103 protein-coding genes are annotated in these 112656 nt (G+C 70.4%); 72 read left to right on the plus strand and 31 right to left on the minus strand.

Annotated elements, in window-relative coordinates; translation table 11 throughout:
- Positions 1-530 precede the first annotated feature (530 nt).
- Positions 531-1412, minus strand: a complete 882-nt coding sequence (locus ABZX85_RS32500; RefSeq protein WP_355876521.1) for a class I SAM-dependent methyltransferase — start codon at positions 1410-1412, stop codon at positions 531-533.
- 145 nt (positions 1413-1557) lie between these two features.
- Between ABZX85_RS32500 and cobT the strand changes: the two genes are divergently transcribed.
- The 3 genes from cobT to ABZX85_RS32515 all read left to right on the plus strand — a co-directional run bounded on the left by cobT (position 1558) and on the right by ABZX85_RS32515 (position 5351).
- Positions 1558-2673, plus strand: coding sequence for a nicotinate-nucleotide--dimethylbenzimidazole phosphoribosyltransferase (gene cobT, locus ABZX85_RS32505; protein WP_355876524.1), 1116 nt, complete (start codon positions 1558-1560; stop codon positions 2671-2673).
- Between the two features lie 102 nt (positions 2674-2775).
- Positions 2776-4551, plus strand: coding sequence for a phosphatidylglycerol lysyltransferase domain-containing protein (locus ABZX85_RS32510; protein WP_355876527.1), 1776 nt, complete (start codon positions 2776-2778; stop codon positions 4549-4551).
- Complete coding sequence (locus ABZX85_RS32515) at positions 4548-5351, plus strand: hypothetical protein (protein WP_355876530.1); 804 nt, start codon at positions 4548-4550, stop codon at positions 5349-5351. Before ABZX85_RS32510 ends, ABZX85_RS32515 begins: the two co-directional genes overlap by 4 nt.
- A gap of 36 nt (positions 5352-5387) precedes the next feature.
- On the opposite strand, the gene ABZX85_RS32520 is transcribed toward ABZX85_RS32515, so the two are convergent.
- Positions 5388-6134, minus strand: coding sequence for a hypothetical protein (locus ABZX85_RS32520; RefSeq protein WP_355876533.1), 747 nt, complete (start codon positions 6132-6134; stop codon positions 5388-5390).
- Between the two features lie 69 nt (positions 6135-6203).
- Here ABZX85_RS32520 and cobS point away from each other — a divergent pair, with 69 nt between their 5' ends.
- Positions 6204-6977: an adenosylcobinamide-GDP ribazoletransferase gene (gene cobS, locus ABZX85_RS32525; RefSeq protein WP_355877036.1), complete on the plus strand. Its 774-nt coding sequence runs from the start codon at positions 6204-6206 to the stop codon at positions 6975-6977.
- A gap of 571 nt (positions 6978-7548) precedes the next feature.
- Here the strand turns inward: cobS and ABZX85_RS32530 are convergent.
- Positions 7549-8373 carry an endo alpha-1,4 polygalactosaminidase gene (locus tag ABZX85_RS32530; RefSeq protein ID WP_355876535.1) on the minus strand — a complete coding sequence of 275 codons (825 nt, stop codon included), beginning with the start codon at positions 8371-8373 and terminating at the stop codon, positions 7549-7551.
- Between the two features lie 255 nt (positions 8374-8628).
- On the opposite strand from ABZX85_RS32530, the gene ABZX85_RS32535 reads away from it, so the two are divergent.
- The 5 genes from ABZX85_RS32535 to aceE all read left to right on the plus strand — a co-directional run bounded on the left by ABZX85_RS32535 (position 8629) and on the right by aceE (position 18009).
- Positions 8629-10146, plus strand: coding sequence for a leucyl aminopeptidase (locus tag ABZX85_RS32535; protein WP_355876537.1), 1518 nt, complete (start codon positions 8629-8631; stop codon positions 10144-10146).
- A gap of 390 nt (positions 10147-10536) precedes the next feature.
- Positions 10537-11925, plus strand: a complete 1389-nt coding sequence (gene lpdA, locus ABZX85_RS32540; protein WP_355876539.1) for a dihydrolipoyl dehydrogenase — start codon at positions 10537-10539, stop codon at positions 11923-11925.
- 61 nt (positions 11926-11986) lie between these two features.
- Positions 11987-13792 carry a 2-oxoglutarate dehydrogenase, E2 component, dihydrolipoamide succinyltransferase gene (gene sucB / locus ABZX85_RS32545; protein ID WP_355876541.1) on the plus strand — a complete coding sequence of 602 codons (1806 nt, stop codon included), beginning with the start codon at positions 11987-11989 and terminating at the stop codon, positions 13790-13792.
- Positions 13793-13968: 176 nt separating this feature from the next.
- Positions 13969-14592, plus strand: a complete 624-nt coding sequence (locus ABZX85_RS32550) for a GntR family transcriptional regulator (RefSeq protein ID WP_355876544.1) — start codon at positions 13969-13971, stop codon at positions 14590-14592.
- 714 nt (positions 14593-15306) lie between these two features.
- On the plus strand, positions 15307-18009 hold the full coding sequence (gene aceE / locus ABZX85_RS32555; RefSeq protein WP_355876547.1) for a pyruvate dehydrogenase (acetyl-transferring), homodimeric type: 2703 nt from the start codon (positions 15307-15309) through the stop codon (positions 18007-18009).
- A 51-nt stretch (positions 18010-18060) separates the two neighbouring features.
- On the opposite strand, the gene ABZX85_RS32560 is transcribed toward aceE, so the two are convergent.
- Complete coding sequence (locus ABZX85_RS32560; protein ID WP_355876549.1) at positions 18061-19269, minus strand: serine hydrolase domain-containing protein; 1209 nt, start codon at positions 19267-19269, stop codon at positions 18061-18063.
- A gap of 115 nt (positions 19270-19384) precedes the next feature.
- On the opposite strand from ABZX85_RS32560, the gene ABZX85_RS32565 reads away from it, so the two are divergent.
- Positions 19385-19771 (plus strand): hypothetical protein, encoded by a 387-nt coding sequence (locus ABZX85_RS32565; RefSeq protein ID WP_355876552.1) that lies wholly within the window; start codon positions 19385-19387, stop codon positions 19769-19771.
- A gap of 23 nt (positions 19772-19794) precedes the next feature.
- Here ABZX85_RS32565 and ABZX85_RS32570 read toward each other — a convergent pair whose 3' ends face one another.
- A complete protein-coding gene (locus ABZX85_RS32570) occupies positions 19795-20979 on the minus strand; it encodes a MarP family serine protease (protein ID WP_355876555.1) in 1185 nt (394 codons plus the stop codon).
- Positions 20980-21167: 188 nt separating this feature from the next.
- Here ABZX85_RS32570 and ABZX85_RS32575 point away from each other — a divergent pair, with 188 nt between their 5' ends.
- The gene (locus tag ABZX85_RS32575; protein WP_355876558.1) at positions 21168-22076 is read left to right on the plus strand and encodes a peptidoglycan recognition protein; all 909 of its coding nucleotides are present in this window, start codon (positions 21168-21170) and stop codon (positions 22074-22076) included.
- A complete protein-coding gene (locus ABZX85_RS32580) occupies positions 22039-22251 on the plus strand; it encodes a hypothetical protein (RefSeq protein ID WP_355876560.1) in 213 nt (70 codons plus the stop codon). The genes ABZX85_RS32575 and ABZX85_RS32580 overlap by 38 nt, the downstream gene beginning before the upstream one ends.
- Before the next feature lie 49 nt (positions 22252-22300).
- On the opposite strand, the gene ABZX85_RS32585 is transcribed toward ABZX85_RS32580, so the two are convergent.
- Positions 22301-22819 carry a DUF4240 domain-containing protein gene (locus ABZX85_RS32585; RefSeq protein WP_355876563.1) on the minus strand — a complete coding sequence of 173 codons (519 nt, stop codon included), beginning with the start codon at positions 22817-22819 and terminating at the stop codon, positions 22301-22303.
- 213 nt (positions 22820-23032) lie between these two features.
- Entirely contained in the window at positions 23033-24001 is a 969-nt protein-coding gene (locus ABZX85_RS32590) for a WYL domain-containing protein (RefSeq protein ID WP_355876565.1), read from the minus strand.
- A 43-nt stretch (positions 24002-24044) separates the two neighbouring features.
- Here ABZX85_RS32590 and ABZX85_RS32595 point away from each other — a divergent pair, with 43 nt between their 5' ends.
- Positions 24045-24629 carry a hypothetical protein gene (locus tag ABZX85_RS32595; RefSeq protein WP_355876568.1) on the plus strand — a complete coding sequence of 195 codons (585 nt, stop codon included), beginning with the start codon at positions 24045-24047 and terminating at the stop codon, positions 24627-24629.
- On the opposite strand, the gene ABZX85_RS32600 is transcribed toward ABZX85_RS32595, so the two are convergent.
- Genes ABZX85_RS32600 through ABZX85_RS32610 form a run of 3 tightly spaced genes read right to left on the minus strand, consistent with a single transcriptional unit; the run spans position 24626 to position 25892 of the window.
- Positions 24626-24823, minus strand: a complete 198-nt coding sequence (locus ABZX85_RS32600) for a DUF397 domain-containing protein (RefSeq protein WP_355876571.1) — start codon at positions 24821-24823, stop codon at positions 24626-24628. The two genes, ABZX85_RS32595 and ABZX85_RS32600, sit on opposite strands and share 4 nt — an antisense overlap.
- Before the next feature lie 8 nt (positions 24824-24831).
- On the minus strand, positions 24832-25041 hold the full coding sequence (locus ABZX85_RS32605) for a DUF397 domain-containing protein (RefSeq protein ID WP_355876574.1): 210 nt from the start codon (positions 25039-25041) through the stop codon (positions 24832-24834).
- Between the two features lie 8 nt (positions 25042-25049).
- Complete coding sequence (locus tag ABZX85_RS32610) at positions 25050-25892, minus strand: helix-turn-helix transcriptional regulator (RefSeq protein WP_355876577.1); 843 nt, start codon at positions 25890-25892, stop codon at positions 25050-25052.
- Positions 25893-26086: 194 nt separating this feature from the next.
- On the opposite strand from ABZX85_RS32610, the gene ABZX85_RS32615 reads away from it, so the two are divergent.
- Entirely contained in the window at positions 26087-26509 is a 423-nt protein-coding gene (locus ABZX85_RS32615) for an ATP-binding protein (protein WP_355876580.1), read from the plus strand.
- 12 nt (positions 26510-26521) lie between these two features.
- On the opposite strand, the gene ABZX85_RS32620 is transcribed toward ABZX85_RS32615, so the two are convergent.
- Positions 26522-27004: a GNAT family N-acetyltransferase gene (locus ABZX85_RS32620; protein WP_355876583.1), complete on the minus strand. Its 483-nt coding sequence runs from the start codon at positions 27002-27004 to the stop codon at positions 26522-26524.
- An 84-nt stretch (positions 27005-27088) separates the two neighbouring features.
- Here ABZX85_RS32620 and ABZX85_RS32625 point away from each other — a divergent pair, with 84 nt between their 5' ends.
- The 3 genes from ABZX85_RS32625 to ABZX85_RS32635 all read left to right on the plus strand — a co-directional run bounded on the left by ABZX85_RS32625 (position 27089) and on the right by ABZX85_RS32635 (position 31250).
- On the plus strand, positions 27089-27982 hold the full coding sequence (locus ABZX85_RS32625; protein ID WP_355876586.1) for a TIGR01777 family oxidoreductase: 894 nt from the start codon (positions 27089-27091) through the stop codon (positions 27980-27982).
- A gap of 159 nt (positions 27983-28141) precedes the next feature.
- A complete protein-coding gene (locus ABZX85_RS32630; RefSeq protein ID WP_355876589.1) occupies positions 28142-29701 on the plus strand; it encodes an NAD(P)/FAD-dependent oxidoreductase in 1560 nt (519 codons plus the stop codon).
- A 355-nt stretch (positions 29702-30056) separates the two neighbouring features.
- Entirely contained in the window at positions 30057-31250 is a 1194-nt protein-coding gene (locus ABZX85_RS32635) for a hypothetical protein (RefSeq protein WP_355876591.1), read from the plus strand.
- 46 nt (positions 31251-31296) lie between these two features.
- Here ABZX85_RS32635 and ABZX85_RS32640 read toward each other — a convergent pair whose 3' ends face one another.
- On the minus strand, positions 31297-32733 hold the full coding sequence (locus tag ABZX85_RS32640) for a regulator (protein ID WP_355876594.1): 1437 nt from the start codon (positions 32731-32733) through the stop codon (positions 31297-31299).
- Positions 32734-32978: 245 nt separating this feature from the next.
- On the opposite strand from ABZX85_RS32640, the gene lipB reads away from it, so the two are divergent.
- The 4 genes from lipB (at position 32979) to ABZX85_RS32660 (ending at position 36264) form a co-directional block, all read left to right on the plus strand.
- Positions 32979-33776 (plus strand): lipoyl(octanoyl) transferase LipB, encoded by a 798-nt coding sequence (gene lipB, locus ABZX85_RS32645; RefSeq protein ID WP_355876597.1) that lies wholly within the window; start codon positions 32979-32981, stop codon positions 33774-33776.
- Between the two features lie 333 nt (positions 33777-34109).
- On the plus strand, positions 34110-35075 hold the full coding sequence (lipA, locus tag ABZX85_RS32650; protein ID WP_355876600.1) for a lipoyl synthase: 966 nt from the start codon (positions 34110-34112) through the stop codon (positions 35073-35075).
- A gap of 224 nt (positions 35076-35299) precedes the next feature.
- Positions 35300-35509, plus strand: a complete 210-nt coding sequence (locus tag ABZX85_RS32655) for a hypothetical protein (protein ID WP_355876603.1) — start codon at positions 35300-35302, stop codon at positions 35507-35509.
- Positions 35510-35565: 56 nt separating this feature from the next.
- Positions 35566-36264 (plus strand): DUF4191 domain-containing protein, encoded by a 699-nt coding sequence (locus ABZX85_RS32660; RefSeq protein WP_355876605.1) that lies wholly within the window; start codon positions 35566-35568, stop codon positions 36262-36264.
- 74 nt (positions 36265-36338) lie between these two features.
- Here ABZX85_RS32660 and ABZX85_RS32665 read toward each other — a convergent pair whose 3' ends face one another.
- On the minus strand, positions 36339-36806 hold the full coding sequence (locus ABZX85_RS32665) for an RDD family protein (protein ID WP_355876607.1): 468 nt from the start codon (positions 36804-36806) through the stop codon (positions 36339-36341).
- A 201-nt stretch (positions 36807-37007) separates the two neighbouring features.
- Between ABZX85_RS32665 and glnA (ABZX85_RS32670) the strand changes: the two genes are divergently transcribed.
- Entirely contained in the window at positions 37008-38417 is a 1410-nt protein-coding gene (gene glnA / locus ABZX85_RS32670; RefSeq protein ID WP_355876610.1) for a type I glutamate--ammonia ligase, read from the plus strand.
- A gap of 64 nt (positions 38418-38481) precedes the next feature.
- Here the strand turns inward: glnA (ABZX85_RS32670) and ABZX85_RS32675 are convergent, their stop codons facing one another.
- Positions 38482-39342, minus strand: a complete 861-nt coding sequence (locus tag ABZX85_RS32675; protein ID WP_355876612.1) for a hypothetical protein — start codon at positions 39340-39342, stop codon at positions 38482-38484.
- Positions 39343-39623: 281 nt separating this feature from the next.
- Between ABZX85_RS32675 and ABZX85_RS32680 the strand changes: the two genes are divergently transcribed.
- The 5 genes from ABZX85_RS32680 (at position 39624) to ABZX85_RS32700 (ending at position 43229) form a co-directional block, all read left to right on the plus strand.
- The gene (locus ABZX85_RS32680; RefSeq protein ID WP_355876615.1) at positions 39624-41015 is read left to right on the plus strand and encodes a hypothetical protein; all 1392 of its coding nucleotides are present in this window, start codon (positions 39624-39626) and stop codon (positions 41013-41015) included.
- 31 nt (positions 41016-41046) lie between these two features.
- On the plus strand, positions 41047-41247 hold the full coding sequence (locus ABZX85_RS32685) for a hypothetical protein (protein ID WP_355876618.1): 201 nt from the start codon (positions 41047-41049) through the stop codon (positions 41245-41247).
- A 64-nt stretch (positions 41248-41311) separates the two neighbouring features.
- Complete coding sequence (locus ABZX85_RS32690; RefSeq protein WP_355876621.1) at positions 41312-41608, plus strand: hypothetical protein; 297 nt, start codon at positions 41312-41314, stop codon at positions 41606-41608.
- 122 nt (positions 41609-41730) lie between these two features.
- Entirely contained in the window at positions 41731-42648 is a 918-nt protein-coding gene (gene htpX, locus ABZX85_RS32695) for a zinc metalloprotease HtpX (protein WP_355876624.1), read from the plus strand.
- Positions 42648-43229, plus strand: coding sequence for a hypothetical protein (locus tag ABZX85_RS32700; protein WP_355876626.1), 582 nt, complete (start codon positions 42648-42650; stop codon positions 43227-43229). The genes htpX and ABZX85_RS32700 overlap by 1 nt, the downstream gene beginning before the upstream one ends.
- Before the next feature lie 100 nt (positions 43230-43329).
- Here ABZX85_RS32700 and ABZX85_RS32705 read toward each other — a convergent pair whose 3' ends face one another.
- Entirely contained in the window at positions 43330-43689 is a 360-nt protein-coding gene (locus tag ABZX85_RS32705) for an arsenate reductase family protein (protein ID WP_355876629.1), read from the minus strand.
- A gap of 153 nt (positions 43690-43842) precedes the next feature.
- Between ABZX85_RS32705 and ABZX85_RS32710 the strand changes: the two genes are divergently transcribed.
- Positions 43843-44106 carry a hypothetical protein gene (locus ABZX85_RS32710; protein ID WP_355876632.1) on the plus strand — a complete coding sequence of 88 codons (264 nt, stop codon included), beginning with the start codon at positions 43843-43845 and terminating at the stop codon, positions 44104-44106.
- Positions 44107-44143: 37 nt separating this feature from the next.
- On the opposite strand, the gene ABZX85_RS32715 is transcribed toward ABZX85_RS32710, so the two are convergent.
- A complete protein-coding gene (locus ABZX85_RS32715; protein WP_355876634.1) occupies positions 44144-45754 on the minus strand; it encodes an alpha/beta fold hydrolase in 1611 nt (536 codons plus the stop codon).
- Positions 45755-46517: 763 nt separating this feature from the next.
- On the opposite strand from ABZX85_RS32715, the gene glnII reads away from it, so the two are divergent.
- The 7 genes from glnII to ABZX85_RS32750 all read left to right on the plus strand — a co-directional run bounded on the left by glnII (position 46518) and on the right by ABZX85_RS32750 (position 55054).
- Positions 46518-47549, plus strand: a complete 1032-nt coding sequence (glnII, locus tag ABZX85_RS32720) for a glutamine synthetase (protein ID WP_355876637.1) — start codon at positions 46518-46520, stop codon at positions 47547-47549.
- A gap of 86 nt (positions 47550-47635) precedes the next feature.
- Positions 47636-48577, plus strand: a complete 942-nt coding sequence (locus ABZX85_RS32725) for a hypothetical protein (RefSeq protein ID WP_355876640.1) — start codon at positions 47636-47638, stop codon at positions 48575-48577.
- A 329-nt stretch (positions 48578-48906) separates the two neighbouring features.
- Positions 48907-49524 (plus strand): winged helix-turn-helix domain-containing protein, encoded by a 618-nt coding sequence (locus ABZX85_RS32730; RefSeq protein ID WP_355876643.1) that lies wholly within the window; start codon positions 48907-48909, stop codon positions 49522-49524.
- Between the two features lie 545 nt (positions 49525-50069).
- Positions 50070-51119, plus strand: a complete 1050-nt coding sequence (locus tag ABZX85_RS32735; protein ID WP_355876646.1) for an NAD-dependent epimerase/dehydratase family protein — start codon at positions 50070-50072, stop codon at positions 51117-51119.
- Between the two features lie 219 nt (positions 51120-51338).
- The gene (locus tag ABZX85_RS32740) at positions 51339-52595 is read left to right on the plus strand and encodes a sensor domain-containing protein (protein ID WP_355876649.1); all 1257 of its coding nucleotides are present in this window, start codon (positions 51339-51341) and stop codon (positions 52593-52595) included.
- Positions 52580-53230 (plus strand): response regulator transcription factor, encoded by a 651-nt coding sequence (locus ABZX85_RS32745; RefSeq protein WP_355876651.1) that lies wholly within the window; start codon positions 52580-52582, stop codon positions 53228-53230. Before ABZX85_RS32740 ends, ABZX85_RS32745 begins: the two co-directional genes overlap by 16 nt.
- A 180-nt stretch (positions 53231-53410) precedes the next feature.
- Positions 53411-55054, plus strand: a complete 1644-nt coding sequence (locus ABZX85_RS32750) for a DUF1996 domain-containing protein (RefSeq protein ID WP_355876654.1) — start codon at positions 53411-53413, stop codon at positions 55052-55054.
- A 72-nt stretch (positions 55055-55126) separates the two neighbouring features.
- Here the strand turns inward: ABZX85_RS32750 and ABZX85_RS32755 are convergent, their stop codons facing one another.
- On the minus strand, positions 55127-55579 hold the full coding sequence (locus tag ABZX85_RS32755) for a hypothetical protein (RefSeq protein ID WP_355876657.1): 453 nt from the start codon (positions 55577-55579) through the stop codon (positions 55127-55129).
- 117 nt (positions 55580-55696) lie between these two features.
- Here ABZX85_RS32755 and ABZX85_RS32760 point away from each other — a divergent pair, with 117 nt between their 5' ends.
- The 5 genes from ABZX85_RS32760 to ABZX85_RS32780 all read left to right on the plus strand — a co-directional run bounded on the left by ABZX85_RS32760 (position 55697) and on the right by ABZX85_RS32780 (position 61134).
- Positions 55697-56197 carry a tetratricopeptide repeat protein gene (locus ABZX85_RS32760; protein WP_355876660.1) on the plus strand — a complete coding sequence of 167 codons (501 nt, stop codon included), beginning with the start codon at positions 55697-55699 and terminating at the stop codon, positions 56195-56197.
- 207 nt (positions 56198-56404) lie between these two features.
- Positions 56405-58339 carry a hypothetical protein gene (locus ABZX85_RS32765; protein ID WP_355876662.1) on the plus strand — a complete coding sequence of 645 codons (1935 nt, stop codon included), beginning with the start codon at positions 56405-56407 and terminating at the stop codon, positions 58337-58339.
- A 79-nt stretch (positions 58340-58418) separates the two neighbouring features.
- Positions 58419-59318 carry a metal-dependent hydrolase gene (locus ABZX85_RS32770; protein WP_355876665.1) on the plus strand — a complete coding sequence of 300 codons (900 nt, stop codon included), beginning with the start codon at positions 58419-58421 and terminating at the stop codon, positions 59316-59318.
- Positions 59318-60388: a PDR/VanB family oxidoreductase gene (locus ABZX85_RS32775; protein ID WP_355876668.1), complete on the plus strand. Its 1071-nt coding sequence runs from the start codon at positions 59318-59320 to the stop codon at positions 60386-60388. Before ABZX85_RS32770 ends, ABZX85_RS32775 begins: the two co-directional genes overlap by 1 nt.
- 56 nt (positions 60389-60444) lie before the next feature.
- Entirely contained in the window at positions 60445-61134 is a 690-nt protein-coding gene (locus tag ABZX85_RS32780) for a TetR/AcrR family transcriptional regulator (protein ID WP_355876671.1), read from the plus strand.
- Positions 61135-61164: 30 nt separating this feature from the next.
- Here the strand turns inward: ABZX85_RS32780 and ABZX85_RS32785 are convergent, their stop codons facing one another.
- The gene (locus ABZX85_RS32785; RefSeq protein ID WP_355876674.1) at positions 61165-61521 is read right to left on the minus strand and encodes an isomerase; all 357 of its coding nucleotides are present in this window, start codon (positions 61519-61521) and stop codon (positions 61165-61167) included.
- 113 nt (positions 61522-61634) lie between these two features.
- Positions 61635-67001, minus strand: coding sequence for a pullulanase-type alpha-1,6-glucosidase (pulA, locus tag ABZX85_RS32790; RefSeq protein WP_355876677.1), 5367 nt, complete (start codon positions 66999-67001; stop codon positions 61635-61637).
- A 207-nt stretch (positions 67002-67208) separates the two neighbouring features.
- Between pulA and ABZX85_RS32795 the strand changes: the two genes are divergently transcribed.
- Positions 67209-69287 (plus strand): carbohydrate-binding module family 20 domain-containing protein, encoded by a 2079-nt coding sequence (locus tag ABZX85_RS32795; protein WP_355876680.1) that lies wholly within the window; start codon positions 67209-67211, stop codon positions 69285-69287.
- A gap of 72 nt (positions 69288-69359) precedes the next feature.
- Here ABZX85_RS32795 and ABZX85_RS32800 read toward each other — a convergent pair whose 3' ends face one another.
- From ABZX85_RS32800 to ABZX85_RS32815, 4 genes are all read right to left on the minus strand, one after another.
- A complete protein-coding gene (locus ABZX85_RS32800) occupies positions 69360-71015 on the minus strand; it encodes an alpha-amylase family glycosyl hydrolase (RefSeq protein WP_355876683.1) in 1656 nt (551 codons plus the stop codon).
- Between the two features lie 172 nt (positions 71016-71187).
- Entirely contained in the window at positions 71188-72051 is an 864-nt protein-coding gene (locus ABZX85_RS32805; protein WP_355876686.1) for an ABC transporter permease subunit, read from the minus strand.
- Positions 72052-72067: 16 nt separating this feature from the next.
- Positions 72068-73075, minus strand: a complete 1008-nt coding sequence (locus tag ABZX85_RS32810; RefSeq protein ID WP_355876689.1) for a sugar ABC transporter permease — start codon at positions 73073-73075, stop codon at positions 72068-72070.
- A gap of 137 nt (positions 73076-73212) precedes the next feature.
- On the minus strand, positions 73213-74481 hold the full coding sequence (locus ABZX85_RS32815; protein ID WP_355876692.1) for an extracellular solute-binding protein: 1269 nt from the start codon (positions 74479-74481) through the stop codon (positions 73213-73215).
- Between the two features lie 322 nt (positions 74482-74803).
- Between ABZX85_RS32815 and ABZX85_RS32820 the strand changes: the two genes are divergently transcribed.
- Positions 74804-75841 carry a LacI family DNA-binding transcriptional regulator gene (locus ABZX85_RS32820; RefSeq protein ID WP_355876695.1) on the plus strand — a complete coding sequence of 346 codons (1038 nt, stop codon included), beginning with the start codon at positions 74804-74806 and terminating at the stop codon, positions 75839-75841.
- A gap of 98 nt (positions 75842-75939) precedes the next feature.
- Positions 75940-77013: a phosphatase PAP2 family protein gene (locus ABZX85_RS32825; protein ID WP_355876698.1), complete on the plus strand. Its 1074-nt coding sequence runs from the start codon at positions 75940-75942 to the stop codon at positions 77011-77013.
- Positions 77014-77489: 476 nt separating this feature from the next.
- Here ABZX85_RS32825 and ABZX85_RS32830 read toward each other — a convergent pair whose 3' ends face one another.
- Positions 77490-78386: a LysR family transcriptional regulator gene (locus tag ABZX85_RS32830; RefSeq protein WP_355876700.1), complete on the minus strand. Its 897-nt coding sequence runs from the start codon at positions 78384-78386 to the stop codon at positions 77490-77492.
- Between the two features lie 71 nt (positions 78387-78457).
- Here ABZX85_RS32830 and ABZX85_RS32835 point away from each other — a divergent pair, with 71 nt between their 5' ends.
- Entirely contained in the window at positions 78458-79351 is an 894-nt protein-coding gene (locus ABZX85_RS32835) for a DMT family transporter (protein WP_355876703.1), read from the plus strand.
- Here the strand turns inward: ABZX85_RS32835 and ABZX85_RS32840 are convergent.
- A complete protein-coding gene (locus ABZX85_RS32840; RefSeq protein WP_355876706.1) occupies positions 79302-82292 on the minus strand; it encodes a bifunctional [glutamine synthetase] adenylyltransferase/[glutamine synthetase]-adenylyl-L-tyrosine phosphorylase in 2991 nt (996 codons plus the stop codon). The genes ABZX85_RS32835 and ABZX85_RS32840 overlap by 50 nt on opposite strands.
- Positions 82293-82612: 320 nt before the next feature.
- On the opposite strand from ABZX85_RS32840, the gene ABZX85_RS32845 reads away from it, so the two are divergent.
- The 3 genes from ABZX85_RS32845 to ABZX85_RS32855 are packed head-to-tail and all read left to right on the plus strand — an operon-like array spanning position 82613 to position 85789.
- On the plus strand, positions 82613-83503 hold the full coding sequence (locus ABZX85_RS32845) for an alkaline phosphatase family protein (protein ID WP_355876709.1): 891 nt from the start codon (positions 82613-82615) through the stop codon (positions 83501-83503).
- Position 83504: 1 nt separating this feature from the next.
- Entirely contained in the window at positions 83505-84773 is a 1269-nt protein-coding gene (locus ABZX85_RS32850; RefSeq protein ID WP_355876712.1) for an MFS transporter, read from the plus strand.
- A complete protein-coding gene (locus ABZX85_RS32855) occupies positions 84770-85789 on the plus strand; it encodes a TolB-like translocation protein (protein WP_355876715.1) in 1020 nt (339 codons plus the stop codon). The genes ABZX85_RS32850 and ABZX85_RS32855 overlap by 4 nt, the downstream gene beginning before the upstream one ends.
- Here the strand turns inward: ABZX85_RS32855 and ABZX85_RS32860 are convergent.
- A complete protein-coding gene (locus ABZX85_RS32860; RefSeq protein WP_355876718.1) occupies positions 85782-86222 on the minus strand; it encodes a PIN domain-containing protein in 441 nt (146 codons plus the stop codon). The genes ABZX85_RS32855 and ABZX85_RS32860 overlap by 8 nt on opposite strands.
- Entirely contained in the window at positions 86219-86488 is a 270-nt protein-coding gene (locus ABZX85_RS32865; protein WP_355876721.1) for a hypothetical protein, read from the minus strand. Before ABZX85_RS32865 ends, ABZX85_RS32860 begins: the two co-directional genes overlap by 4 nt.
- A 713-nt stretch (positions 86489-87201) precedes the next feature.
- On the opposite strand from ABZX85_RS32865, the gene ABZX85_RS32870 reads away from it, so the two are divergent.
- The 4 genes from ABZX85_RS32870 (at position 87202) to ABZX85_RS32885 (ending at position 90255) form a co-directional block, all read left to right on the plus strand.
- Positions 87202-87795 carry a DUF4433 domain-containing protein gene (locus tag ABZX85_RS32870; protein ID WP_355876724.1) on the plus strand — a complete coding sequence of 198 codons (594 nt, stop codon included), beginning with the start codon at positions 87202-87204 and terminating at the stop codon, positions 87793-87795.
- On the plus strand, positions 87779-88900 hold the full coding sequence (locus ABZX85_RS32875; protein WP_355876727.1) for a macro domain-containing protein: 1122 nt from the start codon (positions 87779-87781) through the stop codon (positions 88898-88900). Before ABZX85_RS32870 ends, ABZX85_RS32875 begins: the two co-directional genes overlap by 17 nt.
- 336 nt (positions 88901-89236) lie before the next feature.
- A complete protein-coding gene (locus ABZX85_RS32880; protein WP_355876730.1) occupies positions 89237-89683 on the plus strand; it encodes a winged helix-turn-helix domain-containing protein in 447 nt (148 codons plus the stop codon).
- Positions 89684-89694: 11 nt separating this feature from the next.
- A complete protein-coding gene (locus tag ABZX85_RS32885) occupies positions 89695-90255 on the plus strand; it encodes an HD domain-containing protein (RefSeq protein WP_355876733.1) in 561 nt (186 codons plus the stop codon).
- Here ABZX85_RS32885 and ABZX85_RS32890 read toward each other — a convergent pair.
- Both ABZX85_RS32890 and ABZX85_RS32895 read right to left on the minus strand, forming a co-directional pair.
- The gene (locus ABZX85_RS32890) at positions 90252-90725 is read right to left on the minus strand and encodes an NUDIX domain-containing protein (RefSeq protein WP_355876736.1); all 474 of its coding nucleotides are present in this window, start codon (positions 90723-90725) and stop codon (positions 90252-90254) included. The two genes, ABZX85_RS32885 and ABZX85_RS32890, sit on opposite strands and share 4 nt — an antisense overlap.
- A complete protein-coding gene (locus ABZX85_RS32895; RefSeq protein ID WP_355876739.1) occupies positions 90722-91492 on the minus strand; it encodes a helix-turn-helix transcriptional regulator in 771 nt (256 codons plus the stop codon). Before ABZX85_RS32895 ends, ABZX85_RS32890 begins: the two co-directional genes overlap by 4 nt.
- Before the next feature lie 676 nt (positions 91493-92168).
- On the opposite strand from ABZX85_RS32895, the gene ABZX85_RS32900 reads away from it, so the two are divergent.
- The 17 genes from ABZX85_RS32900 to ABZX85_RS32980 all read left to right on the plus strand — a co-directional run bounded on the left by ABZX85_RS32900 (position 92169) and on the right by ABZX85_RS32980 (position 103901).
- Entirely contained in the window at positions 92169-92336 is a 168-nt protein-coding gene (locus ABZX85_RS32900) for a hypothetical protein (RefSeq protein ID WP_355876742.1), read from the plus strand.
- A 109-nt stretch (positions 92337-92445) separates the two neighbouring features.
- Positions 92446-92715 carry a DUF6284 family protein gene (locus ABZX85_RS32905; protein WP_355876745.1) on the plus strand — a complete coding sequence of 90 codons (270 nt, stop codon included), beginning with the start codon at positions 92446-92448 and terminating at the stop codon, positions 92713-92715.
- Complete coding sequence (locus ABZX85_RS32910) at positions 92712-93164, plus strand: Pycsar system effector family protein (RefSeq protein WP_355876748.1); 453 nt, start codon at positions 92712-92714, stop codon at positions 93162-93164. The genes ABZX85_RS32905 and ABZX85_RS32910 overlap by 4 nt, the downstream gene beginning before the upstream one ends.
- Positions 93161-93466 (plus strand): hypothetical protein, encoded by a 306-nt coding sequence (locus tag ABZX85_RS32915; protein ID WP_355876751.1) that lies wholly within the window; start codon positions 93161-93163, stop codon positions 93464-93466. The genes ABZX85_RS32910 and ABZX85_RS32915 overlap by 4 nt, the downstream gene beginning before the upstream one ends.
- The gene (locus ABZX85_RS32920) at positions 93463-94110 is read left to right on the plus strand and encodes a GGDEF domain-containing protein (protein ID WP_355876754.1); all 648 of its coding nucleotides are present in this window, start codon (positions 93463-93465) and stop codon (positions 94108-94110) included. Before ABZX85_RS32915 ends, ABZX85_RS32920 begins: the two co-directional genes overlap by 4 nt.
- Positions 94107-94961: a protein spdB gene (locus ABZX85_RS32925; protein WP_355876757.1), complete on the plus strand. Its 855-nt coding sequence runs from the start codon at positions 94107-94109 to the stop codon at positions 94959-94961. The genes ABZX85_RS32920 and ABZX85_RS32925 overlap by 4 nt, the downstream gene beginning before the upstream one ends.
- 46 nt (positions 94962-95007) lie before the next feature.
- Positions 95008-95325 (plus strand): hypothetical protein, encoded by a 318-nt coding sequence (locus ABZX85_RS32930; protein ID WP_355876760.1) that lies wholly within the window; start codon positions 95008-95010, stop codon positions 95323-95325.
- A 2-nt stretch (positions 95326-95327) separates the two neighbouring features.
- Positions 95328-95642: a hypothetical protein gene (locus tag ABZX85_RS32935; RefSeq protein WP_355876763.1), complete on the plus strand. Its 315-nt coding sequence runs from the start codon at positions 95328-95330 to the stop codon at positions 95640-95642.
- 127 nt (positions 95643-95769) lie between these two features.
- Positions 95770-97941 carry an FtsK/SpoIIIE domain-containing protein gene (locus tag ABZX85_RS32940; RefSeq protein ID WP_355876766.1) on the plus strand — a complete coding sequence of 724 codons (2172 nt, stop codon included), beginning with the start codon at positions 95770-95772 and terminating at the stop codon, positions 97939-97941.
- A 238-nt stretch (positions 97942-98179) separates the two neighbouring features.
- Positions 98180-98686 carry a hypothetical protein gene (locus ABZX85_RS32945; RefSeq protein WP_355876769.1) on the plus strand — a complete coding sequence of 169 codons (507 nt, stop codon included), beginning with the start codon at positions 98180-98182 and terminating at the stop codon, positions 98684-98686.
- Between the two features lie 16 nt (positions 98687-98702).
- Positions 98703-99182 carry a hypothetical protein gene (locus ABZX85_RS32950; RefSeq protein ID WP_355876770.1) on the plus strand — a complete coding sequence of 160 codons (480 nt, stop codon included), beginning with the start codon at positions 98703-98705 and terminating at the stop codon, positions 99180-99182.
- On the plus strand, positions 99179-99469 hold the full coding sequence (locus ABZX85_RS32955) for a hypothetical protein (RefSeq protein WP_355876773.1): 291 nt from the start codon (positions 99179-99181) through the stop codon (positions 99467-99469). Before ABZX85_RS32950 ends, ABZX85_RS32955 begins: the two co-directional genes overlap by 4 nt.
- An 88-nt stretch (positions 99470-99557) precedes the next feature.
- Positions 99558-100469: a bifunctional DNA primase/polymerase gene (locus ABZX85_RS32960; RefSeq protein ID WP_355876774.1), complete on the plus strand. Its 912-nt coding sequence runs from the start codon at positions 99558-99560 to the stop codon at positions 100467-100469.
- Entirely contained in the window at positions 100466-100801 is a 336-nt protein-coding gene (locus tag ABZX85_RS32965) for a hypothetical protein (protein ID WP_355876777.1), read from the plus strand. Before ABZX85_RS32960 ends, ABZX85_RS32965 begins: the two co-directional genes overlap by 4 nt.
- Complete coding sequence (locus ABZX85_RS32970; protein WP_355877038.1) at positions 100801-102255, plus strand: phage/plasmid primase, P4 family; 1455 nt, start codon at positions 100801-100803, stop codon at positions 102253-102255. Before ABZX85_RS32965 ends, ABZX85_RS32970 begins: the two co-directional genes overlap by 1 nt.
- A gap of 26 nt (positions 102256-102281) precedes the next feature.
- On the plus strand, positions 102282-102554 hold the full coding sequence (locus ABZX85_RS32975) for a helix-turn-helix domain-containing protein (RefSeq protein WP_355876780.1): 273 nt from the start codon (positions 102282-102284) through the stop codon (positions 102552-102554).
- A 78-nt stretch (positions 102555-102632) separates the two neighbouring features.
- Positions 102633-103901 (plus strand): site-specific integrase, encoded by a 1269-nt coding sequence (locus ABZX85_RS32980; RefSeq protein ID WP_355876783.1) that lies wholly within the window; start codon positions 102633-102635, stop codon positions 103899-103901.
- A gap of 75 nt (positions 103902-103976) precedes the next feature.
- On the opposite strand, the gene glnA (ABZX85_RS32985) is transcribed toward ABZX85_RS32980, so the two are convergent.
- On the minus strand, positions 103977-105338 hold the full coding sequence (glnA, locus tag ABZX85_RS32985) for a type I glutamate--ammonia ligase (RefSeq protein ID WP_355876786.1): 1362 nt from the start codon (positions 105336-105338) through the stop codon (positions 103977-103979).
- 420 nt (positions 105339-105758) lie between these two features.
- On the opposite strand from glnA (ABZX85_RS32985), the gene ABZX85_RS32990 reads away from it, so the two are divergent.
- The 3 genes from ABZX85_RS32990 (at position 105759) to ABZX85_RS33000 (ending at position 109166) form a co-directional block, all read left to right on the plus strand.
- Complete coding sequence (locus tag ABZX85_RS32990; protein WP_355876789.1) at positions 105759-106427, plus strand: DUF3105 domain-containing protein; 669 nt, start codon at positions 105759-105761, stop codon at positions 106425-106427.
- Positions 106424-107053, plus strand: a complete 630-nt coding sequence (locus ABZX85_RS32995) for a DUF305 domain-containing protein (RefSeq protein ID WP_355876792.1) — start codon at positions 106424-106426, stop codon at positions 107051-107053. Before ABZX85_RS32990 ends, ABZX85_RS32995 begins: the two co-directional genes overlap by 4 nt.
- Positions 107054-107222: 169 nt before the next feature.
- The gene (locus tag ABZX85_RS33000; protein WP_355876795.1) at positions 107223-109166 is read left to right on the plus strand and encodes a S53 family peptidase; all 1944 of its coding nucleotides are present in this window, start codon (positions 107223-107225) and stop codon (positions 109164-109166) included.
- Between the two features lie 86 nt (positions 109167-109252).
- Here the strand turns inward: ABZX85_RS33000 and ABZX85_RS33005 are convergent, their stop codons facing one another.
- Complete coding sequence (locus ABZX85_RS33005) at positions 109253-109645, minus strand: hypothetical protein (RefSeq protein ID WP_355876798.1); 393 nt, start codon at positions 109643-109645, stop codon at positions 109253-109255.
- A 175-nt stretch (positions 109646-109820) separates the two neighbouring features.
- On the opposite strand from ABZX85_RS33005, the gene ABZX85_RS33010 reads away from it, so the two are divergent.
- Complete coding sequence (locus ABZX85_RS33010; RefSeq protein ID WP_355876800.1) at positions 109821-111575, plus strand: NAD+ synthase; 1755 nt, start codon at positions 109821-109823, stop codon at positions 111573-111575.
- Positions 111576-112656: the final 1081 nt, after the last annotated feature.

Below are 112656 nucleotides of genomic sequence, written 5' to 3' on the forward strand. Positions count from 1 at the left end.
GTGGGGGGGTGTGGGGGGTGTGGGGGGTGTGGGGGGTGTGGGGGGCGTGGGGGGGCGTGGGGGGGCGTGGGGGGGGGCGTGGGGGGGGCGTGGGGGGGCCGTGGTGGGGCTGCGGGGCAAGGAGCGTACGGGCTGCGGGACGCGGGACGCGGGACGCGAGGGGGCTACGGGGTGCCGTGGCGGACACTCACCTACCAGGCTCCCGCCCACCTCCCGCCCGGCCCCCTCCCCTCGGCTCCGCCTCCGCCTCCGCCTCCGCCTCCGCCAGGCTTCCGCCCGTCTCCCGCTGGCCCCGTCCGGCTTCCCACCTGGCCCACTCCCTTCCCGCCCGCCTCCCGCCTGGCCGTATCTGCCTCACGCCTGACCCCGCCCGTCTCCCGCCTGGCCCCGCCCGACTCCCGCATGGCCCGCTCCCTTCCCGCCCGCCTCCCGCCTGGCCGCGTCTGCCTCACGCCTGACCCCACCCGGCCCCCGCCTGACTACCGGCCATCTCGCGCCTGGCCCACGCCCGCCCCCGGCACCCCCGCTCCCTAGCCCCCCATGCGTTTTCTCGCCACGATCCGGTACGTGTTCGAGAAGCGGGTGCGGCGTAGGAGGGGGGCGAGGGTGTGGTCCAGGGCTGTGGCCAGCGCTGTGAGGGGTGGGGTGAGGGGGTGGAGGCGTGGGGGGAGGGAGCGGGTCAGGAGGAGGGTGGTGGCTGCTGCGAGGTCGTAGGGGATGTGGGCCGTGCGGCGGTCGGTCGTGATGATGTCGCAGCCCTGCGTCTCCAGTTCGGCGCGGAGGTTGTCGAGGGGGATGAGGTGGTGGGGCCGGGCCAGGGGGAACCAGTACTTGCCGAGGAGGGGGGCGAACGCGCAGGCGGGGTCGGGGAGTTCGAGGAGGAGGTGGCCGCCGGGGCGCAACGCCCGCAGCGCGGCGGCGAGTTCGGCGCGGGGGTCGGCGGCGCGCTCCAGGTGGTGCAGGACGCTGACGACGTCGTAGCGGGCGTCCAGGGCAGGCGTGAGGGCGCGGTGGGCCTCCTCGACGCGGCCGGCCAGCCGGGCCCGGTCGACGCGGGAGGTGGGGTCGACGCCGTCGAAGGACGTGTACGTGAACAGGTCCTTGGCCGCCTCGGGGAAACGCGCGTGCCCCGTACCGACGTCGAGCCAGCTCTCCGGTTCGGGGATGGACGTCATCGCGCGGGCGGTGGCGCGCAGCCGGCGCCGGGTGGTGCGGGTCGCGAGGACACGGTCGAGCAGCTCCTCCCCCGCGTCGCTCCGGCGGCGGACCGGCGTCTCGGTGCCGGGGTTCCCGAAGGCGTGGGCGCAGTCCTGGCACTCGTCGACGGCGACCGGGCCGACGGCACGGGTGCGCAGGTGTCCGGAGCCGCACCAGGGACAGTCGTCGCGGCGGAGTTCCTGGAGGTCGGACATGCAAGCTCCCCGGTGGGCGTACGGGTACGACAATCTTCGCGAAACGGAACGTATGGGATCGCGATCTTGCGTGCAACGACGCCGCACCAGCGGGGTGGTGATGTGGGGCGGAAAGTGTTCGACCGGGGCCGGTACTGTTCGGCGAATGAGCTCCCTTAATCTCGACGACTTCACCGATCTGATCGAGCGCCCCGACGGCGGGGTGCGGCGCGACGCGGAGGCGCGTCGGGAGCGTCAGATCGTGCCGCCCGGCGCGCTGGGCCGCCTCGACGACCTGGGCGAATGGCTGGCGGCGGCACAGGGCTCGGTCCCGGTACGGCCCGTCGACAAGCCCCGCGTCGTGCTGTTCGCCGGGGATCACGGGGTCGCGGAACTCGGTGTCTCCGCCCGCCCCGCCGGCAGCGCCGCCGAGCTGGTCCGGGCGGTGCTGGAGGGCGGCCGGCCCGTTTCCGTCCTCGCCCGCCGCGCCGGGGTCCCCGTACGCGTCGTGGACATGTCCCTGGACTGCGAGCCGGACGCCTTCCCCGCCGACGTCGTACGCCACCGGGTGCGGCGCGGCAGCGGGCGGATCGACGTCGAGGACGCGCTGACCCTCGAAGAGGCGGAGGCGGCGTTCCGCGCGGGGGTCGCCGTGGCCGACGAGGAGGCGGACTCCGGGACCGACCTCGTGGTGCTGGGCGACGTGAGCGTGGGCGGCACGACGGCGGCGGGCGTCCTGATCGCGGCGCTGTGCGGTACGGACGCGTCGGTGGTGACCGGGCGCGGCGGGGTCGCGATCGACGACCTGGCCTGGATGCGCAAGTGCGCGGCGATCCGGGACGCGCTGCGGCGGGCCCGGCCGGTGCTGGGCGACCAGTTGCAGCTGCTGGCGACCGTCGGCGGCGCCGATCTCGCCGCGATGACGGGCTTCCTGCTCCAGGCCGCCGTCCGCAAGCTGCCCGTCGTCCTCGACGGCGTCGTCGCGGCGGCCTGCGCGCTCGTCGGGCAGCGGGTCGCGTTCCGGGCGCCGGACTGGTGGCTGGCCGCGCACAAGACGGGCGAGCCGGGCCAGGCGAAGGCGCTGGACCGGATGGCGCTGGAGCCGCTCCTCGAACAGAACGTGCAGGTCGGCGAGGGTGCGGGCGGGGTGCTGGCGCTGCCGCTGGTGCAGGCCGCCGCCGCGCTGGCGGCGGAGCTGCCGGAGCGGGAGGCGGAGAAGCCGGCGGAGGACGCCGGGGAGGACGCCGAGGCCGACGCCTCCGCCTACGACGACCTGCCGTAGCGGGCCACCTGCCATAGCGGGCCCGGCTCGCCGCCGGGTCGCGCGGTCGTAGATCGTTGCGGTCAGCAATATGCCGGAAAACGAGACATACCATCCCGAACCATGGGAAGCGTTCGGGCTGGTGTCGTCGTCTGGTATCTGCGGGGTGTCGCGTTCGTCAACTTCCTCAGCGGGGTGTGGGTTTCCCTGGGGCAGGACGTCCGGCAGCACAATCAGGCGGATCTGTTCACGCCCTATCTGCTGACCGCCGGATTCTCCTCCGGGGTTTTCACGGCCTTTCTCGCCGTGATGATGCGCCGCCGGAAAAGGGCCGCCTGGATTCTCAATCTCGGACTCAGCGGGGTTTTCCTCCTGCTGTTCGCGGTGGCCATGCTCCTCCCGGAGATCCGGCGCGCCCCGCAGAACTGGGTCTCCTTCGGGGTCACCGCCGCGTTCTTCGGGGCGCTGCTCGCCGGGCGGCGCGAGTTCTACGCCAAGGGCGACCGGGCCAACCCGAGGCTCGCGGCCGTCGTCGCCGGGGCGGGCCTGCTGGGGGCGTCCTTGCTGGCCGGGGCGCTGGTGAGCCTCACCGACCGGTCCCCGGCGCCCGGGGGCTTCGCCCGCCAGTGGTGGTACGGCGCCCTGCGGCTCGTGTCCGTCTCCGCCGAGGAGGCGGGCGTACCCGGGGTCTCCCCGCCGACCTGGGTCGACGTGACCGTCAACGGAATGAGCACCCTTCTCGTCCTCGCCGTGCTGTATGCCGCGTTCCGTTCTGGAAAAGCCGTCGAACCGCTGGGCCACGAGGACGAGGAACGGCTGCGGGAACTGCTCGAAAAGCACGGCGAGCGGGATTCCCTCGGGTATTTCTCGCTGCGCCGGGAGAAGAGCGTGGTGTGGTCGCCGACGTACAAGGCGGCCGTCGCCTATCGGGTCGTCGGCGGGGTCTCGCTGGCCTCGGGAGATCCGCTGGGAGATCCCGAGGCGTGGCCCGGCGCGATCGAGCCGTGGCTCGGCGAGGCGCGGGCGCACGGGTGGATTCCGGCGGTGATGGGGGCCGGCGAGGAGGCCGGGAACGTGTACCGGCGGCACGGCCTCGACGCGCTGGAACTCGGGGACGAGGCGATCGTGGAGGTGGCGGGGTTCACGCTGGAGGGCAGGGCCATGCGGACCGTGCGGCAGGCGTACAACCGGGTGCTCAGGGCGGGGTACTCCGTACGGATCAGGCGGCACGAGGAGGTGCCGGCGGCGGAGATGGCGGAGCTGGTCCGGCGGGCGGAGGAGTGGCGGGGCGGGGCCGGTGAGCGGGGGTTCAGCATGGCGCTCGGGCGGCTGGGGGACCCGGGGGACGGGCGGTGCGTGGTGGTGGAGTGCTTCGACGCCGGGGGTGTGCCGAGGGCGGTGCTGTCGTTCGTGCCGTGGGGGCCGCGGGGGCTGTCGCTGGACCTGATGCGCAGGGACCGGGACGGCGACAACGGGCTGATGGAGTTCATGGTGATCGAACTGCTGCGGGGCGGGCGGGAGATCGGGATCACCCAGGTTTCACTCAACTTCGCGATGTTCCGTTCCGTCTTCGAACGTGGGGCGCGGCTCGGTGCCGGGCCCGTGCTGCGGCTGTGGCGGTCGCTGCTCGGCTTCTTCTCCCGGTGGTGGCAGATCGAGTCGCTGTACCGGGCGAACGCGAAGTACCGGCCGGTCTGGGAGCCGAGGTTCCTGCTCTTCGAGAAGAGCGCGGACCTTCCCCGGATCGGGCTGGCGTCGGCGCGGGCGGAGGGGTTCCTGGAAGCGCCGGGGTGGCTCTCGGGGGAACGCCGGGGAGTGTCGGGGGAACGCCGGGGGCTGCCGGAAGGCCGTCGTCGGCCGTCGGAAGAGCGTCGGTGGGTGTGGGGAGACCGTCGATGAACGTCGTCGCCCGTTGGGCCCGCGCCGAGTGGGGGCCGTTGTGGCTCGCCGTGCGGCGCGGGTGGGCCGTGCCCGTGATGACCGTCTCGGCGGTCTGTACGACGTCGGTCCTCCAGGCCGTCCAGAACCTCGACTGGGGTTATCAGGCCGTCCAGGACCTCGGCGCCGTCCGCGCGCAGGACCCCCTCCCCCTCGCCCTCCTGCGCACCCCGCTCTCCCTCTTCGTCCCCGCCCTCGACCTGCCCGTCTGGGGTGCCCTCGCGCAGATCCTCCTCGTCTTCGGGCTCGCGGAGATCTGTCTCGGCTGGTGGCGGACGCTCACGATCGCCTACCTCGCGACCCTCGCCGGCACGCTGTACGCCCGTACCGGTATCGCCCTCGGCCCCGACGTCCCCGTCCTCGGCCTGCCCGCCTCCGACGCGAAGATCGTCGACACCGGGCCGTCCGCCGCCGTCGTAGGGCTCGCCGTGTTCCTCGCCTGGCGGTACCGGGCGTACGTCACCGGGGGTGTCGTGGTGCTGGCGATGCTCGTCGAGGTGGCGGTCAAGCCGAACCTGGCGGGCAAGGAACACGTCGCCGCGATCCTCGCCGTGGCGGGGGTGGTGGGGGTCCTGGAGTGGTGGGGGCGCAGATCGGGGGGCCGGGCGCGGGGGCACGGGCGGGCGGAGTGGGACGAGGCGGGGGTGCGGTCCGGGCATCCGTACGAGGGGGGCGGGGGCGGCGGTCCGACGTCGCCCGGGGAGTTCGACGACCGGTTCCGGCCGGTGCCGAGCAGGGGGGAGGAGGGGCGGGAGGGGTGACGGCGGGTGCGGTCGGTCTTCCTGCCGGCCTTCCGGTCAGCGGGACGACGGGTCCGGTTTTCCGCCGAGGAGTTCTTCCAGTCCCCTGCGCAGGCGCGACCAGCGGCGGTCGTGGCGTTCGGCGCGGCGTTCGGCGCGGGCGAGGGCGCGGGGGCGGCGGGTGTAGAAGCGGCGGGCCCAGGGGGAGGCGGGGCGGGCGAGGCGGATCGCGCCGATGAGGGCGACCGTGGGGACGACGGCGCCGAAGATGGCGGTGCGGGCCTTGCCCTTGGAGAGGGCCACCAGGGAGAGCAGGAAGTTGACGGCGACGGTGGAGAGAGCGACGCCCCTGCCCGTCACCTCGTCGTCCGAGAGGTCGTTCACGCCGAGCGGGGAGTAGCCGAGGAGGACGAGGCCGACGAGGGCGGCTGTCAGGACCACCACCTCGACGCTCTTGCGGCCCTCCTCGCTCCAGTACACGTCGTCCAGGTGGAGGATCAGGGCGAACTCGTCCAGGACGAGGCCCGTGCCGATGCCGAAGCAGATCGCCGAGGCGCAGGCGCCGGCGCCGTGCGAGCCGGACGCGACCGCGCCGAAGCCGCCGATGACCGTGAGGACGATGCCGGGTACGACGTGGTGGATGTGCAGTCCGCCCGCCTTGACGTTGCCGAACGGGCCCTTGCCGGCGCGGATGAGGCGGGTGACTAGGCGGGTCAGGAGGAAGGTGAGGACGAAGGCGGTGAGGGCGAGGAGGAGGGGGAGTTTGCCCGGTTCTACGATGTTTCGTTGGAGCCAATGTCCCATGTGCGCACTTTATCCCTGTTGGCGGTGGGGGTCGGTGTGGCCGTCGGATAATCTGCCCCGATGCCCTCGATGTCCGCCAGTCTGCCGCTGCACGGCCTCCGGTTCGCCTTCGGCACGCTGACGGTGCTGCCGGTCCGGGTCCACCGCTGGGACCGGGAGGCGGCGCGGGGCGGCATGCTGAGCGCTCCGCTGGTGGGGGTGGTGGTCGGGGGGTGCGCCGCCGCCGCGGGCCTGCTCCTTCTCGCGCTCGGTACGGGGCCGATGCTGGCCGCCGTCGCCTCGGTGGCCGTCCCCGCGGTCCTCACGCGCGGGCTTCATCTCGACGGGCTCGCCGACACCGCGGACGGGCTCGGCAGCGGCAAGCCCGCGGAGGACGCCCTGCGCGTCATGAAGCAGTCCGACATCGGGCCGTTCGGTGTCCTGACGCTCGTCCTGGTCCTGCTGGCCCAGGTAGCCGCCCTGTCCGAGCTCTACGGCCACTCCTGGACCCGGGGCGCCTTCGCCCTCCTCCTCTCCTCCGTGACCGCCCGACTCGCCCTCACCCTCACCGCCCGAACCGGGGTCCCGGCCGCCCGCCCGGAGGGGCTGGGAGCGGCCGTCGCGGAAGTCGTACCCACCCGCTGGGCCTGGGGAGTCGCCGCCACGGTCGCCGCCTGCGCGGGCGCCGCCGGCTGGTACACCGGCTCCGTCCTCGCCGTACCGGCCCTGGTGTTGGGGGTAGGCGCGGCGGAGTTGCTGCTGCGACGGTGCCGGGCGAGGTTCGGCGGGGTGACGGGGGACGTGTTCGGAGGGGTTGCGGAAGTGGCGGGCCTGGTGAGTCTGGTGGCGCTGACGGTGGGTTGAACGCCCAAGCAAGGGGCTGACACGGCCGGTTGGCGAGTGCGGGCTTCGTCGTGGCCGTTCGCGCAGTTCCCCGCGCCCCTAAAAGACTGGCGGTGCGGGTCCGCTGTCGTCGTTCGCGCCCACGCGGCAGCAGCCGCACATCGACACAGCCCCGCACCCCCAAAAAGACTGGCAGTGCGGGTCCGCTGCGGCCGACCGCGACCACGCGGCAGCAGCCGCACATCGACACAGCCCCGCACCCCCAAAAAGACTGGCAGTGCGGGTCCGCTGTGGCCGATCGCGACCACGCGGCGACAGCCGCACATCGACTCGGCCCCGCGCCCCTAAGAAACCGGCGGGTGCGAGTCCGTCGTGGCTGGTCACGCCCACGCAGCGACAGCCGCACATCGGGCCTGTTCCGCCGTCCAAAAGGCCGACAGGCACAGGCCCGCCGCAGCCGATCGCGCCCACGCGGCGACAGCCGTGCATCCGGGCGGTCTCGCCTCCTGTAGACGAGAGGCTCGCCGCAACCCGAGTCTTTTAGGGGCGCGGGGAACTGCGCGATTGGCCACCGAGCAGCCGCAGTTGGTACTCAACAGGTCTTTCGCCAGGCTCCGAGTTCGTATTTTTTCTCCAGGGAGCTCAGGTTCAGCTTTTTTGACTCGGGGCAGAATTTTTTGGTCGGGAGTTCGTATTCGACGTGGAAGACGGCTTTGTCGGCGTTGATGAAGGGGGTTAGGGTGTCGCATTCGTTGTATTGGGCGCATTGTTCGTTTACGGCGAAGTCGAAGTCGTTGATGAGCTGGGGGATTTGGGCCATGTCGTTCTTGAGGCCGACGGACATGCCTCGGGTGTGGGCGAGTTGGGCTATGAGGCGGTTGTAGGCGAGTTGGTCGGAGGGTTTGAGGGGGAAGCCGGTTTTGTTGAGGTAGCCGTCCATGTTGTCGGGCTCGACCGCGTCGAAGCCTTTCTCCTTGCACATGTCGAGGCGCGCGGCCATGAGGGGTTCGAGGATGTCGAGTCGGCGGATGTCCAGCCAGCTCTCGCCGTCCCAGCCGTTGCTCAGACCGATGACGGACTTGGGGAACTTGCCGGCGTCGGGACGCCAGTCCTCGTACGCGCCGGTGGAGATGTAGCAGATGACCTTGCGATTCTTCGCGTGCAGCGCGGAGACGACAGCCTTGGACTGGTCGAAGCCGTCGATGTCGTAGACGGGGACGTCGATCGATGTGTCCAGTCTGCCGCTGAGCTGCCACTGCCAGTCGATCCCGGGCTTCGGTCGCCACCAACCGCCCGACGACGGGGAAGGTGTGGGCTCCTCCTCGTCCGCCCCGGAGGGCCCCGCCCCGGAAGGCCCCGTACTCGTACAGCCCACGAGCAGCAGAAGCGGCAGGATGGCCAAGGTGACGCGTCTCAACGGACCAGCTCCAGAGTGTGCGATGGCGTACCCCAGGGATGATCTCCCAAAGAGGTGACCGCTCGCGGGCGTGAGCGAACGTACACACCCGCGTAGGCTCATGGCGGGATCTGTCACACCGGTTCGCCGCGCCGATGCGACCGACCCCGGGTACGACCGCGCGCCCTCGTCCGACCTAGGGTCGGCCACCGGGCCCGGCCGACCCACCCGTTCGGCCACTGCACTCCCCTATTCGGAAGCGGAGAAATCACCACCGTGACTGCTCTCACTCTCAGCACCGCCGCGGCGCCCGGCCTCCGGGCCGACGCGATCGTGATCGGTGTCGCCAAGGGCGCGAAGGGCCCGGTCGTCGCACCGGGCTCGGAAGCCGTGGACCAGTCCTACGACGGCAGGCTCGCCGCCGTCCTGGAGACCCTCGGCGCGTCCGGCGCCGAGGGCGAGATCACGAAGCTGCCGGCGCCGGCCGGCTTCAAGGCCCCGCTCGTCCTCGCGGTGGGCCTCGGCGCCGAGCCCGCGAAGGACGCCGGGTACGACGCGGAGGCGCTGCGCCGGGCCGCCGGCGCGGCGGCGCGCGCGCTGGCCGGGACCAAGAAGGCGGCGTTCGCGCTGCCGCTCGGGGACGCCGGGGACGTCGGCGCGGTCGCGGAGGGCGTGCTGCTCGGGGCGTACTCCTTCGACACGTACAAGGAGTCCCCCAAGGGGAAGAACGGGAAGGCGCCGCTCGGTGAGGGCGCGCTGCTCGGGGGCAAGCCGCGGGACGCGGCGCAGAAGGCGGCGCTCGCGCGTGCCGTCGCCGTGTCCGAGGAGCTGAACCGGGCGCGGGACCTCGTGAACATGCCGCCGAACGACCTGGACCCGGCCGCGTTCGCCGCGCTCGTGGTGGCGGCGGGCAAGGAGCACGGGCTCACGGTCGAGGTGCTCGACGAGAAGGCGCTCACCGCCGGTGGGTACGGGGGCATCCTCGGGGTCGGCGGGGGGTCCGCGGCGGCGCCCCGGCTGGTGAAGCTGTCGTACAGCCACCCGAAGGCGGGCAAGAACCTCGCGTTCGTCGGCAAGGGGATCACGTACGACTCCGGTGGTATCTCGCTGAAGCCCGCGGGGCACAACGAGACGATGAAGTGCGACATGAGCGGGGCGGCGGCCGTGTTCGCGGCGGTCGTGTCCGCCGCGCGGCTGGAGCTGGAGGTGAACGTCACCGGGTGGCTGGCGCTCGCCGAGAACATGCCGTCGGGGACGGCCGTGCGCCCCGGTGACGTGCTGCGGATGTTCAGCGGGAAGACCGTCGAGGTGCTGAACACGGACGCGGAGGGGCGGCTCGTCCTCGCGGACGCGCTGTGGGCGGCGTCGGCGGAGAAGCCGGACGCGATCGTCGACGTGGCGACGCTGACGGGGGCGATGATGCTGGCGCTGGGGAACCGGACGTTCGGGGTCATGGCCAACGACGACGCGTTCCGCTCCGCGATCTACGAGGCGGCGGAGGAGGTCGGGGAGCCGGCGTGGCCGATGCCGCTGCCGTCCCACCTGCGCAAGGGGATGGACTCCCCCACCGCCGATATCGCGAACATGGGTGAGCGGATGGGGGGTGGGCTCGTCGCCGGGCTCTTCCTCCAGGAGTTCGTCGGGGAGGGCATCACCTGGGCGCACCTCGACATCGCCGGTCCCGCGTTCAACGAGGGCGGGCCGTTCGGGTACACGCCCAAGGGGGGGACGGGGTCGGCCGTGCGTACGTTGGTGAGGCTGGCCGAGCTGACCGCTTCCGGCGACCTGGGCTGAGGGTTCGCCCACCGGGCGGGGTGGTTCCGTCGTAGGGCGGCTTCAGGGGCGTGGGGGTTGTTCGCGCAGTTCCCCGCGCCCCTGAATGTGGCTGGGGTACGTCGTCGTCGCTCCGCCACGTCCGGGCTCGCACATCGACACAGCCCCGCGCCGCTGAGGGACGTATCCTCCCCTCCCTTGGAAAGTCCCCCTCCCCACCTCCCCTGATCCCCGCTCCCGTGTGGTGTCTCACACCCCAGCCCCGTGTCTCGTCCACGTCCTACAAGTGCGAGGATGGGGTCCGGCAGGACAGGGCCCCCACCGAAGGGCCGAAGCAATGAGCGGCCGGACACCAGCCGCCTGCCGGTCAGTGACGACCGGCGTACGGCGCACATGCATGGAGGACGTGACGTGGCGAACGACGCCAGCACCGTTTTCGACCTAGTGATCCTCGGCGGTGGTAGCGGTGGTTACGCCGCGGCCCTGCGCGGGGCGCAGCTGGGTCTGGACGTCGCCCTGATCGAGAAGGACAAGGTCGGCGGTACCTGCCTGCACCGGGGTTGCATCCCCACCAAGGCCCTGCTCCACGCGGGCGAAGTCGCGGACCAGGCTCGGGAGAGCGAGCAGTTCGGTGTCAAGGCCACTTTCGAGGGCATCGACATCGCGGGCGTCCACAAGTACAAGGACGACGTGATCTCGGGCCTGTACAAGGGCCTCCAGGGTCTCGTCGCCTCCCGCAAGGTGACGTACATCGAGGGTGAGGGGCGCCTGTCGTCGCCGACCTCCGTCGATGTCAACGGTCAGCGCGTCCAGGGCCGTCACGTCCTCCTCGCGACCGGCTCCGTGCCGAAGTCGCTGCCGGGCCTGGAGATCGACGGCAACCGGATCATCTCCTCGGACCACGCCCTCGTCCTGGACCGCGTCCCGCAGTCCGCGATCATCCTGGGCGGCGGCGTCATCGGCGTCGAGTTCGCCTCCGCGTGGAAGTCGTTCGGCGCGGACGTCACGATCATCGAGGGTCTGAAGCACCTCGCTCCCCTTGAGGACGAGAACTCCTCCAAGCTTCTTGAGCGCGCGTTCCGCAAGCGCGGCATCAAGTTCAACCTGGGCACCTTCTTCTCGAAGGCCGAGTACACCGCCGACGGCGTCAAGGTCACTCTGGCCGACGGCAAGGAGTTCGAGGCCGAGGTCCTGCTCGTCGCGGTCGGCCGCGGCCCCGTCTCCGCCGGTCTCGGCTACGAGGAGCAGGGCGTCGCGATGGACCGCGGCTACGTCCTGGTCGACGAGTACATGCGGACGAACGTGCCGACCATCTCCGCCGTCGGCGACCTGGTGCCCACGCTCCAGCTCGCGCACGTCGGCTTCGCCGAGGGCATCCTGGTGGCGGAGCGGCTGGCCGGCCTCAAGGCCGTCCCGATCGACTACGACGGTGTCCCCCGGGTGACCTACTGCCACCCCGAGGTCGCCTCCGTGGGCATCACCGAGGCCAAGGCCAAGGAGATCTACGGCGCGGACAAGGTCGTCGCCCTGAAGTACAGCCTCGCGGGCAACGGAAAGAGCAAGATCCTGAAGACCGCGGGCGAGATCAAGCTCGTCCAGGTCAAGGACGGTGCCGTGGTCGGCGTCCACATGGTCGGCGACCGCATGGGCGAGCAGGTCGGCGAAGCCCAGCTGATCTACAACTGGGAGGCGCTGCCGGCCGAGGTCGCCCAGCTCATCCACGCCCACCCGACCCAGAACGAGGCGCTCGGCGAGGCCCACCTGGCGCTGGCCGGCAAGCCGCTTCACGCGCACGACTGACCCCTCGGTCACCGAAGCGACGACACAGACTTTCCGCAACTCGTAAGGAGCAACCGAAACCATGGCGGTTTCCGTAACCCTTCCGGCGCTCGGCGAGAGCGTCACCGAGGGCACCGTCACCCGCTGGCTGAAGGCCGAGGGTGAGCGCGTCGAGGCCGACGAGCCCTTGCTCGAAGTCTCGACCGACAAGGTCGACACCGAGATCCCCGCACCCGCGTCCGGCATCCTCGCGTCCATCAAGGTCGCCGAGGACGAGACGGTCGAGGTCGGCGCCGAGCTGGCCATCATCGACGACGGCACCGGCGCGCCCGCAGCGGCGCCGGCGCCGGTCGCCGAGGCCGCCCCCGCCGCCGCCCCGGCCCCGGCGCCCGTGGCTGAGGCGCCCGCCGCTCCGGCCCCCGTGGCCGAGGCGCCCGCCGCCCCTGCCGCCCCCGCCGGTGGCGCGTCCGGTACGGACGTCGTCCTGCCCGCGCTCGGCGAGTCCGTCACCGAGGGCACCGTCACCCGCTGGCTGAAGGCCGTGGGCGACGAGGTCGCCGAGGACGAGCCGCTGCTCGAGGTCTCCACCGACAAGGTCGACACCGAGATCCCGGCGCCCGTCGCCGGTGTCCTGCTGGAGATCGTCGTCGGCGAGGACGAGACCGCCGAGGTCGGCGCCAAGCTCGCCGTCATCGGCGCGCCCGGTGCCGCTCCGGCCGCCGCGCCCGCCGCGCCCGCCGCTGCCGCCCCGGCTCCGGTGGCCGCCCCGGCGCCCGTCGCCCCGCCGGCCCCCGTCGCCGCCCCGGCGCCCACCCCGGCTCCGGCCCCGGTCGCCGCTCCGGCCCCCGCGCCGGTCGCCGCCGCGCCGGCTCCCGTGGCCGCTCCGACTCCGGTCGCCGCCGCTCAGGTCACCCCGGCTCCGGCGCCCGCCGCCACCGCCGGTGACGACGGCGCGTACGTCACCCCGCTGGTCCGCAAGCTCGCCGCCGAGAACGGTGTCGACCTCGCGGCCGTCAAGGGCACGGGTGTCGGCGGTCGTATCCGCAAGCAAGACGTCGTGGCCGCCGCCGAGGCCGCCAAGGCCGCCGCGGTCGCCGTCCCGGCCGCCGCTGCCCAGGCCCCCGCCGCCGTCGCGAAGAAGACGACCCCCGTCCTGGAGGCGTCCCCCCTGCGTGGCCAGACCGTCAAGATGCCGCGCATCCGCAAGGTCATCGGCGACAACATGGTCAAGGCGCTGCACGAGCAGGCGCAGCTGTCCTCGGTCGTCGAGGTCGACATCACGAAGCTGATGAAGCTCCGCGGGCAGGCCAAGGACTCCTTCGCCGCGCGCGAGGGCGTCAAGCTCTCCCCGATGCCGTTCTTCGTGAAGGCCGCGGCCCAGGCGCTCAAGGCCCACCCGGTCATCAACGCGAAGATCAACGAGGCCGAGGGGACCATCACCTACTTCGACTCCGAGAACATCGGGATCGCGGTGGACTCCGAGAAGGGCCTGATGACCCCGGTCATCAAGGGCGCCGGCGGGCTCAACATCGCCGGTATCGCCAAGGCCACCGCCGACCTCGCGGGCAAGGTCCGCGCCAGCAAGATCACGCCGGACGAGCTGTCCGGGGCGACCTTCACGATCTCCAACACCGGCTCGCGTGGCGCGCTCTTCGACACGATCATCGTGCCGCCGGGTCAGGTCGCGATCCTCGGCATCGGTGCCACGGTCAAGCGGCCGGCCGTCCTGGAGACGGAGGAGGGTACGGTCATCGCCGTTCGCGACATGACGTACCTGACGCTCTCCTACGACCACCGTCTGGTCGACGGCGCGGACGCGGCGCGCTACCTGACCGCCGTGAAGGCGATCCTGGAGGCGGGCGAGTTCGAGGTCGAGCTCGGTCTGTAGTCGTTATTGCGGTACGTCGCCGCCCTCGCCGGAAATTCTCCGGCGGGGGCTTCGTCGTGTCTGCGCGTAGGCGTCATGTAAGTCTCGTCTCACCTGCGTAAAAGGCCCGCCACGTGCCCTGCCTCCGACAGCTCCCGGCCTTATTGTCTAAACGTCAAACGCCGTAAGGAGCACACATGACCGCGCCCGTCGTCCACTCGCTGCGCGAACAGATCCGCGAGCACATCGTGGAGGGGATCGTGAGTGGGCGCTGGAAGCCGGGCGAGCGGATCGTGGAGCGGCGGATCGCGACGGAGCTGGAGGTGTCGCAGACGCCGGTGCGGGAGGCGTTGCGTGAGCTGGAGTCTCTTCGGCTGATCGAGTCCGCGCCGAACAAGGGGGTGCGGGTGCGGAACCTGACCGCGGCCGACCTTGAGGAGAGCTACCCGGTCCGTGCGGGCCTTGAGGCGATCGCCGCGGAGTTGGCGGCGGAGGCGTTGGCCGCGGACTGCTCCGCCCTCGAACCCCACGTCACCGCCCTGTACGAGGCGGACCGCCTCTCCGACGGCACGGGTCAGGTACGGCACACCGTCGCCTTCCACCGCGAGCTGGTGCGGGCGGCGGGCAACTCGGTTCTGCTCCACACGTGGGAGGGCCTCGGCATCGAGGTCTTCACCGCCCTGTCGATCCGCTGGCTGGGGACGGTCCAGCAGTCGTACGCGGAGGAACACGAGGAACTGGTCGCAGCCTTCAAGCGGCGCGATCCGAGGATCGCGGACCTGGTGAAGGCACACGTGTTGGGGTGTGCGCCGAGCGCGTGAGGGGTGGGGTGGCGAGGGTGAGCAGGGCGAGTGCGGGCGCATCGTGGCCGTTCGCGCAGTTCCCCGCGCCCCTGAAGAGACGGTGGTGACCGCCCGGCTGCCGGGTGCAGGTCCCCAGAGCCGATCGCGCCCACGCGGCGACAGCCGCACATCAGACACAGCCCCACGCCCCTACAAACGACGTGGTGACCGCCCGGCCGCCAAGCCCGGGCCCCCACAGCCCCGCACCTCTGAAAAGGCGCTGGTGACCGCCCGGCTGCCAGGTGCAGGTCCCTACAGCCCACGCACCCACGCGGCGGCAGGCGCACATCAGACCACAGCCCCGCGCCCCTAAAAACGACGTGGTGACCGCCCGGCTGCCAAGTACAGGTTCCTACAGCCGATCGCGCCGTGTGGACGCGGCACCTGACGGCGCACAGCCGGCGCGGTCTTTTCAGGGGCGCGGGGAACTGCGCGACCAGCCCCCCACTACCCGCAGTCGTCGAACTACAGAACGCACCCCCACCTGCGCAAACCCCCATTTCGAGCGGCACCCGGTGTCCTACTTCAAGGCACCCCGTGCCGACTTTCTCGTGTTCGAGAAGTTTTGCCCTTCAACCCTTTGATCGATCATCGATCAGGGAGTTAGAGTCCTCGCTGGACCTCCACCGAGGTCCGACGCCCTGTCCTGCCAAAGACCAAGGGCACCCCCCTTCGACTGAGGAAGGCGGCGACATGACCGACCCCAACGCCATCCAGCCGAGCGCACTCGACCAGCTCCCCGACCGTGACCCGGAGGAGACTGCCGAGTGGCAGGCGTCTTTGGACGCCGTCGCGAAGGCCGCCGGCCCCCACCGGGCCGCCTACTTGATGCGGCGCACGCTGGAGAGGGCCGAAGGCACCGGCATCGCGCTGCCCAAGCTGCTCGAAACCGACTACGTCAACACCATCCCGACGTCCGGCGAACCCGGCATCCCCGGTGACGAGGCCCTGGAGGGCCGCATCACCGCGTGGAACCGGTGGAACGCCGCCGCGATGGTGACCCGCGGCTCCAAGCACGGCGTCGGCGGCCACATCGCGACGTTCGCGTCGGCCGCCTGGCTGTACGAGACCGGCTTCAACCACTTCTTCAAGGGCAAGGAAGCCGACGGTTCCGGCGACCAGCTCTACATCCAGGGCCACGCCTCCCCCGGCATCTACGCCCGCGCCTTCCTCGACGGCCGCCTCACCGAGGCGCACCTCGACAACTTCCGCCAGGAGGCGGGCGGCAACGGCCTCCCTTCCTACCCGCACCCCCGCCGCCTCCCCTGGCTGTGGGAGTTCCCGACGGTGAGCATGGGCCTCGGCCCCCTCTCCGCGATCTACCAGGCCCGCTTCAACCGCTACCTCACCGCGCGCGGCATCAAGGACGTCTCCCAGTCGCACGTCTGGGCGTTCCTCGGCGACGGCGAGATGGACGAGCCGGAGTCGACGGCGGCACTCGCACTGGCCAGCCGCGAGGGGCTCGACAACCTCACGTTCGTCATCAACTGCAACCTCCAGCGCCTCGACGGCCCGGTCCGCGCGAACTTCAAGATCGTGCAGGAGCTGGAGGCCCAGTTCCGGGGCGCCGGCTGGAACGTCGTGAAGTCCCTGTGGGGCAACGCGTGGGACGAGCTGTTCGCCCTGGACACGACCGGCGCGCTCGTACGGCGGCTGCGTGAGGTCCCGGACGCGCAGGTGCAGACGTACCAGACGCGTGACGCGGCCTACATCCGCGCCGACTTCTTCGGCAAGGACCCGGCGCTCGTCGAGCTGGCGAAGCTGCTGAGCGACGACAAGATCCTGGAGTGCTTCCACCTCTCGCGCGGTGGCCACGAGGCGCGCAAGGTGTTCGCGGCGTACAAGGCGGCGCTGTCGTTCAAGGGCGCGCCGACGGTCATCCTGGCGCAGACGGTCAAGGGGCACACCCTCGGCACGGGCTTCGCGTCGAAGAACGCCAACCACCAGATGAAGAAACTCTCGGTGGACGAGTTCAAGACGATGCGGGACCTCCTCGAACTCCCCATCCCGGACAGCGCGTTCGTCGACGGCAAGGTGCCCTACGGCCACCCCGGCGCCGACTCCCCCGAGGTCCGCTACCTCCAGGAGCGCCGCGCGGCCCTCGGCGGTCCGGCCCCGGCCCGCCGCACGCACGCGCTCGCGCCGCTGCCGTCCGCGTCGGAGAAGGCGTTCGCGTCCTTCGACAAGGGGTCCGGCACGCAGAACGTGGCGACGACCATGGCGTTCGTCCGGCTCGTCAAGGACCTGGTCCGGGACAAGGAGACGGGCAAGCGCTGGGTGCCGATCGTGCCCGACGAGGCGCGGACGTTCGGTATGGAGTCGCTGTTCCCGTCCCTCGGGATCTACTCGCCCAAGGGGCAGACGTACGAGCCGGTCGACCGTGACCAGCTGATGTACTACAAGGAGGCGAAGAACGGGCAGATCCTCAACGAGGGGATCACCGAGGCCGGTTCGATGGCCGACTTCATCGCCGCCTCGACGTCGTACTCGACGCACGGCGAGGCGATGATCCCGTTCTACATCTTCTACTCGATGTTCGGCTGGCAGCGCACGGCCGACCAGATGTGGCAGCTCGGCGACCAGCTCGGCCGCGGCTTCCTCGTCGGCGCGACGGCCGGCCGGACGACCCTGACGGGTGAGGGCCTCCAGCACGCGGACGGCCACTCGCCGGTGATCGCCGCGACGAACCCGGCGGCCCTGTCGTACGACCCCGCGTTCGCGTACGAGATCGCGGTGCTCGTCAAGGACGGTCTGCGCCGGATGTACGGCGAGGCGGCGCCGGGTGAGGACCCGAACGTCTTCTACTACCTCACCGTCTACAACGAGCCGGTCCCGCAGCCCGCGAAACCGGCCGGGCTCGGTATCGACGAGGCGATCGTCAAGGGGCTGTACCGTTTCAACACGGCGGAGTCGGCGGGGCTTTCCCCGGCCGCGAACGCCGCGCGTATCCAGCTCCTGGGTTCCGGTACGGCGATCCACTGGGCGCTGGAGGCGCAGAAGCTGCTCGCCGAGGAGTGGGGTGTCGCGGCCGACGTCTGGTCCGCGACGTCCTGGACGGAGCTGCGGCGCGACGCGCTGGAGGCGGACGCGGCGCTGCTGCGCGGTGAGGAGCGGGTGCCGTACGTCCGTCAGGCGCTCCAGGGTGCCGAGGGGCCGGTGCTGGCCGTCTCCGACTACATGCGGCAGGTTCCCGACCAGATCGCCCAGTGGGTCGAGCAGGACTACTCGTCGCTCGGCGCGGACGGCTTCGGTCTCTCCGACACGCGTGAGGCCGCCCGGCGCCACTTCGGTGTCGACGCGCAGTCGATCGTCGTCGCGGCGCTCGCCCAGCTGGCCCGGCGGGGCGAGATCAAGGCGACGGCCGTGAAGGAGGCGCGGGAGCGCTACGGTCTGTAGGACCTGAACTGGACGGGCCCCGGCGGGAGTTGCCGCCGGGGCCCGGTCTGTCTACTTGATGCCCTCGCACAGTGCGGCGTCCGTCAGCTTCTGGAGTGCGGCCTCGGCGCGCAGGAGCGGGCCCTCTTCGGGGTTCGACCCCGAGGCGGTGATGACGACGCTCCTGCGCCCGTCCTCCGTGAACCCGTCCCGCACGAAGTCGCCCTCCGCGCTGCCGCCGTGCCCCCACCGGTGTCCCCCGCACGCCAACGGCTGCCGCATCAGCCCGAGTCCGTAGCGCAGCCCCGGGAACGGGATCTGGAAGTCGGCACTCACCGGTACGGTCTTCCGCATCTCGGCGAGTTGTGCGGGCGGGAGCAGGCGGCCCGTGAGGAGGGCCGTGAAGAAGCGGTCCAAGTCCCGCTTGCTGGTGACCAGTTCGCCCGCCGCGTCGGCCCAGGACATGTTCCGTACGGTGGTGTCGGTCCAGTCTGTCGAGCCGGGGAACCGGTGGTAGGTGTGGGCGTGCGGTTCGGGGAGCGTGGGGTCGTCGCCGGGGGCGTACGTACGGCTGAGCCCGAGCGGCCTGACGATCCTGTCCCGCACCTCCTCCCGCCAACTCCGGCCGGTGACACGCTCGATGACCATGCCGGCGAGTATGTAGTTGGGGTTGGAGTAGTTCCACTCCGGCGCGGGATCGCCGGGCGCGGCCGGGGGAAAATCAGGTGCACTCCGCATAGCTCCGGCGACGAGCTGTTCCGGCGCGAGTCGGTCGTACCGATGCTCCTCGAACGCCTCCGCGCCGTATCCGACGTCGTCGGTGTAGTCGTAGTTGTGAATTCCGCTGGTGTGCTGAAGCAGATTCCGCAGACTGACCTTGCCGCCATCATTCCCGTTCCCCCGCACGACCCCCGGCAGCCACTTCTCCACCGTGTCGTCCAACTCCAGCCGCCCCTCGGCAACGAGTTGCAGCACGACCGTCGCGACGAACGCCTTCGTCACACTGTCCGCCCGAAAACTCGCCCCGTACGGTACGGGCTTGTCCGTACCGAGTTCCGCCGTCCCGGCCCTGGCGCGAATCCTCCTGCTCCCGTCCCGCACCTCGACAGAGACCCCCACGAACCCGGCCTCCACCAGCGTCCGCTCGACCTCCACCGCCAATCGCCGCTGACTCGACTCGCCACCACGCTGGGCCGCTTCAGCCGGACCGCCCACGGCAACAGTCCCACAGAGCGCTGCCGCGAGCAGCAGAGCGGCGGCCTTCCCTGATCGCTTCTCCATACCAACCAGCTTTGCCGCCGGTCCGGTTGGGGACCATCACGCCAACACCCGTACGGGGGTGGGGAGAACCCCCGTGAAGGATGCGCCCTGTGTGCGGGGCGGGGACGATGGCCCCATGCATTACTTCAACAGCACTGGCTGGATAGCACGGTTCACCGGCACGGACACGACAATGGCTCGGGCGGTGGACGTGGATGCCTGGGACGAGGCGACGGGTGTCGCGCTGGTGGTCGATCCCCAACTCGGCAGGCGCCGCCCGGTGACCGACTATCCGGACTTCTCCCATCTCGGACTGGCCGACCGAGTGGTAGCGGCGGTCCCGGGCGGCGGATGGCGTGCGTACTGGAAGGATGAGGGGCCTGACGGAGGGCCGCTGGCCGAGCAGGTACTCGTATGGCTGATCACAGCGAGGGGCGGGGCCACGCCCGTCACCGTCGATGTCCATGGGCACGTGAACGACGCCGAGAGCGCCGATCGCCTCATCTCGCCCGGCGAGGAGTGAAGCGGTCGGCACAGGCCACTCTTTCAGGACGTGATGAGATCCCCGGTGGACACCCGTTCCGTCGCCGTTCGGCCCTTTGCCGCGTCCGGTGCCACCTCTGCTGCCGTCAGGACGTATCCCGTCTCGTCGTCGGACGTGGAGCGGGCGAAGACGACGCCGAAGACGCGGCCGTCGGTGGTGAGGAGGGGGCCGCCGGAGTTGCCGGGGCGGACGGTGGAGCGGATGGAGTAGATCTCGCGGGTGACAGTGGCGTCGTTGTAGATGTTGCGGCCGGTTGCCTTTACGCGGTTCGCGACGGTCGCTGCTTGGAGGTTGAGGTCGCCGTCCTGGGGGTAGCCGGCGACGACGGCCTGGTCGCCGCGGGAGGCGGTGTCGTCGAAGCGGAGGAGGGGGGCGCGGAGGTCGGGGACGTAGAGGACGGCGACGTCCTTGTCGGGGTCGAAGAGGACGACGCGGGCGTCGTAGGAGCGGCCGACGCCGCCGATGCGGACGGTGGGCCGGTCGATGCCGGCGACGACGTGGGCGTTGGTCATGACCCGCTCCCGGGCGTAGATGAAACCGCTGCCCTCACGCCCCTGGTTGCCGGACGCCCCCTCGATCTTCACCGTGCTCAGCTTGGCCGCGTTGGTGGCGCTGGCCGTGACGCTGTCGCCCGTCGGCTTCGCGACCTCCGCCGTGGACTCGTTCTCGAAGGGGTTGAAGACCTGGGGGAACCCGGCCTGGGTGAGCGCGGAGGTCGCGTCGGAGAACCAGGCGGGCGTGGTGTCCGGCATCGCGTCCTGGACCGTACGGAGCAGCTTCGAGTCCCGTATCGCCGAGGTGACCACCGTCGAGGACGACGCCCCGAGGACGCTCGCCGCGACCCAGGCGACGATGAGGACGGCCACCGCGTTGGCCGCGGCACCGCCTACGCCGTCGGCGATCCGCAGCGGCCCCCGGTCCAGCTCGCGGCGCAACCGCATGGCGAGGCGCCCGGCGAGGCTGTGGGCGACCACGGCGGGCAGCAGCACCGTACACACAGCGGTGACCGTCGCCGCCGTCGTACCCGGTGTGACCAGGTTCATCACCCACGGCAGGACCCACACGCCGATGACCGCGCCGCCGACGAAACCGGCCAGCGAGACGCAGCCGGCCACCAGGCCGCGGCGGTAGCCGGAACCGGCGTACGCCAGTACGACCAGCACCAGCAGGATGTCGAGCAGGTCCACGGAGCCGCCTTTCTCTCGAACCCATGAATACGTGGGGGAAGGGCCCTTTTGATCAGCCGCGCCCGCACGAGTGATCGAAACCGGCCACGCATGCGTGTACCTCGGAAAACGGCTGGAACGGGACGTTGGTTCCACCGAGTGGCACACCGCACATCGCGCCCGGAGTGCGACGAACCGACAGTAAGACCATGCGCATCGGACGCCGCCTCAAACCCGCGCCGCTGCTCGCCTGCCTCCCGGGGCTCGCGGCGGCGGCCTCGCTCGGACTGTGCGCGTCCGGGGTCGAGAGGGGGATCATCCACACGCGGGCCCACGCCGTCGTCGTACAGTCGGGTCTTCACACCGCCCCCCGGCCGCGGATCGTCCCCCGCGCGGTCTGGCTCGACGAGGGGCGCGGCCGGCCGGTGCGCCGTCAGCCGCCGCCCCGCTACGACGACAAGGTCGTCGCCGTCTTCGTCCACCACACCGACTCCCCGAACCACTACGCCTGCGCCGAGGCCCCCCGCATCATCCGCTACCTCCGCGCAGGTCAGACCGGGGTCCGCGACTGGGACGACATCGGCTACAACTTCCTCGTCGACCGGTGCGGGACGATCTACGAGGGCCGCGCGGGCGGCGTGGACCGGGCCGTCACCGGCGCGCACACGCAAGGCTTCAACCACCGTACGGCCGGTATCGCCGCGCTCGGCACGTTCACCTCGGGCAACAAGGTCCCGCCCGCCATGACGGAGTCCATCGCCGCGCTCGCCGCCTGGAAACTGGGCCTCGCCGACGTCGACCCCCGCGCCCCCGCCCACCTCACCTCCACCAGCGGCCACAGCCGCTACGCCTCCGGTACGACCGCCGTCCTCCCCTCCGTCGCGGGGCACAAGGACGGCTACATGACAACCTGCCCCGGCCTCGCCCTGATGGAACGCCTGCCTCAAATCCGTTCCCGCGCGGCCGAGTTGCAGGGGAGGGCGTTCACAGGAACACCTCAGGCGACCTTCAGGGTCCTCCCATTCCACGGCCCTAACGTCAGGGACGACACAAGCCGACAGGCACAGGGAGGCCGGAGAGATGAACGAGAACCGCACGCAGACGAGTTGGGCCCGTAACCCCTGGGCGGTCCTGTGCGCCGTCGCCGCGGTCGTCCTCGGCCCGGCCGCGACCACCGCGTCCGCACTGGACCAGGCGAACCGGGCGCCGATGCATCACGCGGTCCTGAAAGCGGAGCAGCAGCAGGCGTACATCCCGACGGACACGTCGAACCGGCGGCGGGTGGGGGTCTGAGGGGGGACCTGAGAGGTAGGGGTACGGGGATACCTCGGAGGTACGGGTACTACTCCTTGAACCGTTCCCACAGTCTCGGGTACCGCTCCGCCACCGCCCCCTCGTTCTCGAAGTCGATCGGCGTCCCCTCGGGCTCCGGTGGGGCGGGCGGAATCCCCAGGTCGGGGGCGACGACGCCGGTGAGCTGCTCGTACGCCTCGTCCGCCGCGTACCCCAGCTCCTCGCCGTCGCCGTCGATCTCCTCGTCGAAGTCGCCGAGCAGCTCCGCGAGGGAGTCCGGGTCGTGGAGGGCGCCCTCGAAGACGTCCCGGCCCTGACCGATCAGCCAGCACCGGAAGTAGTCGAAGGCGTCGTCGCTGACACCGTCCAGCAGGAGCCAGGCCGCGCCCCACAGATCCCAGCGGTACGCCCGGTTGTACCGCGCCTCGAAGTGACGGGCGAAGTCCAGCACCGCCTCCGGGTCGCGCTCCAGCAGCCGCGCGACCAGCAGATCCGCCTGCTCCTCCGGGTCCCCCTCGGCACCCTCCCGGGCAGCGTCCATCAGCTCCCAGAACTCCGTCTCGTCCATCACCGCTCCAGCATCGTGCTTCCCGCGACGCGACGCACCCGGAGTGGGGGGATCGGCCGGGGGTGAAGGGTGTGCGACGGACGCGGATTCGAAGAAGGGGGAGGGAGTGGCGGGGGTGAGGGCAGGGGCAGGGGCGGTACGACGATCCCGCGCCCGCTTCCCGTACGACCCACCCGGCCCACGGCTACGACCCACCCGGGCCCATCCCTCTCCTCACCCCGCCCCGTACAGCGCCCCCAGCCTCCCGGCCACCTCCACGAACCGCTCCCGCAGCTCCCTGGGCCCCACCACCTCCACGTCCGCGCCCAGCGCCAGCAACTGCGTGAACGCCACGTCCTGCGACTCGACCCCCAGCGTCACCGTCACCCACCCCTCCGCCTCCCCGACCTCCCGGAGCGCCTCCCGCGCGGCGAACGGGTCCGCGGCGTGCGGCAGCCGCCGTACCCCCTCGGGAGAGAGCCGTACGACGACCTCCTCCCGTTGCAGCGACCTCGCGAACAGCTCCCCCTGCGCCTCCCAGAACGCGGGCAGCTCGAAACCGGCGTCCCTCTCGAACGGGTCGTCGAGCGGCTCGACGGACTCGAAGCGGTCGACCCGGTACACCCGGAACTCGCCCTCGACACGGGCGCACAGGTACCAGACCCCGGCCTTCAGTACGAGCCCGTACGGATCGAGCTCCCGCTCGACGGTCCGCCGCCCCTTCTTCCGGTACACCCCCCGAACCCGCCGGTCCCCCCACACCCCCTGCGCCACCCCCGCGAGCCCCTCCGGAACCTCCGCCTCCCGGAACCACGCGGGCGCGTCGAGATGAAACCGCTGAGCGGCCACAACAGGAGCGTCCTGAAGCGCCGGAATCAACGCGGCGGCGACCTTCATCCGCGCCGCCGACGCCACGTCCTCCAACCCCATCTCCCGCAACGCCCCCGGCACCCCGCTCAGGAACAACGCCTCCGCCTCGCTCCTCCCCAGCCCCGTCAGCCTCGTCCGATACCCCCCGATCAGTCGATACCCCCCACCCCTCCCCCTCTCCGCATACACCGGAATCCCCGCCTCCGACAACGCCTCCGCATCCCGCGCCACCGTCCGCTCCGAAACCTCCAGCTCCACCGCCAACTCCGCCGCACTCATGGCGACCCGCCCCTGAAGCAACAACACCATTTTGATCAAACGGGCAGCACGCATACGTTCATGATGCAGGGGGCCACTGACAACGGGGGATCAACGGATGACCGCACCCAGTACCGACCCCTTCTCCCCGGTCGGCGACCCCGCCGTCGCCACGCTGGACGAGCGACGCGGCCTGCTGGCCGTGGCGGGCCTACGTGAGTACGGCATCCCGGCGCCGGTCGCGGTCTTCGACACGTCCGACCTGAGCAGCCTGGCCCTCACGCACTCACGTTTCCCGGTGTGGACACTGGCCTTCCACCCCCGCCTGCCTCTGCTCGCCGTCGGCACCGGCCGGTATGACGGCGGCTACTTCTTCGACGGGCAGTTGCTGCTTCTGCATCTCGGGACCGGCGAGACCCGGTCGCTCATCGAACACGAACTCGGAAGACAGGTGCTGGAGCTGGAATGGGTCGACGAACACGCCCTGCGGATTCTGATGGCCCCACCTGACGACTGGCAGGACGAACAAGCGCACGTGGAGGGAAACGTCGCGATGGTACGCCGGAACGACTGGTCCACGGTCCCACCACGGTCACTCACCGGCTACGACCTGGCCGGCCCGACCGTACCGGCCCCACGCCCCGACAACCGCGAGACAGCCCGCCGAACCCTCGCTGAGATCAGGCGAGTTCGAGGCTGTTAGCGGGGCGCTCGCACGGCCTCGACGAACGCGGCCCAGGCTTCGGCGCCGTGGAACTGGACGGGGCCGGCGGGGTGCTTGGTGTCGCGGACGGCGTGGCCCCCGGTCGAGGTGTGGGCGAGTTCGACGCAGTCGTTGTTCTGGGCCGAGTACGACGACTTGCGGAACGCGCTGACGATCTCGATCTCGGGAGTCACGGCACCTCTCAAGTGGTCGGCAGGTCACCCGACTTCAGCGCGGCGAGGAAGTGGGACCAAGGGGCCGGGCTGTGGAGCTGCGTCGGGCCGGAGGAGTGCTTGCTGTCACGGACCGCGTGGCTCCCGAGCGAGGTGAGCGCGAGTTCGACGCAATCGTCCTGCTGAGCCGAGTACGACGACTTGCGGAACGTGCTGACAAACTCGATCTCGGGAGTCACGGTACCTCTTACGTCGGCTGGTCCTTGTTGTCCAGCGCCTGGCGAATCCGGCGGGCGGACTGCGTGGGCGACAGTGCTGCCGAGCGTAGCTGATTGAAGATGTTGGCGTAGAGCGCCAGGTCATCCGGAGATTCAACGACCGTGGTGTGTGCCGGAGTTCGGACAGTGACGGCTTCCGCGTACGGTTCGACTCCGTACGAGAACGCGGTGAAGGCACCGGCCATGGTGGCGGTCAGGAAGGCTGTCGCCGGAAGGACCTGAAGCGTCACGTTCTGCCGACGGCCAGCCTTCAGTAGATGCTGCAACTGGCCCTCGTACACCTGGCCGCCCTCAGTGAGCGCGGTGATCGCAGGTTCCCAGACGACCACCGTGTACTGCACCTCCCCTTCTTCGATCCTCCGCTGCCGCTGCATCCGGACCTCGACCAGTTCAGCCACCTTGTCGTCCGGGACGAAGGCCGGACCGATGCCGATCACTTTCTCCGCGTACTCCGGCGTCTGCAACAAGCCGGGGATGAGGACCGGGTCCCAGGAGAGGATGTACGTCGCGTCGCTCTCCAGCGTGATGTGGTCCGCGTAGTCCGGGCGCAGCGTGTCCTGGTAATCGACCCACCACCCCCGCTCATTGCTAGTCCGCGCCCACCCCACCAACCGATCCCGCTCGTTCTCGTCCGTCACCCCGTACCGGTCCAGCAGCGTGCGCACCTCCAGCGCGGAGACCGACACGTGGCCGCTCTCGGCACGGCTCACCTTGCTCACCGACTTGATGATCGCCTCGGCGGCGGCCGACTGGTCGAGGCCGGCGGCTTCGCGGTGGCGGCGGAGTGCGATGCCGAGCCGACGGCTGCGCACGGTCGGCTTTCCCCCAACGGGCATGTCCCGTCTCCCTTCAACTGTGCTGGAGAGTCTGCCGTGTTGCTGCACTCGGGGATAGATAGAACATCAGAGCTAGCGCAAATTTGTGAGCCAAGCAGGTTGTGAACACGTTTCGAACACGGCTAGCTTCGTTGCGTAGCGCAAGCCACCCGGAACAAAGGGGATGAGCCATGCCCACGAACGCCGAGGCCGTTCGGACCGTCGCCCGGCAGTACCCGCGTCAGCGCCGCAGCGTCGCTCGCGTGCGGGACGATCTGCGGAATCAGCTCGTGCGGTGGCGGGTCGGGGGTGAACTCGCCTATGACGCGGAGCTGTTGGTGTCCGAGCTGGCCACGAACGCCGTGAACGCGAGGGCGTTGCCGGGGCGGGAGATCCTCGTCGAGGTCAGCCTCAGCGACACCGGGTTGCGGATCGAAGTCGCGGACCCCAGTGAGGAGTTGCCGGTGGCGAGGGAGGCCGGGGAGTGGGACGAGGGCGGGAGGGGGCTGGTGTTGGTGGCGGCGCTGGCCGAGGAGTGGGGGGTGGGGCCTCGGGAAGGGGTGGGGAAGGTGGTGTGGGCCGTACTCAAACTCCGTCGTGAGAACGGCACTTGAGGGCGCGCCCCTTCACAGGCTCCGGCCCATCAGCACATCGTCCACATACTCCCCGTCCAGCAGGAACTCCCCCGGCTGCACCCCCTCCACCACGAACCCCTCCCCCTCATACAGCTTGCGTGCGGGCGTGTTGTGGCCGAGGACGCGGAGGGTGATCCGGCGGGCGCCCTCCTCGCGGGCTTTCTCCATCGCCGCCCTGATCAGACCCCGGCCCAGACCACTCCCCCGCGCCTCGTCCGAGACGGCAAGGCCCTGGATCTGGCGGACGTGGGCGCTGACGGCGAGGGGGGCCGGGACCAGGCGGAGGTAGCCGACGACGGTGTCGTCGAGGGTGGCGACGAGGTAGTCGTCGGGGTGGTGGCGGTCGTCGAAGAAGGGGGCGCCTGGTTCCGGGCGGGGCATGACGGCGTGGCGGCGGGACCAGGTGCGGAGGTCCAGGTCCGCGAGGGCGGGGGCGTCGGTGAGAGTGGCGGGGCGGATGCGGGTGGTGGGCATGGGGTCACTGCAGGAGGCGGGGACGCGAATTTCGCTTGAAGGTTCAAACGGGGACTTTATGGGGGTCCGGGGCAGGATGGGGGCATGCGACGAATTGCGGTGGCCGGGGCTTCCGGTCTGATCGGGAGTGCGTTGGTTCGGTCTCTTGAGGCCGATGGGCACGAGGTGGTCCTGTTGGTGCGGCGGGCCGCCGCCGGGCCGCTGGAGGTGGCCTGGGAGCCGGAGGCGGGGCGGGTGGACGCGGCGGGGCTTGAGGGGGTGGACGCCGTCGTGAATCTCGCCGGGGCCGGGGTCGGGGACCGGCGGTGGACGGCGGCGTACAAGAAGACGATCCGGGACGGGCGGGTCAACGGGACGCGGGCGCTCGCCGAGGCCGTCGCCGCGATGGCCGAGCCGCCTCGCGTCTTCGTCAACGGGAGCGCGATCGGGATCTACGGGGAGACCGGGGACCGGGCGGTCGACGAGAGCGCGCCGGCCGCGTCCGGGTTCCTGCCGGAGCTGTGCGTGGAGTGGGAGGCGGCGACGGAGGCGGCCGAACTCGCCGGTGTGCGGACCGTGTTCGCCCGGACCGGGCTGGTCGTCGCGAAGGGGGGCGGCGCCTGGGGGAAGCTGTTCCCCTTGTTCAAGGCGGGACTTGGCGGGCGGATGGGGAACGGCCGGCAGTACTGGTCGTACATCGCGCTGCACGACGAGGTCGCCGCGATCCGGCATCTGCTCGACCGGGACGACCTCTCCGGGCCGTTCAACCTCACCGCGCCCGAGCCTCTGACGAACGGTCAGATCACCGACGCCATGGCCCGCGTGCTGCACCGGCCCAAGGTGTTCGCCGTGCCCGCGCCGGTGTTGAAGGCGGTGCTCGGGGAGATGGCCGGGGATGTGCTGGGCAGCGCCCGGGTCCTGCCGGGGCGGCTCCTGGAGTCCGGTTTCCGGTTCGCGTTCCCGGGGATCGACGACGCCGTGCGGGCCGCGCTGCGCTGAACTCCGGCCCGGTATGCGACCTGTGTGCGCCCGTGCTCGGTGTGTGCGCGAGCTGACCGTTCGCGGGCGCGGACCTACCCTCAAGCGGAACTCGGGTATCCCTACGGCGAGTTGAGGGCATGACGTTCTCGACTCGGCGCAATCCGCGAGGAGGGGCACGTGCTTGAGCCCGCGTACAAGGTCGACGTCGTCATCGTGGGGGCCGGGGTGTCCGGGCTGTCCGCGGCGCAGCGGCTGACCAGCGCAGGACTGTCGGTGAGCGTACTGGAGGCCGCCCCCGGGGTCGGGGGGCGGATGGCGACCGAGAAGGTCGACGGGTTCCGCCTCGACCGGGTCGGGCAGCTGCTGTCCACGGCCTATCCGGAGCTGGCGATGACGCCGGGGCTCGAAGGGCTGGTGCTGCGGTCCTTCGCACCGGGGGTGCTGCTGCACGGGGAGGGGCGGCGGGTGCGGGTCGTGACGCCGGCCGGGTCGAGGCCGAAGGGGTCGGCCCGGGGGGTGCGGCGGGTGCGGGCGGTCGGTCCGGGTGGTGTGCGCGGGGGGCGGGTCCGGGGGGTGCGCGGCGGTGCCGGGTTCGATGTGGCCGAGGTGCCGGGGGCTTCGCGGGCCGCCGTCGTGGGGGGTGCGCTGGGGAGTGTCGTCGGGGCCGGGGGGTCCGTCGTGGGGGGCGCGAGGGGCGCATTCGACGCCGTACGCGCCCTGGCGAGCGCCCCTCGGGCGGGGGGCGGGGACGACGCCCTGACCGCCAAGGGGTGGTACGGGGGTCCCCTCGGGTCCGCGATGGATCAGGCGCGGTTGCGGGGCGCGCTGGCCCGGCTGGCGTCCGTTCCCGTCGAGCGGCTCCTCGCCCGCGCCGAGTCGCCGGCCGGGGAGGCGCTCACGGCCCGGGGGCTGCCGGCGCGGACGGTGGACGCGTTCCTGCGGCCGTTGCTGGCGGCGCTGCTCTGCGATCCCGAGCTGACGACGTCGAGCCGGTGCGCGGATCTGGCGTTGCGGGCGTTCGTCGGGGGGCGGTTGTGCGTGCCGGAGGGCGGGGCCGACGTGTTGCCGGAGCTGCTCGCGTCGACGTTGCCGAGTGGCGTCGTACGGACGGGAGTTCGCGTCACGTCCGTCTCCACCACCTCCGTGACGACCGCCGAGCACGGGGAGTTCCGGTGCCGGGCGGTTCTCGTCGCGACCGACGCGCGGACGGCGGTGGAGCTGCTGCCGGGGCTTCGGGTGCCGGAGTTCCATCCGGTGACGGTCGTTCACCACACGACGGACGAACTCCCCGACACGGGTGGGGCGTTGCTGCTGGACGCGGAGCGCGGTGGGCCGGTCGCCCACACGGCGGTGATGAGCGAGGTCGACCCCAACAGGGCGCCCGCGGGGCGGACGTTGATCTCCTCGACCGTCCTCGGCACTCCCCCGGACGACCTCGACGCCGCCGTCCGCGCCCATCTCGCCCGCCTCTACGGCACGTCCACGTCCCGCTGGGAGACCCTGGCCGTCCATCACACCCCCGAGGCCGTCCCCGCCATGCGTCCCCCTCACGACCTGCGCCGCCCCGTCCGCCTCCTCGCCGGCCTCTACGTCTGCGGCGACCACCGCGACACCAGCACCGTCCAGGGCGCCCTGCACTCCGCGCACCGCGCGGCGACGGCGTTAATCGCCGAGCTGGGTGCCGAGGGGGCATCCCAGCCGGCCGACCCTCCGGCGACGGTGCCCGAGGCGGCGTGAGCGAAAGGGACGCCGACGAAAGGGGCGTCAAGGAAAGGGACATCAGGAAAAGGGACTTCAACCGTCCGGTTCGGCACCGCCGGGCCGGACGATGGGGGTTGAGCGCCGTCGCGGCGGAGAAAGGGGGGCGGGGAAGCGGCATGCGGGGAAATTGGGCGCGGGTCAGTGGAATGTGGAGGTTGGTGGAGGGGTGTTGAGAGGTTCGGCCGGTGGGTTGTTCGGCGGGGGCTCGGGGGTTTTCCCCGGCGAGAAGTGAACCGTCCCCATCATGACAGGTCAGCGCGTGTTTTCGTAGGACGGACGGCACAGTTGTCTTGGGTTGTTCGTGGCATTCCGGAAGCTCAGAATCTTGCGCATGGGGAACTCCAAGTCGGTTGATCAGGACGCGGTGTTGAGAGCTCGGACGACGTTGCTGGGATCAGGGAGGCGGAGTCTGCGGGAGGAAGTGCAGGCGTATCGGGTGCTGGCGCAGGTGAGTCCGCGGGCTTATCTGGGGAAGCTGGCCACGGCGTTGGTGTCGTATTCGTACGCACGGGAATTCCAGGGGCGGCCGGAGATCGTGTTCGCGTTGTGCGCGGAGGCGGTCGAGGCGGCTCGGGAGATCGGCGTGGAGGAGCCGCAGCAGACCGAGGTGCTGGTGCGGGCGTTGGGGGCGTACGAGAGGGAGTTGTTCGCGGCGGGGCGGCGGGAGGAAGGGCTCGCCGTGTGCCGGGAGGCGGCGGACGTCGGGCGGGAGGGGTTCGAGCGGGGGCAGGCGGTGAGCGAGGGCTACGGAAGTGAGCGGCTCGGGATCGTGCTCGCCGAGGAGGGACGGCACGAGGAGGCCGCCGAGGTGTTCCGGCGTGAAGTCGGCGGCTCCTTCTGGGAGTTGGTGTCGTATGCGGCCGAACTCGACGCGACCGGCCGGGCGCGGGCGGCATCGGAGGTGTTCGGCCGGCTCGTGGACGGCCATCGGCGCCGGCTCGGCTCGCAGGAAGGGTCGTTGGCGATGACCGTATCGGTGCTGGTGCAACACGCGCGGCTGTCCGGCACCGTCGACGCGGCGGCGGTGTGGGCCGAAGCGCTGGGCCTGCTCAAGGAGTTGAGCGAAGGCGGGGAGCGCCGGGGGTGGAGCGGCATCATCGAGTACTGGTCGACACTTCTCGCCCTGTCGGCGCGGTCGCTGGAGCCCGCCGGTTCCCCCGAGACGCCCGCACCGGCCTACGGCACATCCGCCCTGCGCTGGTCCCCCGACGTCCGAAGTGCCTGGTTCGCCGGGCTCGACGGGCTGGAGCGCGAGGCCGCCGACCCGCATACGGACCTCGCCCGACGGGCCGTCGCGCAGCACCGTCTGGCGGTCCGTTCGACACTCCACCACGGGAACGGGTCCTACCGTTTCGAGCAGACCCTCCAACCCCTCTTCGACGGATCGGTCGCCCTGTCACAGGAGTTGGGTGACCCGGCGTGGCACGCGCGGACACTGACGGACCGCGCGACGTTCCGGGTGGCGGCGTACCGCTACCGGGACGCGTACGACGACCTCCGGCAGGCGGTGGAACTGCTGGAGTGACCGGGCCAGGCCGGGCGGTCCGTACGGGCCGCCCGGCGCCCCGCCCCTACCCCAGCGCCGCCACCTTCTCCCGGTACCCCCGTACCGCCGCCGCGTCCTTGTACGGCTCCAGCCGGCGCTCGAAGTCGCGGACGTACTCCAGGGCTCGGGCGGAGCGCATCTCGGCGGCCTGGCCCGCCGCTTCCGCCGCGTGGCGGCACGCCTGGTCGAGTTCGCCGAGGGAGAGGCGGGCGGTGGCGAGGACGACGCGACAGAAGAGGCGGCTGCGGGCCTGGGTCGCGGGCCTCAAGTGCAGGGCGCGTTCGGCGTGTTGGGCCGCCGCGCGGAACTGATGGAGGTCGCGGTGGCAGTGGGCGAACTCGTCGGCGAGCTGCGCCTCGTCGAAGAAGCGCGCCCAGTACGGGACTTCCTCGGCGCCGGTGTGCTTGGACGCCTCCAGGGCGCGCTCCGCGCGGACCAACGACGTGGTGCAGGCCCGGACTTCGCCGAGGACGCCGTGGCCCCGGGCCTCCACCGCGTGCAGCAGGGCCTGGACGGTCGGGGCCGCCGCCGTGCCCACGCCCTGCTGGGCGACGCGGGCCAGCTGGACCGCCTCGCGGCCGTGGCCCAGGTAGACCGCCTGGCGGCTCATCGTGACGAGGACGTACGCGCCGTACGCGCGGTCGCCCGCCGCCTGGGAGAGGCGCAGCGCCTGGACGAAGTAGCGCTGGGCGAGGCCGTGCGCGGCGATGTCGTACGACGTCCAGCCGGCGAGGCGGGTGAGGTCGGCGGCGGCGGCGAAGAGGCGGCGGCCGGTCTGTTCGCCGTAGACGCCCCGGAGCATGGGCTCGCACTCGTGCTCCAGGTAGCGGACGAGGGCCTGGCGGGCGTGGCCGCCGCCGTACCTGCTGTCGAGGGCGCGGAACAGCTCCCCCACCGAGCGCAGGGCGGAGATGTCGCCGCCGGTGACCCGCAGGCTGCGTTCGCCCTGGGCGCGCTGGCGGGGGACCGAGGCGCGGCCCTGGACGGGGATGCGGGGGTTGGGTTCGGCGCGGGCGACGCGTTCGTCGGCGCGGCCGATGAGCCAGTCGCGGCTGGGGACGACGAGGCCGGCCGGGGTGAAGGCGATCTTGCGGAGTTCGGCGTGGCTGCCGGAGTCCTTGCGCCACAGGCCGCTGACGATGTCGACGGCCTCCTCGGGGGTGCCGGCGAACTCCAGGCCCGCGTAGACGGGGGCGCAGGCGTCGAGGCCGAGGTCCTGGGCGGTCAGGCGGCGGCCGAGGCGCCTGGTGAAGACCTCGGCGATCAGCGCCGGCGTCGTACCCCGCGGCTGCTGGCCGCGCAGCCAGCGGGTGACGGAGGTCTTGTCGTATCTGAGGTCCAGGCCGTGTTCGAGCCCGAGCTGATCGACCCGGCGGGCCAGTCCTGCGTTGGAGAACCCCGCTTCTGCGATGAGCGCGGCGAGCTGGCGGTTGGGGGTGCGTGGCGCGGGTCGGTCCGTCATCTGCGGTGCGGTCTCCTGCCTTCCGGGCATGTGACGTGCCCGGATGAAGTGCCCGGATTGCCTGTGAGCAGCCCAGTTGGCCTCGTGAACGGCGCGAATGTAGCGGAGCGTGAGCAAGCGGTCGCACTATCCGGGGTCCATTCATCCGATCGTGTGAGGATTGCCTGTCGGGCTGACGCGGGTGGGGCAGTCGTACAGTGGCGTGGAGGCGTTTCGTGCCTTACCACGTCGAGGAGGCGTTTGCCGTGAGTGAGCTGCGGTTCGTCCGCATGGGGTTCGGGGACGAGGCGGTCGAGTATCAGGTCGCCTGGGACGAACAACGGCGGGTTCATGCGGCGCGGTTCCTCGATGAGGTACCGGATACCGTGCTGCTCCTTGAACATCCGCCCGTGTACACGGCCGGGCGGCGGACGGTGGACAGCGAGCGTCCGCTCGACGGGACGCCGGTGATCGACGTCGACCGGGGCGGGAAGATCACGTGGCACGGGCCGGGGCAGATCGTCGGGTACCCGATCCAGAAGCTGCCCCGGCCGGTGGACGTCGTCGCGCATGTCCGGCGCCTTGAGGACGCGCTGATCCGGGTGTGCGCGGAGTTCGGGGTCGAGACCAGCCGGGTCGAGGGACGCAGCGGGGTGTGGGTGCTGGGCGATCCCGTCGAGGAGCGGCCCCTCCTCGGTGGGCTCTCCCTCGACTTCGATCCCCGGCTCACCGACGAGGAGTTCGATCCCCGGATGAACGGGCCCGAGTACGCGCCCTCCAATGCGGGGCAGCGGCGCGAGGACCGGAAGATCGCCGCGATCGGCATCCGCGTGGCCAAGGGGGTCACGATGCACGGCTTCGCGTTCAACGTGAACCCCGACAACAAGTGGTACGACCGGATCATCCCGTGCGGAATCCGGGACGCCGGGGTGGCGTCGCTCGCGGAGGAACTGGGCCGGGACGTGACCATCGACGAGGTGCTGCCGGTGGTGGAGCGGCATCTCAGGGAGGTGCTGGAGGGGGCGGAGCCGAAGCCTCGGGAGGTGGAGGGGGCGGGGGTCTGAACGCGTCAGGGGGTGGGGGGCTGTGTCGTGTGGCGGGTGCGGCGGCGATGTGGCTTGTCGCGCAGTTCCCCGCGCCCCTGACAGCCCACCTTCGGCGGGCATCAAACTCGCTCGACCTCAGGTTGGGGTCGCAACGGGGCTCGGCAGACGCCCCTCACCGAGGCCGGCGACCCGGGAGGCGTCGTCCGCTGCCGCTCGGCCTTCGGACGTCGCGCAGGACACCCCCGTCCGGGGAATGCGCCTCGCACCCAGCGGGTTGGCCTCAGCGCGGGGCTCAATTAGCACGGGCGTACCCTGGTGTACGCCGAAGAATCGAAGCACAGGGAGCCGGTCGTGTCCGCAGTCGCACCCGACGGACGCAAGATGTTGCGCCTGGAGGTCCGGAATGCCCAGACCCCCATCGAGCGCAAGCCCGAGTGGATCAAGACCCGGGCGAAAATGGGTCCCGAGTACACGAAGATGCAGGGGCTCGTGAAGAGCGAGGGGCTGCACACGGTGTGCCAGGAGGCCGGCTGCCCCAACATCTACGAGTGCTGGGAGGACCGGGAGGCCACGTTCCTCATCGGCGGCGACCAGTGCACGCGGCGCTGCGACTTCTGCCAGATCGACACCGGCAAGCCCGAGGCGCTGGACCGGGACGAGCCGAGGCGCGTGGGCGAGTCCGTCGTCACCATGGACCTGAACTACGCCACCATCACCGGCGTCGCGCGCGACGACCTGGAGGACGGCGGGTCCTGGCTGTACGCCGAGACCGTACGGCAGATCCACGAGCAGACGGCGTCCCGCGAGGAGGGCCGTACGAAGGTCGAGCTGCTGGCGCCGGACTTCAACGCCGTACCGGAGCTGCTCGAAGAGGTCTTCGCCTCGCGGCCGGAGGTCTTCGCGCACAACGTCGAGACCGTGCCGCGGATCTTCAAGCGCATCCGGCCGGGCTTCCGCTACGACCGCTCCCTGAAGGTGATCACGGCCGCCCGCGACTACGGCCTCGTCACCAAGTCGAACCTGATCCTCGGCATGGGCGAGACCCGCGAGGAGATCACCGACGCGCTGAAGCAGATGCACGCCGCGGGGTGCGAGCTGGTGACGATCACGCAGTACCTGCGGCCGTCCGTGCGCCACCACCCCGTCGAGCGGTGGGTGAAGCCGCACGAGTTCGTGGAGCTGAAGGAGGAGGCCGAGCAGATCGGGTTCTCCGGGGTGATGTCCGGGCCGCTGGTGCGCTCGTCGTACCGCGCGGGGCGGCTGTACCAGATGGCCGTCGAGAAGCGAGGCTCGTACGTGGCCAGTCAGGCCGTGTGAATTCACGCACAAGGAGCTACCGGTCAGTAATGGCCGAGACGGCGCGGCCCCGGACATTCCCGCAGATCACGCGGGCGCCGGGGCCGCGTTGAAAGTTTTCGGGACCGCACCAAGGTTTCATGGGCGTTTGACCGGTCGGTCACGCCCTGGTAACACCAATCAGTGACGCTGAAGTCACATCACGTAGGCCCATACCCAAAGCCGCTCCGAGGGGGGACCTCCACATGCAGGCCGCACCCGTTCGTGCCACCGCCATCCCGACGTTCACCGACGCCCTGCGCGCCGTCGAGTCGCTGCTGCTGAGCAGCGGCCAGCGCACCGCCCGCCGCAACGCCTGGACCTCCGTCCTGGAGGACCGCCGCCGCGCCAAGGACCGGGTCGAGGCCGAGCGCGTCCTCGAAGCGGCCGGCGCGGTCTCCGTCGTCCGCTCCTGACCCCTCACCTCTCACCCGGGGAGTCCGTGTCATCGGGGGCACGTAGACTTTCCGCTATGGCGAGAAGTGACAGCGCGGCAGACTCCGCGAACCCCGGGCGACTGAAGCAGATCGCCCTGACGTACAAGATGACCCGCAGGGCCGACAAGACGATCGGCCTGGTGCTCGCGGGCGTCTTCCTCCTCATCTTCGGTGTCTTTCTCGCGACCGGTTTCTGGATCGACCACCCGGTCTATCTCGGCATCCTCGGCTTCCTGCTCGCCTTCCTCGGGACGGCGATCGTGTTCGGCCGCCGCGCCGAGCGGGCCGCGTTCGGCCAGATGGAGGGCCAGCCCGGCGCCGCCGCCGCGGTCCTCGACAACATCGGCCGCGGCTGGACGACGACCCCGGCGGTCGCGATGAACCGCAGCCAGGACGTCGTGCACCGCGCGGTCGGCAAGGCCGGCATCGTCCTGATCGCCGAGGGCAACCCGAACCGGGTGAAGACGCTCCTCGCGGCGGAGAAGAAGAAGATGAACCGCATCGTCGCGGACGTCCCCGTGCACGACGTGATCGTGGGCGTCGGCGAGGACCAGATCGCGCTGAAGAAGCTGCGGACGACCCTGCTGAAGTACCCGCGCGTCCTCACCGGCCCGCAGGTCACGGCGACGAACGACCGGCTCAAGGCGATGGGCGACCTGATGTCGAACATGCCGCTGCCGAAGGGCCCCATGCCCAAGGGCATGAAGCTCCCGAAGGGCGGCAAGGGACGCTGAGCCGTCCGGACGAGTACGACGATGGGGGCGCCCAAGAGATCTTGGGCGCCCCCATCGTCGTACGGAATCCGTCTCTAGGCGCGGACCTCCACCGTCTGCGCCAGCCGGTCGTGCAGCCCACGCCCGTCCTTGTCCCAGACCAGCGCCGGGATCGCGAGGCAGAGCAGGACCGTGCGGAGCAGGGCGCGCAGGGGGTTGACGGTGCCCGTGGGGAGGTGGAGGACGCGGATGCCGAAGAGCCGCTTGCCCGGGGTGAAACCGAGCGTCGTGACCGTGAGGGCGCCCAGCAGGAAGAAGACCAGCAGGGCCCAGTTGCTGGTGGCGGGCGAGTAGCCGTCCGTGATGAGGCCGTATGCGATCAAGACGCTGAGGCCCCAGTCGACGGCGAGGGCGCCGAGCCGGCGGCCCGGGCGGGCCAGCGAGTTCGGGCCCTCCTCCGGGAGGCCGAGGTCCCGGCCCCGGTAACCGAAGTCGACCCCGGCTTCCTCCAAGGCCGCGCGGGGTCCGGAGAGCCACGATCCGAGTGCTTGCCTTTTGTCCACCCGTCCACGGTACTGGGCGCGCCGAGGGAAGCCGACAGGCGGGGTGGGACGGACGAGGTCCGGTTAACTTCGGCGAAACAAATGGGTCACGCCCGAGAAATCACCCGTCCCTAGGGTCGGGACGAGCGTGTGCCACCGCACTGGCCGCACGAACGAACTACCACCCCGGCTCGGGAAACAGCCGGGAGTAGGAGGAGCTGGATGTCCCAGAACGCCGACGACATCAAGAAGCTGATCACGGACGAGCAGGTCAAGTTCGTCGACGTGCGCTTCTGTGACCTGCCGGGCGTCATGCAGCACTTCACGGTGCCCGTCGACGCGTTCGACCCGGACGAGGAGCTGGCGTTCGACGGCTCGTCCATCCGTGGCTTCCAGGCGATCCACGAGTCGGACATGGCGCTGCGCGCCGACCTCGACACCGCGAAGATCGACCCGTTCCGCCGCGACAAGACGCTGAACATCAACTTCTTCATCCACGACCCGATCACGGGCGAGCAGTACTCCCGTGACCCGCGGAACGTCGCGAAGAAGGCGGAGGCGTACCTCGCGTCGACCGGTATCGCGGACACCGCGTACTTCGGTCCCGAGGCCGAGTTCTACGTCTTCGACTCGGTGCGCTTCTCGACCGCCGCGAACGAGAGCTTCTACCACATCGACTCCGAGGCGGGCGCCTGGAACACCGGTGCGGTCGAGAACAACCGCGGCTACAAGGTCCGCTACAAGGGCGGGTACTTCCCGGTCGCCCCGGTCGACCACTTCGCCGACCTGCGCGCGGAGATCTCCCTTGAGCTGGAGAAGTCCGGCCTCAAGGTCGAGCGCCAGCACCACGAGGTGGGCACCGCCGGCCAGGCGGAGATCAACTACAAGTTCAACACGCTGCTCGCCGCGGCCGACGACCTCCAGCTCTTCAAGTACATCGTGAAGAACGTGGCCTGGCGCAACGGCAAGACCGCGACCTTCATGCCGAAGCCGATCTTCGGCGACAACGGCTCGGGCATGCACGTCCACCAGTCGCTGTGGACCAACGGTGACCCGCTGTTCTACGACGAGGCCGGGTACGCGGGCCTCTCGGACACCGCGCGCTACTACATCGGCGGCATCCTGAAGCACGCGCCGTCGCTGCTGGCGTTCACCAACCCGACGGTGAACTCCTACCACCGCCTGGTCCCGGGCTTCGAGGCGCCGATCAACATGGTGTACTCGCAGCGCAACCGCTCCGCCGCGATGCGTATCCCGATCACGGGCTCCAACCCGAAGGCCAAGCGCGTCGAGTTCCGCGCGCCCGACTCCTCCGGCAACCCGTACCTCGCCTTCTCCGCCCTCCTCCTGGCGGGCCTCGACGGCATCAAGAACAAGATCGAGCCGGCCGAGCCGATCGACAAGGACCTCTACGAGCTGGCTCCCGAGGAGCACGCGAGCGTCGCACAGGTCCCGACCTCGCTGGGTGCCGTTCTCGACGCGCTGGAGGCGGACCACGAGTTCCTCCTCGCCGGCGACGTCTTCACGTCCGACCTGATCGAGACGTGGATCGACTTCAAGCGCACGAACGAGATCGCCCCGCTCCAGCTGCGTCCGCACCCGCACGAGTTCGAGCTGTACTACGACGTGTGATCCACACCTGCCGTACCGGCCGGGGCCGCCATCCGCGAGGGTGGCGGCCCCGGCCGCGTTCAGGTCAGCTGTCGGTGGAGGGTTCGGGGATGCGCCAAATGATGTGGAAGCGTTCGGCGTCGGGACGGCCGAACGGGCCGACAGGGCTGATCTGCTTGATGAGGTAGCCGAACACCATGTGTTGCGCTTCCTCCGAGACTTCTTCCCAGGTGTCCGGGGCCACGATCATCACCTCGCGCATGAGACTGAGGTCCGACTCGTTCTCCAGCATCTCGGCCCGGTCGTCCCGGTCCATCGTCTCGTCGGCGCGCATCGCGCGGATCGACTCCGCGAGGAGGTTGGGTTCGTTGCGCAGGCGGCGGAGAGTCTCTTGGCAGCCGTAGCGGAAAGCTGCGTACGCCTCCAACGCTTCCCGGTCAGGGTTGCTGTAGCCGTAGGGCGCACCTTCGTCCGCTCCTACGTAGTCGCCCTTCAACATGTGCAGCAGAACGCGCAGGGTGTGTTCGGTTCCCTGCTCCTCTATCTGCCTCACCATCAACTGGATCCACTCGTCCTCTGACACGATCGGGTCGTGGGGTGCGGCCAGCGATGGATGGATCTCGATGGCGCTGAAAGGGTTGAGCATCGCGCCCATGACCAGTTCCGGGTTCCATCTGCCGTCCTCGCCTCCCCAGCCGCCGTGCAGCAGTTCCTGGAACGACTTCCGGGCGCCCGACTCCCCTTCCCCGATCGAACGCCGCAGCAGCAGAAACCTCGCCGTCTCGGCCTCAGCGTCCCGGGGTGGACTGCACGACCCGGCCAGGACCGTGACAATGTCGTGGACGGTCTCCCAACGAGGTATCCGTAGCCCGTTGATGGCGGCTCGCACGCTCTCATGGCTGGCGTGCGACAACAGGTCCTCACGGGCGCGGATGAGCGTGCTCACCTTCCGGAACCCGAGTCCGCCCGCCGCACGGTGAAGTTCCTGAAGAGCCTCCGTCAACTCCTGCTGTGCCTCGGTCGGCCGAGACTCAGGGGAAGCACCCACCCGTTTCCTCCTGCTCAGAGTGTCAAGTTCCAAAGACACAGTAAAAGTCGCAGGCCAGGGGCGAGTCAGCTTTCGTCAAGTTCAGCGTCCGACCCGCCAAAGCGTGACTCGCTGTCCGACAGTGAGGTCAGCATGGAGAGAGCGCCGAAGGAGCGCCTTCCTCCAAGGAGTTGCCGTACATGCACATCCCTGGCTACGCCCATGCCACGATTCGCTCCGCCCTGCCGACCGTACCGACATCACGACAGGTCAGCGCCCTGGTCTGCTGTTTTTGCGACGATCCGTTCGGCAAGGACCTGGCGCCTGTTCCGCTCGGCCCGACGCCGGACTCCGGGCTGTTCGGCTGTCGCCCTTGTCTCACCCGACTGGTGACTCAAGCACGCCGCACACGTGACGGGGCGCTTGTCCTGAACGCCAAGCAGTTCCAGGCCGCCGCGGCGGAGTGGGAAGCCCGACGTGGGAGGTGCCTCGCCGAGTTGGCGCGTGTGCACGAAGCCGCTGAGGCGGTGAGGCAACTCGCCGAGAAGGGCGAACTGGAAGCTCGGCGAATCGCCTGGCTGTACGTCTCGTTGGAGTCGGCCTTCGCCTGGGCTACCGATGACCTTCCTGAGCCTCCCGAATACGCGGACCCCGACGACTCGATGCTCAGGGACGGCAAGTTCCGGCTCGACCTGGAGATGATCTCGGCGCGCGAAGCTGTCGCGGAACGGCTCGTCTACCACCTGATCAATGAAGGCATGCCTGCCGAACCGGAGATGTGTGAGGAGTTCGAGTGCCCGGAAGGCTGCGACGGACGGCACGACACCGACCACATCGACTGCGGCCCGGACGCGGTCTTCGAGGACCTGCTGGAGCACGGGTTCGAGATTGAGCGCGCGGAGAGCCCGCCATACACCGTGCCGGTCTCCTCGGAAGAGCCCGGCGACCGGAAGCTCAGCGAGGAGGACATGGCCACCGTGCTGACGCACTTCGGTATCGATGTAGACGACACCGAGGCCCTGCTCAGCGCGGCTGCGGTCGGGCTGGTCGCCACCGCCTGGGAAGAGGGGTTGGACGAGGTGATCGACGGCGCGGACATCGTGCCGAGCCGCGGAGAGTTCCGTGCGCAATGGTCCGATCTGTACCGAAGGGCACGTACCGCACTGCTCAGCGCCCGTGAGAGGCCCGAAGCACTGCTCGCCTTCCAAGCCGTCGCCGCAGATGTGGACCTCCCCTGGGCCGGCGGCTCTCGCTTCACCCTGCGGAGCAGTGGCGGGCCCACGGAGGAGTTCGTGAAGAACGTCGACAACCGCGTCTGGTTCACGTCGAAACTCATACGTGAACAGGGCTGGCGAACGGCTGTACTGCACAGGGCGACCTCAGCCGCGCTTGTCGGACCCGACCACTTCGGTACACCCGGCTGGCCCTCGACCGTCGCCACCATCATGGAACGGCTCGCTGGGCTGGACCGGTCCGAAGCCCCCAGGGCCCTGGCCGACCTGCCCAAGGTCGAAGCCACCCTGCTCGAAGCCCCCGACCGGCTCGGGGTGGACGCCCTGAACTGGATGTCCGACCACGCCTTGTTCGTCTGAGACTCGGCCGCGAAGAACCAGTGGGGGCACCATGAAATGGGACGAGATCAGCATAGCCATCCTTGCCGTGTTCGGCTGCGTCATGCTGCTGCTCACGCAGGTCAAGGAGGTGTTGGGGAAGCTGCCAGAGATCATCCGGGCCTGGCGTCAGGTCCGGCGAGAGTTGCGGGGCACCGATCCGCCGGAAGGTTCCACACCTGATGCGGCCACGACCGACCCGAGCATCGAGTGACCTGGTGAAGAAGGCGGGCGTATCGTCGATCTATAGGCATCGACCGGGCTGGGGGCACCGAACCATGTCGGAACGCGACCGTGAGAAGGACGAGGAAGAGCGGGAGTTCGATCTTCGGTGGGCCGAGGGGGCCGCCAGCAAGGAGCCGTCGGCGCGGGCGCGGATGCTGGCGGCGAAGTGGAAGGAGGAGCCGCCGGAGGCGGTGCCGTTCCGGGGGGAGCCGGTGGGGCGCCGGAGGCGGTTGCGGGTGCCCAGGGTGCGGCTCGGGGCGGGGTCGCCGTGGCGGTCCGTGGTGGTGGTGTTCGGGACGATCGCGGTGGTGATCGTCGTGCTCGGGTACACCGGGTTCCAGGGGTTCTAGCAGGGGGCTCAGCAGGGGTTCTGTGAGCTTTTGCCTTGAGCGGGGCTGTTCAGGGACTGTTCATGGGGTGGTCACGAGCACACTGGGCAGTGGGGCGAGTGCCTGACTGCGGGGTGATGCAGATGCGGAGCCGTTTTCGGAGTGACCGGCAGCTGACCGTACGGATGACGGTCACGATGTTCCTGCTGGGGCTGCTGTACGTGGGGTTCGTCGCCGCCCTGATAGTGCTGCTCAAGTCGTGGCTGCTGGTCGTGGTGGTCGTGGCCGCGATGCTCGGCGCCCAGTTCTGGTTCTCGGACCGGATCGCGCTGTTCGCGATGCGCGGGAAGGCCGTGGAGCGGGAGGAGTATCCCGAGCTGCACGCGGTCGTGGACCGGCTGTGCGCCCTCGCGGACATGCCGAAGCCCGTCGTCGCCGTCTCGGAGATGGACATGCCGAACGCGTTCGCGACGGGCCGCAACCCCGACAATGCGGTGGTGTGCGTGACGACAGGGCTGCTGCGGCGGCTGGAGCCGGCGGAGCTGGAGGGCGTCCTCGCGCACGAGCTGTCGCACGTCGCGCACAAGGACGTCGCGGTGATCACGATCGCCTCGTTCCTCGGCGTGATGGCGGGACTGATCGTCCGGTTCGCGCTGTACTCGCAGGTGTTCGGCGGGCGGGACCGCAAGGACCAGAACACCATCGCCGTGTTCGCCGCCGTGCTGGGTGTCTCGATGGCCGTGTACGCGCTGAGCTTCCTGCTGATCCGCGCGCTGTCCCGGTACCGGGAGCTGGCGGCGGACCGCGCGGCGGCGCTGCTCACCGGCCGCCCCTCGGCGCTCGCGTCGGCCCTGACGAAGGTGGACGGCACCATCGCCCGCATCCCCTCGAAGGACCTGCGGACGGCGCAGGCGTTCAGCGCGTTCTACTTCACCCCGGCGCTCGGCGCCGAGCCGGGTATCGCCCGGTACTTCTCCACCCACCCGACCCTGGACCAGCGGCTGGAGCAACTCGGGCGGATCTCCGGCGAGTTGGGCGAGCCCGTAGGGAAGACCGACTGATGGGACTGCTGGACATCCTGCTGGGCCGGACCAAGCCGGTGGCACCCGACCTGGACCAGCTCTTCGCGCTGCCCTCGGCGGCCATCACGCTGGAGGCGGCGGCCGGACTCACCCCGACCGGCGTGGGCGCGGTGTGCTTCGCGACGGTCGAGGGCTCGGCGTTCGACCAGACGCACCGGGAGGTGCAGGCCCTGCTGGACGCGGACACCGACCGCACCGGCCCCCCGGTCGAGCTGACCCGTGACACGTACGGCTACTCCTGGCTCGTCTCGCACCGCTCCCCCGACGACCTCTCGGCCCTCGTCAACGACCTGCACGCGGTGAACAGTTCGATGGAGGTCAACGGGTTCGGGCCGCAACTGCTGTGCTCGCTGGCCGGGTTCACGGACGGCGACGGGCGAAGACTCGCGCTGGTCTACCTCTACAAGCGCGGCACGTTCTATCCGTTCGCCCCGCTGGGCACCTCCCAACGCCGGGACAACGCGCTGGAGTTGCAGGTGAAGGCGGCTCTCGTGAACGACCTGCGGGTGGAGCAGGACCTGAGCCGGTGGTTTCCCGTGTGGGGCGCGCCGGGGCTGTAAGGGTTAAGGGGGTCCCGCCGCTCGTGGCCGCGATCGGCGGGACCTATGAAGTTGTGTCGCCGATGAGTACGGATTCCCCCGCCGGAACGCTCAGGGCCGCTCAGTTCGCGAGCGTCCCCCGTACCGCCTCCTCCGTCCGCGCCACCACCGCCGTGCCGTCGTCGGCCGTGATGATGGGCCGCTGGATGAGCTTCGGGTGGGCGGCGAGGGCTGCGATCCAGCGGGCGCGGGAGGCGTCGTCGCGCGGCCACTCCTTCAGGCCCAGCTCCTTCGCGGCGGCCTCCTGCGTCCGCACGATGTCCCACGGCTCCAGACCGAGCCGGCCGAGGACCTCCCCGATCTCGGCCTCGCTCGGGACATCCTCCAGGTAGCGGCGGACGGTGTAGTCGGCGCCCTCCGCGTCGAGGATCGTGAGGGCGCTGCGGCACTTGGAACAGGCGGGGTTGATCCAGATCTCCATGCGCCCCACGGTAGCGCCGAACACCCCCGAAAGCCCCTTTGATCAGGGGCTTTTGTCAGTGGCGGACGGTAGAATAGAAGCAGTGTTCGAGGGTGACGCCGGGGGGCTCGACCGCTTCCCGGCGCCGTCCTGACCGCAACAGGAGGTTCGCCTGTGCCCGCTGTCCTCTTCGACCTGCCGTACGCCCCCGTAGAGAAGCACCCGCTGCCCGCCGGGCGCCCGCGCGAGTGGTACATCTCGCACAACCGCCGCCTCAAGGCCATGCGCCTCGCCATCGCCCTGCTCGACGCGGGCGTCTTCGTCCCGAACCAGGCCCGCAACGAGAAGATCCGCTCCACGGCCGAGGCCATCGGCATCCACCCGCCGTCGGACACGACGTGCCACATGGTGCGGGCGCTGATGCGGTACTCCCGCTGAACCGAGGGCCGGACGCCGGGCGTCCGGCCCTTCTCCGTCAGGCGTACGCCGCCATGAGGCCGTGCACGTACGCCGCCATCCGCTCGCCCAGCAGTTCGGGGGTGAGGTCGGTGCGGCCCGACTCCCGCCAGGGGCCCGCGAGTTTGCCCGCGTCGGCCGCGTAGGCGAGGCAGTCGAGGAGGCGCCAGTAGAGGTGGTCGGGGTTGCTCGCCAACCGCCGTCCGCCGTGGGCCTCGTACCGGGCACGGAAGCCCAACCCGGCCTCGGGGCCGTGCAGGAGGGCCAGGGCGGTCGAGCAGTGGGCGACGTCCAGATCGGCGGGCCCCCAGGAGGTCTCGACCCAGTCGACGACCCCGGTGACCCTCGACTCCCCTCCTTCCCCTGCGAACAGCACGTTCCCGGGGTGGAAGTCCCGGTGCAGGAAGCAGCCTTCGTACGACGGCGGCTCGCGGCGGATGACGTCCACCGCGCGCGTCCACAACTCGCCCTCGGGGACGCTGACTCGGTCGGCGGAGGTCCATGCCTGGTAGTCGCGGGGGCGTTCCTGCGGGTCCACCGCGTGGATGCGGGCGAGGAGTCGGGCGAGGAGATCCTGCCGGTGCTCGGCGCCCTCGTCCTCGAAGCGGACCTCGCCGGGGAGGAGGGACATCGCGAGGGACGGGTGGTCGCAGTGGTCGGCGGTGGCGTCGACGCCGATCAACCGGGCGGCGGGGATGCCGGGTTGACCGGCGAGGAGGGTGAGGATCGCGGCCTCTCTGGCGAGCAGGCCGGGGGCGTGGCGCCGGAAGAAGGGCTTCACGAAGCTGCGGAGTACGACGCCGGAGCCGTCGTCGAGCGTGACGCGGCGCATCTGGGAGCTCCAGCCGCCCTTCAGCCGACGGGAGTCGGTGTGGGCCCTGCCCGTCCGCTTGGCCAGCCACTCCCAGGTCGCCGTCCAGCCGTGCCCGGCGAGGAGGCCCTCCACCAACTCCCGCCGCGCCTCGGCGTGGTCCCGGTACCAGATGCCCAACTGATGGTCCGCGCCGTCCAGTTCGACCCTGCTGTACTGGGACCGGGTGGTGAGGGCGTCCTCGATCGCCTCCGTGACCTCCTGGGGGATCACCTCGTCCGTCTCCGGTACGAGGAGCAGGGCGCGGCCGGGGTAGGCGCGCAGGGTCTCCAGAGCGGGTGAGGTTCGCCAGGAGCCCGGGGTACGGATGATCGGCGTGAAACGGCCCCCGCCGAAGGGTTCCTCCCAGGCGTCGGCGGCGTACACGGCGGGGGCGCCGAGGGCTATGGCTGTGACGCGGTGGCCGTAGTGGGCGACAAGGTCGGCGACCGTCTGCCCGCTCATGCTGAATCCGACGAGGATCAGCGGGCCGCCGCCGGGGGCGTACGCGTCGATCACCCCCACCGCCTGCTCGAACCGGCGCCTCAGACTCGACTCCCCCAGCTCACCGGTGCTTTCCCCGTGCCCGGAGAAGTCGAAGGCCAGCACCCGGCAGCCCCGCGCCGCGAACTCCTCGGCCAGCGGGAGGAGTCGGGCCTTGCTGCCACGTCCGGCGCCGTGCAGAAGGACGGCCGTGGTGGAGGCGGTGGGAGGGCCGCCGCACACCCCGCTCAGGAGGTCGCCGCCGGCGTCGTACGAGAAGGAAGTCAGCTTGGGCATGGGGTCATTGATACATCTCCGGGGAGGGGGAGCCCGGTGCGGAACGGAAGGGGGTCGTCATGGTGTTGCTCGGGTTCGGGCGTCACGTGTGGTGGCGTCACGTGTGGTGGCTCGCCGCTCTCCGGAGGCCGGAGGCACGGGCCGGCCGCCGTCGTACCAGGCGCCTCGGGAGCGTCGGGGGAGGCAGGCTCGGTGGAGGGGCGGCGCAGGGCGCTCTCGTCGGCCGCTCGGCGGGGTCGTGCGGTCGTCGGGCGGCTGAAAGGTGCCGTCCCATCGCGTCCCATCGGCTCGGGCGCACTTGCGTGTGCTGCGGCACCGGAGGTCCGGTCATCGCATACGAGTCGGCGGGCGGGGTCCCGGACGGCGAGGCGGTGAGGGTGGTCTCTGTGAGAGGTACGGCCGAGCGCCGTAGGGGGGCGGGGCGCTCCTGTCGGGCCGCTCGCGCGCGGGCTCGGCGGGCCGTGCCGTCGTCGGGCGGCTGACGCGGAGTGCCGTCCAGGTGGCTCGGGTGGACGGGACGGAGAGCCGTCCGAGCGGTCCGGGTACCCGGCCGGGGTGTCGGCCGGGCGGGCCTGCCGTGTCCCCGGCCGCCCCTCACCACGTGAATCCCGCCACAGAACCCCCAGGTAACACGGGGTTCACATACGGGCAACGGTCGGGAAATCGCCTGTTGACAGGGTGCGGGTATTCGACGTGGCGCCCCAGTGCCGTAGTGCCACAGCACCCGCAAGTGCGCCAGGACATACCCCGAAGGATGTGGCCCGTGACCTTCAAGGCTGAGTACATCTGGATCGACGGCACCGAGCCGACGGCCAAGCTGCGTTCCAAGACGAAGATCGTCACGGACGCGTTCGGCGGGCTCGACACGCTGCCGATCTGGGGCTTCGACGGGTCGTCCACGAACCAGGCCGAGGGGCACGCCTCGGACCGCGTACTGAAGCCGGTCTTCACCTGTCCGGACCCGATCCGCGGCGGCGACGACATCCTCGTCCTGTGCGAGGTCCTGGACATCGACATGACCCCGCACGCCTCCAACACGCGTGCCGCGCTGGTCGAGGTCGAGTCCCGGTTCGCCGCGCAGGAGCCGATCTTCGGCATCGAGCAGGAGTACACGTTCTTCAAGGACGGCTACCCCCTCGGCTTCCCCAAGGGCGGCTTCCCGGCCCCGCAGGGCGGCTACTACTGCGGCGTCGGCGCGGACGAGATCTTCGGCCGTGACGTCGTCGAGGCCCACCTGGAGAACTGCCTCAAGGCCGGTCTCGGGATCTCCGGCATCAACGCCGAGGTCATGCCGGGCCAGTGGGAGTTCCAGGTCGGCCCGCTCTCCCCGAGCGTCGTCGCCGACCAGCTGTGGATCGCGCGCTGGCTGCTCTACCGCACCGCCGAGGACTTCGGCGTCTCCGCGACGCTGGACCCGAAGCCGGTGAAGGGCGACTGGAACGGCGCGGGCGCGCACACCAACTTCTCCACGAAGGCGATGCGCGAGACGTACGAGGCGATCATCACCGCCGCCGAGTCGCTCGGCGAGGGCTCGAAGCCGCTGGACCACGTCAAGAACTACGGCGCGGGCATCGACGACCGCCTGACCGGTCTGCACGAGACCGCCCCGTGGAACGAGTACTCCTACGGCGTCTCCGACCGCGGCGCGTCCGTGCGTATCCCGTGGCAGGTCGAGAAGGACGGCAAGGGGTACATCGAGGACCGGCGTCCGAACGCGAACGTGGACCCGTACGTGGTGACGCGTCTGCTGGTGGACACGTGCTGCTCGGCGCTGGAGAAGGCCGGGCAGGTCTGATCGTCCGCTGCTGACGGTTCGGAGGGGCGCTCCCTGGGAGGGGGCGCCCCTTCGGCGTTGTCAGTGGGGGGTGGCAGGGTGGGGGTATGGAGAATCACGGGGGCAAGGGCGGGGCCGGCGGGCTCTCGGTCAAGGTCGAGTCCGAGGCCGGGGAGACGGTGCTGTGGCCGTCGCCGGAGCGGCTGCGGGAGCTGGTGGGGCGGATCGGGGCGGAGGGGGACCGCTGGCTGGTGGTGCAGCGGGTGCCGGATCTGCCGGACGTGTTCGCGCAGGTGTGGCACCGGACCGGCGAGGAGTACCGCTTCGAGCACCGGGCCTCGCGGGCGGAGTTCTTCGGGACGGAGGCGTGGGAGCCGGAGGCCGTGGCCGACGCGCTGGTGGGGTGGGCCGCCGGGGCGGCGGGCTGGGAGTCGGGCTTCGACTGGTCCCGGGTGGACGCCGACCCCCCGCAGGACGTCCGCGCGCTGCCCGACGACGTACGCGTCCAGGTCGAGGAGATCGTGGGGCTGACGCTGCGCTGCGGGTACGCGGACCGCGCGATGCTCGCCGAGACGGCGCGGGAGTGCCTGCGGGACGGCGGCGAGTCGCCCGTGTCGCGGGCGCAGGCGCGGGAGTTGGTGGACCGGCTGTGGCTGGAGCGGGTGCGTGAGCAGGAGGCGTGGGAGGGGGTCACCGATCCCGAGCGGGTGACGCTGGCGTTCGGGGCGCTGACGGAGACGGGGATCACCGCGCGCGAGAACTTCGCCTGCTGCCGCAACTGCGCGGACACGGAGATCGGGGGCGAGGCCGCGGAGGAGGACCGCGGGTTCGTCTACTTCCACTCGCAGTGCGCGGAAGGGGCCGCGCAGGGGCATGGGCTGATGCTGCTGTACGGCGGTTTCGACGGGTCGGTGGAGACGACCGCGGCGGTCGGGCGGGAGGTCGTCTCGGCGCTGGCCGGGGCCGGGTTGTCCACGGAGTGGGACGGGGACCCGTCGCGGGCCATTGTCGTGACGGGGCTGGACTGGCGTAAACGCCTGGTGGGGTGAGGTTCGGGGGGTTCCGCTCCCGGGCGGGGAGCGTCCACCTTGTGAGAGAAGGGTCCTGTAACGGGCCGGTGTCTGCTTCAATGTGGACATGGCCAGCTTCCAGAGGTGCGATGCGACGGGTCGCCATGACCTTGAGCCGTTCTGGCCCTCCCGTCAGCATCATGACTTCGATCGGGTGTGTTGTCGCGCGGTGAACGCGCCGGCCCTCTAAAGCCGTACATCCCGGTCTTCGGCCGGCGCGAACAGGTACGTCCCTCGGCGGGGCCCGACCACGAATCGGGGCCGTCGGTCCTCCTGACGAACTTCTCGCGCGAAAGAGCTGACGTCTCATGGCGACCACCACCACTCGTTCCCTGACCTCCGCCCCCCGCCTCACCGCGCCCGCCCCCGCTCCCCGGCACCGGCTGCGTGCCGTCGACCGGGACGAGGTCGTGGAGATCGCGGACTTCCTTCCGCCGGGGGCCACTTGGCTGCCGGCCCCGCAGCACACCCTGCCGTCCCTCCCCGGCCAGCCGCCCATGATCGGGTACCTGGTCCTCGTCCCCGCGGACCAGCAGCCGCCGTTCCTGCCGGTGGCGGTGCCGGACGCGGAGCCTGAACGTGGGGGTGTGGGGCGGGGGAACCCTCTCAAGGGGGACGCGGACGGGGTCGGTTCAGACCGGCTCGTCCGCATCGACTCCGTCCAGCGGACCGCCTCCGTCGACGGCGCGGAACTCGATCTGACGTACCTGGAGTTCGAGCTCCTCGCGCATCTCGTCGCCCACCCCAACCGGGTCCACACTCGGGACCAGCTCGTCACCACCGTCTGGGGGTACGGGCACGTCGGCGACGGCCGCACCGTCGACGTCCACGTCGCCCGCCTCCGCCGCAAGCTGGGGGCACACCGGCAGGCCATCCAGACGGTCCGCCGGGTGGGGTACAAGTACACGCCGCCGACGGGGCGTTGAGGGGGGCTCCGGCTGGGGGTTGAGGGTGGGGGCGGCTGGGGGCGGGGGGCCTGGAGGTGCGGGGGGTGTCGTAGGGGTTGGTGGGGGGCGTAGAGGTACTGGCGGCGCCGTAGGGGAAGGGGGGGCCGGTCCGGGATCGGGTCCGGGTCGGGATCGGGTCCGGGTCGGTCCGAGTTGGGTCCGGGTTCGGGTTCGGCCGGCCATCCCCCCAGGCCCCGCCTCCGGAACCTCTGCTTCCCGGCGTCCTCAGCCCAGTCGGCTCCTCTCGCTCCCCGGCTCCCCCGACTCGCCCGGCTCCTTCCGCTCCCCGGCCTCTTCCGCTCCCCGCCCCCTCCGGCCCCCCAGCCTCTCGGCTCCTCCCTCCCCCTCCCCCACCCGGCCCGGCCCTCTCCCTCGGCTCCTCCCTCCCCCTCCCCCACCCGGCTCTCCGGCCCTCCCCGGCTCCCCGGCCCTGCTCCTCCCGGCCCTCCCGAGCAGGTGCGTTCAGGTCTGCTCTCGGCAGAGTCGTGTTCCGTCCGAGGTGAGGGGCGGGCAGAGTCGGGGGCATGAGACTTCTTGTGCTGGGTGGGACGCAGTTCGTGGGGCGGGCAGTGGTCGAGGCGGCGGTCGGCCGGGGGTGGGAGGTGACCGTCCTCAACCGGGGGTCCGTCGAACCGCCGCCCGGGGTGCGGGCGCTGGTCGGGGACCGGACCACCGAGGGCGGGCTGTCCGCGTCGGCGGAGGGGACCTGGGACGCGGTCGTCGACACGTGGGCCAAGGAGCCGAGCGCCGTCCAGCGGGCCGCCCGCTCACTGCGGGGCCGGGTCGGGCGGTACGTGTACGTGTCCAGCCTGTCCGTGTACGCGTGGGCACCGCCCGCCGGGTACGACGAGAGCGCGCCGGTCGTCGAGGGGGCGCGGCCGGATGCGGGGCTGACGGACTACGCCAAGGACAAGCGGGGCGGCGAACTCGCCGTACTGGAGTCCTTCGGGGCGGAGCACTCCGTGTTCGCGCGGGCCGGGCTGATCCTCGGGCCGTACGAGAACGTCGGGCGGCTGCCCTGGTGGCTGACCAGGATCGCCCGAGGTGGGGACGTACTCGCCCCCGGGCCACGGGAGTTGGCCGTGCAGTACATCGATGTCCGGGATCTGGCGGGGTGGGTGCTGGGCGCGGTCGAACGCGAGGTGAGCGGCCCGGTGAACCTCGTCAGCCCTCAGGGGCACGCGACGATGGGGGGACTTCTGGAGGCATGCGTCTCGGTGACGGCCTCCACACCGGCTTCCACGTCGGCCTCCACGTCGGCCTCCGACTCGGGTTCCACCCCGGCCTCCCCCGCAACCCTCCGCTGGACCGCCCCCGAAACCGTCCTCGCGGCCGGTATCCAGCCCTGGACCGAACTCCCCGTCTGGGTCCCCCCGGCCTCCGACATGCACGACGCCCTCCACTCCGCCGACGTCTCCCTCGCCCTCCGCACAGGCTTGGCCTGCCGCCCGGTGACGGAGACGGTCGCCGACACATGGGCCTGGCTGCGGACCCTCGGCGGCGAGGTACCCCGCCGTCCGAACCTGACGATCGGGGTCGAACCGGAGGTGGAGGAGCGGGTGTTGAAGGGCTGAGGGGACGAGCGGGTCCGGCGTCACCCAGTGACCCCGCCGCGCACCGACTCCCCCACGCCGACCCCCTCCCCCTCGCCACCCCACGACCGGCCCGGGTGCGTCGTACCGGCGTCGTACGGGACTCGGCGTGGCCGCGCCCGCAGGGTGTACCTGGCACCACCCCCTCACCCGGGCCCTCGGCCCAGTGACCAGGGCCGGGTGGGTCGGGAGACTGGGGGCATGGAGAAGATGACGTTCGGGAGTCGGGCGCGGGGTGCGCTCGTGGCGGCGGCGCGGGGGCTGGGGATCGCGGTGGCGATGCTGCCGGTCAGTGTCCTGCTCATCACGTTCGCGCTGGTCTCGCTGGGGCTCATGCCCATCGGGATCGGGCTGCTGACCACCCCCGCCGTGTTCGGCGCGGTGCGCAGGTACGCCACTCGGCGGCGGGAGCTGGCCGAGGAGTGGGGCGGGGTGCGGATCGTCGCCGTATACCGGGAGGTGCCGGAGGGGGCCGGCCCCTGGGGGCGGGTGGTCACCGTGCTCGGGGACCCGCAGACCTGGCGTGACATGCGCTGGCTGGCGGCGGACCTGGTGCCGGGCTTCGTGACGGCCCTGCTGCCGGCGCTGCTCGTCGTGTACGGGATCGAGGGGCTGGCGCTGCCGCTCGGACTGTGGACGGTGTACGCCGACGACCCGTACTGGTACGCGTTCGTCCCGGTCTCGGACCTGCCGTCGGCGACGGCGGCGGCCGTCCTCGGCGTCGGCTTCCTCCTCCTCGCCCTCCGCTACAACCGCACACTCCTCCTCACCCACTTCCGCTTCACCCGCGCCGTGTTGGGAGCCGACCACACCGAACTCACCGAACGTGTCCGCGTGCTGACCGAGACCCGGCGCGACGCCGTGGACACCTCGGCGGCCGAACTCCGCAGGATCGAGCGGGACTTGCACGACGGCGCGCAGGCGAGGCTCGTCGCGATGGGGATGGACCTGGGGACGATCGAGGCGCTGGTGGAGCGGGACCCGGCGAAGGCGAAGGCGCTGCTGTCGCAGGCGCGGCGCAACTCGGCCGAGGCGCTGGAGGAGTTGCGGGATCTCGTGCGCGGGATTCACCCGCCGGTGCTGGCGGAGCGCGGACTCGGGGACGCCGTACGGGCGTTGGCGCTGCGGATGCCGCTGCCGGTGGAGGTCGAGGTGGAGCTGCCGGGCCGGCTGGAGGCGCCCGTGGAGTCGGCGGCGTACTTCGCCGTGAGCGAGTTGCTGACGAACGCGGTGAAGCACGCGGGCGGGGACAGGATCTGGGTCGACGTCCATCACGCGGAGGGCCGGCTGCGGGTCTCCGTGACCGACGACGGCTGCGGCGGCGCGCGGATCGGCGCGGGCTCGGGCCTCGCCGGGGTGGAGCGGCGGCTGGGTACATTCGACGGCGTACTCGCCGTCAGCTCCCCGGCCGGCGGCCCCACGACGGCCACGCTGGAGATCCCGTGCGCGTTGTCCTAGCCGAAGACCTGTTCCTGCTCCGGGACGGCCTCGTACGGCTGTTGGAGGCGTTCGGCTTCGAGATCGCGGCGGCGGTCGAGACCGGCCCGGAACTCGACCGGGCGCTGCGGGAGTTGAAGCCGGACGTGGCGGTGGTGGACGTCCGGCTGCCGCCGACGCTCACGGACGAGGGCTTGCAGTGCGCGCTGCGGGCGCGGCGGGAGCGTCCCGGTTTTCCGGTGCTGGTGCTCTCGCAGCACGTCGAGCAGCTGTACGCGCGGGAGTTGCTGGCGGACGGCACCGGCGGGGTCGGCTATCTGCTGAAGGACCGGGTGTTCGACGCGGAGCAGTTCGTGGACGCGGTCCGCCGGGTCGCGGCGGGCGGCACGGCGATGGACCCCCAGGTGATCCAGCAGCTCTTGGCCCGGCGCGGGGACGACCGGCTGCCCGCGCGGCTGACGCCGAGGGAGCTGGAGGTGCTGGAGCTGATGGCGCAGGGGCGGACGAACGCGGCGATCGCCGGGAAGCTCGTCGTGACCGAGCGGGCTGTGGCGAAGCACACAGCGAACATCTTCACAAAACTCGGTCTGGAGGTCTCCGACGACGACAACCGCAGGGTACTGGCGGTGCTGGCGTTTCTGGACCGTGATCGATGATCATGGCAACTCGGGTTACTTGTGGGGGTGTTGGGGGAATAGCACCCTTCGGTGCTCCCACGAATCTCTCAGGAATTTCTGAGACGGCTGAACACCTCTGAGCCGGCGTGCGTAATGAACGACGCCGCTTCACTCCTGTCGGGCGCCTCGATAGCCCCGCAAGGAAGTCAGAGGAGTTCCATGGGACGCAACACACGTAAACGCCGTTCGTCGATGGCCAACAAGGCCATAGCCGCGTCGGCGGCCCTAGCGCTCGGTGGGGGCGGGCTGATCTGGGCGAACTTCTACGCTTCTGCGCACGAGTCGTCGAACGGCTCGGGCCAGAACGAGGTCAAGGCCGCAAGCGCCCAGGTCGCCACGATCGCCTGCCCCGACGTCGGCCAGAAGCTGACGAACGTGCCGCAGGCCGCGCGACAGGGTGTCGACAGGGAGTTGGCGCTGCTGGACAAGCAGATCACCGAGGCTTACGCCCGGCTCGCCTCCACCAGGCAGGCCCAGGCGCAGGACGCGGGCTTCGTGCAGAACGCGATCACCGGGCCGCTGAAGGAGAAGCGCGCCGCGACGATCGACCGCATCCGGATCAACATCCAGCGGGTGGGCGGGCAGTTCAACAACCAGCTCAGCCAGCTCGCCGCCTGTACCCCGCAGGTTGCCAACGCCAACACCAATGCCGGTCAGAACAACGGCAACAACGGTCAGAACAACGGCGGTAACAACAACGGCAACCAGAACAACGGGGGCCAGAACAACAACAACGGCCAGAACAACGGCCAGAACAACAACGGTCAGAACGGCCAGAATGGTCAGAACGGCCAGAACGGCAACAACGGCCAGAACAACAACGGCGGCCAGAACAACGGCGGCCAGCAGGCCGGTGGCGGCCAGGGTGGCAACGGCCCGACGGCCGCGGACTTCGTGGACATCACGCAGGCCGGCAACAACGCCCAGATCGGTGTCGGCCAGAACGGTCTCGCCGCGAACGGCGGTGGCGGTTCGCGCGGTTCCTTCACCACCAAGTGCGGCACCAACGGCAACGACAACCACAACACGGACAACGTGATCGTGGCCCCCGGTGTCGCCAACGGCGCCCACCACCTGCACGACTACGTCGGCAACCAGTCGAACGACGCCTTCGCGTCCGACCAGGAGCTGGCCGCCGCGCAGACGAGCTGCCAGAACCAGGGCGACAAGTCCTCGTACTTCTGGCCGGTCCTCCGCGTCCAGGACGGTACGCAGGACTTCGACCAGAACAACGACGGTGGTGGCAAGGAAGGCAACGTCGGCAAGATCCTTCAGCCGGTCCAGGCCCAGCTGAAGTTCGTCGGCAACAAGCGCGGCAACGTCGTCGCCATGCCGACCGCGCTGCGCATCATCACCGGTGACGCCAAGGCGTTCGTCAACGGCAACGGCAACGCCAACGCCAACTGGTCCTGCACCGGCTTCGAGAACAAGGTGCAGCTGAAGGACAAGTACCCGATCTGCCCGCAGGGCAGCCAGGTGGTCCGTACGACCTTCTTCCAGAGCTGCTGGGACGGTCAGAACATCGACTCCGCCAACCACCGTACGCACGTGGCCTTCGTCCAGGGCAACGGCCAGTGCGCCAACGGCTTCAAGGCGATCCCCCAGCTCCAGGTCCGACTGGTCTACAACGTCCCGCGTCCGCAGATCCAGAACGGCCAGGTGAAGAACGCCTACGCGGTGGACTCCTTCCCGGAGAACCTGCACAAGCCGATCACCGACCACAACGACTTCATCAACTTCTTCTCGCAGAACACGATGAACCAGATGGTCAACTGCATCAACACGGGCAAGAAGTGCCAGTAGTACCGGCCTAGTTCGACGAGAGAGCCGGCGGTGGGATTCCCACCGCCGGCTCTCTCGTGTGTGCAAACGGTTTCAGTGACTTGAGTGCGTGGGGCTCGCGGAGCCCGAACCGCCTTCGTGGACCGAGTGGTCGGTGCCCTCCTCGATGTCCCCGCCGAGCGTCTTGCGCAGGGTGTCGACCGTCTTCGTCTCGTCCCCGACGGCGATCCACTTGCGGCCGACGAGGTAGTGGCCGCCGTAGTCCTTCGCGCCGTTGATCCACTCGCGCTGGCCGCGGTCGGTCGCGAAGGTGAGGAGGATGAACTTGCCGTCGGCGGTCTTGCAGATGGCCTGGCGCAGTTCGTCCGCGTCGGTCTGCATGTTCGGCTTGCAGTCCACCTTCGCCGCGAGCTGCTCCAGGCTGCCGGTCGCGGCCACGGGCACGGCGTCCGCCGCGGCCTTCTTGTCGTCCCCCCCGCCACAGCCCGCCAGCGTCAGCGCCGTGACGGCGGCCAGGGCCGCGAGCGTCGGTCGGGTCAGCTTCATCTGTCCTGTTCCTCCCTGAGAGACCTTCCCTCTCGATACGGACACCGGCGCACGTTCCACTCAACCGGTCACCTGTTTCAGTGGTGCCGGTAACCCTCGCATGCCAGGGTGATCTTCATGAACCAGGACTGGGAAGACCGGGTGGCCGCCGCCTGGGCGAGCTTCGACGAGTACACCGAGGACCAGGCCGGCGACTTCCGGGCCGTCGTCGACGCGCTGAGCGCCGAGCTGCCCGCGGGCAGCCCCCTCGCGCCGTTCGAGCGGGCATGCGCCTGGGACTCGACGGGCCACTCCGACAAGGCGGTCCCGCTGTACGAGGAGGCGCTCGCCCGGGGGCTCGACGGGTACCGGGGTCGTCGTACGAAGATCCAGCTCGCGAGTTCGCTGCGCAATGTCGGGCGGGCCGAGGAGGGCGTGAAGCTGCTGACGCCCGAACTGACCGGGCCTTCGGACGAGTTGGACGACGCCGTCCGGGCCTGCCTCGCGCTGTGCCTGTCGAGCCTGGGCCGGGACCGGGAGGGGCTGTCGCTGGTGCTGGAGGCACTGGCGGCCCATCTGCCGCGCTATCAGCGGTCGATGGGGAACTATGCGCGGGCGTTGGTGGAGCCGGAGAGCTGAGGGGCGGGCGGGGCAGGCCCGGCGGGGCGCGGCAAGGTGAGGGAGCGCGCCGAACCGCACGGGCCGAACCCGGTGTGCTGAACCCCCTGCACCGAACTCCCCCTCCCGGCCGGGCCGTCCGCTGAAACGTTCCTCGAACAGGCGCCCCGGTAGGGGGATTCACCCGCCCGGCGGTGACCTACCGCCGGGCCGCTCGTTCTCCTGGACGTGCAGTCACAGGATGTCGCCCAGCGCCCCGCCTCCCGCTCCCCCCGCTCCGGTTCCGCCGGCCCCGCTCTCGACGTGGAGCAGGCCGAGGCCGCGCTGGTCGAGCACTACCCCCGCCTCGTCCGGCTCGCCTACGTGGTGCTGCCGCCGACGCTCGCGCGGGGCCGCCGCGTCCTGACCGCGCACGCCCTCGTCCAGCGCGCCCTCCCCCGCCGCCGGGCCTCCGCGCCGGTCATCCCGGCCCAGTCGGCGGGCCGCGACGGCGATCCGGGGTACGCGTACGTCCGTCTCCAGGTCGTCCGGACGGCTCTCCAGGCGGGGTTGCCGCTGAAGCGCCGGGCGTGGCCGAAGCGGGCCCAGTTCCCGCCGCTGCTCCCCCAGGTGCGGGGGCTGCGGCTGTTCCCGCGTTCGGGCGGGGCGGACGAACTCGCCCTGGAACAGCGGCTGTCGGAGCTGGACGGCCCGGCGCGGGCGGCGTACGCGCTGCGCGGACTTGAGCAGCTCCCCGACGGCGACGTACGCAAGATCCTCGGGGAGTGCGGGGTCGACGCGATCGACGCGGCGCTGCGCGAGGCGGGCGAGGTGGACGCGGAGTACACGCTGCTGGACTCCCCGGAGTTCGACCCGTGTTCGCTCCAGGCCCGCCCGACCGATCTGATGCGCCGCCGCCAGCACGGCCGGGCGGCGCTCGCGGCGGGCGCCGCGCTCCTGGTGTGCGGGGCGCTGGTGGCGCTGCCCGGCGGCGGCTGGGGTCCGGACGGCGCGGCGGCGCCGTCGTACGCCAAGAACCCGGCGGCGGAGGCCGCGTTGGACCCGGGGCGGCTGCTGAAGGTCTCTCCGGTGGCGTGGAAGACGTCGTCGCGCACGGACTTCTCGGCCTGGCCCGCGCGCGGTGAACTCACCGGCGACGACGCCCTGTTGCGCCGCGCGCTCGCGGTCTGGGCCCGCCCCGGCGCGCAGGTCCACGTCTCCGCGACCCCCGACACCCCGACCGGTGGCCCGGCGGGCCCGCCCCAGCTCCTGTACGCGGGAACGGTCGACAACGCCCGCGTGGTGCTCCTGCACGACGGACTGCGCATCGCCCGCTACGCCGAGCCGAAGGACGGCACGGCCGGGGCGGCGCTGGACTTCGCCCGGGTCGACGGCGCGTCCGGCGCCGAGTCGGGGGCGGTCGTGCTGGGCCGCGCCGACGGCAACGTCCGTTTCCTGACGGCCCCTTGGGTCACCAAGGCGGGTGAGCGGGACCTGTCGAAGCCGGGCGCCGGGGTGATGGACCTGACGCTGACCGGCGGGGTGACGTCCCCGATGGTCTCCCCGGCGACGAAGCAAGGGGCCTGCACGGGCTGGAACGTCCTGGAGCTGACCGGCGGAGAGGGCCGTCAACTCCTCAGCGATCTGGGCGAGTTGGTCCCGGCGCGGCTCACCTCGGGGAAGCCCGGCGCGGTGAAGGACGCGACCGGCGCGGAGGCCCTCAAGACCTGGGCGCCGTACGCGTGTTCGCTCGCCGACGCGCGGGCGCAGGGCGTACGGGCGGTGAACGTCTGGCAGTTCGCGCGCCAGCCGTTGCCGGACGGGACCGGGTCGGCGGACTGGGTGTGCACGCGCGCCGAGACCTGGCGGGGTGACGGGGCGCGGGCGCTGGCCCAGTTCCACACGCCGGGCGGGCTGTTCGGGGCGGCCGTCGCGAAGGGGCTGGACGTGCCCGCGTGCGGTCCGCGTGATCCGCATGTGCTCGCCGGGGCGCTGTGGAAGTCGAAGGCGGGGCACTGGTTCCTGCTCGCCGCCGGGGACAAGGACACGGCGTCGGTGCGCACCGAGGGCGGGATCAGCGTCTCGGGGCAGGGCAACCTGCTGGCCGCGCGGACCGAGCAGGGGGTGCAGGCGAGCCTGGAGGGGGCGCTGAAGGACGGGACGGCCGTCAAGGGGCTGCGGTAGCGGTCGGCGGAAATCGGTTGCTGAAATTCGGCCGTGCACGGGGGTTCACCCCCGCTCTACCCATCAGTACATTGACATTATGTCTAACAAGCACGAGCCCCGGCCGGTCGAGGGCGAGCGGGTCGATCTCAAGGCGCGGAAGGTGTCCTTCTCGTGGGAGGACACCCCCCTGCACTGGGTGCCCGGGGACCCCTTCACCACGCACACCATCAATGTGCTGCACCTCCTGCTGCCGGCGGGCGAGCGGTGGTTCGTGCACGTGTACAAGCAGGTGCTGCCGTACATCCGGGACGAGCAGTTGCGCGCGGACGTCATCGGGTTCATCGGGCAGGAGGCGATGCACTCGCAGGCGCACGACGAGGTCCTCCCCCACCTGCGGGAACAGGGGCTCGACCCGACGCCGTACACCGCGCAGGTGGACTGGATGTTCGAGAAGCTGCTCGGTGACCGGACGCTGCCGCCGGGGCGGGCGCGGCGCTGGTGGCTGATGGAGCGTGTGGCGCTGATCGCGGCGATCGAGCACTACACGGCGTTCCTCGGGGACTGGGTGCTGAACGCCGAGGAGCTGGACCGGCGGGGCGCCGACCCGATGATGCTGGACCTGCTGCGCTGGCACGGCGCGGAGGAGGTCGAGCACCGCTCCGTCGCGTTCGACCTGTTCATGCACGTCGACGGCGGGTACCGGCGCCGGGTGCGGACCTGGGCGACGGCGTTCGCGACGCTGGTGTTCCTGTGGCAGCGCGGGGCGCGGTTCTTCATGGAGAACGACCCGAGCGTGCTGGACGGAAAAGCGAGCGTGAAGGCTTTCTACCTGAGCGGCGAGCAGGGGACCCTGCCGGCGACCGGTGACCTCCTCAAGTCGATCCCGACCTACCTCGCCCGCTCCTACCACCCCTCGCAGGAGGGCTCGACCGCGCAGGCCGTCGCCTACCTCGCGACGTCCCCGGCCGCGCTCGCCGCCGAGAAGAGGGCCGCCTGATGGCGCCGGGCGCTTTCCCGTCGACCCGGCTGCGGACGGTCGTCGCGGTCGCCGGGGCCGCGCTGCTCGTGAAGCGCTCGCTGCGCCGCCGTATCCGGTCCTCGCCGCTGTGGCCGATGCCGGCGCTGGAGGAGCCGGTGTCGGGGCGGCCCCGGACGCGCGGGCTGCGGCTGCGGGTCGCGGCGCACGGGACGGTCGCCGAGGGGGTCGTGCAACTGCGGCTCGAAGGGCGGGAGTTGCCGCGCTGGGAGCCGGGGGCGCATCTCGATCTGGTGCTGCCGTCGGGGCTGGTCCGGCAGTACTCGCTGTGCGGGGACCCGGAGGACACCTCCGCGTACACGGTCGCCGCACGGCTCGTCGAGGACGGGCGGGGCGGGTCGCGGGAGGTGCACGAGGCGCTCCGGGCGGGTACGGAGGTCGAGGTGCGCGGGCCGCGCAACCGTTTTCCGCTCGATTCCGGTGCTCCCGCGTACGTGTTCGTGGCGGGCGGGATCGGGATCACACCGATCCTGCCGATGCTGCGGGCGCTGGACGCGTCGCCGGAGGCGGTGGAGTGGCGGCTCGTCTACTGCGGGCGGTCTCGGGCGTCGATGCCGTTCGTGGAGGAGGTCGAGAAGTTCGGGGCGGACCGGGTGAGCGTCGTCGAGGGGCGGCCCGAACTGGACTTTCTGCTCGGTGAGTTGGCGGAGGGGACGGCCGTCTACTGCTGTGGGCCCGAGGGGTTGGCGCGGGCGGTGGAGGAGCGGGTGCCGGGGGTGCGGCTGGAGCGGTTCGGGTACGCCGGGGGTGTCGGGTCGCTGCCGGACGACTCCTCCTTCGAGGTCGAACTCCGGCGCAGTGCGCGGGTGTTGACGGTGCCGGCCGGGTCGTCCGTGCTGGCGGCCGTGCGCGAGGAGCTGCCCGACACGCTGTACTCCTGCGAGCAGGGGTTCTGCGGGACGTGCCGGCAGCGGGTACTGGAGGGGGAGGTGGACCACCGGGACGAACTGCTCACCGATCAGGAGCGCGAGGACTCGATGCTGATCTGCGTGTCGCGGGCGCGGGGTGAGCGTATCGTGCTCGATCTGTGAACGTCCGTACCGGTCCGGGCGGTTGAAGCGGGGAGACGCTCGGTAAAGTTGTCGCCATGACAACCGGGGTGCGTCGGAGAATGGGCGTCGACGAGCGGCGGCAGCAGCTGATCGGCGTCGCGCTCGAACTGTTCGCGCAGCGCTCCCCCGACGAGGTCTCGATCGACGAGATAGCGGCGGCGGCCGGGATCTCCCGGCCGCTCGTGTACCACTACTTCCCGGGCAAACTCAGCCTGTACGAGGCCGCGTTGAAGCGGGCGTCGGAGGATCTGGCGAGCCGGTTCGTGGAGCCGCACGAAGGGCCGCTCGGCACCCGGCTGCTGCGGGTCATGCGGCGCTACTTCGACTTCGTCGACGACCACGGCCCCGGGTTCGCCGCCCTGCTGCGCGGTGGCCCGGCGGTGGGCTCCTCGACGACCAACGCGCTCATCAACTCCGTGCGCCAGCAGGCGTACGAGCAGATCCTCTCGCATCTCGGGATCAGCGATCCGCCGCCCCGCCTGGAACTGCTCGTCCGCTCCTGGATCTCCCTCGCCGAGTCGACGGCCCTGATCTGGCTCGACGGCCGGCGCATCCCCCGCGAGGAGCTCCAGCTCCAACTCGTCCACGACTTCGCCGCGTTGACGGCCGTGACCGCCGCGTACGACGACGAGCTGAAGGAGCTGCTGCGCCCGGTGCTGAGCGGGGAGCCGGCCGGCGGACCGTTCGGCCTGCTGGCGGTCCGGCTCATCGAGCTCGCGTCGTGACGCCGGTAATGCCGTGATGCCGTAGGGGAGTTACCACTCGGCCTTCGTGTACGACGGGTCCAGTTCCCGGACCTCGGCGGAGGCGTGCACCGTGGTCCAGCCCTCGTCGGGGAGGTACTCCTTGAGCAACTCCAGCACGGCGGCGGTCAGTTCGGCCTTGACCTCGGCGGTGCGGCCGGCCAGGAGACCGAGGGTGACGTGCACGGCCGTGTGGCCGCCGTCCTCGTATCCGAAAGCGGTGTGCTCGGAGGCGCGGAACTGGGTCTTGCACGCCTCGGGCTTGGCGGCGGCGATCTCGACGACGGCGGTGTGCAGGGCCCGCGCGAAAGCGGCACGGTCGAAGGCCCGGGTCAGCTCGGTGGAGTGGTCGACGGTGATCTGAGGCATGCAGGGACTCCTTGGTGGACGGCTCTCGTCACCCTAACCTCACTGGCAAGCCCCCACCTCGGACGCGTCGCCGCCCCTCGTGGGAACGGCGACGCGCCGGCTCGCTCCGGCCGTCAGGCCGTCCGGGAGAACACCGCCACGGTCCGCGCCGGAACGGTGAAGGTGCCCGAGGTCCGCTCGTAGCGCGACTCCTTCACCACGGGGTCCGCGCCCGAGCGCTGGACGGGGTGCAACTGGTAGCCGGTACCGGCCAGTTCGGTGAGTTTCTGGGCCTGGGCGGTGGGGGTCGCGTTGAAGACGACGACCAGGCCGCCGAGGCGCATGGTGATCACGCCGGGGGTCTCGTCGGGACCGGACAGCGGGAACGAGAGGGCGGACTGCACCTGGGCCGTCGTGGTGAGGGAGAACGCCTTGTCGGTCGTCCGGATGCCGAGCAGGTCGCGGTAGGCGGACGAGGTGGCCCCGATCTGACGGCAGTCGACCTTGACGGTGGTCAACAGGGGTGTGGCGTAAGGCCATTTGGCGGCGTTGTCGGCGGCCGGAGGGAGGCCGCGGCCGAAGCCGTTGCCGTCGGCGCAGTTCCAGTGGATCGCGTTGAACCAGTCGCCGCTGTCGTAGGAGTTGCGGTCCAGGGACTTGGAGCGGAGGAGGTCGCTGCCGGCCTGGGAGAGGGCCGGGCCCTGGGAGAGGAGGGCCGTGGCCATCGCGAGGACCTGCATGCGGGCGCGGTCGTCGGCGCCGGTGCGGGCGGGGAGTTTGAAGGCGAGCGCGTCGAACAGGGACTCGTTGTCGTGGGCGTCGGCGTAGGCGAGCGCGTCACCGGGGTTCGCCGCGTATCCGGCGGGCTGCCCGTTGTAGTCGACCTGGGCGCCGGTGACGTCCCGGCCGCCGGTGTCGGTGAAGCGGTAGCCGGCGAGGTTCCCGGTCAGGCCGACCTTGATCAGGTCCTGGTAGTGCAGGAGCCGGGCCTTCTGCTCGGCCGGAGTGCCGTTGTCGGCGTCGGGGTTGGGGTCGGTGTAGAGGCCGGAGGCGAAGCCCTGGACGCCGGGGTCGGCGTCGAAGGGGCCGCCGCCGCGCACGGCGTCACGGGCCCGGTCGGAGAAGGTGGCGATCCCGGTCCCGGCCATGTTCTTCTGCGTGGCCTGGACGAACCGGGCGTCGTCGGCGACCTCGCCGAAGTTCCAGCCCTCGCCGTAGAGGATGATCTTCTTGCCGTCCACCCCGTCCCGCCGGAGGGTGAGGGCGTCGAGGGCCTTGCGGACGGCGAGGATGTTGGCCTTGGGGTGGTGGCCCATCAGGTCGAAGCGGAAGCCGTCGACCTTGTACTCCTTGGCCCAGGTGACGACCGAGTCGACGACCAGCTTGCCCATCATGGCGTTCTCGGTCGCCGTGTTGGCGCAGCAGGTGGAGTTCGCGACGCTGCCGTCGGCCATCAGCCTCTGGTAGTAACCGGGTACTACCTTGTCGAGCACGCTGGTGTCGGCCTGTCCGGCAGCTGCCGTGTGGTTGTAGACGACGTCCATGACGACCCGCAGCCCGTCGTCGTTGAGCGCCTTCACCATCCGGCGGAACTCGGTCGTCCGGGTCACGCCGTCCGGGTCCGAGGCGTACGACCCCTCGGGGACCGTGTAGTGGTACGGGTCGTACCCCCAGTTGTAGCCGTCCTTGGCGGCGATCTTCGCGACGCACTCCTGCTGCTTCTCGGAGTCGGCGGGCAGGGCGGCGAGGTCGCAGTCCGTGACGGCCTGGTCGGCGCGCTTCTCGGGGATGGTGGCGATGTCGAACGCGGGCAGCAGGTGCACGTAGTTGGCGCCGGACCTGGCCAACTCCCGCAGGTGCTTGGAGCCGTCGCTGTTCTTGTCGGTGAACGCGAGGTACTGGCCGGGGTGTCGCGAGGTGCGGTCGGCGATCGAGAAGTCCCGGATGTGGAGTTCCTGAATCTCGGCGTCGTTGAGGGGGGCGGCCTTGGGCTTCGTGTAGGTCGTCCAGCCGGGCGGGGTCAGGGACTTGTCGTCGAGGTCGGCGATCAGGCTGCGCTCTGAGTTCGCCGTGAGGGCGACGGAGTAGGGGTCGGTGACGCGGTTGGTGACGATCTGGCGGACGCTGGGCGCCCAGACCTTGACGACGTACCGGTAGGGCTTGTTCCTCCAGTCCCGGGTGCCGGTGACGGACCAGACGCCCGTCTTGTCGTCGCGCTTCATGGCGACCGTCCTGCCGTCGAGGTCGAGGGCGACGGACTGGGCGGTGGGGGCCCAGACGGCGAGCGTGGGGCGGCCGTCGGTGAAGGTCGGGCCGAGCCTGGTCTTCGTCGCGTCGTACAGGTCGTCGAGGGCGCCGGCGATCTGGACGCCGGTGGCGGTGAGGACAGCGCCGTTCACGGCACGCTGGGAGGCGACGAGCTGGCCGCGCAGGGCGTCGCGGACACGGTCACGGTCGCGGGGGTCGATCGTCCACGCCGTGTAGTCCTTGAGGTGGGGGTACCTGGTCTTCTGGGCGTCGGTGAGGGTCGTCTTCGTCAGGCGGAGCCAGCGTTCGTCGTCGCTGGTCAGGGCGCCGTTCTCGACCTTGATCGAGCCGTTGTGGGAGTACAGGAGCTGGGTGGAGGCGGCGGCCTCGCTGCCGTTCCAGGCGATCGTGTTCCGGTCGATCCAGATCGCCTTGGAGGTGGTCAGGTCGAGGGCGGCGGCGCTTCCGGCGGGCTGCGGGAGGAGGTACTTCTCCTGTCCGTTCAAGAGCCACACCTCGTGTCCGTTCGCGGTGAGGTCGAGGGACTGGTCCGAGGGGAGGTCCTTCTCGTCGCCCTTGTGGAGGATGTAACTCAGGCTGGTGGCGCCCTCGTTGAGGGGTACTTCGTATACGGCGCCGTACGTGTCGACGCTCTTGGGCTTCAGCGGGGCCGACCAGTCGGTGGGGTTCGCGGCGCCCGTCCAGACGTGCAGGCCCCAGCCGTCGTAGTTGCCGTCGGCGCGGTGGTAGTGCAGGACGGCCTTGGTCTTGTCCGGGGCCGGGGTGTCGGGGCGTTCGGTTCGGATGTCCGGCTTGCCCTGCTCGATCCAGACCTCGCCGGTCTTCGTGACGTCGATCGTGCGGTCGGTGGCGACGTCCTTCGTGCCGTCCTTGTCGATGACGAGGAAGGAGACGTTCGAGGCGCCGGGCTTCAACTTGACGTAGGCGAAGGCTCCGTAGGCGTCACGGCCGGTGAAGGGGTGGCTGGCGGGCCAGGTCGTGGCCTCGCCGTCGGCCAGGTCGCCCCAGGCGTACAGGCCCCAGTTCGTGTAGTCACCGTCGGGGCGGTTGTAGTGGACGATCGCGTAGTCGCGGGAGGAGGCGGTGGGGGGTGGTGTGGTGGGCGGGGTGCCGGTGGTTGTGGAAGCGGTTGCACTGGATTTCCGGCCCGCGGAGTCGACGACGACCGCCTTGTAGCGGACGGGGGTGCCGGGTGTGGTGTCCTTGGCCAGAGTCTGCTGGACCTTGTACGGGGCGTGGTCGGCCGAACCCAGCGTGCGCCAGGGGCCGTTGCCGGTCTGGGCGGCGAAGATCACGCGGTTGAGCTGTCCGCCGGTGACGTCAGCGGTGAGGGCGACGGTGCCGGTGGCTCCCGCAGGGGGCGCGGTCAGGGTGAGTTTCGGGGGCGTCGCCGGTTTCGCGAGGCCACCCTTGAGGACCACCGCCCTGCCCGGCGGGACGGTGAGGGTGACGCGGGCGGCGGCGTCGGAGCGGACGGTGCCGGTGGTCCCGTAGATGCCCTGGTAGCTCATACCCGAGGACGAGGTGGTGAAGGTCGCCGTCCTCGGTTCGGTCGCGTTGTTGAGGGCGACGACGTACTCGTGCGAGGCGTCGCTCCGGGTGAACGCGTAGACGCCGCTCCCGGTCGCCGCGTACCGCTCCGTCTGGACGCCGTCCGTGAGGGCCGGGTTGGTCTTGCGGAGGCGGGCGAGTTCGGCGATCTGGCGGTAGAGGGGGGCCTGTGGGTCGTAGGCGGCGGTGGCGTGGGTGCGGGTGGTGCCGATCTGGTCGTCGTCGAGGTAGTCGGCGGTCTGGGAGGCGAACATCGGCTGGCGGGCGCCCTTGTCGCCGCCCGCGCCGGTGAAGCCCTGTTCGTCGCCGTAGTAGACGACCGGGTTGCCCCGGCTGAGGAACATCAGCTCGTTGGCGAACCTGTCCTTCGCGAGGAGTTCGGCGTCGGTGGCCTTCGGGTTGTCCTGCTTGAGGAAGTAGCCGATGCGGCCCATGTCGTGGTTGCCGAGGAAGGTGACCTGTTCGTAGGCGTTCGCCTTGTCGGTCGTGTACTTGTAGTCGGCGCCGAAAACTTGTGCAAGCGTTTGCGCGCTGCCGCCCTGGGAGGCGTACTGGCGGGCCGCTTCCTGGAAGGGGAAGTCGAGGGTGGCGTCCAGGCGGCCCTGGGTGACGTACGGGGAGGTGATGTCGGGGTCGGCGGAGTAGACCTCGCCGAACATGAAGAAGTCGTCGCGGCCGTGCCGGGCGGCGTAGGCGTCGAGGGCGGTCGCCCACTGCGTCCAGAACTCCATGTTCACGTGCTTCACGGTGTCGATCCGGAAGCCGTCGATGTCGAAGTCCCTGACCCAGCGCTCGTAGATCTTCTCCATGCCGCTGACGACCTCGGGGCGCTCGGTCCACAGGTCGTCGAGGCCGGAGAAGTCGCCGTAGGTGGTGGACTCGCCGGCGTAGGTGGAGTCACCCCGGTTGTGGTACATCGTCGGGTCGTTGAGCCAGGAGGGGACCTTGGTGACGGCGCCCGTCGTCGGGGTGCGCGGGAAGGAGTCCGTGTCGACCGCCGGGAACTTCCGCGTGCCGTCGGCGTATTGGGCGTCGTCGAAGGGGCGGCCGTCCTTCGTCAGGTACGGAAAGGCGCCCTTGGAGAGGTAGTTGTAGGACTTGGGGTCGTAGTCGACGACGTCGGCCGTGTGGTTGGTGATGACGTCGAAGAACACCTTCATGCCCTTGGCGTGCGCCTTGGAGATGAGGGTTTCGAGGTCCTGGTTGGTGCCGAAGTGCGGGTCGACCTGGGTGAAGTCGGTGATCCAGTAACCGTGGTAGCCGGCCGACGCGTCGGCGCCCGTTCCCTGCACTGGCTGGTTCTTGAAGATCGGCGCCAGCCAGATCGCCGTGGTTCCCAACCCCTTGATGTAGTCGAGGCGTTGGGTGAGGCCCTTGAGGTCGCCGCCCTGGTAGAAACCCTTGTCCGTGGGGTCGTAGCCGGTGCTCAGGCGTGAACCCGTCAGCCCGCCACGGTCGTTGGCGGTGTCGCCGTTGGCGAAGCGGTCGGGGAGGACGAAGTAGAACTGCTCGCGGGTCGCGTCGTGCCGGGCGGGTTCGGCGGCGAGTTTGGCGTCCGACGGGGGCGCGGGGGGACGGACGGCCGCGTGGGCGGCGGCGGACGGGACCAGCGCGGCGGTGAGGGCGGCGACCACTGCGGCGGCGATCCGCCGGGGACGTCTCTGTGTCCGTCTCGGTGTCACGGGCGGGAACTCCTAGCGATTGCCTGGCGGTTGCGGCGGTGACTGCGGGTCCGACCCCGCGTGGACCGTATCGCTCCCGCAAGGTTTACAGCAAGATGCTTGCAACCGACAGAAAGAATTTGCATCCAGTGCCTTGACGTGCCCCTCTCAACTGCCTCAGTCTCACGAACTGTTGAACCGTGATCCCTCATGTTCCGGAGCCGCAACATGAACCGACACCACCCCCCGGGTGTCCGACAGCGCACCCTGCGCCTCGCCGCGGCGAGCGCCCTCGCGCTCGCCGGTGTGATCGCCCTCCCCACCGCCCCCGCCCAGGCCGACACCACCAGGAAGGGCGATGTCATCGCCAACCTGTGGGAGTGGAACTGGGACTCGGTCGCCTCCGAGTGCACGAACGTACTAGGTCCCGCGGGGTACGGCGCCGTACAGGTGGCACCCCCCTCCGAGTCGCTCAAGCAGCCCTCGTACTACTGGTGGGACGTCTACCAGCCCTACTCCTACAACCTCAACAGCCGGTTCGGCACGGCCGCGAAGTTCCAGACGATGATCAACGCCTGCCACGCGGCGGGCGTGAAGGTGTACACGGACGCCGTCGTCAACCACACGGCCGCGCAGACCGGTACGGGCTACAACGGCACGACCCTCACCAACAAGTACGACACCCCGGAGTGGGACCGCGCCGACTACCACGACTCGTCGAGCTGCCCCACCTCCGACCTCACCATCCAGGACTACGGGAACCTCACCCAGGTCCAGAACTGCGAACTCCTCGGCCTGCCCGACCTGAAGACGGGCACGGACCACGTCCGCACCGGCATCGCGAACTTCCTGAACTCCCAACTCGCCCTCGGCGTCGACGGGTTCCGGGTCGACGCGGCCAAGCACATCCCCGAGCCCGACCTCGCGGCGATCGAGTCGAAGCTCACCAACACCACCTCGGGCGCCGCCCCGTACGTCTTCCAGGAGGTGTACCCCGGTTCGACTCCCCAGCCGGCCGACTACTACGCCTCCGGTGACGTCCTCGACTTCACCTACGCGAGCAAGCTGAAGTCGGCGTTCCAGGGCAACGTCAGCGATCTGGCGTCCCTGTCGTCCTCCGGCATCCTGCCCGCCGACAACTCCGTGTCGTTCGTGACGAACCACGACACCGAGCGCAACGGCCTGCACCTGTCGTACAAGGACGGCGACGCCTACCGGCTCGCGAACCTCTTCCAGCTCGCCTACAAGTGGTCGACGCCGACCGTCTACGCGGGCTGGCAGTTCACCCAGAGCGACCAGGCGCCGCCGAACTCGGGCGGGTTCGTCACCAACACCGACTGCGCCAACGGCTGGTACTGCCTCAACCGCGACACCGCCGTCGTCGGCATGGTCTCCTGGCACAACGCCGCCGACGCCGCCGCGGTCTCCGACTGGCAGACCAAGTCGTCGTCCGTGATCGGCTTCGGCCGCAGCGGCGCCGGGTTCTTCGCCCTCAACAACGGTTCCTCCGCCGCGACTTACACCTTCGCGACCGGCATGGCCGACGGGACGTACAAGAACGTCATCGACGGCGGGGCCAGTACGGTCACCGTCTCCGGCGGCAACGCGAGCCTGACGATCCCGGCGAAGAACGCGATCGCCTTCTACAACGCGTCGTACACCTGCCCGATCACCTCCTGCACCGGCGGGGGCGGCGGTGGCGGTGGCGGCTCGACGACCGTGAACGCGACGTTCAACGCGTACGCGCCGACCGCGTCCGGCACGAACGTCTACGTCGTCGGTTCCATCGCCGCGCTGGGGAGTTGGGACACGTCCAAGGCCGTCGCCCTCTCGTCGAGCGGCTACCCGGTCTGGTCGGGCACGGTCGCCGTTCCGGCGAGCGCGTCCTTCGAGTACAAGTACATCAAGAAGGACTCGTCAGGGGCGGTGACCTGGGAGTCGAACGCCAACAGGGCGGGCATGGCCGGGACTTCGGCGCTCACCCTGAACAACTCGTGGAACGTGGCGGACGCGAACGCGACGGACGTGACCTTCAACGAGACCGCCACGACGACGACCGGCACGAACGTCTACGTCGTCGGCTCGATCGCCTCGCTGGGCTCCTGGAACACGGCGGACGCGATCCCGCTCTCCTCGGCCGCGTATCCGGTGTGGTCGAAGGCGGTGATCGTCCCCAAGAGCACGTCGTTCGAGTACAAGTACATCAAGAAGGACGGCTCCGGCACGGTGACCTGGGAGTCCGGGACCAACCGCTCGTACACGACCGGCACTTCGTCCGGCTACACGACCAGTGACACCTGGAAGTAACGCCCGGTAAGCGGTTGCACGAAGAAGGACCGGCCCTCCCCCGAGGGCCGGTCCTCCGTCATGTCCCGCCGGTCAGCTGGCCGTGAACCACACCGTGGTGTCGGCCGGCACGCTCACCCCGTCGAACTCCCCGCTGGCGAGCAGGACCCGCCCGTACTCGGGGACACTCACCGGCTCCCCGGTGGTGTTGGCGAACGCCACGAACTCCCCCCGCCTGAAGGCGAGTACGCCCTCGGGGGACGCCAGCCACTCGACGGACTCGCCCGCCCCGAGGTCGGGGTGCTCGTGCCGGACGGCCAGCGCCGAGCGGTACAGCTCCAGCGTCGAACCGGTGGCGCCGGTCTGCGCCTCGATGCTCAGGTCGGCCCAGCTCGCGGGCTGCGGGAGCCAGCTGCCGCCCGTGCCGAAGCCGTACGAACTCCCCTCGCGGGTCCACGGGATGGGGACCCGGCAGCCGTCGCGGAAGCCGTCCTGGCCGGCGCCCCGGAAGTAGGCGGGGTCCTGGCGGACCTCGTCGGGGAGGTCGACGACGTCCGGGAGGCCCAGCTCCTCGCCCTGGTAGACGTACGCCGAGCCGGGCAGGGCCAGCATCAGCAGCGTCGCGGCACGGGCTCGTCGCAGGCCCAGCTCCCTGTCGCCCGCGAGCCGGATCTGCGTGCCGAGGCCGGGCTCGTTGGCGAAGCGGGTGGCGTGGCGGGTGACGTCGTGGTTGGAGAGGACCCAGGTCGCGGGGGCGCCCACCGGACGCATCGAGTCCAGCGTCAGGTCGATGACCTCGCGGAGCTTCGCCGCGTTCCAGTCGGTGCTCAGATACTGGAAGTTGAACGCCTGGTGGAGTTCGTCGGGGCGGACGTAGTTGGCGGTGCGCTCGACGGTCGGCGTCCAGGCTTCGGCGACGAAGATGCGTTCGCCCGAGTACTCGTCGAGGACCTTGCGCCAGGCCCGGTAGATGTCGTGGACGCCGTCCTGGTCGAAGAACGGCATGACATCGTTGCCCAGGAGCTTCACCTGGTCGCTGCCCCCGATGTCGGGGAGCCCGGCCGCCTTGACCATGCCGTGGGCGACGTCGATGCGGAACCCGTCGACGCCCATGTCGAGCCAGAACCGCAGGATGGAGCGGAACTCGTCGCCGACGGCGGGGTGTTCCCAGTTGAAGTCGGGCTGCTCGGGGGCGAACAGGTGGAGGTACCACTCGCCGTCGGGGAGCCGGGTCCAGGCGGGCCCGCCGAAGATGGACTCCCAGTCGTTGGGCGGGAGTTCACCGTCCGCGCCCTTCCCGGGGCGGAAGTGGTAGCGCTCGCGCAGCGGAGAGCCAGGCCCCTCCTCGACGGCCCGCTTGAACCACTCGTGCTGGTCCGAGGAGTGGTTGGGGACGAGGTCGACGATGACCCTGAGGCCCAGCCCGTGCGCGTCGCGGATCAGCGCGTCGGCGTCGAGGAGCGTGCCGAACATGGGGTCGACGGCACGGTAGTCGGCGACGTCGTAGCCGGCGTCGGCCTGCGGGGAGGCGTAGAAGGGGCTGAGCCACACGGCGTCCACGCCCAGGTCGCGCAGGTACGGGAGGCGGGCGCGGACGCCGGCCAGGTCGCCCATGCCGTCGCCGTCGCCGTCGGCGAAACTGCGCGGGTAGACCTGGTAGATCACGGCCTCGCGCCACCAGTCGGGGCGGTCTGCCGCGACGGTGACGGCGGCCTGGGCCTGGTCGGCTGCGGAGTGCTGCTGGCTCATGGCGTCCTTGTGCTGGTCGGTCGGGCGGAAGTACGGATGACGGGGCGGCCGTAGGGGTCAGCGGGGTCGGAGGGACCCCTACGGCCGCCGCCCCGCTCGTGACCATGGGTATCAACAACCGGCAGGTCAGGAGCGGGAGTTTCGGGAAATGTGCGGGTTGTGTCGCTGAGGGTCAGCCCTTTGTACCGCCTGCGGTCAGGCCGGTGACCAGGTTCTTCTGTACGAGGTAGAAGAACGCCGAGACCGGGATCGCGATGAGGACGGCGGTGGCGGCCATCAGGTTGCGTTGCGCGTCGTGTTCGCTGACGAAGCTCTGGAGGCCGACGGCGAGGGTGTACTTCTTGTCGTCGAGCATGAACGTCGTCGCGAAGGCGACCTCGCCGAACGCGGTGATGAAGCTGTAGAAAGCGGCTACTGCGAGGCCCGGCCGGGCGAGCGGCAGGATCAGCCGGGCGAAGGTGCCGAACGGGCTGAGTCCGTCGACGCGTCCGGCCTCGTCGATCTCGAAGGGGATGGTGTCGAAGTAGCCCTTCAGGAGCCACGCCGAGTACGGGACGGCCGTCGTGCAGTAGACGAGGATCAGACCGAGGTAGCTGTCGATGAGCTGGAGTTCGGCGAGGATCTGGTACATCGGCACCATGAGAACGGCGACCGGGAACATCTGGGTGAGCAGCAGCAGCCACATGAACTTGCGGTAGCCGGGGAATCGCATGCGGGAGACGGCGTACCCGGTGGTGGCGGCGACGAAGACGCCGATGACGGTCGTCCCGAGGGAGACGATCAGCGAACTCTTCAGCCAGTCGAAGAAGCTGGTGTGCTGGAGGACGAAGCTGTAGTTGTCGAAGGTCATCTTCGACCAGATGCGCCCGGGGTGCAGGTAGTCGTCCTTGTCAGGGCCGAGCGACAGGAAGACCAGCCAGGCGACCGGGAACAGCGCGATCAGGCTCGCCCCGATCAGGGCGGCGTGGGAGGCGAGGGAGGCGAGCGGGCCGCTTCGGCCGCGCCTGCGGACGGGGGTGCTGGTGGTGACGGTCACGGGTGGACTCCCTTCGCTAGAGCGCGACTTGCGGATCGTTGCGGTTCAGCCAGCGCCGGTAGAACGAGGTGAACACGACGAGGATGCCGAGCAGCAGAATCCCGTAGGCGGCCGACTGCGCGAAGTCGCGCGGCTGTTGGCCGAAGCCGAGGTAGTAGGCCCAGGTGACGAGGATCTGCGCGTCGGGCGCGGTGTTGCCGAACAGCAGGAAGATGACGGCGAACTGGTTGAACGTCCAGATGATCCCGAGGAGTACGACGGTGGAGCTGACCGAGCGCAGTCCGGGGAGGGTGACGTAGCGGAAGCGCTGCCAGGGGGTCGCGCCGTCCATCTCGGCCGCCTCGTACAGGGAGTTGTCGATGGACTGGAGGCCGCCGAGGAGGGAGATCATCATGAAGGGGACGCCGCACCAGGTGTTGACCATGATGGCGGCGAACCGCTGCCAGAAGGTGTCCTCCAGCCACTGGGGCTGCGGCAGGTGCAGGGCGTCCAGGGCGGAGTTGATGATGCCGCTGTCCGCGAGCATGAAGCGCCAGCCGAAGACGGTGACGAACGTCGGTACGGCCCAGGGGAGGACGAGGAGCAGCCGGTAGAGGGTGCGTCCGCGGCGCTTCTGGTTGAGCAGGAGGGCGAGGGCGAGGCCGATCGTGTAGTGCAGGGCGACGCACAGGGCCGTCCAGACGATCGTCCAGACGAAGTGCGACCAGAAGCGGTCGTAGGCGGTGTCGCCCCACAGGATGTCGGCGTAGTTGTCGAGGCCGATGAACTTGTAGGTGGCGTCGATGTGGTTGGCGCCGATGGTGCGGGCGGTGTTGAGGCTGTCGGCGTCGGTGAGGGTGAGGTAGAGGCCGTACGCCAGGGGGTAGAGGACGAGGACGCCGAGGACGATCGCGACCGGGGCGATCATGGCGTACGCGTACCAGTACCGGTCGTAGCTTCTCTTCAGGCGCCTGCCCAGGCCGGGCCTCGGCGCCGGCTCGCCGGGCCGTTTGCGGCCGGTCGCTCGGTCGATGGCGACTGTCATTTCGACACCTTCTGATGGTTCGGCGGAGGTACTACGACCTGGGTGTGCGCGGAGGTACTACGACCTGGGTACGGGGGGTACGGGTACGCCCCGGGAGCTACGGGGAGTCCCGTAGCTCCCGGGGGTCGCCGCTGACCTCACTTGCCGAAGTCGGGGACCAGCTTGGCGATGGCGGTCTCGGCGGTGGCGAGGCCGCTGTCCAGGGACTCCTTGCCGCCCGCGATCTTGGGCAGCTCGGTGTCGAGGGGGCCCCACAGGGAGCTGTACTCGGGAAGCGCGGGGCGGGGCTGGGCGGCCGAGAGGACCGTCTGGAAGCCGGCGATGCCCGGGTCCGCCTTGACCTCGGCGGTGTACGCGTCGTCCCGCGTCGGCAGCGTCGAGTTCTTCAGGGCGATGGTGGCCTGGGACTGCGCGGAGGTCATGAAGTTGAGGAACTTCAGCGCGGCGGTCTGGTGGGCCTTGTCGGAGCCGGCGTACACGGAGAGGTTGTGGCCGCCGGTCGGGGCGCCCGCCTTGCCGGTGGAGCCGGCCGGGACGGTCGCGATGCCGAGGTTGGCCTTGTCGGTGAAGGCGCTGCCCTTGTAGAAGTTGGTGATCTCCCACGGGCCCTGGATGATCGCGGCGACCTTGCCGTTGACGAACGCGTCCTGGATGTGGGCGTACGCGTCGGCGGTGGTGTCGGCCTTGTGCAGGCCCTTGCCGTCGAAGAGGGAGAGCCAGGTGCCGTACCCCTTCTTCGCGGCGGCCGAGTCGACGGTGATCTTCTTGGCGGTGGCGTCGACGGTGTCGGTGCCCTCGCCGTACAGGAAGGTCTGGGCGTAGTACGCCTGGGTGGAGCCCCAGTAGCCGTCGACGCCGGTCTTGTCCTTGACGGTGGCGGCGGCGGTCTTCAGCTCGTCCCAGGTCTTGGGGGCGGCGACGCCGGCCTTCGCGAAGAGGGCCTTGTTGTAGACGAGGGCGAGGGTGTCGGTGACGAGCGGGACGCCGTAGGTCTTGCCGTCGTACTTGGCCTGTTCGAGCAGGTTGGGCTTGAACTTGGCCTGGTCCGCGAGGGCTTCGGTGCCGTCGAGCGGCAGGAAGTAGCCCTTCTTGGCGAACGCGGGGGTCCAGCCGACCTCGGAGCGCAGGACGTCCGGGGCGCCGGAGGCACCGGCGGCGGTGTCGAACTTGTTCTGCGCCTGGTCGAAGGGGACGTTGACGTACTTGACCTTGACGTCCTTGTTGGCGGCCTCGAACTGCTTGATGAGGGCCTGGTAGGTCGGCGCCTCGTTGGTGGCGTTGGAGGTGTCCCACCAGGTGATGGTGGTCGGGCCGGAAGTGTCGCTGCCGCTGTCGTCCCCGCCGCAGGCCGTCGCCGTGAGGGCGACGGACGCCACCAGCGCGGTGGCCGCTATGCCACGCCGCATGAGTCTCTCCTTGGGTCGAAGCCCGTGCCTGCCGGGCGTCAGGGAACGTAACAAGGCTGTAAGCGTTGCGAAAGTCCTTGCAGCAAAAAAGTGCAAGAAACCGGTGATGTTATCTCCGCGTGACCTGGGGAAGACCTCTGTGAGACCCTTGTTTCCAGGGGTCGAGCGGGTTCTTCCGCGGTATGAAAGACTCTGCAAGCTCTTGCTAACACTTTCCCTAGGGGGCCCGATGACACAGCAGCCGGGACGTGGTCGTCCCATAGGCCGCCCGCGTCGTCCGAGCGGTGCACAAGGTGACACCTGGCCGGTACAGTCCACCCCTGTGACCACACGGCTTGCCGATATCGCCGCGCAGGCGGGGGTGAGTGAAGCGACGGTCAGCCGGGTCCTGAACGGGAAGCCGGGCGTCGCCGCCGCCACCCGTGAGTCCGTGCTGGCCGCCCTCGACGTCCTCGGCTACGAGCGCCCGGTACGGCTGCGGCAGCGCAGCGCCGGTCTCGTCGGCCTGATCACCCCCGAGCTGGAGAACCCGATCTTCCCGGCGCTGGCCCAGGTCATCGGCCAGGCCCTCACCCGCCAGGGCTACACCCCGGTCCTCGCGACGCAGACGCCGGGCGGCTCGACGGAGGACGAGCTGACGGAGATGCTCGTCGACCGGGGCGTCGCCGGCATCATCTACGTCTCCGGGCTGCACGCGGACACCACGGCCGACATGCAGCGCTACGAGCAACTCCGCGCGCAGGGCGTGCCGTTCGTGCTCGTCGACGGGTTCTCGCCCAAGGTGCAGGCGCCGTTCATCTCGCCGGACGACCGGGCGGCCATGACCCTCGCCGTCAACCACCTCGTCTCGCTGGGCCACACCCGGATCGGACTCGCCCTCGGGCCCAAGCGGTTCGTGCCGGTGCAGCGGAAGATCGAGGGGTTCGTCCGCGCCATGCAGGACCAACTCGCCCTGCCCGCGCAGCAGATCGAGACCGACCTCGTGCAGCACTCCCTGTACACCCTGGAGGGCGGGCAGGCCGCGGCGACCGCGCTCATCGAGCGGTCCTGTACGGCGGTGGTGTGCGCCAGCGACATGATGGCGCTCGGTGCGATCCGGGCCGCCCGGCAGCTCGGGCTGACCGTCCCCGGGGACGTCTCCGTGGTCGGGTTCGACGACTCCGCGCTCATCGCGTTCACCGATCCGCCGCTCACCACGATCCGCAAGCCGGTCCCGGCGATGGGGCAGGCCGCGGTGCGGACACTGCTGGAGGAGATCGGGGGGACGCCGGCCCCGCACAGCGAGTTCGTGTTCATGCCCGAACTCGTCGTACGGGGGTCTACCGCATCGGTACCAGGGGAGCGTACGGCTCGTACCTGAGGTGGAGGCCGCCCCGGTGCGCGCGCCGTAGAACATGCGGGTCGAACCAGCCCAGGGGATGATCGGGGGGACAGCGCTTTTCTGGCAGACTCATGTCTATGGGTGACGTAACCGTGACATCTTCGGAAGGCCGGGATCGGGCCGTTCCACCGTCCGTCACGGCCAAGTCCCGACGTGTGCGGAGCCCTCGCCGGCCGCGTCTCTGGTTCGAGATCCTGCTGATCGCGGTGAGTTACTGGACGTACTCGCTGATCCGCAACGCGGTTCCGGAGCAGAAGTCCGAGGCGCTGCGCAACGCCGACTGGATCTGGCGGATGGAGCATCACCTCGGCATCGCGGTCGAGGAGTCGGTCAACCACGCCGTGAACTCGGTGACTTGGCTGATCGTGGGCATGAACTACTACTACGCGACACTGCACTTCGTCGTGACGCTCGGGGTGCTGGTGTGGCTGTACCGCAGCCATCCCGGGCGGTACGCGGCGACGCGGCTGGTCCTTTTCGCGACGACCGCCGTAGCTCTCGTGGGGTACTACTTCTACCCGCTCGCCCCGCCCCGGCTCATGAACGGCGGCGACTTCATCGACACGGTCGTCGTGCACGAGACGTGGGGGTCGATGGCCTCCGGCGACCTCAAGAACATGTCCAACCAGTACGCCGCGATGCCGTCCATGCACATCGGGTGGTCGCTGTGGTGCGGGCTGACGATCTTCTTCCTGGCCCGCCTGCCCTGGGTACGCGTCCTGGGGCTCCTGTACCCCGCCGCGACCCTCGTCGTCATCGTCTCCACCGCCAACCACTTCTGGCTGGACGCGGTCGGCGGCATCCTCTGCCTGGCCTTCGGGTTCCTCGTCGCGTGGGCGGTGTACGGGACGTCTCCGTACCGCTTGCCGCAAACGGTTGCCGCGGGGTCTCCGGCGCTGGAGGTGGCTCGGGGGGTGCTGGCTCGGGTGACCGGGAGGTCCGGCGCGAGCACGGACGCCGATACCGGGGAGGCATCCGCCGCGGCCCCGGAAACGGCTGCCTCCGAGCCGGAGAACACGGCCGGGGTGAGCGACTCCGCCCCGGCCCAGGGCGGGGACCCGGCAGAGGCTCACCCCGGAAGCCCGCCCGAGGCCCAACCCGGGAGTCCGGCCGAGGCCCGGGGCGAGGGGTCAGCGGCGGCGCGGCTCTGAGCTCCAGGCGGAGGGCCGGTGACGGCCTCCCGCCTCCGGGCGGAGAAGTCTGCGGGGCCCGGTGCTGGGCCCTGTTCAGGGGGAGAGCGACGGCCTGGCATTGAAGCTCGGGCGGAGAGGCTGCGCCGGCCTGGCCACGGCCCGAGGCGGAAGCCCGACGGGGGCGCGGGGCGGGAATCCGGCCGGGGCCCGGCCCGGTGGTTCGGCCGGAGCCCGGGGCGAGGGGTCCGTAGCGGCCCGGCTCTGAGCTTCGAGCGGCTCCGGGGTCCAGACGGAGGGCCGGGAGGGCCGGTGACGGCCCGGCTCTGGGGTTCGGGCGGAGAGGCTGCGGCGGCCCGCCGCCGAGGTCAGGGGCCGGCGCTCGGCCAGGGCCCGCCCCCGGGACCCGCAGTCCGCGCTCGGCGCTCGGCGCCCGGCGCTCAATACTCAGCCACGGCTCGCCCCAGCTCCCCCTCAGTGGCCCGGCTCGGGCCCGTCTACGGCTCCCGTCGAGGCTCCGCCGCCCTCCCCAGTGCATGGAGGAGCGTTCGCAGAGCCGGTGTCGTCCGTGCCCCCTCGCGGATGCCGACGCAGATGCGGCGGGTGGGTGGGGGGCCGGTCAGGGGGCGGACGGTGATGTCGGGGCGGGGGGTGCCGAGGCCCAGGCGGGGGATCAAGGCGATGCCGAGGCCGGCGGCGACGAAGCCCTGGGCGGTGGTGTAGTCCTCGCTGTCGACGACGAAGTCCGGGCGGAGTCCGGCGGCGGCGAATGCCGTGAGCTGGGCGTCCAGGCAGGGGCCCGGCCATTCGCTGCCGATCCATGGCTCGTCGGTGAGGGAGGCGAGGTCGACGGTGTCCAGGCCGGCCGCCGGGTGGTCGGGCGGCAGGACGACGACGTACGGGTCGTCCAGTAGCGGCGTCACCCGTACCCCCTCGCACCGCTCCTCCCCCACGACGAGGACGGCGTCGGCGTGGCCGTCGCGGACCGCCGCGAGGGGGTGTGTGACGTCGGCGAGCTTCAACTCGACGCGGACTCCGGGGTGTTCGCGGCGGACGTGGGCCACGGCGGGGGCGACGAGATGGGCGCCGGCCGTCGCGAAGTAGCGCACCGCGAGACGTCCGGTGCGGCCGGCGAGGAGATCGGCGAGGGCGGTCTGGGCCAAGTCGAGCTGGCGGGCGACGAGTTCGGCGTGCTCACTGAGCAACACGCCTGCCTCGGTGGGCCGTACGCCCCGGCCGACACGCTCCAGCAACGCCGTACCGGTCTCCTTCTCCAGCGCGGCGATCTGCTGGCTGACGGCGGAGGGGGTGTAGTCGAGGGCGCGTGCGGCGGCGGTGACGGAACCGCTGCGTACGACCGCGCGGAGGATCTGGAGGCGCCGGACGTCCATCATGCAGTCCAGCTTAACGGTACGTACGTAATGTTTCACTTGTCCTGACAGGTCGGGGCGGCGACCGTTGACGCATGCCTACTTTCCGTATGGCGGCCCTGGCTCTGCTGTGGGGGTCGGCCTTCCTCTGGATCAAGCTCGCGCTCGATCACGGGCTCACGCCGGTGCAGATCACCATCGGCCGCTGCGCGCTCGGCGCGTCCGTGCTGCTGGCGCTGGCCCGGCGGGCGGGACAGCGGCTGCCGCGTTCACGGAAGGTCTGGGGGCACCTGGTCGTGGCCGCACTGTTCTGCAACGCCGTGCCGTTCGCGTTGTTCAGCCTCGGCCAGCGGACGGTGGACTCGGGGACGGCGGGGGTGCTGAACGCGACAACTCCCTTGTGGTCCATGGTGATCGGGCTGCTCGCGGGAAGCGCGGAACGCCGCCGGCTGCCGGGCCTCGTCCTGGGGTTCGCCGGGACGCTGCTGGTCTTCGCGCCCTGGCGGGGAGGGACGCTGCTGAGCTGGGACGCGCTGTTCCTGCTGGGCGCGGCGGCCAGTTACGCGATCGCCTTCGCGTACATGGCGCGCACGCTCACCCCCAACGACGCGCCGCTCGCCGTCTCCGCCGCCCAACTCCTCACCGCCACGGCCTGGAGCGGCCTGGCGCTGCCCTTCGCGGGGCCGCTGCACGCGGACGGGACGGCGCTGTCGGCGCTCCTGGCGCTGGGCGTGCTGGCGACGGGGGTGACCTTCTACCTCAACTACCGGATGATCGCCGAGGAGGGGCCGACCAGTGCGGCGACGGTCGGCTATCTCCTCCCGGTGGTGTCGGTCACGCTGGGCGCGCTGCTGCTGAACGAGCCGTTGACACCGAGGGTGTTGGCGGGGATGGCCGTGATCCTCGCGGGCGTGGCGCTGACCCGGCGGCGCGGGCGCGTCACCCCCCGTAGAACAGCTCCTCCACAACTCCCCTCGCCCTCCGCGTAGTCCGGCGGTAGGCGTCGAGCATGTCCCCCACATGACCGGCCGCGTACCCCAAGTACCGGCCCACGGCGGCGAGTTCCCTGACCTCGGTGGGGAAGGTGTCGCCGGCCCGGCCGCGGACGAGCATGACGGCGTTGCGCACCCGGGACGCCAGCACCCAGGCCTCGTCGAGGATTTCGGCCTCCTCGGTGCCGAGCAGCCCGGCGGCGCGGGCGGCGGCGAGGGCCTCGCGGGTGCGGGTGGTCCTGAGGCCGGGCTCGGCCCAGCCGTGGCGCATCTGGAGGAGCTGGACGGTCCACTCGACGTCGGAGAGGCCGCCGGGCCCCAGTTTGGCGTGCAGCTTGGGGTCGGCGCCCCGCGGGAGCCGTTCGGACTCCATCCGGGCCTTGAGCCGCCGGATCTCCCGGACGGCGTCCTCGCCGAGCCCCTCGGCGGGGTAGCGCAGCGGGTCGACCAGGTCGATGAACCGCTGCCCCAACTCGGTGTCCCCGGCGACCGGTTCGGCCCGCAGCAGGGCCTGCGACTCCCAGACCAGCGACCAGCGCCGGTAGTACGCCTCGTAGGACTTGAGGGTCCGCACCAGCGGCCCCGACTTGCCCTCGGGCCGCAGATCGGCGTCGATGAGCAACGGCGGGTCGGCGCTGGGCACTTGGAGCAGCCGGCGCATCTCGGAGACGACCCGGTTGGCGGCCTCGGACGCCTCCCGCTCGTCGACGCCGTCGCGGGGTTCGTGCACGAAGACGACGTCCGCGTCGGACCCGTAGCTCAGCTCGTGCCCGCCGAAGCGGCCCATGCCGATGACGGCGAACCTGGTCGGCAGGGTGTCGCCCCAGCCGTCGCGGACGACCGAGCGCAGGGTGCCGGCGAGGGTCGCGGCGGTGAGGTCGGAGACGGCGGCGCCGACCCGGTCGACGAGGGCGCCCTGATCGGCCTCGGCGGGCTTGGTCTCGGTGCCGTAGGAGTCGACGATGTCGGCGGCGGACGTGCGGAACAGCTCACGGCGGCGTACCCCGCGGGCGGCGCGCACCCCGGCCTCGCCGCTCTCCGCGCGGCCCACGGCGGCCAGCACCTCCTGCTCCAGCTGGGCGCGTCCCCGGGGTTCCAGGTCGTCGCCGTCGCCGAGCAGGGCGACCGCTTCGGGGGCCCGCATCAGCAGGTCGGGGGCGAGGCGGCCGGCGGACAGGACGCGGGCCAGGTTCTCGGCGGCGGCGCCCTCGTCGCGCAACAGCCGCAGATACCAAGGGGTCTTGCCGAGCGCGTCGGAGACCTTGCGGAAGTTGAGGAGGCCCGCGTCCGGGTCGGCGGAGTCCGCGAACCAGCCCAACAGGACGGGCAGCAGCGTCCGTTGGATGGCGGCCTTGCGGGACACCCCGGACGCCAGGGCCTCCAGGTGCCGGAGGGCGGCGGCCGGGTCGGCGTACCCGAGGGCGACCATCCGCTCGCGGGCCGCCTCGGGGCTCAACCTGGCTTCACCGGGGCCGAGTTGGGCGAAGGCGTCGAGGAGCGGCCGGTAGAACAGCTTCTCGTGCAGGCGGCGTACGACTCCGGAGTGGCGTTTCCACTCGTGGTTCAGCTCGGTGACCGGCTCGGCGCGCATGCCCAGCGAGCGGCCCAACCGCCGCTGGTCGTCCTCGCCTTCGGGGACGAGGTGGGTGCGGCGCAGCCGGTAGAGCTGGATGCGGTGCTCCATGGAGCGCAGGAAGCGGTACGCCGCGTCGAGCTGGTCGGCGTCGCTGCGGCCGACGTAGCCGCCCTCGGCGAGCGCCCGCAGCGCGTCCAGCGTCGTACCGCTGCGCAGTGAGGCATCGGCCCTGCCGTGCACCAACTGGAGCATCTGGACGGCGAATTCGACGTCCCTCAGGCCGCCGGGGCCGAGTTTCAGTTCGCGTTCGACCTCGGCGGCGGGGATGTTCTCGACGACGCGGCGGCGCATCTTCTGGACGTCGGTGACGAAGTTGTCGCGCTCGGACGCCTGCCAGACCATCGGGGCGAGGGCCTCGACGTACTGCCGGCCGAGGTCGAGGTCGCCCGCGACGGGCCGGGCCTTGAGGAGGGCCTGGAACTCCCAGGTCTTGGCCCAGCGCTGGTAGTAGGCGAGGTGGCTGCTGAGGGTGCGGACGAGGGGGCCGTTGCGGCCCTCGGGGCGGAGGTTGGCGTCGACCGGCCAGATCGTGCCCTCGACGGTCGTCTCGGAGCAGATCCGCATCATGTGCGAGGCGAGTCTGGTGGCGGATCTGAGGGCCTTGCCCTCGTCGGCGCCGTCGGCGGCCTCTCCCACGAAGATGACGTCGACGTCCGAGACGTAGTTGAGTTCGTGGCCGCCGCACTTGCCCATCGCGATGACGGACAGGCGGCAGGCCGCGGCGTCGTCGGGGGCGGCGGCGGAGGCGAGGGCGAGGGCCGCGCGGAGGGTCGCGGTCGCGAGGTCGGCGAGTTCGGCGGCGGTCTCGGTGATGTCGGTGGTGCCGCAGACGTCGCGGGCGGCGATCGACAGGAGGCAGCGGCGGTAGGCGACGCGCAGGGAGACGGGGTCGGTGGCCTCGGCGAGGCCCCGCTCGAACTCCTCCACCCCGGGGTGGAGGTCCCTCGGCTCGTAGGTGACCAGGGCCTCCCAGTCGCGGGGGTGGCGGGCGAGGTGGTCGGCGAGGGCCGCGGAGGCGCCGAGCACCCCCAGGAGGCGGTCCCGTAGGGGTTTGGCCGCTATCACCGTGTCGAGCAGTTCGCGGCGGGCGGTGGGGCCGGGCTGCGCCTCCAGGAGGCGGACCAGGCCGTGCAGGGCGAGGTCGGGGTCGGCGGTGGCGCCGAGGGCCTCCAGGAGGACCGGGTCGTTGCGGACGCCGGCCAGTTCGGCGCCGTCCAGGAGGCGTTCGGCGGCGGAGGGGTCGGTGAACCCGTGCCGCAGCAGACGGGAGAAGGTACTGCTCCTGCGACCCGGCCCCGTCATCCCTGGCCTCCTCACGTCTGATCAAGGTCGTACGAGACTTCGAGACTAACCCTCGGGGTGGGGAGAAGCGCCGGTCCGGGGGCCGCGTCTCAGTCGGCGACACGGGCGGCGACACGGGCGGGGGCGCGGGTGGGGGCGTGAGCGGGGGCGTGAGCGGGGCGCACCTCAGGCGTTCACGAGGTCTTCATCCGGCTGGACGGGCGATGTCGCCGGGGAGCACTCTGGCGTGTACATGCTCTGCCCGCACCGTCATGCCAGCTCCGTAGTACCAGCTCCGTACCACCCGTACCCCTCAGGTACTCCCCCCACCGGAGGATGATGTGTCCGGCAGTACCCCCTTCCGCCGTGCCCGCACCGCCCTCGCCGCCTCCGCGGCCCTCGCGGCGGCCTCGTTCGGGCTGTGGACCGGCCTCGGCGCGACCGGCTCCGCGCACGCCGCAGCCGCCGTCCCCAGCCCCGACCACGTCGTCGTCGTGGTCTTCGAGAACCACGCCTACAGCCAGGTCATCGGCTCCTCCAGCGCGCCGTACCTCAACTCGCTGAAGACCGGCGGCGCCAACCTCTCGCAGTCGTACGGCGAGACCCACCCGAGCCAGCCCAACTACTTCGCCCTGTTCTCGGGTTCGACGCAGGGCGTCACCGACGACAGCTGCTACTCCCCCGGTTTCTCCTCGGCCCCGAACCTCGCCTCCGAGGTGATCGCGGCGGGCGGCACCTGGGCGAGCTACAACGAGACGCTGCCGAGCCAGGGTTCGACGACGTGCAGCAGCGGCAACTACGCGCGCAAGCACAACCCGTGGTTCGGTTTCAGCAACGTACCGACCTCCACAGCGAAGACGTTCGCCCAGTTCCCGACCGACTTCACGACGCTGCCGGACGTCTCCTTCGTCGTCCCCAACCTGTGCAGCGACATGCACGACTGCTCGGTGTCGACCGGTGACACCTGGCTGAAGAACAACCTGGGCGCGTACGCGACCTGGGCCAAGACCCACAACAGCCTCCTCGTCGTCACCTTCGACGAGGACAACCGGCTCTCCGGCAACCGCATCCCGACGGTCCTCTACGGGCAGCCGGTCACCCCGGGGTCGTCCTCCACCACCACGTACAACCACTACGACCTGCTGCGTACGATCGAGGACACCCAGGGTCTGACGACGCACGCGGGCAACGCGGCCGACGCCGAGGACATCACCGGGATCTGGACGTCCTGAGGTGTATGTAGCGGACAGCCGCGCGAGTACGACGGACAGTGCGCCGGCGTCCGCGGCGGTGGGGGCGGCCCGTGTCGCCCCCACCGTGCTCGCGCTCGGCGCGGTCAGCCTGATCACGGACGTGTCGTCGGAGATGGTGACGGCCGTCCTCCCCCTCTACCTGGTCGCGGGCCTCGGCCTCTCCCCGCTCGGCTTCGGCCTGCTCGACGGCGTCTACAACGGTTTCTCCGCCGTCGTACGCCTCGTCGGCGGGCATCTCGCGGACCGGGGCGGCGGGCGGCACAAGTGGGTGGCGGGGGCGGGGTACGCGCTCTCGGCGGCCTGCAAACCCCTACTCCTCGTGGTGCACACCCTTACCCCCATAGGACTGGTACTCGCGGCGGACCGCACCGGCAAGGGCCTGCGGACCGCGCCCCGTGACGCCCTGATCTCCCTCTCCTCCACCCCTGAGAACCGGGGTAGGTCTTTCGGGGTACATCGCGCGATGGACACGGCCGGCGCACTCCTCGGCCCCCTCGTCGCGTTCCTGATCCTGCGCGCCACGGTCGACGGGTACGACGCCGTCTTCACCGTCAGTTTCTGCGTCGCGGTGACGGGTGTGCTGGTGCTGGTGCTGTTCGTGCCCGGCGGAAAGACGCAGGCCCCCGGCAGGAGAACGCCGGCCGAGACCGGGGCGTCCCGCCCCACCCTCCGCGCCGCCCTCTCCCTCCTCCGTCACCGCACCCTGCGCCGCACCACGATCTGCGCGCTGCTGCTCGGCCTCGCCACCGTCAGCGACTCCTTCGTGTACCTGTTGCTGCAACGCCGGCTCGGCGTCCCCGACCGCTGGTTCGCCCTCCTCCCGCTCGGGACGGCGGCGGCGTTCCTGCTGCTCGCGCTGCCGCTCGGCAGGCTCGCGGACCGGGTGGGCCGCTGGCAGGTGTTCCTGGCCGGGCACGGGGCGCTGCTCGCGGCGTACACCGTCCTGCTGACCTCCTGGCGCGGCTCCGCGCTGCCGTACCTGGTGCTGTTGCTGCACGGCGCTTTCTACGCGGCGACCGACGGGGTGCTCATGGCGGCGGCCTCCGACAGCGTCCCGGAAGAGCTGCGCTCGTCCGGTCTCGCGCTCGTCCAGACCGGGCAGGCGCTCGCGCGTTTCGCCTGCTCACTGGGGTTCGGGGCGATGTGGACGCTGTGGGGTGACCGGACGGCGCTGGGGGTGTCGACCGGTGTGCTGGCGTGCTGTGCCCTGGCCTCTCTGACCCTGCTGCGACCGAGGGAGTCGGCGTGAGTGTGCGTAACCGGTTGCTGGTGTTCGTCTGTGCGGTGCTGGTGCTGGCGGGGGTCGCCGTGACGGCCGTGCTGCACGCGTCGGCTCGCGCCGAGCGGCGGGATCAGGTGCAGCCGGGTGGGCCGCAAGTGTCGTCCGGGGAGGTGGAGTTGACCGAGCGCGGGCGGATGGTGTTCCGGAACATGGCGTGGGGGCCGCACCGGGACGAGGTGACGTCGGTGGCCGCCGCCGATCCGGCCGGCCCGCGTACGGCCTCCGGCGTGAAGTGCCTGCGTTTCTACGCCGCCGCGGGGACCGGGGTCTGCCTCCAGGCCGTCCACGGTGCCGTCTCCGACACCTACCGCGCCCTGATCCTGGACGCCGCCCTCAAGGAGCGCGCCCGCTACGACGTCCCCGGCATCCCCTCCCGCGCCCGCGTCTCCCCCACCGGCCACTTCGCGGCGTGGACCGCGTTCGTGGGCGGCGACTCGTACGCGGGCACGAACTTCTCGACCCGCACGGCGATCGTCGACACCCGTACGGGGGCCTTGATCCCGACCCTGGAGGACTTCAGGGTGCTGAAGGACGGCCACCCGTACACGTCCCCCGACGTCAACTTCTGGGGCGTGACCTTCGCGAAGGACGACCGGACCTTCTACGCGACGATGGCGACGAAGGGCAGGACGTACCTGATCCGCGGCGACCTCTCCACCCGCACCGCCACCACCCTCCACCCCAACGTCGAATGCCCTTCCCTCTCCCCCGACGGCACCCGCGTCGCCTACAAGAAACGCGTCCCCGGCCTCTCCAAGGACGCCCCCTGGCGCCTCTACGTCCTCAACCTGACAACAATGCGCGAAACCCCGTTGTCGGAGTCCCGCAGCGTCGACGACCAGGCCGTCTGGAAGGACGACCACACCGTCGTCTACGCCCTACCTGGGGACTACGGAGCGGACCTGTACGAGATGCCGGCGGACGGGACGGGAACGCCGCGACGCATCAGCACGGCGGCGGTGTCACCGGCGTTCGTCAGCTGAGGTCGTCCGGCAAGATCCGGAAGTGGGTGTACCTGCCGCCGAGGGGGCGTACGGCTCTGAAGTCGCGCAGATCTCGGGTGAGTACGGCGTCGGTGTCGTACTCGGCGGCGAGGGCGACGTTGACCGCGTCCACGAGGTCGAGGTCCAGAGAGTCGTAGCGGGCGCGGACAGCCAGGGCTGCGTCGAGGATCTCGGGGGTCGGCGGTGCGAGGACCAGACGCATCTGGCGTACCCGCGCGGTGAGCGACCGGAGGATCGCGTCGGCCGCGAGGCGCCCCGCGCGGCTGGTGGCGACCTGGTGGACCTCGGTGAGGGCGAGCGGGGTGGCGACGAGGAACCCGCAGTGGTCGGCGGCTTTCCTCGCGGCGTGGTGCGCCGGGTCCGACCGGTTGAACAGGGCGAGAATCCCGGAGGTGTCGGCGACGGCGATCACGCCGCGCGCCCGCCGTTCCGCCGCGTCTTCGCCTCGTACCCCTCGACGACGGCCGTCCGCACGTCCTCGCGGTCCACGGGCCCGCCCAGGTCGAAGGTCTCCTCGTCCGAGACGAACGGCTCGTCCCACACGCGGTGCGACAGCGCGATCCGGTGAATGCCCTCCCGGATCAGCTCGGCCTCCGGCACACCGAGACGGGCGGCGGCGTCCTTGATCAGGGTCAGGTCGCTGTCGTCGGCGTAGACGTTGGTGCGCTTCAAGGCCATACCTCAAAGGTACAGGATATGTACCTCGGAGGTATGGCCGTCGAGGCTTACAGCACCGGCAAGTTCTTCCGCAGCTCGAACGCCGTCACCTCGGACCGGTACTCCTCCCACTCCTGCCGCTTGTTGCGCAGGAAGTGGCGGCGGCCCGGGGTGACCTCTCTCGATCGACGTCAGTGCAGCGCTGACCTGCGATCGAATGGCCGTCATTGGTCGTTGTTGGTCACCGTGGGCCACCCTTTGACGGCCCACAGACGGCCCAGCCTGCACCACGATCCGCGACTCCTTCGCCCCAAACGCGATCAGCCCCCTTGCGGCCTTGGTTTCGGCTAACCGACCCGCTCATTCGGCTCCGGCACTGTCCACTACCGTCCGCGATAGTCTCAGGGCGGCTGCTCCGTTTGGCCCCCGAGTGTCCACCGATCATGCCGTGTCTGGGCTGGTAGCGGACTTGCCACGGGGAACAGGTGCTTAACCGATCGTGGTGGTGCGCTGTCGTCGGCGAGCAATTGCATGATCCTCGCGGTGCAGAGACCTGACAGCGCATGCCCCGGCGCGTCCGCCAGGCGTTTGGCGCGGCAACTGAGCATGTCTGGGGTCCATGTCAGTGCCAGCCTGCATGATGTTCCTATGGCAACCGCTGACGAGCCGCCGGGGTCCTGGCGTAGCTCTTCTGCGGCTGGGACACGGAGACTTCTCCGCAGATAGGAGCGAAGGTGGAGCGTGAGAGGGTCGCTGAGCTTCATTACATTACCCCCATTTCTAATCTTGCCTCCATAGGAACGCATGGTCTGTTGAGCCACCGCGCTGCGGAGGCTGTAGACCACATATCGGTCGCCCTACCTGATGTACAGGACCGGCGTGCACGCAAAGTTGTTCCGAATGGCGGCCCCCTGCACTCTTACGCAAACCTGTACTTCGATGCACGCAATCCGATGATGTACTACTTGACTCGACACGGACATGACGACCTGATTGTCATGAGAGTTGCGCCTACTGTTTTGGATATTTCGGGTGCCATTGTAACGGATGGGAATGCGGCCGCAGATACGACCCGATTCCTTGCGTCGCCATCAGGTTTGTCATTCCTGGAAGCCGAGCTTGTATATTCCGACAACTGGAATAGCAACGATTACTGGCAGTACGTCGAGCAGAAGCGTGCGCGGTGCGCCGAAGCTTTGGTGCCCAATTCCGTATTGCCTAATTGCATCGTCGGCTGTTATACTTCGAATAACGAGCATGCGGAAATCTGCAAGGCTGCGCAACCTCATTGGAAGGTGGAGGTGAATAAACATGTCTACTTCCGCTAACAACGTACGGATCGTTCAAGGTGATTTGCTGAAATCTTCTATGCATGGACTCGTGAACACGGTCAACACTGTTGGGGTGATGGGCAAAGGGATTGCCCTTGCCTTCAAGAAGCGCTATCCGGACATGTTCGCGGACTATGTTCGCCGGTGCGACACGAAAGAAGTCCACCTAGGGCAACCGTACCCGTTTGAGGTTGATGAGCATGTGGTTATCAACTTCCCAACGAAAGCTCACTGGCGTAGCGTGAGCAAGCTCTCGGACATCGTCGACGGGCTCGAATACCTCAAGGCGAACTATCACGCGTGGGGCCTGCGTTCCATCGCCGTACCGCCCTTGGGCTGTGGCAATGGTCAGCTTGAATGGTCCGTAGTTGGCCCCATCCTGATCGGCCACCTTGCGCAGCTCGATATTCCTGTGGAGCTATACGCTCCGCATGGCGTTGACGTAGCCGGTGGTCAACTTAATCTCTGGGATGATGAACAGAGGGATGAGCCACAGAGGAGAATTGATCCTTCGCTCATTGCGCTGGTTGAAATCCTGCATCGCCTTGAAGATCAGCCGTATCGGTGGCCGGTTGGTCGTGTAATGCTTCAGAAGCTCGCATACTTCGCAACAGTGGCCGGGTTGCCGACTGGTTTCGAGTATGAACGAGCTAGCTTTGGTCCGTTCTCATCGCAATTGAAGCCAGCAATTGCGAAGCTTCAGAATAACGGTTTGCTCGAAGAGCGGCAACGCGGGAAGATGTTCGAGGTTCGTGTAGGCGACGCCTATGAGGCAGCTCGCAAGGATTTCACTCCTCAGATTGAGAAGTGGGATCAAGTCATTGATTCGACGTGCGACCTGGTCGCTCGATTCGACACGACGCAAGCAGAGATTGCGGCTACGGTGCATTATACGGCCTATCACCTCTACCGCAGGAATGGCGATCTTCCTACCGCCACAGAAGTTCTGAATGCGGTAGAGGCTTGGAAAGTTAGGCGCGTACCCCCGCTGAAGCGTGAAGACATTCTTCGTGCTATCGCTAGCCTCGCAACACGGCAATGGATTCGGGTGCTTCCTGATGAATCCATTCAGGAAGCTGCCGAGGAGCTAAGCCTTATTTAGAGGTGGCAGATACCGTGACGTTCAGCGGGGCATGAATCCGGGTTTCTGATCGGCGAGCGAGTGAAGCCGCAGGAGGTAGTCCTGCGCTCCGGGCTCAGAGCTGTAGCGCTGTCGTAACTCGGCAGCGAGTTCGCGGCTGGTCATGATCGGTGAAGACACCGACCTGCGGTTCCCTTCGAGGGCTCGCTCCCCCATCATGAGCGCCTGCTCCAAAGCGCCTCTTCAGTGAGCGGAGCATGGGGAGTCGAGGCCATGGGTCGATTTCAGGGGGCGTGGGAAGCTGGAGGCAGTGAAGCGCCACCAGGACGCCAGCAAAGTTAGAGAAGGGGAGGCCACGTGCCCCAAGGCAGTCCGCGAGGTACGTACCTGGTCATCGCTGATGCCCTACGACGGGAGATCCAAGAGGGTGAGAGTGCGGACGCCTTGCCCTCTGAGTCAGCGCTGATGAAGACGCACAACGTCTCCCGCAACACGATCCGCCGCGCGCTCAAGGCCCTCGAAGCCGACGGGGTCGTCGTACCTGCCCCGGGCATCGGTTGGCGTGTGGTTCGGGAGGGCGATCGTCGGTCGCTTTCCGAGCACATGGCAGACGTGATCAAAGAAGACTCCCTCGCGGTGGGGGACCCCTACCCGTCCGAAGCGAAGCTGTGCGAGCGGTTTGGGGTATCACGCACGGCCGTACGCCGTGTGCTCGCGCAGATGGAGGGAAACGGTCTGCTCGCCACGGTGCACGGCAAGGGCCGGACTGTGCTTGCTCTCCCGACGTCCGCCGGGCGGCCGTAGCCTTGGCCGACATGGGACTGACTGAGTGGGCGTACGGGCTCTCTGAATCGCTGCTTTCCGAACCGCTTCCGCGTCGGTGGACGCACTCCCTGGGGGTCGCCAAGCGCGCTCGATCCTTGGGGCCGATCCTCGGAGACGACGCGGACCTGTTGGAGGCTGCTGCGGTTCTGCATGACATCGGCTATTCGCCGTCCCTCGCGGTCACGGGATTCCATCCGCTTGACGGCGCGCGGTTCCTACGCGACCAGGAGCACGCGGACGACCGCGTCGTTCGTCTTGTCGCTCACCACTCCTGCGCCTTGCTGGAAGCTGAGGAACGCGGACTCCGCCACGATCTAGAGACAGAGTTCAAGCTTGAGCGGCCTGACCTGGTCGACGCCTTGCTCTACTGCGACATGACGACGACGCCGGACGGCACGCAGACAACGCCGACCGACCGCCTTGACGAGATCGTGCAGCGGTACGGCCCCGACACGATCGTCGGACGGTTCATCCAGCGCGCGGCCCCCGAGATCCATGCCGCGTCCAAGCGGGTCGGTGACCGGATGAGCAAGGTCACGATCGGCGGTTAGCCGATGTACGGCTCTTGGCGCGCGTCGTCCAAGCCGTGCCTGATTCGCAGCATCATCGAAGGGTGAATGTCGAGTCCGTCAAGGTCCGCCGGTTCGATCCAGCGGACCTCTTTCGACTCGCTACTCGTACGCAGGGAGCCGCCGACGGGGTGGGCGCGGAAGCAGATGGAGAACTGCTGCCGGACCTCCCCGTCGTCGTACGCCAACACGTGCTGGGGGTCGGTGTAGAGCCCCACGATGTTGTCGATCTCCACATGGATGCCGGTCTCTTCCAGCACTTCGCGGACGACCGTGTCGCCGATGCGCTCGCCGATGTCGTGGCCCCCGCCGGGCAGTGCCCACAGGTCGTTGTCGGTCTTGTGGATGAGCAACAGGCGTCCCGAGTCGTCCCGCACCACCGCCGTCACCGAGGGGACGACGGAGTTGGCCTTGGGTGCGCTCGGGTCGCGGAAGTAGTCGATCCGGCTCATGAGTTCGTGCCTTCCCAATCGGCGGGTGAGGCGATCGGCCGCGCCGACTCCCACACCTTCTCAACGCTCTCAGCGTAGGCGTCGAAGAGTTCCCCGCCGGGGACGCGTCGCAGGTGAAGCACGGGGGCCATGTAGGCGCCGACTCCGTATAGGTGGCCGTTCGCGAGCATCTCGTCATCGGCTCGGTAGATCGAGTTGTAGAGCGTCGTACCGTGCAAGCGGAACTCGACTCCCGGCAGGCCGAAGAGCGGTCCGTAGTTGATGAGGGCGTTGCGGATCTTGCCTCCCATGGCCGCGCCGATCCCTTCGTCGTCCCCGCGCACGGCCACGGCCGGCGACGTGGGTTCACCCAGCATGAAGCGGATGGGTACCCCGTCGGCCGACTTCTCCTTGACGATGCGGTGGAACGTTGCGTCCTCGGTGAGCCAGAACCCGGAGTACACCAACAGGTCGAACTTCCGGGCTGCTTGGGCGTAGAGGTCGGTCCAGAGAGTTTGCGGTACTACGGACCGGTGGGGGTACAGCCTTGCCAACTCCGCGTTGCCGGACGCCGTCACCTCGGCTGACGTCCGTTCGTCCGGCCAGAGGTACGAGACTTCGCACTTGAGAAGCGAAGCCGTCGCGTACTGGAACCGGCGATACGGCTTGCGGGCCGGGTCGTTGATCCAGCGTTCGACGGTCTTCGCCGCGACTCCGAGCCGTTCGGCCACCTCATCGAGGGTCAGACCCAAGTCGACTATCGCGCCGCGTAGTCGTTCGTTCGCCACGTTCAACCTCCGCTTACCAGGGACGACTTGGTACGACTTCACGCTAGCCAAGAACTACCCGAGTCGTACAGGCGCGAAGTCGAACGTCGGTGCCGACGGCGCCAGTCTGTAGGTACATCGAGCGCGAGGGACCGCGAACTCCAACTCAGCCGAAGGGCTTGACGGGGTGAACCTCTCTCTGCATGATGAGGAACACGTAATACATGTTTCTCTTGTTCGGGCCGCTTCCACGCACCGAACGAGCGCGCACAAAGGGCCCCGCGAGGGGTCATGAGGCCCCGCTTCGGCGGGGGCGAGGGACCCGGGACCCTTGGCATTCCCGGAGGGCTTAGAGACCGAAAGGTCACGTCTCCATACGCCTGAAACGGGAGCTCGTGTTCCCGAAGGAGACCTGTTCACGTCGCTTCCACGCAGGGGGCTCGATGCACAACGAACGAAGAACTTGGGCGCCGCCGCGCGGGACCGGCCGGCGGTGCCAGTAGTCATCCCTGGTCGGTGAGCGGAACGTGCGCTCACGGCCGATCCGGTCCACCGCTTCAACCCGCTATCGCAGTGTCCATCGCTGCGTCGGTTGCCTCTCCTGCCCGTGCGGCCCGCGCTTCGGCGTGCTGGCCGTACGGGCGGGTGGGGGGAGCCGGGCAATCCGACTCCATCTGTTGTGAGAGGACAACACCGGATGTTCAAGAAGCGCCACGGATTCGTCATCGTGCCGGCCGGCCGGGGCAGGGTTCGGTACTCCTGTTCCTGCGGCGCCGAGGGCTGGACGAGCAAGAGTTCCCGCTCCGCCTACCTGATGGGCAAGGAGCACGTGGCCAAAGCCGAAGCCCGCGCCAAGCGCAAGTAGCACCGCCGCGCAGACCGGCCCCACCCCGAAGACAACGGCGCGCACCCCCGGAGCTGGAACTCCGGGGGTGCTGTTCGAGCCGTTCAACCCTGGAAGGAACCACGGCCCGATGAACACCATTGTGACCGTTGCGGACGCCGTCACGGCGTTCGCGGACTGGACCGAACCGACCGCCGCCGAACTCGACGCCATCGAGCGGGAGATGCCCGTCATCCTCGCGGACGTCGACCTGTTGGACGCGTACATCGTGACCCTGGACCGCACGCCGACCGAGCTGGACGACCGGCGCATCCGCCGGGCCCGCAACCGGGCGCTCGCCGCACGCGTCGCACTGGCCAACCACACCACCGGCACGACGCTGCCGGGCGGTGCCGCATGAGCGACGCGCTGAAGGCCGTTGAGGCCGCGCACGCCGAGGTCAAGGCGGAGATCACGCGCACGGACACCAAGACGGGCCTGTTGCTGGCGTTCGTCGGTGCGGTGCTGGCTGGTGTGTGGACGGTCGCCAAGGACGCCCCCCTCACCCTCCCCGCCTGGATCGTCGGCGGGTTCGGCGTCACGGCGCTGGTCGGTGCGGCGGGCCTGCTGCTGCGGTCGACGCGCCCGAACCTGAAGGGCCGTCACGGGTTCCCGCTGTGGGCGACTCTGACCGGTGAAGAGATCGCCACCGCGCTCGCCGCCCGGGACATGGCGGCGGACGTCGCCGGGCTGTCGCGGCTGGCGGTCGTGAAGTTCACGTGCCTGCGCCGCGCGGTCGACGTCACCCTCGCCGGGTGCGCGCTGCTGATCGTGGCGGGCGTCCTCGCCGGGATCGGGGGCGCGCTGTGAACACCACGGACATACGGCTCGCCTCGCTCCCCGAACCGGTGGGCGCGCTGCTGCGGGCGGTCCATGACGCGCTGGACATCCCCCTGCCGGAGGTGACCGACGCGGACGAACGCGCGCACGCGTCGCTGATGCGGCGGCGTGCGGCGGACGCGCGGATCATCCTCGCGTTCGTCCTCGACGAGGGTCACGAGGTGGCCAACGCCACCGGGACGCTGCGTGCCTGGACGGCCCGGCGCCCGGTCACCTACACCCCCTGGAACGACCACACCGACACCCCCACGGTCGACGGAGGCGCGGTATGAGTGAGGTTCTGTTCGCCGCTGCGGCCGGTCTGCCGCTGGCGGCCGGCTGGTCGGTGCACGCCCTGTTGCTGGGCCGCCGGATCGAGGCGGCACGGCGTGACCCGCTGACCGGGCTATGGACGCGCGACGCGTTCGAGGACCGCGCCGCCTCGCTGCTGGACAAGCGCGGGGAGCGGGCGGTTCTCCTGCTTGACCTGGACTGGTTCAAGCAGATCAACGACACCCACGGGCATGCGGCCGGTGACGCGGTGATCCGCGCGACCGGGATGCGGCTGGGGGCGTGGGCCGCCGGGCACGGCGGGGTCGCGGGACGACTGGGCGGGGACGAGTTCGCCGCCGTCGTCGACGCCGGCGAGGGGCTGGGCGGCCGGGTGCTGGAGCTGTTCGGCAGCATCGAGCGGCCGGTCCTGTCCCAGGGCCGCTCCGTCGACGTGTCCGTGTCGGTCGGCGTCGCCCAACACCCGGGCCGTGGCGGGGACTTGTCCGCGCTGCTGCGGATCGCCGATGAGCGGATGTACATGGTCAAGCGGGAGGGCGGGGGCGCGAATATGGCCCCCGACGGCGCGACGATGCCCGTGCTGCCGACCGTCCACGGCCGTCGCTTCGGCCGGCCCGGGACCACCGGCAGGGAGGGCGTCCGATGAAGGCCCGTACAGGACTGCCGGCCGTCGCCATGACGGCCGTGTCCATGGTCCTGACCCTAGCCGTGGTGGTGATGTGGCTGGGGTCGGCGATGCCGTGGCCGGTCGCGCTGGTCGTCGGTGCAGGGATCGACGGTGGCTGGCTGGCGACCCTCGCCTACGAACGCCGTCTCGCCGCGCAGGGTGACCACAACCGTGCGGTGACCGGCGTCGGGTGGGGGTTCGGGCTGGTCGCGACCGGGGTCCTGGTCGCGCACGCGCTCACCTCCGAGTCGTACGCCGGCGCGTGGCTGGCGGTCGCGTGGCTGCCGGTCGGCGCGAAGCTGCTGTGGCTGGTCCACGGGCTGTGGGAGCGCACCGCCCTCACCCCCGCCGCACTGGACGCGATCGCCGGTATCCGGCAGGAAGCCCGCGACGAAGCCGCCGTGGCACGCGCCCGCCTGCGGGCCGAAGCGTCCACCGAGGAGACCCGCCTTGAGGCCGTGACGCAGGCAGGGTCACGCGTCGCACGCGTACAGGCCCGCACCGCCGGGACGCTCGCCGGGGCGTGGTCGACGCTGGAGACGGCCCGCAAGGGCGAGGGCACCGGCAGGGCGCTGACCAGCGTGACGACCCCCGTCACACCCGGCGTCACACCCCGCTGGGAACTCCCCGTCTGGGGGCCCACCGACCCGGTTCCGGCCCTGGAAGCGGGCCCCGGGCTGACGGACGACGCGCTCGACGCTCTGGTCGACGCGATCCGGCTCAGCGAGACCCCCGCGCTCTCCTACCGCGAGATGGCCGCACGCTTCCGCGCCGCCGGGCACTCCGCTTCCGAAGTCCGCCTGCGCGCGGCCTGGAAACGCGTCGCCTGACACCCCCGACACCTCCAACTCTGTTTCCCTGAGGGGGATTTGAATCATGGGTAAGCCCGACACCCGTCGTGTGGACCGTGCGCTGAGCGAGGCCACGACGAAGCTGGAAGCCGTGCGTGAGCGCGAGCTGTGGCCGTTGGACGGCCGGGAGAAGCGTGCGATCGTCGCCGCGATGGCCGGCGGCTCGTACCGGGTCCTGCGGGGCCGTGACACCAACCGCGCGGACCGCCGGCTGGAGAAGGAGTGGGCGGCTGCCGAACACCGGCTGACCGCCGAGATCTTCGCGCTGGAGAAGGAGCGGGAGCGGATCGTGGGCGAGGCCGCCGCCGCGAAAGCCGTCAAGAAGTCGTCCGGCTGGTGGTGACCATGCCCGCCGCACTTCCGGCAGGCCGGTGCGGTGCCGCACACCCCGACGACCCCACCCCGTGCGGCGGACCCGCCGCCGTGACAATCGCCGACTCCCACGGGGCGGTCGTCGGCGGGTGCGAGCATCACGCCGCCCGGATGCTCGCCTCCCTCGACGGCGCCCGCGTCGCCCCGCTCCCGGCCGGTCCGGCGGGTGCGGCGGTCCGGGTGTTCACCGCCGCCGACACCCTCCGGCCGTTCTGCTGGATCGACGGCCCCCTCACCCTTCCCTCGCAGCTCAGCCGCGCGGAGAACCGCGACCGCGACCGCCGCTGAACCTCTCCGCCGCCCCCGCCGTCTCGCCCGTGTCGTGTCCGGGCGGGCGGGGGTGGCCTCTTCCCTCCCTCGCCGTTCCTTCCCCTCCAGCCTTGCTGCCGGGGGGAGTTGAGGAGTTTCCCCTGTCATGTCCGAGAGCGTCGTACGACTGATCAAAGACCCCACCCCGCCCGCCGACACCCCCACCCCCGCCGCGTCCGCCGACGCCGGCGGGCCGGTCCTGACCCTCGTTACCGTCCCCGCACCCGCGTCGGCGCCGGCGTCGGGTGGGGAGGCGGTGGACCGGGCGGACAACCCCCTCGCGGACTGGCTGACCGTCCCCGACAGCCCCCTCCTGCCCGTGTGGGCGCGCTCCACGGCGTCGGTTACGGCGAACGCCCGCGCGTTCGGACGCCTCACCTGGTGGCACACCCGCTACCACGGCTTCCGCACCCCGAAATACCTGGTCAAGACCATGCTGCTGGCGGCGCGCGGCTTCTACCGGGCCGGGACCGGCCTGTGGCCCACCCTGTCCGCGCAGGACCACACCGCCACCGTCCGCGCGCTGCGGGCGCAGGTGAAAGCGCGCCCCGAGGACGTCGACCTCGCCACCCGCCTTCAGATGGCCCACTACGCCCGCACCCAGACCCGCAGGTGGCGCTTCGGCGCGGCGGCCGGTGCGGTCGCCGCCGCAGCGACCGGGATCGTGCTCGCCCCGCCGCTGCTCCAGATCGGTGCGGCGGCGGCCGTCATGGCGCCCCTGGCCTACCTCGGGCGCGGCAAGGAGACCCGCCTGCTCGATCAGGCGGCGCCGCCGCTGAAGGTGGACATGTCCGCGCAGCAGCTCAACGACGCGCTCCGCGCCGCCGGCCTCCTCAAAAGCGGCAGCGGCAAGGACGACAAGGACCTTCCGCGCGTGGCGTGCACGATGGGCCCGGTCCGCGACGGACGCGGCTGGGCCGTGATCTTCGACCTCCCGCGCGGCGGCGGCAAGACCGCCTCCGACGTCCTCGCCAAACGCGAGGTCATCGCGCAGGAACTCGGGGTCGACGAGATCCAGGTCATCATGTCCCGCGTCCGCGCCGCCAAGGGAGGCAACGCCGGCCGCGTCTCGATGTGGGTCGCCGACGACGACCCCTACCTCGGCACCCCGAACCCCTCCCCGCTGGAGAAGGCGGAGAAGTTCTCGATCTGGGAGCCGGTCCCCTTCGGGCAGGACGCGCGCGGCAACCGCATCGACGTCCCCGTCATGTGGCAGTCGATGTTCTTCGGCGGACTCCCCCGACGCGGCAAGACGTTCACACAGCGCCTGCTGACGGCGGCCGGTCTGCTGGACGCCTACGTGCGGCACTACGTCGCGGACGGCAAGGGCGGCGCCGACTGGATGCCCATGAAAGCCGTCGCCCACCGCCTCGTCATGGGCGCCGAGGACGACGCGATCGAAGCCCTCAAGGCCATGCTCCGCGAGCTGCTGGGGGAGATGGAGCGCCGGTTCGCGCTGCTGAGGGACCTCCCGACGTCGGTGTGCCCAGAGGGCAAACTCACCCCCGACATCATGGTCAAGTACAACCTGCCCGTCATCTTCGTCACCATCGACGAGTTGCAGGAGTACTTCACCGCGATGGAACGCGAGGACCGCGAACAGGTCATCAACGACCTCTGCCGCGTCGCCCGACGCGGCCCGGCCGCCGGGTTCATCTGCAACTTCGCCTCCCAGCGCCCCGACGCCGAATCCGTCCCCTCGAAGCTGCGGGAGATCATCACCATCCGCTACTCGACCCAGGTCGTCGACCGCACGTCGTCAGACATGGTGCTGGGCAAGGGCAAGGCCGCACAGGGCGCCGACGCGTCCGTCCTCTCCGAGGACCACAAGGGCGTGGGTGTGCTGGTCACCGGCCCCGCCTCGTACGTCACCGTGCGCGCCGACTACCTCGACGGCCCCGCGTTCGCCGCCCTCTGCCGCAAGGGCCGTGCCCTGCGCGAGGCGGCCGGGCAGCTCACCGGCGACGCGGCCGGGGACGTCACCGCCGCCGCCGACGCCGCCGGCCTCACCGTCGCGGCGATCGTCTCCGACGCGCTGGAGGTCATGCGGCACTCTCCGCGCATGTTCACCACCGACCTCCTCTCCGGACTCGTCAACCTCGACGAAGACGTCTACGGCGACTTCAACGCCGAACGCCTCGCCGCAGAGTTGGAGGCGGCCGGTGTGAAGCGCACCAGCAAGCAGGTGAAGATCAGCGGCGCCAACGCCGCCGGCTACCAACGCCGCGACATCGAGGCCGCCGTCCCCGCCGAGATCCTCCTCAGCACCGGCCGGTAAAGCCCCTCCCCCCTACCCGGACCCTGCCCGGCACCCCCGCTACCCCGCCCGCCGCCGTGATCTACGGGCGGGGTCCGGTAGCGGGGGCCCATTACCCCGGTCATGGGGTGGGTAGAGGGGTCTGACCTGCGAGGTAAGGCAGGTAGAGGGGGGCGTACGGCCCCCTGATCAACCCCTGTGTACGGCTCTTTCGGCGGGGTGTCCCGCCCGCCCACGATCCAGAACCGAGGTTCCCGTCATGCTGCCCGACACCACCCCCACCACCGGCCCGGCCGGCGCCGCGCTGAGCGAGGCCGCCGCTGAAGCCGAGGCCGCACGGATCATCGCCGACGCCTACCGCCCCACCCCCACCCTGCCCTCCGCCTACCGCGACACCAGCCCCCTCCCCGCCCACGGCGACACCCCGCCCGTCCCCCAGCCCGGCATCCCCCCGATGTCCCAGCGCGCGGTGGACGCGTCCCGGCTCATCCTCACCACCGGCCTCGCCACCGTCCCGCCCGGCCTGATCGCCATCGGCATCCTGATCGCCTCCCGGCAGGCCGACCCCACCGTCATCGGCATGATCTGCGCCGCCCCCGCCGCCGTCGCCGTACCCGTCCTCGCCCTCGCCCGCCTCCTCACCCGCGCCGCCGAAGCCGCCCCGGACACACACCACCACCACTACCAGGGGCCCGTCCACCAGGAGTCGACCACCACCCACACCCGGGCCGTGTTCGCCCGCACCCACAACGACAACCGCCACTGACCACAAGGACCGACCCATGTTCGAGATCCGCGTCATCTGTGACCCCGACGACACCGACCGCGTCACCGCCGCACTGGCCGACGCCTTCGCCCTCAATTCCGTCCGCGACTACGCCACCCGCGACGGCAAGGAGCGGCGCCTGTACATCACCGCCGGCCACAGCGCCCTCCGCTCCACCCTCAGCGACGACCTCATCGAGCACCGGCGCGCGCAGAGCCACCCGGCCTACACCGGCGCCCCCGGCCTGCGCGAAGAGACGGAATGGCTGATCTCCCAGGCCAACACCGGCCGCTCCGACCGGGAATGGTGGCTGCGCCGCGCCGCCCTCGACGACCGCTTCCACCCCGGCGGACAGGCCGACTACGTCGCCCGCGCTCTCATCGCCCTGGACGGCGCCACCGAGACGGACAACCCCCGCGACTACGTCCGAGAGCAGTACGGCAAATGGCGCGAGCACTACGCCATCTGGCGCGACCGGGAAGGCCGACACCTGTGATCCGACTCCGCATCAAGGTCGTCCACTGGCCGCGCCGCACGCTGGTCCTGACCGACACCCCCCGCCCCGACTGCCCGGTCTGCGAGGGACTGGGCGGCATCGAACACCACTACCTCGACCACGCCGGCGAGTACGGCGGAAGCGACTGGGAACCCTGCGGCTGCTGGAACGAACACCGCCGCTACCGCCTGATCCCCCTGCCCGACCAGCCCCGCCGGTGGCGCCGCCTCACCGTCGACCGCGACCCGTGGGGACCCGCCGGCTACAGCGACGAACCCCCCTTCTAGATACGCCAAGAGCGGCCCCTCATTCCGCCAAGAACCGGGGCCGCTCTTGCCAACCAGCCCACTACAGACCTGTTGGAGGTCACCCAGCATGACCCAACCGACCCCCCTCCCGCGAGCCCCCCACGCGGCCACCCCTCTGCGCACCGCCCTCGCCCTCGCAGCGGCCGGCACCCCGGTGCTGCCCCTGCGCGCGGGAAAGGTCCCGTTCGGCAACTGCCGCATCTGCGCGGGCACCCCGCCCCGCTGCGGCGGACGGCCGAACATGAAGACGCCGGGCCCCTGCACATGCCCGGCGCCGTGCCACGCATGGGCCGCCGCCACCACCGACCCGCACACCCTCACCTCCCCCGCGTGGGCATCGGCGTGGCGTGAGGCGGCAGCCGTCGCCTACCACCCCGGCGGCGCCGGACTCACCGTCGTCGACCTCGACGACCAGGCCGCCGTCACCTGGGCGCACGCCACCCTCCCCGCGACCCGGACCGTGGTGACGACGCGGGGTGAGCACTGGATCTACCAGGGCGTCATGCCGTCGTCGAACGGCGTCCGGCCTGGTATCGACGTCAAGTCCGTGATGCAGTACGCCCGCTGGCTGGGTCCCGGCACCGGCCGCACAGCCGAACTCCCCGAGTCCGTGCGCGCCCTGGTCGTGAGGGAAGACACCACCCCCGCCCGCAGGGAGGTGGCCTCTTCCCTCACCGGCCGCACCCCGTGGAGCCGCCCGGTGGCCACCGGATGCCGCCACACCGACCGCTACGTCCGCACCGGACTCGAACGCGGCCTCACCCTCGTACGGACCCGGACCGAGTCCGGCGCCGCCTCGCAGGCGTTCGGCGTCGCCCGCTTCCTCGCCGCCCAGCACACCGCATGCCCCGGCCCCTGCGGACTCGCAGCAATCGGCGAGGAGATCGTGACCGCCGCCGTCACCGTCGGCGTCCCCGAGGACTACGCCCGCCGCGCGGTCACCAACGGCCTTGAGACGCCCGGGGAGCACGCGGCATGAACAAAGCATCACGAAACCCCGCGAACGGCCCTCAGGGCGCCGTACAGCGTCCGCCCAGCCCGGCCGTAGGCGAACCGGCGAACGCCGCCCGCAAGGGCGTCCCTTCAGCTCTTCGCCCGGACGCGCGGACCGGAGACGGCCGCCACCCCGTCGCGTGGCTGACCATCACCGCCTCGCGCGGCGCGTTCCCCACCGCCACCTCCACCTGCGCGTGCGGACGCGACCGCAGCGCCGTCGGCCACGGCAAGGTGCACGCCCTGATCGCCGACCACACCGCCCACCGCGAGGTCTGCCCCCTCCGTACCCCCCAGGAAGGGAGGGCCGCAGCGTGATGGACACCCGCCCCGACAACGACCCGAGCGAGGAACTCCCGCCGCCGTCCAACCCCCTGGCCGTCGCTCGCCGTCTCCTGCCGGACTGGCAGAGCGAGAACGGACAGTTGGTATGTCGACGCTGGCGCGCGTCCTGGATGCGCTGGACGGGAACGTGCTGGCGCGAGATGGACGAAGCGCAGGTGCGTGCGGCCATGTACACCCGTCTCGAACACTCCGTCTACCTCGCCCCGACCAAGGAAGGGGAGTTCGAGGAACGCGACTGGGCGCCCACGAAACAGAAGATCGGCAACCTTCTCGACGCGTTGGGCGCCATCACCCTGCTGCCCACCGACACCGACGCCCCCAGCTGGATCGACGGAGGAGACGCGGCGGACGCCGGGCCGATGGTGGCGTGCGAGAACGGCCTTCTCAGGATCGAAGACCGTGCTCTGCTGCCGCACGGGCCCGGGTTCTTCAACCTGGTCTCCGTCCCCTTCGCCTACGACCCGGCCGCGAGCGCGCCGACGTGGGAACGCTTCCTGGAACAGATCTGGCCCGAGGACCCCGACGCCGTCGCCGCTCTTCAGGAGTGGTTCGGCTACGTCCTCTCCGGCCGGACCGACCAGCAGAAGATCCTGCTCATCGTCGGTCCGTCCCGCTCCGGCAAGGGCACCATCGCCCGCGTCCTCAAAGAGCTGGTCGGCAAAGAGAACCTCGCCGGACCCACCCTCGCCGGACTCGGCACGAACTTCGGCCTGTCCACGCTCATCGGCAAACCGCTCGCGGTCATCTCCGACGCCCGTCTGTCCGGCAACGACAACAGCCAGGTCGTCGAACGGCTGCTGACGATCTCCGGCGAGGACACCATCGACATCGACCGCAAGTACCGCGCGGTGTGGACCGGCAAGCTTCCGACCCGGCTGGTGATCCTCTCCAACGAGCTGCCGCACTTCGGCGACTCCTCCGGCGTGATCGCCCGCCGCTTCGTGCTGCTCAACATGCGGGTGTCGTGGCTGGGCAAGGAAGACCCCACCCTGTTCGACCGGCTCACCGCCGAGATGCCCGGCATCCTCAACTGGGCCCTGGAAGGACTCGCCCGACTCCAGCGCACCGGCCGGATCACCGAACCGGCATCCAGCCGCGAAGCGGTCACCACCATGCAGGACACCGCCTCGCCCACGTCCGCGTTCATCCGGGAACGCTGCACCACCGGCCCCACCTGCTCCGTGCCCGTGGACGCCCTGTGGACGGTCTGGCGGGAGTGGGCAGAGGACAACGGCGTACGCCCCGGCACCAAGCAGGTGTTCGGCCGCAACCTGCTCTCCGTCATCCCCCAGCTCAGCCGCTCCCGGCCTCGCGACGCGTACGGCCGACAGGTGGTCACCTACACCGGGATCACCCTCAACATGTCCGAACCACATTTGCCTGAGTCGCGACTCATCGCGTCTCAAGGCATCTCTGAGAGCCGCTGAGTGCCGATGAGTCGCGACTCAGGGGAATGTATTTGCAACTTGCGGAGGACTCAGTGAGCTCACCCGCCCCCGTCCGGACCGACCCCCGTGCCACCCTCCGGGGCGGCCTCCCCGACCGGTACCTCACCCCCGACGACATCGCCGAGATCTTCGAGGTACCTCTCGAAACCGTCTACCAGTGGCGCAAGAAGCGCACCGGCCCGCCCGGATTCCGCATCGGCAAGCACGTCCGCTACGACCCGGCCGACGTGCACGCCTACGTCACCGACCGCAAGCACGCCGACCAGGCCGCCGCCTGACACAGCTACACAGCAAACACCGGGGAGGGGCACACTGTGCCCCTCCCTTCCTCATGCCCAGAAGGGACCACGCCCCAGATGGCCGGCCACATCCAAGACCGCTGGTTCAAGACCGAGGAGAACCCCGACGGCAAAGAGGTGCGCGTCCGCACCGATCGCTACGGCACCGGCCTGCGCTACCGCGCCCGCTACGTCGGCCCCGACGGCACCGAGAAGTCCAAGAGCTTCCGCGATGGGCAAAAGCGCCTTGCTGAGAAATGGCTCTCGAAGATCGAGAGCGACATGGACAGTGGCAACTACGTCGACCCGAAAGCCAGTCGGACGACATTCCGGCAGTACGCCGAGAAGTGGCTGAAAACCCAGACCACCGACCTCACGACCCGAGAGACGGTCACCTCCTCAGTTCGCGGCCACGCGCTCCCCTATCTCGGGTCACGCCCCCTTGGTTCCTTCAAGCCCGAGCACATTCGCGACTGGCTCAGCGAGTTGGAGCGGGCCGTACCGGCGACGTCGTACCGGCGCGTGATCTACAACAACGTGTCGACCATCATCAACGCGGCCGTGGACGATGGCCACCTGGCCAAGAACCCGTGCCACGCGCAATCCGTACGCCCTCCCGCGCCGGGAACCGGCCGTGTGGTGCCGTGGACGACTGAACGGGTCTTCGGCGTCCGGGAGGCGCTTCCGGAGCGCTTTCGCGCGGCGGTCGACCTCGGAGCGGGATGCGGCCTGCGGCAAGGGGAGATCTTCGGACTCCCCGTCGATGAAATCGACTTCGAGTCCGGGTGGCTGCACATCGTGAATCAGGTCAAGGTGACGTCCGAGGGTCTCGTCTTCGGCCCGCCGAAGCGAGACAAGCTCCGTGACGTCCCCCTGCCCGACCGAGTGGCGGACGTCCTGAAGCTCCACATGAAGGAGTTCCCGCCGGTCTCAGTCACCCTGCCGTGGCTGCGGAAGGACGGCCGCCAGGTGACGCGCAAGCTGTTGTTCACCCGCCTCGATGGCGCGGGGGCGGTCCGGCGGACCGACTTCAACGACCGCGCTTGGAAGCCCGCCCTTGCCTCGGCCGGCGTGATACCGGAGCCGAAGCCGGGCGCGCGTCACCAGGCGGCCCGCGAACACGGGATGCACGCCCTGAGGCACTTCTACGCGTCGGTGCTGCTGCACGCCGGGGAGAACATCAAGGCGCTGAGCCACTACCTTGGGCACAACGATCCGGGGTTCACGCTGCGGGTGTACACGCACCTCATGCCGAGTAGCGACGCGCGGGCCCGGAACGCCGTGAACGACCTGTACGCGGCCCCCGATCCCGCGCCGGACGGCCCACAGACGGCCCACAGGCACTGAGACGACGTGGGGCCGACGGTCACAACCCATCGGCCCCACTCTCGTGTTCTGCGGGAAACCCGCCCTGACCTGCCCTTACAGCACCGGCAAGTTCTTCCGCAGCTCGAACGCCGTCACCTCGCTGCGGTACTCCTCCCACTCCTGCCGCTTGTTGCGCAGGAAGAAGTCGAAGACGTGCTCGCCGAGGGTCTCGGCGACGAGGTCGCTGCGTTCCATGAGGGTGAGGGCCTCGCCCAGGTTCTGGGGGAGGGGTTCGATGCCCATGGCGCGGCGTTCGGCGTCGGAGAGGGCCCAGACGTCGTCCTCGGCGCCTGCCGGGAGTTCGTAGCCTTCCTCCACGCCCTTGAGGCCGGCCGCGAGGAGGAGCGCGTACGCCAGGTACGGGTTGGCGCCGGAGTCCAGGGAGCGGACCTCGATGCGGGCGGAGCCGGTCTTGCCGGGCTTGTACATGGGGACGCGGACGAGGGCGGAGCGGTTGTTGTGGCCCCAGCAGATGTAGGAGGGGGCCTCACCGCCGGCGCCGGCCGTGCGCTCCGTACCGCCCCAGATCCGCTTGTAGCTGTTGACCCACTGGTTCGTGACGGCGGAGACCTCCGCGGCGTGCTTCAGCAGGCCCGCGATGAAGGAGCGGCCGACCTTGGAGAGCTGGTACTCGGAGCCGGACTCGTAGAACGCGTTGCGGTCGCCCTCGAAGAGGGAGAGGTGCGTGTGCATACCGGAACCGGGGTGTTCCGAGAACGGCTTCGGCATGAACGTCGCCTGCACGCCCTGCTCCAGCGCGACCTGCTTCATGACGAGGCGGAACGTCATGATGTTGTCGGCGGTGGAGAGCGCGTCGGCGTACCGGAGGTCGATCTCCTGCTGGCCCGGCGCGCCCTCGTGGTGCGAGAACTCGACCGAGATGCCCATGGACTCCAGCATGGTGATCGCCTGGCGGCGGAAGTCCATGCCGATGTTCTGGGGGGTGTGGTCGAAGTAGCCGGAGTTGTCGGCGGGGGTGGGACGGGAGCCGTCGAGGGGGCGGTCCTTCAGCAGGAAGAACTCGATCTCGGGGTGCGTGTAGAAGGTGAACCCGAGGTCGGAGGCGCGGGCGAGGGCGCGCTTGAGGACGTAGCGGGGGTCCGCGAAGGACGGGGAGCCGTCGGGCATGAGGATGTCGCAGAACATCCGGGCCGTGCCGGGGGCCTCCGCGCGCCAGGGCAGCACCTGGAAGGTGGACGGGTCGGGCTTGGCGATCATGTCCGACTCGTATACGCGGGCGAAGCCCTCGATGGCGGAGCCGTCGAAGCCGATGCCCTCGTCGAACGCCTGCTCAAGCTCGGCCGGGGCCACCGCCACGGACTTGAGGAAGCCCAGCACGTCCGTGAACCACAGACGTACGAACCGGATGTCGCGCTCCTCCAACGTCCGGAGCACGAACTCCTGCTGCTTGTCCATCTTCCGCTTCCCCATCCTTGCTGGTCAGGCCGCCGGCCCCTCGTCCCTTCGGGAGGCGGTCGGGCACCCGAGCATCACACCACAACACCGTTTCGTACGCGTTGCGGACCATGATCACCCATCTGGCCCCCGCCTGAACGCCTCACGTACGCCAGGTGTACCGCTGCCCCACCCATCTTGCCTGCTCGGACCGGCATCCGTAATGCCCGCCCCCGCCGACTTGCCGGAAGCCGCTCCCCATCCGCTCCCTCGACGGCCCAGAACGCCACATAGGACGCTTATCACACCGCCACTTCCGCGCCATCCGTCTCCTTGGCCATGACCTCTCTACACCACCCCCCGCCTCCCGCATTACGATCAGCCCACTCGAACGCCTCGAACACCCCCCACCGCCCACGCCCCGGAGAAGGACACAGACCCATGGGTTCCGCTAACAAGACCGGCAGTGCCGAGCGCAAGGCGCGAATAGAGGAGATGCGGCGGGCCGAGAAGGCCAGGGAGCGGCGCAACCGGCTGCTGATCATCGTCGGCAGTGTCGTGGCCGTCGCCGGTCTCGTCGCCGGCGGTGTCTTCGTGATCGAGAAGAACAAGGACGACAACGACGCCAAGGCGGTCGCGGACGCGAAGTCCTCGGGGAAGTTCGAGGTCGGGTCGGACGGCGTCAAGACCTGGAAGGGCACGCTGGGCCGGACCCACGTGACCAAGAAGGTGACGTACCCGACCGTGCCCCCGGTCGGCGGGGATCACGCCGCGGTGTGGATGAACTGCAACGGCGACGTCTACTCCAAGGCCGTGAACGACATGAACGCCGTGCACTCGCTGGAGCACGGCGCGGTGTGGGTGACGTACAACGCGAAGGCCGCGAAGGCCGACGTCGACGCGCTGGCCGAGAAGGTCAAGAAGACGCCGTACACGCTGATGAGCCCGGACGACAAGCAGGCCGACCCGATCATGCTGACGGCGTGGGGCCACCAGCGGACGGTGACGGCGGCGAGCGACCCGAACGTCGACAAGTTCTTCGAGAAGTACGTGCAGGGCGAGCAGACCCCGGAGCCGGGCGCGGCGTGCACGGGCGGGCTGGCGCAGTGAGGCTCGCACCCCTCCTCACCGGCGCGGCGGTGACCGCGCTGCTGGCGGCCGGCGGCATCGCGTACGCGGTGACACAGGACGACGGCTCCGGTACGACGCTGTCGGTCCCCGCGGCCGACTCCGCCGACGCCGGTTTCGCCCGGGACATGGCCGTCCATCACCAGCAGGCCGTGGAGATGTCGTACATCGTGCGGGACCGCACGGACGACGAGGAGGTCCGCAGGCTGGCCTACGACATCGCGCAGACGCAGGCCAACCAGCGGGGCATGCTGATCGGCTGGCTGGACCTGTGGGGGCTGCCCAAGGTGTCCTCCCAGGCGCCGATGACCTGGATGGGCATGGGCGACATGGCGGAGGCGAAGGACGGCTCGCTGATGCCCGGCATGGCCACCAACACCGAGCTGGACAAGCTGCGTTCGCTCAGCGGCAAGCAGGCCGAGGTGTTCTTCCTCCAGCTGATGACCGACCACCACAAGGGCGGGGTGCACATGGCGCAGGGGTGCGTCTCCAAGTGCACGGTCGAGGTGGAGAAGCGGCTCGCCCAGGGGATGGTCGCGGCGCAGGAGTCGGAGATCGGGCTGATGGCGGACATGCTCAAGGCGCGGGGGGCGGCGGCAAGGCCGTAGGGTTTTCCCTACAGTTCACGTACGAACCAGCCGAATTCACCCAAGACACACCCCACTTGGGCTCCTCTTAACCTGCGCATTCCCCTGGCATGAACGGTTCATAGCGAGAGTGGCGGCTCCGGGTGACCCACCCGACCCACCCGTGACGAACCACGAAACAGGGGGTCTCATGAGATCCAACCGTGCCGCGCTGCGCACCGGAGTGAGCCTGGCGGCGACGCTGCCCATGGTCGCCGGCGCACTGGCGCTCGGCATACCCGCGGCCCACGCCGCGGACACCCCGGCCCGCTCCACGCTGGCCGGGACCAAGCCGGCGTGGGCGACCGCGCAGGCGGACAAGGGCGCGACCGCGGACAGTGCCGCGGTCAACGCCCGGGTCTACCTCGCGGGGCGCGACGCCAAGGGCCTCGCCGCCCTCGCGAAGGCCGTCTCCGACCCGAACTCGGCCGCGTACGGCACCTACTTGACGGCCCAGCAGGCGCAGTCCCGCTTCGGCGCGACCCAGGCTCAGGTGGCCGCGGTTCAGGCGTGGCTGACCAAGGCCGGCCTCCAGGTCACCGGCACGACGCAGCACTACGTGTCGGTCCGCGGCGATGTCGCCTCCGCGGAGAAGGCGTTCGGCACCCAGCTGCACAACTACGCGAAGAGCGGCCACACTTACCGCGCCCCCGCCAAGGCGGCCACCGTCCCGGCGAGCCTGAACGACGCCGTCCTGACCGTCACCGGTCTCGACAACGCCCCGCACCGGGCCGACGCCAAGGACCAACTCCCGGCCCCGGCGGCGGTGTTCAAGAACGCCGGCCCGTTCTCCTCGTACTACGGCTCCAACACGGCCTCGACGCTGCCCACCGCGTACGGCTCGAAGATCCCGTACGCCGTGCAGGGCTACACCGGCAAGCAGCTGCGTGCCGCGTACGGCGCCGGCAAGTACACCGGCAAGGGCGTGCGCGTCGCCATCACCGACGCCTTCGCCTCCCCGACGATCGCCTTCGACGCCGCGACCTACGCCAAGGCGCACGGCGACGCGAAGTGGAAGTCGGGCCAGCTCACGCAGGTGCTGCCGAAGACGTACACGCAGACCACCGAATGCGACGCGTCCGGCTGGTACGGCGAGGAGACCCTCGACGTCGAGGCCGTGCACGCGGTCGCGCCGGACGCGGGAGTGACGTACGTCGGCGCGGCCTCCTGCAACGACGACGACCTGCTCGACGCCCTCAACAAGGTCGTCGACAACCACCTGGCCGACATCGTCTCCAACTCGTGGGGAGACATCGAGGCCAACCAGACGCCCGATCTGGCGGCGGCCTACGACCAGACGTTCCAGTTCGGCGCGGTCGAGGGCATCGGCTTCTACTTCTCCTCCGGTGACGACGGCGACGAGGTCGCCAACACCGGCACCAAGCAGGTCGACACCCCGGCCAACTCGGCGTGGGTGACGGCGGTCGGCGGTACCTCGCTGGCCGTCGGCAAGGGCGACTCGTACCTGTGGGAGACCGGCTGGGGCACCCAGAAGGCGGTTCTCGCGGCGGACGGCAAGAGCTGGACCGGCTTCCCCGGCCCGTTCACCTCCGGCGCGGGCGGCGGCACGAGCAAGACCGTCGCCGAGCCCTTCTACCAGAAGGGGGTCGTGCCGAACGCGCTCGCCCAGGCCAACAGCGCCGCCGGCAACCGCGTCGTCCCGGACATCGCGGCGATCGCCGACCCGAACACCGGCTTCAAGGTCGGCCAGACCCAGACCTTCCCGGACGGCTCGCAGCAGTACAGCGAGTACCGCATCGGCGGCACCTCGCTCGCCGCGCCGGTCATCGCCGCCGTCCAGGCGCTCGCCCAGCAGGCGCGCGGCGGCAAGGCGATCGGCTTCGCGAACCCGCAGATCTACGCGAAGTACGGCACGAAGGTCTTCCACGACGTCACCGACAACCCGACCGGCTCGGGTCTCGCGGTCGCCCGTCTCGACTTCGTCAACGGCTACGACGCGACCGGCGGCGTCACGACGTCCGTGCGCAGCCTCGGCAAGGACAGCTCGCTGTCGGCCGTGAAGGGCTACGACGACGTGACCGGCGTGGGCAGCCCGGCCAAGGGCTACGTCGAGTCGTATCGCGGCAAGCACTGATCTCGCGGAGAGCGGGCGCCCCTTCCTTCACGGAGGGGGTGCCCGCTTTCCCTTTGTCCGGGACCTCGATGAACAGGCAGGGACGGTCACCGCGGCGAGCGGTTCCGCCGCTCGCCGCGGTGTGCCAGGTGATGGATGACGAATCCCGCGGCGAACAGCAGGACGCCGCCCGCGAGGAACGGCACGGGGGTGTACTCGTCGGTGCAGGTGCTGCCGCCCGGCACCTCGTGGCACACGTTCCCGGGGCCGCCCCGGTTGAGGTAGGCGAGGTAGAAGAGGAGGAGGGCCAGACCCGTAATACTTCCGGCGGAGGCGTCTCGGGGGCCCTTGCGGAGGAGGAGGACGGCTCCGACGGCCGCCGCGACCAGCAGTACCGGCCCGATCGAGAGGATCGCGGCCACGCCGGTCGCCGCGCACGCGCCCACCGCGGCCCAGGCGAGGAACCAGCCCCGGTCCGTAGTCCTGTTCCTGAACGTCATACGCCCATTGGAGGCGCGGACATGACATGCCGACAAGGGACTTCGGGGGGCCATTGCCCTCTCATGGGGTGCCTTTGCCCGGCGGCGCGTGAGGTGGTGTGTGAGGCGGCACATGAGGCGGCACGTGAGGTGGCCGACACCCCATCGCGTCGCTCTGACGATTACACTGGAGGGCGTGCCTCAACTTCGTCTCGCCCTGAACCAGATCGACTCCCGTGTCGGTGACCTGACCGGCAACACCGAGGCGGTCCTCCGCTGGACCCGGCACTCCGCCGAGCAGGGGGCGCATCTCGTGGCGTTCCCCGAGATGGTGCTGACCGGCTATCCCGTCGAGGACCTCGCCCTGCGTTCCTCCTTCGTGGAGGCGTCCCGTGCGGCTCTGCGCTCGCTCGCCGTGCGCCTCGCCGAGGAGGGGTTCGGTGAACTCCCGGTCGTCGTCGGCTACTTGGACCGCTCCGATGCCGCGCAGCCGAGGTTCGGCCAGCCGGCGGGCGCCCCGCGCAACGCGGGCGCGGTGCTGTACGGGGGTGAGGTGGCGCTGTCGTACGCCAAGCACCACCTCCCCAACTACGGCGTCTTCGACGAGTTCCGCTACTTCGTCCCGGGCGACACGATGCCGGTGGTCCGGGTGCGCGGTGTCGATGTCGCGCTCGCGATCTGCGAGGACCTCTGGCAGGACGGCGGCCGGGTGCCGGCCGCGCGCTCGGCCGGGGCGGGGCTGCTGCTGTCGATCAACGCCTCGCCGTACGAGCGGGACAAGGACGACACCCGGCTCGAACTGGTCCGCAAGCGGGCGCAGGAGGCGGGTTGCACCACCGCCTACCTCGCGATGATGGGCGGCCAGGACGAGCTGGTCTTCGACGGGGACTCGATCGTGGTCGACGCGAGCGGGGAGGTCGTCGCGCGGGCGCCGCAGTTCTCCGAGGGCTGTGTGGTCCTCGACCTCGACCTGCCGGCCGCCTCGGACGACGCGCCCGAGGGCGTGGTCGACGACGGGCTGCGCATCGACCGCGTGGTCCTCTCGGGGGACCCCGTCGCCTCGTACGAGCGGGCGATGCCCGGTGCGTACGCCGAGCGGCTGGACGACGACGAGGAGGTCTACTCGGCGTTGGTGGTAGGTCTCAGGGCTTACGTCGAGAAGAACGGGTTCCGGTCCGTCCTGATCGGCCTCTCCGGCGGGATCGACTCCGCCCTCGTCGCGGCGATCGCCTGCGACGCGGTCGGCGCGGAGAACGTGTACGGCGTCTCGATGCCGTCCAAGTACTCCTCGGACCACTCCAAGGGGGACGCGGCGGAGCTGGCTCGGCGTACGGGGCTCAACTTCCGTACGGTGTCCATCGCGCCGATGTTCGACGCGTACATGGCCTCCACCGAGCTGACCGGTCTCGCCGAGGAGAACCTCCAGTCCCGCCTGCGCGGCACGCTCCTCATGGCGATCTCCAACCAGGAGGGCCACATCGTCCTCGCGCCCGGCAACAAGTCCGAGCTGGCGGTGGGGTATTCGACCCTCTACGGCGACTCGGTCGGCGCGTACGGGCCCATCAAGGACGTCTACAAGACCTCGATCTTCCGCCTGGCGGAATGGCGCAACCGGGCTGCCGCCGAGCGCGGCCAGACCCCGCCGATCCCAGAGAACTCGATCACCAAACCCCCGAGCGCGGAACTCCGCCCCGGCCAGGTCGACACGGACTCCCTCCCCGACTACCCCGTCCTCGACGCGATCCTCGAACGCTACGTGGACCGCGACCAGGGCGCCGACACGATCGTCGCCGCCGGCTACGACCGCGACCTCGTCGTCAAAACCCTCCGCATGGTCGACACCGCCGAATACAAGCGCCGCCAGTACCCCCCGGGCACGAAAATCTCCGCCAAGGGCTTCGGCAAGGACCGCCGCCTCCCGATCACGAACGGCTGGCGGGAGTCGGTGTAACTCGGCGGGGAGGGGGCGGGGGCTGAGCTGGAGGGCCGGGGGCCGGAAGGCCGGGGGGGGCCAGGGCCGGGGGCCGGGGCCAGGTAGCCGAGGCCGGGGGCCGGGGCCAGGTAGCCGAGGCAAGGGCCCGGTTCCGGGGAGCCGGAAGGCCGAAACCGCCGAGGGGCCGGAGCCGGGGGCCCGGGGCCGGAAGGCCGGGGACCGGCGAGCCGAGGTCGGGGGACCGGGGCCAGGGAGCCGAGGCTAGGTCCCGAGGCCGGAGCCGGGGCCAGGTCCCGAGGCCTGAGCCGGAGAGCCGAGGCCAGGCCCGGGGCCCGGGCCCTGGGCCAGGGAGCCGGAAGGCCGGAGCCGAGGGCCGGAAAGCCGAGGCCGGGGCCGGGCGGCCAGAGCCGGGGAGCCGGGAGCCGGATGGCCGAGGGACGGGCAGCAGGAGCACCTGGCCGTCCACCCCCACCCTCGCGACAACCACCCGCACAACGCAGCCCGCCGACGGGGGACGATCGGCGGGCTGCGTTGCGGTGCCGGAAATGGCTCAGGGGTGAACGGCGCCGCGCTGAGGCGATCAGCGGGCTGGCGGGCTGGCGGGCTGGCGGGCTGGCGGGCTGGCGGGCTGGCGGGCTGGCGGGCTGGCGGGCTGGCGGGCTGGCGGGCTGGCGGGGCAGGAAATCACCGGGTGCCCTGCCCTGCCCGGCGGGCGGAGGTGGCCGGCGGTCGGGCGGCTCGGCCGATGTGGTCGGCCTCGCCGGTGCGGCCGGCGCAGGCGGGAGGTAATCGGTGCCGCCCGGTTCAGGTGAGGTGGTGATCAGGGTCTCACCCCTCGACATCACCTCGCCCCGAACCGCTCAGCCTGCCACCACCCCACCCGGTACCGGTCACCCTGCCGGAACCGGTGCCGAACAGGTCCGGTCCCGGCCCGCTGAGTACCACCCGGCCCGGTGCTGTCCTGCTCGGTACCGTCCAGCCCGACACCGACGGACCAGGTCCCGGCCCGCTCGACACCGACAGCCAGAACCGCCCCGCCCGGTCCGACCCGCTCGATGCCGACCCCACCCAGACTCGCCCCGCCCGGTGCCGGCCGGCT

The sequence above is a fragment of the Streptomyces sp. NPDC004539 genome, assembly GCF_040610055.1.
Classification (GTDB): domain Bacteria; phylum Actinomycetota; class Actinomycetes; order Streptomycetales; family Streptomycetaceae; genus Streptomyces.

Coding starts and splice junctions, on each gene's coding strand:
- ABZX85_RS32500 (WP_355876521.1), bottom strand. CDS start 1,412: ATGTCCGACCTCCAGGAACTCCGCCGCGACGACTGTCCCTGGTGCGGC.
- cobT (WP_355876524.1), top strand. CDS start 1,558: ATGAGCTCCCTTAATCTCGACGACTTCACCGATCTGATCGAGCGCCCC.
- ABZX85_RS32510 (WP_355876527.1), top strand. CDS start 2,776: ATGGGAAGCGTTCGGGCTGGTGTCGTCGTCTGGTATCTGCGGGGTGTC.
- ABZX85_RS32515 (WP_355876530.1), top strand. CDS start 4,548: ATGAACGTCGTCGCCCGTTGGGCCCGCGCCGAGTGGGGGCCGTTGTGG.
- ABZX85_RS32520 (WP_355876533.1), bottom strand. CDS start 6,134: ATGGGACATTGGCTCCAACGAAACATCGTAGAACCGGGCAAACTCCCC.
- cobS (WP_355877036.1), top strand. CDS start 6,204: ATGTCCGCCAGTCTGCCGCTGCACGGCCTCCGGTTCGCCTTCGGCACG.
- sucB (WP_355876541.1), top strand. CDS start 11,987: ATGGCGGTTTCCGTAACCCTTCCGGCGCTCGGCGAGAGCGTCACCGAG.
- ABZX85_RS32550 (WP_355876544.1), top strand. CDS start 13,969: ATGACCGCGCCCGTCGTCCACTCGCTGCGCGAACAGATCCGCGAGCAC.
- aceE (WP_355876547.1), top strand. CDS start 15,307: ATGACCGACCCCAACGCCATCCAGCCGAGCGCACTCGACCAGCTCCCC.
- ABZX85_RS32560 (WP_355876549.1), bottom strand. CDS start 19,269: ATGGAGAAGCGATCAGGGAAGGCCGCCGCTCTGCTGCTCGCGGCAGCG.
- ABZX85_RS32565 (WP_355876552.1), top strand. CDS start 19,385: ATGCATTACTTCAACAGCACTGGCTGGATAGCACGGTTCACCGGCACG.
- ABZX85_RS32575 (WP_355876558.1), top strand. CDS start 21,168: ATGCGCATCGGACGCCGCCTCAAACCCGCGCCGCTGCTCGCCTGCCTC.
- ABZX85_RS32580 (WP_355876560.1), top strand. CDS start 22,039: ATGAACGAGAACCGCACGCAGACGAGTTGGGCCCGTAACCCCTGGGCG.
- ABZX85_RS32585 (WP_355876563.1), bottom strand. CDS start 22,819: ATGGACGAGACGGAGTTCTGGGAGCTGATGGACGCTGCCCGGGAGGGT.
- ABZX85_RS32590 (WP_355876565.1), bottom strand. CDS start 24,001: ATGCGTGCTGCCCGTTTGATCAAAATGGTGTTGTTGCTTCAGGGGCGG.
- ABZX85_RS32595 (WP_355876568.1), top strand. CDS start 24,045: ATGACCGCACCCAGTACCGACCCCTTCTCCCCGGTCGGCGACCCCGCC.
- ABZX85_RS32615 (WP_355876580.1), top strand. CDS start 26,087: ATGCCCACGAACGCCGAGGCCGTTCGGACCGTCGCCCGGCAGTACCCG.
- ABZX85_RS32620 (WP_355876583.1), bottom strand. CDS start 27,004: ATGCCCACCACCCGCATCCGCCCCGCCACTCTCACCGACGCCCCCGCC.
- ABZX85_RS32625 (WP_355876586.1), top strand. CDS start 27,089: ATGCGACGAATTGCGGTGGCCGGGGCTTCCGGTCTGATCGGGAGTGCG.
- ABZX85_RS32635 (WP_355876591.1), top strand. CDS start 30,057: ATGGGGAACTCCAAGTCGGTTGATCAGGACGCGGTGTTGAGAGCTCGG.
- ABZX85_RS32640 (WP_355876594.1), bottom strand. CDS start 32,733: ATGACGGACCGACCCGCGCCACGCACCCCCAACCGCCAGCTCGCCGCG.
- ABZX85_RS32655 (WP_355876603.1), top strand. CDS start 35,300: ATGCAGGCCGCACCCGTTCGTGCCACCGCCATCCCGACGTTCACCGAC.
- ABZX85_RS32660 (WP_355876605.1), top strand. CDS start 35,566: ATGGCGAGAAGTGACAGCGCGGCAGACTCCGCGAACCCCGGGCGACTG.
- glnA (WP_355876610.1), top strand. CDS start 37,008: ATGTCCCAGAACGCCGACGACATCAAGAAGCTGATCACGGACGAGCAG.
- ABZX85_RS32680 (WP_355876615.1), top strand. CDS start 39,624: ATGCACATCCCTGGCTACGCCCATGCCACGATTCGCTCCGCCCTGCCG.
- ABZX85_RS32685 (WP_355876618.1), top strand. CDS start 41,047: ATGAAATGGGACGAGATCAGCATAGCCATCCTTGCCGTGTTCGGCTGC.
- ABZX85_RS32690 (WP_355876621.1), top strand. CDS start 41,312: ATGTCGGAACGCGACCGTGAGAAGGACGAGGAAGAGCGGGAGTTCGAT.
- htpX (WP_355876624.1), top strand. CDS start 41,731: ATGCGGAGCCGTTTTCGGAGTGACCGGCAGCTGACCGTACGGATGACG.
- ABZX85_RS32700 (WP_355876626.1), top strand. CDS start 42,648: ATGGGACTGCTGGACATCCTGCTGGGCCGGACCAAGCCGGTGGCACCC.
- ABZX85_RS32705 (WP_355876629.1), bottom strand. CDS start 43,689: ATGGAGATCTGGATCAACCCCGCCTGTTCCAAGTGCCGCAGCGCCCTC.
- ABZX85_RS32715 (WP_355876634.1), bottom strand. CDS start 45,754: ATGCCCAAGCTGACTTCCTTCTCGTACGACGCCGGCGGCGACCTCCTG.
- ABZX85_RS32725 (WP_355876640.1), top strand. CDS start 47,636: ATGGAGAATCACGGGGGCAAGGGCGGGGCCGGCGGGCTCTCGGTCAAG.
- ABZX85_RS32730 (WP_355876643.1), top strand. CDS start 48,907: ATGGCGACCACCACCACTCGTTCCCTGACCTCCGCCCCCCGCCTCACC.
- ABZX85_RS32735 (WP_355876646.1), top strand. CDS start 50,070: ATGAGACTTCTTGTGCTGGGTGGGACGCAGTTCGTGGGGCGGGCAGTG.
- ABZX85_RS32740 (WP_355876649.1), top strand. CDS start 51,339: ATGGAGAAGATGACGTTCGGGAGTCGGGCGCGGGGTGCGCTCGTGGCG.
- ABZX85_RS32750 (WP_355876654.1), top strand. CDS start 53,411: ATGGGACGCAACACACGTAAACGCCGTTCGTCGATGGCCAACAAGGCC.
- ABZX85_RS32755 (WP_355876657.1), bottom strand. CDS start 55,579: ATGAAGCTGACCCGACCGACGCTCGCGGCCCTGGCCGCCGTCACGGCG.
- ABZX85_RS32760 (WP_355876660.1), top strand. CDS start 55,697: ATGAACCAGGACTGGGAAGACCGGGTGGCCGCCGCCTGGGCGAGCTTC.
- ABZX85_RS32770 (WP_355876665.1), top strand. CDS start 58,419: ATGTCTAACAAGCACGAGCCCCGGCCGGTCGAGGGCGAGCGGGTCGAT.
- ABZX85_RS32775 (WP_355876668.1), top strand. CDS start 59,318: ATGGCGCCGGGCGCTTTCCCGTCGACCCGGCTGCGGACGGTCGTCGCG.
- ABZX85_RS32780 (WP_355876671.1), top strand. CDS start 60,445: ATGACAACCGGGGTGCGTCGGAGAATGGGCGTCGACGAGCGGCGGCAG.
- ABZX85_RS32785 (WP_355876674.1), bottom strand. CDS start 61,521: ATGCCTCAGATCACCGTCGACCACTCCACCGAGCTGACCCGGGCCTTC.
- ABZX85_RS32795 (WP_355876680.1), top strand. CDS start 67,209: ATGAACCGACACCACCCCCCGGGTGTCCGACAGCGCACCCTGCGCCTC.
- ABZX85_RS32800 (WP_355876683.1), bottom strand. CDS start 71,015: ATGAGCCAGCAGCACTCCGCAGCCGACCAGGCCCAGGCCGCCGTCACC.
- ABZX85_RS32810 (WP_355876689.1), bottom strand. CDS start 73,075: ATGACAGTCGCCATCGACCGAGCGACCGGCCGCAAACGGCCCGGCGAG.
- ABZX85_RS32815 (WP_355876692.1), bottom strand. CDS start 74,481: ATGCGGCGTGGCATAGCGGCCACCGCGCTGGTGGCGTCCGTCGCCCTC.
- ABZX85_RS32825 (WP_355876698.1), top strand. CDS start 75,940: ATGGGTGACGTAACCGTGACATCTTCGGAAGGCCGGGATCGGGCCGTT.
- ABZX85_RS32830 (WP_355876700.1), bottom strand. CDS start 78,386: ATGATGGACGTCCGGCGCCTCCAGATCCTCCGCGCGGTCGTACGCAGC.
- ABZX85_RS32835 (WP_355876703.1), top strand. CDS start 78,458: ATGCCTACTTTCCGTATGGCGGCCCTGGCTCTGCTGTGGGGGTCGGCC.
- ABZX85_RS32840 (WP_355876706.1), bottom strand. CDS start 82,292: ATGACGGGGCCGGGTCGCAGGAGCAGTACCTTCTCCCGTCTGCTGCGG.
- ABZX85_RS32865 (WP_355876721.1), bottom strand. CDS start 86,488: ATGGCCTTGAAGCGCACCAACGTCTACGCCGACGACAGCGACCTGACC.
- ABZX85_RS32875 (WP_355876727.1), top strand. CDS start 87,779: ATGTCTACTTCCGCTAACAACGTACGGATCGTTCAAGGTGATTTGCTG.
- ABZX85_RS32885 (WP_355876733.1), top strand. CDS start 89,695: ATGGGACTGACTGAGTGGGCGTACGGGCTCTCTGAATCGCTGCTTTCC.
- ABZX85_RS32890 (WP_355876736.1), bottom strand. CDS start 90,725: ATGAGCCGGATCGACTACTTCCGCGACCCGAGCGCACCCAAGGCCAAC.
- ABZX85_RS32900 (WP_355876742.1), top strand. CDS start 92,169: ATGTTCAAGAAGCGCCACGGATTCGTCATCGTGCCGGCCGGCCGGGGC.
- ABZX85_RS32905 (WP_355876745.1), top strand. CDS start 92,446: ATGAACACCATTGTGACCGTTGCGGACGCCGTCACGGCGTTCGCGGAC.
- ABZX85_RS32910 (WP_355876748.1), top strand. CDS start 92,712: ATGAGCGACGCGCTGAAGGCCGTTGAGGCCGCGCACGCCGAGGTCAAG.
- ABZX85_RS32920 (WP_355876754.1), top strand. CDS start 93,463: ATGAGTGAGGTTCTGTTCGCCGCTGCGGCCGGTCTGCCGCTGGCGGCC.
- ABZX85_RS32925 (WP_355876757.1), top strand. CDS start 94,107: ATGAAGGCCCGTACAGGACTGCCGGCCGTCGCCATGACGGCCGTGTCC.
- ABZX85_RS32930 (WP_355876760.1), top strand. CDS start 95,008: ATGGGTAAGCCCGACACCCGTCGTGTGGACCGTGCGCTGAGCGAGGCC.
- ABZX85_RS32935 (WP_355876763.1), top strand. CDS start 95,328: ATGCCCGCCGCACTTCCGGCAGGCCGGTGCGGTGCCGCACACCCCGAC.
- ABZX85_RS32940 (WP_355876766.1), top strand. CDS start 95,770: ATGTCCGAGAGCGTCGTACGACTGATCAAAGACCCCACCCCGCCCGCC.
- ABZX85_RS32945 (WP_355876769.1), top strand. CDS start 98,180: ATGCTGCCCGACACCACCCCCACCACCGGCCCGGCCGGCGCCGCGCTG.
- ABZX85_RS32950 (WP_355876770.1), top strand. CDS start 98,703: ATGTTCGAGATCCGCGTCATCTGTGACCCCGACGACACCGACCGCGTC.
- ABZX85_RS32960 (WP_355876774.1), top strand. CDS start 99,558: ATGACCCAACCGACCCCCCTCCCGCGAGCCCCCCACGCGGCCACCCCT.
- ABZX85_RS32965 (WP_355876777.1), top strand. CDS start 100,466: ATGAACAAAGCATCACGAAACCCCGCGAACGGCCCTCAGGGCGCCGTA.
- ABZX85_RS32970 (WP_355877038.1), top strand. CDS start 100,801: ATGGACACCCGCCCCGACAACGACCCGAGCGAGGAACTCCCGCCGCCG.
- ABZX85_RS32975 (WP_355876780.1), top strand. CDS start 102,282: ATGTATTTGCAACTTGCGGAGGACTCAGTGAGCTCACCCGCCCCCGTC.
- ABZX85_RS32980 (WP_355876783.1), top strand. CDS start 102,633: ATGGCCGGCCACATCCAAGACCGCTGGTTCAAGACCGAGGAGAACCCC.
- glnA (WP_355876786.1), bottom strand. CDS start 105,338: ATGGACAAGCAGCAGGAGTTCGTGCTCCGGACGTTGGAGGAGCGCGAC.
- ABZX85_RS32990 (WP_355876789.1), top strand. CDS start 105,759: ATGGGTTCCGCTAACAAGACCGGCAGTGCCGAGCGCAAGGCGCGAATA.
- ABZX85_RS33000 (WP_355876795.1), top strand. CDS start 107,223: ATGAGATCCAACCGTGCCGCGCTGCGCACCGGAGTGAGCCTGGCGGCG.
- ABZX85_RS33005 (WP_355876798.1), bottom strand. CDS start 109,645: ATGACGTTCAGGAACAGGACTACGGACCGGGGCTGGTTCCTCGCCTGG.